The organism is Fibrella musci, assembly GCF_041321105.1.
Classification (GTDB): Bacteria; Bacteroidota; Bacteroidia; order Cytophagales; family Spirosomataceae; genus Fibrella; species Fibrella musci.
Genome location: NZ_JBGGWD010000004.1, coordinates 519044 through 634386, shown reverse-complemented (window position 1 = coordinate 634386; position 115343 = coordinate 519044). Strand labels below are relative to the sequence as shown.

The following is a 115343-nucleotide window of genomic DNA, read 5'->3' as shown; positions in this document are numbered from 1 at the left end:
CCAAATCGGCAGCAGCAGGTTGCTATGTCAACCAGACGTCAACCGGTGAACCCAACTAGCAAACGTGTCTATACGTACCGCAGCCAGCTTACTTCCGGATGAGTTGTTTTGTAGCGACTGTACCAGCGGCACAAGGGATACAGCACCAACACCAGCCCGATCCAGACCCCATACACCACCGGCAGCGATACACCCGCGCCGGGCGGGCGACCAAAGCTGAGCGTGCCGATGGGCAGTTGACTGAGCGAATACCCCTGGATGAGCACCATGACGACCATGCTGATGTGCACTAGATACCAGTGCAGGATATAATAGAACATCGGTACCGAGCCATACACCTGTAACCAGCGCGTAAAGGCATTATCGGCTCCTTCGGCCAGCGCCAGTATCAGCAGCATCAGCCCGATCATCAGCAGGCCATACAGCAACGAGGGTGGGTATTTGCTTACGTTCAAAAACGACAGCAGCGTAAACAGGCCGGTTGGCTGAACCGCCCAGGGCGCCGGGTCGCCGTAGCCATTGAACAGCCGGAGCAGCACAAAACCCGCCAACGTACCTAGCCCTACCTGCCACAATAGCCGCCGGCGCTGGGCGAGCGGGCGCTCAAACAGGGGGCCGGTGGCGTAGCCTACCAACATGAGCCCCAGCCAGGGCACCAGCGGATAGGCCACCAGCATTGAAAAAGCCGGACTGATGGTAAAGAGATTAGGCCGGAACAATACCGACCAAATTACTTGCCCCCCCTGCGGCGTACTGGGTGGCAAATTGGGTACGAGCAGATGACCGGCTACGATCACAGCGCCCAACACCCCAACCCAGCGAACCGGCAAACGCGCCAGCAGCGACAGCACCACCAGCCCGCCACCAATGGCGAAGATGACCTGCAACATGATGGTGCGAAACTGAATATCGAACCAGAAGGCGAAGTTGATCAGCGTTAGTTCGAGCAGGAGCAGCACCAGCCCCCGCTTCAGCAGAAACCGCCGCGCGGCTCCTCGCGCCGTAGCTCCACTGCGCCGCTGCAACGACAGATAAGCCGACGTACCTGACAGAAAGACGAACGTAGGCGCGCAGAGGTGCGTGATCCAGCGGGTGAAAAAAAGCTCTGGCGTGGTCGTCGCCAGGTCGGTTGGGTTTTGCGTCAGCGCGGGCAGATGCAACAGATCGCGAACGTGGTCGAGGGCCATAATGACCATTACTAACCCACGAGTAATGTCGATACTGGATATACGATGCATAACGAGGAATAGGAACGGTAGCAATATATCCCCAAAAACGGGCAGTTCCTCCCATTCTTTAGGCTGTTCATCCCAACTACTTTGTCCAATGTGAGGTCATGCTGTAGGTTTGGATCGTCAGTCAACGACAACACACTCAACTTTCCTTTTATGCAGCCTGCATCGATTATCAGAACCTTCGCCTGGATCGTGATCTTCCTGGGCTCTCTATCCGTTGTGGCGCTCATCCGACGCAATTTGACCCCGCATTCGCAGGTAGCGCACGTTGCCCGGACGGTCTCCACTCAGGCATTGTATGCCGTTTATCAGACCCGCAGTCTGGTATTGCCAGAATGAACCGGCCCAACCAACTTTGGGGTTGTTTAACCATCCCAACCCTAGTTGCTGTGCCCAAGAAACCCGCCCCGCCTCCCCTACCTTCGCGCCCTCAGTTGCTGCTGGCAACATTATGCCTGCTGGTGGGTGTTTTTTCGGCCTTGAAAGCCACAGTTGATTACGTAGCTACGGGTACGTTAAGCTGGTATCTGGTTGTACTCGCGCTACTGGGCCTGGCGCTGGGCGGACGTACCCTGCGCCGACTAAAAGACAATGCATAGATACCCATTACGCCTAGATCAATAACCTTAGTTGCTGATTATCGCCTTTTAGGAAACCTAGACAAGGAGAAATCTTGTATATTAGTAGACTTTCCTCTTTCAGGCTATGATCCGTACTGATCTAATCAAGCTGCTTGGCTTTGTGCTGGGCCTTCAACTTATTTTCGCCGCTTTACATTACTTTGGCGGCTACGAAGCGTCACCTGCCGTTACAGGCGGTGTAACAGCGGGCCTTCTTACCACCTATTTTGCCCGGAAACGGCGCAAGCAAGCGTAACCCCATGCCTCTTCCCGACGGACAACAACCCCATGAACTTGTTGTGACCAATACGCAGGACGAACCCACTGGTCTCGACCTCAACGCGGTGCTTTTTGTTGAATCGGAAGGGAAATCAGCGGTTTTTTATGAGGCCGACCGGCGCGTGGTGACCCGTATGCGTTTCGCCGACGTGCTGTCGCTGTTGCCGCCCGATCAGTTCATGCGTATTCATAAATCGTATGCCATCAACCTGGCTCATATTCATAAAATTGAGCATGAGCAGGTGCTGATGGGCGACAAACTGCCCGTGCCCCTCAGCCCCGGCTACCGCGACGCGCTCCGGGCACGGGTACGGTAGATCGGCCGTTTGCAGGGTAGTATCCCAAACATCAGGCTCCATACTCCCGTTGACATAAGGTATGTTTACCCGTCTGTATGATCCTGAGCGGGTCATTCAGGCGGGTACCATAACCACCACCTTATGAATTTCCAGAAAGCGGCCTCCCTCATCTACGCTGAGCTATACAGTTGGTTCTTGCAGGCTACCCGGCTGATTCCCAAGCTCGCCGTAGCCATTTTACTCCTGCTCTTTTTTGCCATGCTCTCACGCTGGGTCAGCCGGTGGAGCGTACGTGGTCTTACGCGCGTCAGCAACAACTTATCGCTGGTGAACCTGACGGGGGCCGTAGTGCGGGTGCTGATCGTGGCGGCTGGTTTATTTATCGCTTTAGGCGTGCTTGGGCTCGACAAAACCGTTACGTCGTTGCTGGCGGGGGCGGGCGTCATTGCACTGGCGGTGGGCTTTGCCTTTCAGGATCTTACGGCCAACTTTATTTCGGGCACTATGATTGCGCTGGCGCGCCCCATCCAAGTGGGCGACACCGTCGAGACCAACGGCTTTCTGGGCAAGGTCCTGACCATCAAACTCCGCTCGGTGGTGCTCGACAACGGGCAGGGGCAAACGGTGGAGTTACCCAGCAAAGACGTCTTTCAGAAACCGATCATCAACTATTCGCGGCTGGGGCAGCGCCGGGTCGAGCTTGTGGCGGGGGTGTCTTATCTCGACGATCTGGATAAAGCCCAGCAGATTGCACTGTTGGCTGTAGGTACGTTGCCGTTTGTGTTATCGACACCCAAACCCGAGTTCAACTACCGTAGCTTCGGGGATAGCGTTCAATTCTCGCTGCTATTCTGGATTCACCCCACCGCCACACCCTATTCGATTGCGCTGAGCGAAGCCATGAAGGCCCTGAAGCTGGCGTTCGACAAACACCACATTCTGATGCTCTTTGCCGGCCATACCTTCGACCTGAAACAAAAGCTGGGCTGGAATCCGGAGCCGCCATCGGCTTAAACCATGCCCATGTTTGGCAGGTCAGGCCGCGAAGGTTTTCAGGGCCTGATACACCCGGTGTGTGGGCAGCCCCATGACTGTGTAAAATGACCCTTCGAAGCGATCGATGCCTACCAGTCCAACGAAATCCTGCGCTCCGTAGGCTCCGGCTTTGTCGAAGGGCTGGCAAACGCGGATATAATAATCGATTTCGGCATCGGTCAATGGGGCAAAATGCACCGTGGTTTCGTCAGTAAACGACACAATCCCTTCAGGCGACAGCAGGCACACGCCTGTACGAACCCGGTGTGCCCGCCCACTCAGGCGGCGGAGCATACGCTGCGCTTCAGGTACGTCGGCTGGTTTGTTCAGAATCTGGTCATCGACGATCACCACCGTGTCGGCACAGAGGATAATGCGCTCGCCCAGATCGGCCTCAAATTCAGCCGCTTTTTGCCGGGCCAGGTATTCGGCGACGTCATCCACAGGCATATCGGCCGGGAAAGATTCGTCAGTTGGGCGCGTTTCGATCGAAAAGGCAAACCCGGCATCGGTCATAAGTTGCCGCCGCCGGGGCGATCCGGATGCCAGAACAAGTGGGTATTTGAGGGAAAACATAGCCGCAAAAAACGGCATTTATTGGCGTTTTTTGTCATTGACGGCGAAGCCTAATGACCTTTAAAAGCTTACTTCTATGCCAAATTTCAGTACGAAGCGATCGGTGCCGGGCTTGAGGTAGTTGAGGCGGTGAATCGCTTGCAGGCGCAAAATCTTGAAGATGTTGCTGATCCCGTAGCCCACTTCCACATACGGTACGTCCGGATCGAGATGCCCGAAATTGATATATTGCCCGTCGGTGCCAGGTTGCGGCGTAGGGCGTGGCATGTTTTCGAACCGGCGGCTTTGGTCGCCGCGCGCCCCCCAGAGTACATCGGCGTTCGTCCAGAGGCGCCAGTTCAATTTCTTGATCAACGGAATCCGGTTGAACAGCAGGCCATCGAAACCGTGTGCCCAGTGTACGGTCAGGAAACGGTCGCTGACAAACTCAAAGAAATCGAGTCGGTTGAAGGTGTTGGGCGCGTAGAAAGCCGTGGGGTTACCCAGGTGCGTAAACTGTAACACTGCCGGAAGGCGCGTGGGTGTGTAGCCTGCCTGAAGGACGTAGGATGACCGACCCAACTTACCGAATTTCAGCGTCTGAAACGCGCGGAATGAATAGCGTTCGTAGGCAAACGTTCCCCCAAACATGTGGCCGCCGCGGGTGTATTTCAGCCAGAGGACAGGCGTACGCTTGGTGGCAATCGGAATGCGTTCGTTACCATCCATGATGTAGGTTTCCTTACGCGCCAGCCGAATTTCTGCCGACCAGTAAGCATCGTTATACGTCCGGGCTCGGGGCGACTGATCGCCGCGATCCGGGTCAATCAGGTATTCGTAATCGAACGTAGGGGTAAAGGTTCGGTCGCCAATCGCGGCAGTCAGCATAATACCTTTCAGCGGTTCGTGCCGAATAAACGCCTCCTGCGCACTGGTATAGTAGCCTCCCCGATAGCGGCCAAATCGGCTGAACGCGTAGAATACTTTATTGCCGTTGATCAGTTCGGGGGTAAAACCTAGCCGCTCCAGGTCATAGCCTGCCTTCACGCCCATGATGGTCCACTTTTGCCGAGACAGGATGAAATCACTCTCGACACCCCATTTGAACTTACCGTCGTAGGTACCATAAGCTCCGTACGCCCGCAGGACTACACTTTTGCTGAAGTTCCCGTTGGTGCGGAAGCCCAGCCGCATCCTGAGCCCTTCGATATCGTTGAAAGCCAGCGCATATGGGTATGGCCCCCAGTCGACTCGCCCTTTCCGATACCAGCCCGTCGTGGCAATACGCGTCAGCAGTTCGACCGTTCGGATGGTAGGTACGTTCCGGATGGTATCAATCTGGCTCTGTACTTTTCGGTCATTGACACTAAGCGAATCTGCCCCGCCCAACTCGCGTCGTTTCTGTTCCCAATACGCGTTGTCTTTGCGGGCTTCTTCCTCTTCATCACCGGCCAGTTCCTCCAGCGGAGTCGTATTCGTTTGGGCCGTGTCGGAGACGGCCACCGTTCGGTCGTAGTAAGCGAGTGGCTTGGGTTTGTTGAGCAGGAAATTGCTGTTGTGGGTTACCTGTTGCGCCAGCGCCCCGATCGAATTTTTGCCCACCCCATAGAGTTCGGCGGTGGTGCGCAGGGCCACGGGCATCCAGCCAATATTATTGCCCAGCGAATCGCGGGCCGGTTCAAGTTCCTGCTCGATTTCCAGCCGCCGCACGTAGTTCAGGTTGGCTTCGGCCCCCACTTTAGCCTCGATCATGGTGAGGGCAAACGTGGTGGTGTCGATAAACATCTTACCCGTAAACAGCAGATCCTGCTTGTTTTTGGGGTCGAACTGAATCTCGTAACAAACGAAATTACCGATTTTGGTGGTATCGGCCAGATACATCGAATACCAGCCTTTCCAGTCGGCACCTACGGGCGAAGCAAAGTCTTTGCCCAGCACGCGGATGTAATTCTGGTAGAAGTTGTAGCTGAGTGAGTTCCCCCCCACAAATTGAGCGAGCACTTCCGGCTCGACAATCTCGATGCCCTTCATGCGCGTTTTCACGATGTCTTCGTGTTTCCGCTCGGGCGATTCCCGATAAAAAAACCGGCTGATCGACTCGGTCATCATCAGGGGCAGAATCCGCCGCCCCAGGTCGTCGGTAACGGAGTCTTTCTGGCTGAGTTCGCTGAGTACTTTCTTAATGAGCGGATTACTACGGAGCTTGTCTGAAATGTGCGTGAGCGACAGGCTGGTTTTTGAGTAACTGTCGTATTCGTAAGCCCGTATCCGGCTGCGGTCGTTCTTATCCAGATTTTTACGCACGTTGCGCAGGATGCCCCAAGCCGGGTTTTCGCCCGCCCGCACGATCACCTCCTGCAAGACTTTACCCGCGGCCGGCAGCCGCAACAGTACACTCTGTTGCAACTTGGTCTTGTTTATGCCAAACCGCTTTACCCCAAAGCCAATGGAGCTCACATACAGCGAATCGGTAAGGCGAGTGGTTTTCAGAGTAAAGAGGCCGTTCTCATCGGTTGTAACCCCTACGTTACGACCCACCAACGCCACACTCGCAAACGGGATCGCCTGCCCTGATTTTGCGTCGACCACCGTCCCGCTCACCACATAGCTCGGTGTCTGCGCTTTAGCCCAGATACTGGCGATTGTTAAGCAGACTAAGAGAATAAATCGAGTAAAGTAAACCTGGCGCATAGATCCGTTAATCACTCTCGCAAATGTACGGTAAGGATATTGGCCGGGATGTTTGCAATTAGGCTGAACCGACCGACCGGCTATCTGAATTGACTAAAAGGTTACCTGAATTGGTTGTGGTTGACGCCAGCGACTTATCCGGGTGAAATTGGGCCTACTAAATTAATACCATTTGGTATAAATCATTAGTTAAAAACCCCACATCAACAGAAATTTTACGATTAAATGCCTAATAATGCCACTACCAAGTAACCTCTTCCCTGCAAGTACGCTGCCAATAAGCTTGTGTTGGCTTAACAACAGCTTACGTATTTGTTTATACGCTAGCCGCTGCCAGCTAGATAAACACCTGATATTGTAGTGTAACCTGTCCTAATCGGCCAGCAGGTACCAGCCGGTTGTTGTCGAGTGCGTTTTGATAGTAGGGTCGATTCTGGTAATCGAGTGTCAGTTTCCCGTTATGGCCTTTGATCAGGTAATTCACTCCCAGGTTGTAGACGCCCAGAGGCTGCACAATACGTTGGTAGGTGGCGAATTGTAGTTGCAGGTAAGGCATCAGAGTACCGTTACCGGGGCCAAACAGGTCTTGCTTCATCAGATAACCCAACTGCCCATACACCACGCTCCCCGTTCCGAACATCGGAAATGCGTTGCCCTGCGTGCCTCCGATACTACCGCCGCCCGGTGCCGAGCCACTGCTGATACCCGTAGCCGGGTTCATGATCCCATTGAAGCGCAGGTAGTTGGGACCGTAGTCGGTTCGAAAATAACCCAGATAGGCATTGATTGCCGTTCCCGCGTTGGTGTTGAGCGGCATATCCAGAAACGAGGCTACAGACCATAACGTCATAGCATGGTAGACGGTGTCTGCAATCGCTGTTTCGCGGGTCCAGGTAGCGTTTTTCTGCGTGATAAATCCCGCTTCCAGGGTAAGCACCTTCTTCTTACCCAGGTACGTTCCCGTCATGTAACCGGGTGTCTGGTTCGACTCGTTGTCGAAAAACTGGTAGATCAGAAAGCCTTGATACTGTTTATGATGTCCTTTAAGCGCAAAGCTGGCATTGGGACCAAGCGCCGGCGGTACGGCCGCGTTGGTCTGAATCGGAAAAGGGTCGCTGACAACCAGTCGGTAATCGATCGGCCCAACCTGCCCGCGGGCATATACGCTCAACTTCCGCGAAAACTCGTCGGTCTGGTCAACGGTTGCCTGCGCAAACACAGGTACGTCCATACCCACAATGGTGCTGACACTCGGCTGGCTAAACCGCGATAGGCCGTTGACGATGGTGAGTCCGCCACCGATTTTGAGGTAGTCTTTGTTCTTAAAGACCAGGTACTCGCCTACCGCATCATGGAAAAACGCCGCCACCTTCCGGTTTGAGGGCGTCCCCGTTGTGTTGAAAGCCGGAAAGCCATTCTGATAATTGAAGTTATTCAGCCCATACTGGACATATAGGAAAAGGTGGTCACTGAGTTGCCCGAACAGTTGGATGCGGGTACGTCGCAGTCCAAAATCAACGGTCTCGTTAGCTGGGTCCTGCACCACCGTCGAGCCGGGATTGCTCTGGTTGTAACGTACCCAGGTCTGGTTCAGCAATGTGGCCTTGACAAAACGCGTACCTGACTCATTCAAATTGATTTTGAGCTCGTTCTTGTCGGGTACCGCCTTTTTGTCCGTCTGATCGGCTGCCTGTGGTGCCCGTTGCGCGGGTGTAGCCGGTTGCCCCACTTGCAGGGAGTCAGTCGTCGAAGGCAGCGGCTGGTTGACTTGTGCATAACCGACAGAAGCGATCAGGCACAGAAGCCCGATAAACAGTTTTTGCATAACAGGTTGCTCTATTTGACCGCAACGCTACCCGACGCTGGTTCGCCTTTTGGCTCAAACCGGTTGGCTGCGCCTCAGAAAGGCATTAAAGTCAACAGGCTCTGCCACCGGGCCGATCGTCGGAACGATTGGACCACAGCTACAGAGCCTGTTGGTTGTTGGTTATGCCAGTTCGGCAACGACCGTTACGCCACCTTTGGTTTTTTGCCCCATCGTGACGTTAATTTTTGCATCGAGTGGCAGATACAAATCAACACGGGAGCCGAATTTGATGAAACCCATTTCTTCGGTTTGCTTTACCGGTTCACCCTCGCGCACGTACCAGACAATCCGCCGGGCCAGGGCACCGGCAATCTGCCGCATTAGCACCTCGATCCCGTTTTCCTGCTTGATTACGACCGTCGTGCGTTCGTTTTCGGTACTCGATTTGGGGTGCCACGCGACCAGATATTTACCCGGATAATAGCGGAAGTAGCTTACCACCCCCGACAGCGGGTTCCGGTTAACGTGTACGTTGAGTGGCGACATGAAGATCGAGACCTGCTTGCGCTTGCTCTTGAAATACTCCGACTCTTCGGTTTCTTCAATCACCACCACTGTGCCGTCGGCGGGGGCTATAACCAGCTTTTCGTCGAGGGTATGTTCGCGTTTGGGGATGCGGAAGAACTGAACCACCAACCCAAAGGCAATCAGGCTCACGACCGCCAGCGCGATCACCGCCGTCTGATTCCCCCGGAATAAAAAGTAATAGGCAAGCAGATTCAGCCCCAGCAGAATCAGTGCCGTTACAAGCATGATGGTATTTCCTTCGCGATGAAAGCGCATAACAGGCAGTTAGTGTTTAACACAGCAAAGTTAGGGCATAAGCGGCAAAGAACCCGCCCGTTCACTCGCCAGACAATAATCCGCAACCTACGACTTTGACCCAGATTGATTTGCTCAACCTCGCCGTCCTCCCTGACAGTTTATCTTCGCACTTTAGCACAGGCGGGCGGTTCTTTATGATTAGGAGCTTCTGGTTCGTGCAGCCTATATTACTTATAATCCTTATTAAGGAATTACTTCGTGCGGGGTGGTAGCTAAAAAGGCAAGACCAGTCGGTGTCTGCCAAATGCCTGCTGAAACTTTTATTGAATAGCGCCCGCCTTTCCTGAATAGATGGATATAGTCATAGTTTAACGTGAGCAGCACATCGTCTTGCATTCGATTCAACAATGCCACAAAAAATCTGAGCATATTTTCTTCCTCCTGCGGCCATTCTAAGAGACGACTTTCGCGTAAGGTAATTGATCGATCACTCTGAAATGGTTGGCTTAACCAATTATCTTCATAGCCGAAGGGGTTATTTCGTTCAGAGAGAAATGCCAGTGAGAAACCAGTCACATCCATGAAATCATCAATCCTAAACCCTGTATCCAAATCCTTATGTTCTGCATAAGGGAAGCTTAGCTCTCTTAGTAGTTGATCGATTAATTCTCTATCAACAGAATCTCCTGCTATTAGGAGAGTGTATTCCACGGCCATAATTATGGAAATATATGTTGAACTTTTCCAACTTTGTTAATAATAATTACCTCTTCTAAGCCATCAATAGGCCAAGTGTCAAATTGCCTTTCGAGCGAGGTTACATCACCGCTCCAATTCTCTAAATTTAATACGACGCGCTGTGCCTGTTTTGTTTTGACTTTTTCCTGAACACGGCTCCAAACGTTTCTGATGGGAGAAGACGAGGCTGGGGTAACGCAGTCCATATCCTTCCCTTCTACTTCATAATCGGCCGTTTTTTGTTTTTTGCCGTCCTTAGTAACAGGCCGCTTCTGAGTTACGTCATATCCCTGCTGTGCCAACAAATCAGCGGCTCGATCTTCTCCATTTGCAGCGCGTTGATTATCATAATCTTTATCTTTCTTTGGTCGCTCTGCTCTTGTTCCTTTTGGCTTTGCTTCCGCATTGGGTAAACCAGACGGTTGAGTGCGAGATGGTCCACTTACCGTCTTCCCTGATGGCTTACCCTCGCTCTTCAGCACAGGCGGATGGTTCGTGTTGGCCGGTGGCATCGTTGCTGGGAAGCCCGGCCCCTCAGGCACAAACTGCTGGCCGCCCCCCAGCCGGTTACGCCAACGCGTAAGTACACCTTCGATAAAGCGCATCCACACACCGGGTTGCCAGCCCGCTTCGGCGATGATCGCTACTGAACGCAAGGACGAGCGCACGGAAAAGAATATATCGATCAGATCCAATAGGCCTTTGGCGGCGGCTTTAGAAAAGAACGTACCTGCCCGTATTAATTCCTGCCGGGTACGTGCCTCGGAGGCAGTTTCGTAATACTGTTTGAATAACTGCATAACCTCCGTCAACAGATCGAACAGCCCCATGGCAGCACCAAATACGGCCAATCCGAGCACGACTGGTTCTCCAAAAAGAAGCACCGCCGCTGTAGCCACTATCACGAAGGTCAGCCCTTCCGGCGTCAGGAAGACCTTTCGTACTAACTCCCATATCTCAACGGCAAGTTGACCCTGTAATCCTTTCATACCCAGATCAGCAGCAGCGATCAGCTTAGCTGTTGCCGACATGCCCACCACGCCAGCATCCGTCAGGTCTGACAGTAGTCCCCGCGCCCCATCCAGGCTACCCGGCCCCGATACCAGCAGCGGAAGTATGGCTGGCATGGTATTGACTAAAGGGCGAAACCAGTCGAAAGCCAGCGGTTGCCAGCGGTGATGTAAGCTGGGTACGTCGATTGTCAGTAATCGACGGCTGTCGGCTACGAAAAAATGACGACGATGCCCACCCAACTCACTGATCTGACGTAATTGCAAACCGGGTACGAGTGTAATTTGTCGTACCACTCGCATGTTATGGCTACTGTGAATATCGTGGGCAGGTGATACAACCCGATAACTTTTCGGTTTATGATGGGTGGTAACGTTTGGCCCCCTGGCAGTACCACTCGCAGGTAACTTGAAGAGTTGAGAATGGTGTACCGCATCGGGAGGCAAATTACGTAACCAACGTAAGGCTGCATTCAATAGTATTTCCTGATTGAGTCGAGCCTCCAGTATAAACTGGTATTCCATGATACGTCAATATTGATTCGGATAGAAGTCGCCGAATCTAGCAAATACATATCACTAATTCCAAATGAAAATGTACTTATAGCATTAACTTATACTTTGTGCGGCGTATACTTATGAGTGTGTCATCATCTGGCGGTAAACAAGAAGGTCGGCCTGTTGTGACAGGCCGACCTTCTTGTTTAGGCTGTTCATAGCTCAACTTAGGTACGTGTCAATAGCCGCCCCGGAACTTGTAAGTGCTCGCCACTTTTTCGATGGCTACCATGTAGGCCGCCAGGCGCATCGGCACCTTATATTTCTGCGAGGTTTCGAACACCCGATCGAAGGCATCTTTCATGGCCCGGTCGGCGCGGCGATTAATCCGGTCGAGCGTCCATTTGTAGCCAATACGGTTCTGTACCCATTCAAAATACGAGACCGTTACGCCACCAGCATTGGCCAGAATATCGGGCACCACCATGATTCCCTTGCTGTTGATGATCTCATCAGCCGATGCCGACGTTGGGCCATTGGCCCCTTCAACGATCATCCGCGCTTGAATGGTGTGCGCGTTTTCGTCAGTGATGACGTCTTCTTTTGCCGCAGGGACCAGCACGTCTACCGGCAGCGCCAGCAGTTCTTCATTGCTGATCTTCTCGGCACCCGTGAAGCCTTCGAGCGTACCTTTGTTACCATTACGGTAATTCATTGCCGCCACAATGTCGATACCTCGCTCATTGTAATAACCACCCGAAATATCACTCACGGCCTGCACGGTCACGCCTCGCTCGTGGAGTAGCTCGGCGGCGTATGAACCCACATTGCCAAAGCCCTGAATAGCGGCCGAAGCCCGATACGGATTCATCCGCAACTTATCCATCGCGCTCAGCGCAGCTACCGTAACGCCACGGCCGGTGGCCTCGGTGCGGCCCAGTGAACCACCCAGCACGAGCGGTTTACCCGTTACCACCCCATTGACAGTCATGCCTTTGGCTTTCGAGTATTCATCCACGATCCAGGCCATTTCGCGCGGGCCGGTGCCCATGTCGGGCGCCGGAATGTCGCGGTCGGGACCAAACACGTCCAGCATTTGGACCGTATAGGCCCGGATGAGGCGCTCGATCTCGCCCGCCGACATGTCGCGCGGGTTGCAGGCGATGCCGCCCTTGGCCCCACCGTAGGGAATATCTACGACAGCACATTTCCAGGTCATCCAAGCGGCCAGCGCACGTACCTCGTCGAGGTGAACGGCAGGATCGAGGCGAATGCCGCCTTTGGCTGGTCCTAAAATGTTGGAGTGAATAACGCGGTACCCTTCAAACACCCGGATGGAGCCATTGTCCATCGTCACGGGCAGGCCCACAATAACCTGACGGGCCGGTACTTTCAGAATATCGTACATCTCGTCGCTGATGCCCACCAGTTTGGCGGCCGCGTCGAAACGCGACATCATTGATTCGAGAGGATTCTCTTTGTCTTTTATTGGAGCGGGTTCGATGTATCCCATTACCATGTGAATTTATCTGAAGCAAAATCGGTTTGTTGACTTTGCCGTAAACATAACAATTCTGTAAGAGATAAAGATAAAAGCCTATTTTATCTACAAATCGTTAAATAAATGATAAGCGTATATTGTATTCCGGCGGGCCGATTTAACCGAACACTTCCCTAGCGACAGGCCAGATTGCAAAAGATTACTTTGCTGATAAGCGAAAGGTCAGTTTGCTAATTTTATAAAAAATTTGTGACGGAGGGCTTACTTATTGAAAAAGACCCCAACCTGATTGTATTTTTGTTGTACGATCACCCGGGATTCCCACTTAGACAACCTAATAATGGTGCAGGAAGAGAAAAAGCGGTATTCAGAAGACGAGTTAAAAGAATTTGAGGAGCTGATTTCGCAGAAACTCGAAGCAACCCGCTCTGAACTGAATTATATCAAGGAAGCGCTCAGCAAACGGAACGACAGCGGCACGGACAATACATCAGGTAACTCAAAGTTGCTGGAAGATGGCGCCGATACCAGCGAGCGCGAAAACCTGAGCCAGTTGGCCGCCCGCCTACAGAAATTTATGAATCAGCTTGAGCTAGCTATGGTTCGTATCAAAAATGGTACGTACGGCATCTGTATCGACTCGGGCAAGCTGATCCCGAAAGAGCGGCTCCGAGCAGTGCCGCACACCCAGCAGACCATCGAAGCCAAACTACGCAGACGGTAGTTGTCTGTTAAGCAAACGAGGACCAAGCATTCGTGCCGCTACACTGATGGTAGCCCGCACGAATGCTTGGTCCTTATTTGTTTGGGGGTAATGTTATTCTTCGGTACTGCGGTTCCAGTCGGCGTCCGCTACATGAGTGGGCGCAGCCGGATCAACCGGCGCCTGCCCCCATGAGGCGCGCTTATTCTCATCGATATCGGCTTGCGAGGGGCCATCCGTTTCGGCGATCGTTTCGCGGGCATCTTCCAGGGCGTCAACCGCCGATGGTTGCTCAGCTTCTGCTTCTAGCTTCGACGGCAGTTCGCTGGTCAGGTCGCGGTCGTATAACTGAGAAAGCTCCGGCGCAAGCCCCATCGGGCCATGAATTTGTTGATCAGCGTGCGAGTTGGAGTTTTCTTTCCGGGTTTTGCTGGTAAGGCTCATAACGTTAGTTGTTTTGTTGTTAGGGTATTAAGTAAATTCAGGTAGCCTAGTAAGTAGGCTCATGCGTGAGAGACGTACCTGTTTCAGCGATGTCTTCGTTTTCCTGCTCCGAGTTGGCGCCTGCTTCATCGGTTTCGTCGGCCGTCTCGTCGTCATCGTCCTGCTTTTTTGCTTCCTCTTGGGCGTTAGGAACACCTACTTCCGCATCAGAGGCGTAATCATCAGGCCCAGCGGTGGTCACACTGGCCGTTGATGTGTTGGTTTTACTGTCGCTGGCAGCCGCACTGGCAGCGCCTTCCTCCGTAACCTCCATGGTGCTGTTGTCTTGGTCACCAAGCCGCAACACGCCGTTCTTGCTGTCCATATCGGTACTCCCGATGCCTCGGTTGTTGCGGCCATCCTGTCCGCCCCGTACCTCTTCACTATCCAGACCATTCGCCGAGTCTTCCTGCACGGCCGTGTGCAGATTGTCGGCCGTACGGGCGTCGGGGTTTGTGTTGTCGCTACCTTTAGGGCCTTCCGTTTGACCGTTGATCTGCGTATCGTCGCGCGAAACGGTTTTCTCTTCAGATTCCATAACGTTGATTTTTGGTTATAAAACGTTACAGGCAGGCAAAAGGTTATCGGCTTTGCGTGAACGGTTTAGCCATTCCTTTCAATAAATTTTACTTGGACAGGTAACTACTGATTGACAAAAGAATGCATCTTTGTGGCGGATTCTTTGAGCGATTACCCTATGCACTAGTACATAGTGCGTTCTACTTAGCAACAACGCAGTGACATGCTGTAAACGGCACTGTTTTTGATATCGATATAAGACCTTAATAGTTGGATAAAGCGTAATTGAAAAGCGAGTCGATGTTATCGGCTCGCTTTTTTGTGTTATACGCCATTAAAATACGATTAATTACTTGCTTTTTATTTCATAATAGCTTGTTACAGAAATTAGAAGAAAGTCTCATACCGGTATAATATTCTGATATTAAGCCATTGGCCACTATTTTATTTTTGGATTCATTGTTTTGACAATTTTATGCAAAACATTGGCGAACTTTGTCCTCAACCGGTAGAGTTGCCGGAGTATTTTTTAACAAAAACCTCACAACAACATGATGAGATTATTACTAAAACTCTGTCTGTTCATGATGGTGTCTGCGTCGGCATTGGCGCAAAGCCGTACTATAACAGGCAAGGTGACTTCATCAGACGACGGATCACCAATTCCGGGTGTTAGCGTAGTGATTAAAGGCACTACCCGCGGCACCACCACCGATGCAAATGGCGGTTTTCAGATTTCTGCAAACGACAACGCTTCGGTTACTTTTTCTTACGTTGGTTACCAACCGCAAACGGTTGTAGTTGGCAACCGAAGTGTGCTGAACATCATATTGGGTGTTGATGCTTCTACGCTTAATGAAGTGGTAGTCACGGCATTGGGTGTAGCTCGGCAGCAAAAAGAGCTGGGTTCGGCAACCGACGTGGTCAAGTCTGACAAACTCGTGCAGGCGAAGGCCGTCAACATTTCGCAGGCGCTGTCGGGTAAAGTAGCAGGTTTGCAGATCAACACGATCAACAACGGGGTAAACCCCCAAAACCGGGTCGTCCTGCGGGGTAACCGGTCACTGCTGGGTAACAACCAGGCTTTGATCGTCATCGACGGTACGCAAGCACCTTCTGACGCCCTTAACTTTCTGAACCCCAACGACATCGAAAACGTATCGATTCTGAAAGGGGCTAACGCTGCGGCGCTGTACGGTTCAGAAGCGTCAAACGGTGCCTTAATCATTACGACGAAGAAAGGTTCTGCTGGTGCACCTAAAATCTCACTGCAAAACACCTCATGGGCAGAAAGCGTCAGCTTCATGCCTAAGCTTAACGAACGGTTCGGCGCAGGTACGGAAGCCTACAGCCGGGTCTATATTCCCTTCGAGAACCAGAGCTACGGACCAGAGTTTAACGGTCAGACCTACGATATCGGTCAGACGCTAGAAGATGGTACCATCCAGAAAGCCCTGTACAGCAACTCGCCTAATAGCAAACGCAACGCCTATGACGTAGGGGCTACTACTCAGACCGACCTGTCGTTGTCGTCGGGCGATGAGCGGGGTACGTTCTACATCTCGCTGCAAAACCTGAAAACGAAGGGTATTCTGCCCGGTGATTCATACAGCCGGACAGGTGGCCGCTTCAACGCCACTCGCCAGTATGGTAAGTTCCGGGGCGCGTTCAACATCGATTACCGCGTGGGTAATTTCGAAGGCACCACCAGCAACTTCTACAACAACGTGCTGAACACGCCTGCCAACATTACGTTGACAAATTACCGCAACTGGCAACCGCTGAAGCTGGCTGATGGGAGCCTCAACCCGGCTAACCCCAATAACTACTTCAACGACTACTTCCAGAACCCGTATTTCGAGAAGGACAACAACCGCCAGAATCGCCTTGATTACTACCTGACGGGCAACTTCCAACTCGATTATCAGGCTGCTCCCTGGATCAACTTTACGTACCGCGCTGGTATCAACAATCAGAGCTACGAAAGCAAGGCGTTTGGTGGTAAATACACGTTTAGCGCTTACGCCAAGCAGCACGTGTACCGGGCCAAAGACATCCCGGGTGGTGTGGGCGACTTTATGGGTTCATTCCGTCGGCTCAACCAGGATTTCTTCCTGAATGCGAAGAAAAACCTGGGACCGATCTCAGCCAACCTGATCGCCGGTGTCAACTTGCAGGAGCGTGAAGGTCGTTTGATTCAAACATCAGCCAGCGCCCTGGTTATTCCTGAGCTATACAACGTAAGTAACCGAGTTGGTGAACCGGGCGTATCTCAGCAAAACGCCAAGACGCGCCTGTTGGGTGCCTATGGTGACCTGACACTGGGCTTCAAAGACTACCTCTTCCTGCACGTGACGGGCCGTAACGACTGGAGTTCAGTATTAGCTCCACAGAGCCGCTCGTTCTTCTATCCGGGTGCTGATATCTCGTTTGTGGTTAGCGACGCTATCCCATCAATCAAGAATGGCAACTTCCTGAGCAGCGCCAAGATCCGGGCGTCGGCTACGAAAGTAGGGCAGATCAGCCTGGGCGGGCCGTTTGGTATTGGTGCCTATCAGTTGGAAACGATCTTCTCACCGGGCGGTGGCTTCCCATATGGTGGCCTGGCCGGTTACACGCTGGGCAACACGGCCAACAACCCCAATATTCAGCCTGAATTCGTAACCTCGTATGAGATTGGTGGTGAATTTTCGTTCCTGAACGACCGGGTTGGTCTTGACCTGTCGTACTACACACAGCGCAACACAAACCAAACGGTGCGGATCGACGTGTCGACGGCTACAGGCTATTCAGGGGCAACGATCAACACAGGCCGTCTGGACAACAGTGGTTTTGAAGTGGACTTGAAAACAACGCCTGTGCGGCTGTCGAATGGCTTCCGCTGGGATCTGAACGTCAACTACTCGCGCATCAACACGCAGGTAGTCGACATCGCCGAAGGTCTTGACGAAATCAACCTCAGCTCGTACTACGGTGTGGTAAACTCATCGCTCTACCAAATTTTCGCCGTGAAGGGTCAGCCTTTCCCGGTTATCAAAGTGGTTGGCTACGAGCGCGAGCGCGACAGCAAAGGTGCCCTGATTCCCGGTGGTCGCGTAGTGGTTGATCCGGCATCGGGCTACCCGCTCAAGGCTGGTGAGCTGATCAACATGGGTCAGACCAACCCGCCCGACCGTCTGGGTATCAACACCTCGTTTAAATTCAAAGGCTTCACGTTGGCAGGTACCGCCGAATATCGGGGTGGCAATGTGATTGGTCATGGTCTGGCCGAAACGATGTGGTTTACGGGCTCAGCCTACGCCACGACGGTGTATGGTCGCGAACGGTTTGTATTCCCCAACTCGGTAACGAAAAATGCCGATGGTACCTATACGCCCAACACGAGCATTGCTGTGCGGGATGGTGGTCTGGGTGCCTGGGATAGCAACCTGCGGAACTTCGGCGAGAACTTCGTAACGAGCGGTGCTTTCTGGAAACTGCGCGAGCTGTCGCTGACCTACGAGCTTCCGCAAACGCTTCTGCAACGGACCCGTTTCCTGAAAAACGCCTCAGTTGGCCTGGTTGGCCGTAACCTGGTTACGCTGCTGCCGAAAGACAACATCTACACAGACCCCGAATTCAACAACACGACGAGCAACGCCGTAGGGGTTAACGCGACTGGAATTACGCCGCCGACACGCACATATGGTTTCACGGTTCAGGTTGGCTTCTAACTCATTGACAATTATGCTACGAAAACTTAAATACATAGCCGCACTGACTGCCGTTCTGACGCTGAACAGCTGTGGCTCTGACTACCTAGACATCAACAAAAACCCCAATGACGCCGTAAGCTCTACTCCTGAGCTGGTGTTGTCGGCGGCGTTGAATGCAACAGCTGGTTTGTTGACGCATAACCAGGTTGGCCACTTCTGGGCCGGTCATTGGTCACCGTCGGGTTCAGTTTCGGGTTTTAACCCGGAGAAGACCTACGATTTGCCCTCGAACTTCAGCACGGGTATCTGGACGTCATCGTATGATAACCTGGCCGACTACGATTATATCGAGAAAGCAGCAACGACGAGTAAGCAGCCTGCCTTTATCGGTATTGCCAAGGTGATGAAAGCCTATGTCTTTCAACGTCTGGTTGATACATATGGTAACGTCCCCTACACGGAGGCCCTGAAAGGCACGTCGGTTCTGCGCCCGAAGTATGACGACGCGCAATCGATCTACGACGCGCTGGTGGCTGACCTCGACGTAGCCGTTACCAACCTGAAAACGCCGATCGCCTCAGATAACCCGTCGCCGGGTGGTGCTGACATCGTGTTTGCGGGAGATATGGCTAAGTGGCTTCGTTTTGCCAATACGCTGAAACTGCGTCTGCTGCTTCGCCAGACCAACATCGCGGCTAAAGAATCGGCTATCAAATCGGGCATTGCTAAGGCCGTTACCGATGGGGGCTTCCTTGGTGCCAATGAAAATGCGCTATCGACTCCCGGCTACCTGAAATCGACCGGTAAGCAAAACCCCTTCTGGGAGAACTACGGCTTCACGGTGTCGAACACGCTATCGGGTAACCACGATTTCTACACTAACGCCGATTTCTTCATCACGTACCTAGTGAACAACAACGACCCGCGTCTAACACGCTTCGCCGTATTGGCCAATGATGGCAAGTGGCGGGGTGTACCGTTTGGCGAAGGCAGCGACCCTTATCTGTACGCAAAAACGTCAGGCTTTGGGCCAGCTATCCTGAAGGGCTTTGATCAACCGCAGGTGCTGATGCAGTCGGCCGAAAGCTTCTTCCTGCAAGCCGAAGCGGCTTTCCGGGGCTACACGTCGGGCAACGCCCAGACCCTGTTTGAAAACGGTATTACCGAGTCGTTCAAATTCCTGGGTGTAACCGATGCAGCTAAAGCGGCGGCCACGTATTATGGTGACCCCGTCTCGGGCCACAACTATGCTGCGTCGACTAATAAACTGGAGGCGATCATCACTCAGAAATGGGTAGCCCTGGGTGCCTTTGGTGGCTTTGAAGCCTGGACAGAATACCGCCGCACCGGCTTCCCCAAAGTGCCGCTATCGACGCGCGCTGTGGGTACTAAACCCGTAGCACGGCTGCTCTATCCGCAGCAGGAACAAGGTACCAACTCAGCCAACGTATTGGCTCAGGGCACCATCAGCCAATTTGACACCAAGATTTTCTGGATGAAGTAATTCCTCATCAACCGTATCAATAATCATGAAAAAATACATTCTGACGGGCCTCTCCGCATTGAGTCTACTGGTAACGACCAGCAGTTGCTTGAAGGAAAAAGGATATACCGACATCATTAATGGCGTTGGCGGCCAGCCCATCGTGAGCATCTATGGCGGCGGTGGTGGCAGCAAAGTGTTGGGCGTCGATTTCTCATCGAGCGCAGTCCCCACGACGCTGTTCCAGGTGAATATGGCCTCACCCGAATTGCTGACGACCGATGTAACGGCCACTGTAAGCGTTGATCCCAGCTTACTTACGGGAACGGGCTACGAACTGCTGCCAGCTGATACGTACACGATTCCAAGTACGCAGCTGACCATTAAGGCCGGGCAGCGTGACGTGCCATTTGTTGTGAACCTGACTACGTCAAAGATCGACCTGAAAAAGTCGTATGCATTGCCGTTGAAGATTACCGCAGCAACGGGCGCTATAATCGCCTCGAACCTGAACACGGGTGTGTATGCCATCAAGGTAAACAATATCTACGCTGGTTCGTACCAGTCAACAGGGGTATTTGATCACCCTACGGCTGGCCCGCGTGATATTAAGCGGACCAAAACACTGTCGACGATTGATGCCAGCACGAGCGAAACGGAGTTTGCTGATTTGGGCTCCGCTGCTACCATGCAACTGCGCGTTAACGCTGACAACACGGTTACGCTGACGCCGGGTGGCACAGCCAGTGCGGCTACTGTTCAATTCGGGGTAAATAAGTATGATGCTGCGACCAAGACCTTCACGCTGAGCTACAAATATGCAGGTGCAGGTGGTGACCGGGTCATTACTGAAACGCTCAAGAAAAGCTAGTAGGGACGTACCTGAGTAAAGTAAACGCCCCCGGCCAACACTGGCCGGGGGCGTTTACTTTTGGTTCAATACCAATCTGAAATTTAAGGACTATGTACTGCGAGCAAACACGTTTTAGGTTTAGGTGTTGAAGCGTTCCAGCACATAACAGCGCTGCCACTTGGGCACGAGCAACGAGATTGAACCGCAAACCCATTTCAGATCTTAGGTACGTAGTCAAACTTAAATTCGGGTTGCTCGCTCAGTATGGCCCCGATCGTTTTGTCGATAAAGCAGCCGTAGCTGGCTGGGTACGTTACCAGTTGTTTACAACTATATAGTAAGTAAATCAGGCACGTTGATCTCGTCTGTACAGGTACGTCTAAACACTATCCACCGCCGTATTCTCAACAGGATAAATATGCAGGTTTAAACGCAGAACGCCCCGACCAGGAATAGTCGGGGCGTTTTTTGTACTAACTGTATTGCCATCAATACACTATGGCTTGATCTTTTGCCGGGAGGCTTATTGTTTATCCCACCAAACGCGCGTATACTGATCGTCTTTACCTTGACGAGCCGTTACGTCGGCGTAGTTTTTGGCATTGAGCGTCGTTTCCGTTACCGGGTAAGCCAAACGACGAGGGATACCCGTTCCACCATTCAACGTTGCCACGGTTGGTTTCAAAACAGGATAGCCCGTCCGGCGCCACGACGACCACGCCTCCATCCCCTGGAAGAAGAGCGAGATCCAGCGTTGCGTACCAATGCGCTCAATAGCAGCGGCGTCAGAATAGGCTACGTTGGGTTGAGCGATGTAAGCTGTGTAAGCGGCTTCAGTGTAAGCCGAGCCCATCCACTGTTGCATTGACGCTTTGACGGCGGCTTCGTACAACGCTTTAGCATTTCCAGTCGTCCAACCAAGTTTAGCCGCTTCAGCCTGTGCGAACAGTACCTCTGCATACGTCAGGATGTTCGTCGGTGCCGTGCGGGCACTGATGGTGCTTGCTGCCAATGAGAAGTCCTGTGCCTTGCCTTGTGCCGGGAAAACGCCGTAAGGAACTCCCCGATATTCGCCCAAATTGTTTGTTGCCGCCATATAAGGCAACCGCGGATCACTGACGCTCTTCAGGTAATCAACAAACGTGTTGCTTACCGCGTAATCTTTACGATTGGTCGTGATGTAGTTGTTGTAGAGCGGGTTTTCGTTGTTGGTTTCTGCCAGCCACTGATACTGAATGTTATCGGAGTTGGCCGTAAATACGCCAGCTGTCAATGCATCGTTAAATTCCTGCTTACCCTTAGTTGGGTCGGCTTTCGAAATGCGAAGCGCTGCGATCAACCGTAGCGAGTTGGCAAATTTCTTCCAGCGAGCCGTATTGCCATTCAGGATAACATCTCCCTGAACGGCTGCCCCCGTTGTAAACTGAGCCGAAGCCTCACGCCACTCTTTAAACAGGTCAGTGTAGATATCCTGTTGTTTGTCGAAGGCAGGCGAGAAATTAGCACTCCCCTGTAACGCCTGCGAGTACGGGATATCCCCGAAACGGTCGGTCAGTTGCTGGTAAATAAACGCTTTCAGAATCCGCGCAATGGCAATCTGATTGGTGTTCGATCCGTAGCTACCTGCAGCTCCTTTCGTAGCCTCCGTCGTGTTTTCAGTGATGATTTGTTGAAGGTTAACCAGCGGGCCGGCATAAATGCCATTATAGCTGAAGTTAATCGTCTTGTAGCGCGACTCTTCGATATATGTCACATCGCCGAAATGCTGTACATAAATAGCAGGCGTGATGTTAAAGCCACCGGGAGACGTTTGGGCTGTAAGCGCCCCTACAGTTCGCTCGACCCCCGTCAGCAAACTAGCCGTATTCGGTTGCAACGGGTTGTTAGGGTTGACGTTAAGGTCTCCGAAATCGTTGCAGGCGGCTGTGGCAAGCAGCAACCCTGTCAGGAGAATGGACGCTTGTGCGTTGATCCGTTTCATCGAAATTAATGGAAGATGTGTTTACTGTTTGTGAGACACTATGCCGTAAGTAGATAACGTACCCGTGGGCAATAACGTCTCACAAACGGCATTTTTAGAAGCCTAAACGAACATTGATACCGAACGAACGAACCGGTGGCAATTGACCGCCTTCGTACCAGAGCGTTTCCGACTCAGAGATGTCGATACCACCGCCAATCGCGCTGTAAATCAATAGCGGGTTGCGGGCGATCAGCGATACGTTCGCCGATTTCACGACATTACCCAGAAAGCGCTTGGGGATGCTATAGCCCAGGGCCACTTCCCGCAGTTTCACGTAGGTTTTGTCGTAAATCCAACGCTCGTTGAGCGCAAAGAGCCAGTTTTCGTAGAGGTTTTGCGAACTAACGCGATACGTGTTAGGCTGACCTTCCGGCGTAACACCATCAAGCAGAATCCCGCCCTTGGCATTGTAGTTTGGCGCATCCGTATCGTAAGGTTCGTCGCGGATGTTGCCACCGATCTCATTTGACCCTACGGTTTCAGCACCTAGCCCAGAATAAGCGTTAAACATCTTGGTCGTCGAGAAGAATTTACCGCCAACCACGAAGTCGGTGCTCACCCGCAACGATAAACCTTTGTACGTAAAGGTGTTGATAAATCCACCTTTAAATTTCGGCAGCACAGAGCCAAGGTTCACATTCTCCTCCTTGATATACAGGCCGGCACGACCAGCATCAATGTTCTCCTGCGTGGCCGGGTATACGAGATTGCGTCCCTGCGCGTCTTTCTGAATACCCTGACCATACAACGTACCCCACGCCTGACCGGCACGAGCATTGAGCGTCAGTGTACGCCATTGCGGGCCATCAAGTTGGTAGTTATCCAGGCCTTCGGCCAGACTTACCACCTGCGAGGTATTCCGGTCGGCGTTGATATCGAAGTCCCAGTTAAAGCCGTTGGGGCTACGGAACGGGCTAGCCGAAATGTGCAGTTCCAGACCGCGCGTCTGAATCAGACCAGCATTGGTAAATGCATTAAGATAGCCACTTGTGGGGGCCACTGGCAGTGCAATGATCTGATTGGTGTTGTTGTTCTGATAGGCTGTGAATTCCAGACCAATACGGTTTCCGAAGAAACGAAGATCAAACCCACCTTCATACGACGATGACAGACCCGCCTGTAGCGTACCGCTGGGCAGCGTCGTGGGCAGTGCGCTGGAAGGCGTATTGCCAAACGGTAGCCCTGTCTGATAGGCAAGCGATGTCTGGTAAGGCCCAACGTCGGTACCTACCTGTGCATAGCCAAACCGGAGTTTACCATACGAGACAATATTGCTGCGTGGCAGCAACTCCGTCACGATCAAACCCGCCGACACCGATGGATACAGGTACGAGTTGTTGGCTTGGGGCAACGTTGATGACCAGTCGTTACGCAACGACGCTTCGATGAAGGCAAACTCTTTGTAGCCAACGCTCACGTTACCGAACACGCTATTGACCTGCCGCTCGAACAGATAGTTGTTCAGCAGGGGTCGGTTAAGCGAAGCTGCCAGATTGTAAAAGTTTGGCGCAGACAAACCACCTACCGTTGAACCGAACATCCCCTGAGTCCGATTGAAACGGATGTTCCCCCCGGCGTTGGCGATGATTGAGAAATTAGTCAAGTTCTGGTTGTATGTCGCCAGTAACTCGTAGTTATTTTCAATCGTGTTGGCCGTAAGCTGCGAGTAACCGCCCAGACTGCCTTCGTTCAACGTACCAATGGCAATACGACCATCCTGCGTGTAGCTGCTCTGGTCACGGCGAATCGTACCGGCAAGCCGGAGAGCAGGCGTCAGCTGGTAAGCCAGACCTATGTCGCCAAATAAACGTGTGCCCCGGTTTTGGTTGGTATTGGCATACGCCTGAGTGTAGGGGCTATCCCAGTATTTCGGACGTGGATCTTCGGGGCCACCAATATTCCAGCTCCGGAACGTACCGTCGGGGTTTTGGTAATTGCGCAGGTCTTCAATGCGCAACTGACGCTGGAACCACTGGTTAAACGATCCGATCGTTTGGTTAAAGCCGTTCAGGATCGGGTTAGATACGCCAAATAGCGAGTTACTCACGCCCGTCCCCCCTGTCGAGCCGTAGCGGTCGGCTGGCTGGTTTTGCGTATTTGTAGCGGTATAGTTGATATTGAGCGTAGCCGTTAGCTTCTTAGCGAATGTCAGCGAGTTTTTAGCGCTGATATAATCGCGGGTCTGCGATGAGTTCGGCACGATACCATTGTTGATGATGTGCGTGTACGAAATACGGCTCTGGAAATTTTCAGAACCTTGCGAAAAGGCAATGTTCGTATTGTTGCTGATTGGCTTCTCAAAGAAGTCACGTACGTTGTTCGGCTGAGCTTCGTAAGGAGTCTCAACGCCAAACTGCGGACCGGGCTGCCATGAGAAGGCCGAGCGGTGCGGCTGTCCGTCGAGGCGGGGGCCCCAGCTTTCATCGGCCGAATAATCCAAAATGCGCTGACCGTTGAAACGAGCCCAATCGGCAGGGTGAATAGCTGGATTATACGTAAATGTGTCGAAAGCTTGTGAGTAACCACCACCATACTCGTTTTGGTACTTGGGCAGCAGAGCCACCATATCGAGCGTGGTGCTGTGGTTGACGTCCAGATGGGTTTCACCGGCTTTAGCCCGTTTCGTCGTAATAACGATAACACCTGCTGATGCCCGGTTACCATACAGGGCCGTTGCAGAAGGCCCTTTCAACACCGATAGCGTCTCTACGTCATCCATATTTACCTGGCTAATGTCGGTAGGCGTACCATCTACTACATAGAGCGGGTCATTACCCGTCAGGGAGTTGATACCCCGGATACGGATCGTTGGGTTACCAAACTTAGCCCCCGACTGACCTAGTACCTGCACACCGGCAATTTTACCCGCCAGCGCGTTACCTACGTTCTGATCACGAGCGATGTTCAGCTTAGCCTGTTGAATGTCCTGTACAGCGTAGTTCAACCCTTTACGATCACGGGCGATGTTAAGCGCCGTTACGACCACTTCGTTGAGTGTTGCCTGATCGGGTGCCAGCGCAATGTCGACAGTGGTACGGTTGCCTATTTGTACTTCCTGCGAGGCGAAACCGATATACGAAAAGACAACCACCGGATTGTTGGCAGGTACGTTCAGCGTGTAACGCCCTTCAGCATCAGTTGTCGTACCACGCGTAGTGCCACGCAGGGCTACGCTTACTCCCGGCAGGGCAGAGCCATCTTCACCGGAAGTAACCCGGCCCGTCAGGGCCCGATCCTGCGCCAGTAGCGGCATACTAATCAGGCACAGCAAGAGCGGCACCAGCATTAGAAGTTTTCTCATTGTGAATGAAGTAATTAGATTAAGTGAGCTATAAAAAATGGCAAAAACTTAACTCAAAGTTAAAAAATCGTTAGCAGGCTAACCAACTAAATTTTAACATTTTTTAGAATTTCATTCGGCATATAAGCTACTTTACCTACATTTTATTCTGTATATATAAGTAATTTAAGTAATTACTCAAAATAAAAAATGCCAACCCTATGTTAGGATTGGCATGACCATAAGCAGTACTACTTACGCTATAAGGTGACTTGTCTATTCGGCAGTAACCGGCTTTTCTACCAGTTCCTTACCTGTCAGTTCGGCTAGCAATTCATCGACATTAACGGTAGCAAAGCTGCTCGCGTAGTCCGACATGGCGTAGGGGATGATGAGTGTATTACCATGAATTTGCCCACCACAACTATAGACTACATTGGGTACATAGCCTTCCCGCTCGTTTTGATCGGGACTAAGCAGTGGTTCTTTGGTTCGGCCAATCACTTTCGAAGGGTCGTTAAGGTCGAGCAAAAACGCTCCAATAGCGTATTTCCGCATCGGTCCGACGCCGTGGCTAAGCACCAGCCAACCCGCTTCAGTCTCGATTGGCGAGCCACAGTTACCCAGCTGAACATACTCCCAGGGGAAGGTCGGTTTGGCCAGTATCTCTTTCGTTTGCCAGAAATACAGATCATCGGAATACATTAAGTAGATATTCTCGCCATCCTGTCGTGACAGGGTGGCATACCGCCCGTTGATCTTCCGCGGAAACAGCGCCATGCCCTTATTTTGAACCTCGGCCCCATTGAGGGTACTCACGGCAAAATGCGTGAAATCTTTTGTTTCAAGCAGTTGCGGGAACGTCACGCGGCCGTTATAAGCGGTGTAGGTTGCGTAATACGTCACTTCGCCGTCGTCGTCCCGAAACTCCACGAACCGAGCGTCTTCAATGCCATTGGTTTCGTTGGGCGAGTAAGGGAAAATACAGCGTTCATCGAGGCTCTGATCGTCGTCGAAGTGCATTTCGTAGTTCGACCGGGCCAGCGCCAGCAGCCCACTCGTAACGGCTTCATACTCGGCATTGTGCCGGAACTGACTCATCACCCGCTTGACCTGCGCCTCGATGTTGGGCAGCGTAAATTCGTCGGGTAAGCCAGCCAGGATGTTCTCCGAGATGCTGTTGATGAGCCGGAGTTCATACAGTTTGCGCACAAACTGCGCCTTATCAAACTGCTGACTCACGATCGCTTCGGGCGACGTCACGTAACGGGACGGCTTTTGCAGCACAATTTTCCCCTCGCCATCAACGTACCCAGTCCGGAACGAGATCGATGAAATGTGGCCTTCTCCCGTAGCACGCAGGCTCAGTATGAACCGCTTATAGCCGTCGGGGAGGTTGCTTTGGTCGGGATGCCAGATCATCGACGGGTTGAACAACGCCGCCGATTCAAGCGAATATTCCATTGTAAAATAAGCCCCCAGCAGCAGTTTTCGCTCGTCGGTGAGCGGCTCGTCGGTGAGCAACTGCTCCTTTACCTGATCGAAGCGCCTCAGGAAAAAGTTGTTCAGCCGGTAATGTCGGCTGCCGAATTCCCGAATTACTTCATCGAGTTTTTGCTGTACTTCGTCTTCGGTCAGCGAGTTGACACGGGCGATAATTTTCAGGACGCGGCTGCTATTACCCAGCTCAAATGGTCGGAACAACACGCGGGCCGGGTCGGGCCGAAGAACAATACCCGTACGGGTGGCTTTCACGCTCATAAAAAAAGTTCAAAGTCCAAAGTTCAACGATTAACGTTCAAATAGCCTGCTTGGTACATCCTTGAACGTTAACCGTTGAGCCTTGGACTTATTTTTCTATCAGTTACCTTGCTAAGATAGCGCAACCGGCGTTGTGCGGACAAAGCTTTTTTCGGGGGTTGGCTGTAACGTCAGCTGCAAATCGGTGAGCGCCAGCAGGTAAGACAGCGTCGATTCAGCACCCTGATTCTGATTGACCCGATCAATATGCAGGCCGTCGCGGCAGCCGCCCGTCGTGGAGTCGTACAAGGGCAGACCGAGGTCATTCTGGCCCATAAACCAGCGGAATACCCGCATCGCCCGTCGCTGCCACTCAAGGTTACCGGTGAGGCGCCAGGCCGTCAGCGAGGCACTAACCGAGCTTTGGGCTTCGAGCGGTTGTTGATCGAAATAGGCGCGCTGTTGCCCCTTCACGTAAAAACCGTTGGAACCAATAGGCTGGAAGTGCCCTCGTTGGGTACGTTGCGCACTGTCGCCCGATCCTGCGGCGGTTTGAATGTCCATCAGCCAATGCAGTGCCCGCAGCCCCGTATCGACGGCCTCGGGGTCGTCGGAGGTCAGCAGCGCATGGGGCAGTACGGCGTTGTCGTAGGCCAGGGTATTTTCAAACCAAACCCAGTCGGGCGTGGCGGTTTCGTTGAAGCAGAACAGCAGTTTCTCCACCAGCCGCTGCCGGATTGTCTTCGCCAGCCGGTCGTCGGAGAAGCGTTTAAGGTATTCGTGAATTCCCAACAGGGCAAACGCCCACGCCCGCGGCGAGCGCATCGTCACGGTGCTTGGCAGCACTTTTTCCATCAGGCTCATTGCCCACGTCAACGAATTGGAATCGTCGGCCCGACCGATACACGTACCCAGCGCCCAGATTGTACGCCCGGTGCTATCTTCCGAGCCCACATCTTCGAGCCAGCGACGGTCGTAGCTCATGAAGTTCCGAAACTGCTTATGCTCATCGGAATAAGCATAATTCAGGAACGCCATGTAGGTATCAGCCAGCTGTTCGACGCGCCGGTCATACTGCCCGGTCTCTTTCAGCAACATGCTCAGAATCAACGCCCGGGCATTATCGTCGGTGCAGTACCCCTCTTCGTAAAAAGGCAGGTGGTAACGCGCGTGCTGGATAATACCGGTGGAGTCGGTTAGGCGGAGCAGATGATCGAGTTTGATCGTCGGGAGTTGCAGGCCATTGCTACCCGTGTAGAGGCTACCCGGTGCAATGCCCACCATCCGCTCCTGACGAGCCTGCCCAAACGAATCGGCGTATTGGTTGATCACATTTTCCCAGATCATCTCGCGGCCCATCAGATACCCCCGTTTCCGCATGGCGTGACGGGTTGGCTCGTCGGTCAGCAAATCAATGATTTGATCAGCAATGGCGTCGGCGTCGCCAAACGGCACCAACCGGCCCCGGTTTTCGGCCAGTAGTTCCTCGGCATGCCAATATGGTGTCGAAACCACTGCTTTCCCCACGCCGAACGAATACGCCAACGTACCTGAGGTAATTTGGGCGGGGTTCAGGTAAGGCGTGATGTAAATATCAGCCGCGCCCAGAAATTCGAGCAAGTCGTCGAGTTCGACAAACTGATTGTAGAACTGCACATGATCGCGTACCCCATTGTCGTCGGCCAGTTTTTTCAGACTGTCGCGGTAAGCTTCGCCCTCATTCCGCACCAGATGCGGGTGGGTCGCTCCCAACACCATATAGACTACGTTCGGGAATTTCTCCACAATCCGCGGCAGCGCGTTGATCACGTTCTCGATGCCTTTGTTGGGCGATAACAGACCGAAGGTAAGCAGCACCTGTTTGCCTTCCAGCCCAAACCGGTCTTTGTAGAAGTGTGGATCGACAAACGGCATGTCGGGAATGCCGTGGGCGATTACGTCAATTTTCTCGTCGGGGATTTCGTAAATATCAGTCAGGAATTGCCGCCCTTTCTCCGACATGCAGACCACGCGGGCCGACAGATCGGCGATGGCCTTCAACGTCAGGAGCTGATCCTGATCGGGGGTTTTCAGAATGGTATGGAAGGTCGATACGATAGGCATTGACAAACCGCGCATCAGCGTCAGAATGTAATTACCCGCCGGCCCACCGTAAATGCCGTATTCGTGCTGCAAACAAACGACATCGACGTTCTTCGAATTTAAAAATTCAGCGGCTTTTTTGTATGATTCCAAGTCATGCTGGTAAAATTCATACCGCACTTCATCGGGATATTGATAGCCCTCGGGCGTATCGTTCACCGAAACCACCCAAGGCTTAGCTTCCGGCACAAACCGGGCGTAGGATTGATACAGATCAGCCGTGAAGGTAGCGATACCGCACTGACGAGGCAGGTAATCGCCAATAAAGGCGACGTTTTTGGGTTTGGCTTTCCAAAGGGAAGGAGTAGTCGGGTCGGTCATCATGGCAGCAGTTCAAGTAACATTGAGTGTATAGGCCGTTGTCTGTGAAGCAACGCTACGCGTATACAACTGCCGCTACGATCGTTCTGTTTGGATTATTTGTAGAAATGGACTCACCGCTTAAACAAGGTAGGGTTGATCATACGTACGGCCCCGAAACACACGGTCGAAGCCTATACGTTGATCAACCCTACGGGGGTGATGTTCATCACGGCAAAAAAGGAAATTCCCTGGCCCGCCAGCCTTCGATTACAAAGTGGCTTCCGGCTCGAACACCAAGGAACTGAACTGATCTTCGTTGAGCATAGCCACGGCTACGTCCTGTAACTGAGCAGCCGTAATGGCCTGAATGTCATGGAAAATGTCGGTCAGTGGCTCTACCCGGTCAATATCAAGCAGGCTTTTGGCCATCATCAGCATAAAGCTGTTGTTACCTTCTTCGGCCATGGCCAGCTGCCCCATCAGCTGCTCTTTCGTATTGTGCAACTGGCTGGTGGTCAACGGTTTTTCGCGCAAAGCTTTAAACTCACGGTGAATCAGCGTCATGCTGCGCTCAACCTGTTTGGGGTCAGTACCGAAGTAAATACCCAGATACCCCGTGTCCAGATACGGCGTGTAGCTGGCGTCGATGGAATACACCAGTCCATAGCGTTCGCGCAGGTTCATGTTGAGGCGTGAGTTCATGCCGGGACCGCCCAATAAATTCACGAGCATGAAAAACGGCAGCCGCTCGGGGTCGGTGAGGCTGTAGGCGGGGCGACCAATGGCCACCTGCGCCTGCGTAATTGGCCGCTTGACCCGGTCGTGCCGGGGTACGTAGATGGCCGGTGCAGTGCGCTGCCGAGCCGACGATTTGGCCGGAATTGGCGCCAAATACTTACTAACCATCTTGATTACCTTGGCAAACGGCATGTTGCTCACCGAACCAAACACAACGCGTTCGGTATCAAGGTTTTCATCGATAAAGGTCTGTAGCGCTTCTTTGGTAAACGACCGCACGGTATCAGCCGTTCCGAGGATATTATTACCTAAAGAGTGACCCGGAAAGACAAGCTCGTCAAAATCATCTTGAATAGCATCTTCGGGCGAGTCGTAATACATTGACATCTCTTCCAGAATCACCCCCCGTTCGCGTTCAATCTGCTTTTCGGGAAAGGTGGAGTAGAAAGCAATGTCGGCCAGCAGTTCGATGGCTTTTTCAGCGTGAATACCCAGTACCGAGGCATGAAAACAAACCTTCTCTTTAGTGGTGTAGGCGTTGAGTTCACCACCCACATTTTCGAGCCGGTTAATAATATGGTGCGCCTGCCGACGAGCCGTTCCCTTAAAAGCCATGTGCTCCCAAAAGTGGGCAAGGCCTTGTTGCAGAGGTTGTTCGTCGCGGCTTCCAATGTCGAGCATGAGGCCCACGTGGGCAATCTGCGTGTATGGAACCTGTTTATGGGCAATGCGGATGCCGTTGGGCAGCCGGTGCATCTGGTATTCTTCCAAACTAAATGAAGGTTTCAGTTTTCAGTTTGAAGTTTTCAGTTCTCAATTTGTTCACCAACCTTTGACTAAGTATGTACAACTGATGGGCGACCATCGAATAGCTGAAAGCTGAAAACGCTACACTAAAAACGTTAATCAAGTTAACCCCTTCCATGCCGGGTCGGTTCCTACTTATTCAAACCGCGTTTATTGGCGACGTCATCCTGGCGACGGCGTTGCTGGAGCGGTTACACGACCACTACCCAGACGCCCAACTCGACATGTTGGTGCGGCGGGGTAACGAGTCGTTGCTGGCCAATCACCCTTTTCTGAACAAGTTGCTCATCTGGGAGAAGAAAACCGGAAAATATAGCAGCCTCTGGCAACTGGGGCAGCAGATCCGGGATACCCAATACGACGTTGTCATCAACCTGCAACGCTTCGGCGCCACGGGCCTGCTCACGGCGCTGTCGGGGGCAAAAACAACCATTGGGTTCGACAAAAACCCCTTTTCGCGCTGGTTCACCCACCAGGTCCCCCATCAGTTTGGGACTGGGCTGCACGAGGTCGACCGCAACGCTCAATTGCTGACGCCGCTGGGTCATTTCGGGACGGAACGTACCCGCCCCAAGCTCTACCCTACCCCCGCCGACTACGCCGCCATCCGCTCGTATCAGACGCAACCCTACGTTTGCATTGCTCCTACGTCGGTGTGGTTTACCAAGCAGTTTCCGGCGCAGGGATGGATTGAGGCCATCCGGCTCATGCCCCCCGACCGGCGAGTCTATCTGCTCGGTGCACCGTCGGACGGGGCCGCCTGCGAAGCCATCCGAACCGCCGTAGCCGACGACCGGGTCGTCAACCTCTCAGGTACGTTGTCGTTGCTTCAGTCGGCAGCGCTCATGCAGGGGGCCCGCATGAACTACGTAAACGATTCGGCACCGCTGCATCTGTGCTCGGCCGTTAATGCCCCCACCACCGCCGTATTCTGCTCAACAGTGCCCGCCTTCGGGTTTGGCCCGCTGGCCGATCAGGCGCGGGTGGTCGAAACCCACGAGAAACTGGAGTGCCGCTCCTGCAACCTGCATGGCCGGAAAGCCTGCCCACTGGGCCACTTCCGGTGCGCCTACGGCATCAACATTCGCGAAGTCGTTTCCTGAACACAATTGTATGCTTATTGAAGTTTGTGCGTATTCGGTAGCCGATTGCCTCGCTGCTCAGCAGGCGGGCGCGAGCCGGATTGAACTCTGCGCCGGGCGCGCTGAAGGGGGCATCACACCCAGTATCGGGCTGATCCGGCAGGTACGGGCGGCGGTTACGTTACCCATCTACGTGATGATCCGTCCACGGGGCGGCGATTTTGTCTACACCGACGATGAACTGGCGGTCATGCTCGCCGACATCGACGCCGCCCGCGAGGCGGGTGCCGATGGCATTGTGCTGGGTACGTTGCTGCCCGATGGTCAGATCGATACCGAACGTTCCCGGCAGTTGATCGAGCGGGCGGCGGGGCTACCCATTACGTTTCACCGCGCTTTCGACCTGACTCGCGACCCACGCGAAGCCCTTGATACACTGATCGAATTGGGCGTGCAAACCATACTGACCTCAGGGCAGCAGGCCCGCGCTATCGCCGGCATCGATCTGTTACGGGCCCTGGCGGGTCGGGCGGCGGGGCGTATTGCCCTGATGGCGGGGTCGGGCGTAAATGCTACTAATGCCCGGCAACTGGCCGCTGCCGGTGTGGCAGCCCTGCACCTCAGCGGCAGCGTGTCGGCCGATAGTCCCATGCATTTCCGGCGCGATGGTGTACCAATGGCAACGGCGCTGTTAGGCGAATACGAGCGGGTTGCCAGCAGTGAAGCGGTCATACGGGCGGTTGTGGAGCAGGTTAGCCTCGGCTAACTACTCATTACCCGCTACTATGTATTACCAACTAACGATAAAAAAGCCCCTTTATCCGAATCCCTATCCGCTCTTACCAACTCCATTTGCCGTTCATCATAGCCAACGTAGGTTTGATCCAATCAAACGCCCCTGTAGGGCCGCTATGACATGGAAAAACGATTGGAACGCTACCTCGACGAAGCACAGATCGGGGGCGTTGCGGCTGGCTTAGCCCACTATTTTAACATCGACCGAACGCTGGTACGGGTGTTGTTCGTAGCCGGATTGTTTATTCCTCACTTTCCGGCCATCATTCCGTACGTTATCTTGTGGGTAGTTCTGCCCGAACGCCGCACGAGTTTCTCGCCCGAATCGCAATCAACTATCTTTTCTAATCCTGCTTTTTCTATGGCTTCTCCTGACCAACGCCGCAATGGCAGCCTTATTGGCGGTGCCGTTCTGATTGTGCTTGGCGTCATCGCCCTGCTCGAACGCTACACCGACATCAGTTTCCGCGACATCTGGCCACTGCTGTTGATCGGTTTGGGAGCCTGGCTCATTCTGCGTGATCGCCGGGGCGGTAACCCGTTCGACAATGATGATCGGCCGTCGTCACCCACGAACAGCGATCCCTACGACCCTAACCGGCCCATCAATCAGGTCTAAACAGTAGTCTGTTCGCTGTTTTCAGTTCACTGTCTTCCGTTCGCTTATGTCAGCCAGCGAAGAACAGTGAACTGAAAACGCAACCAACTCTCTTTCCTATGATTTCCCGACAAAAGCTTTTCTGGGGCCTCTTTTTCATCACGCTGGGCGTGTTGTTTCTGGCCCGCAACTGGGGGCTCTTCGCCATGCCCGACTGGCACTTTGTGCGGGGCTTATGGCCGGTGCTGCTCATCCTGGGCGGTATTGCCCTGATGCTGAACCATTACAGCGCGGGTCGGGGTAGTTCGGCGGCTTCGATGGTTGCGACCACCGCCCTGGCTGTCGCCATCCCGTTCTGGCTGTTCAGCTTCTCTACCCGCGACCGGCACTGGCGCGACCGTGACGATTACTCGTTCCGTATCGATCCGCCCGACCCACCGGATGCACCCGACGCCCCGGATGCGCCTGACGCACCCGATTTCGATGACGACGACGATGATGATGACAACGACCGGGATGACAATCGCCGCAAAACGATAGGTACGTTCGCTGAAGACATGCCAACCCCGGCCCCCACCGAAGCCCGGTTTGTGCTGGAAGGTGGTGCCGCTGCCTTCAAAATGACCGACGGCACCTCACGCCTCATCGATGCCCGCAGCGAAGCCATTACGCCTTACTCAATGAGCATCGACCGCAACGCCAATGGCAGCGCCCCCACCATCCGGTTACAGCCGGTAAAGAACGGCCGGGGCGATGGCGTCAACATTGACCTGTCGGGCGACCATGATGTTGATTTCGGCGAAGTAGCCGTTAAACTGAACGAAGCCCCCGTTTGGGACATGGAAATGGACTTTGGCGCCGGTGCGGCCGAGTTCGATCTACGCCGCTATGCCGTGCGGAAACTGAAAATTGAAGCTGGTGCGGCAGGCCTCGAACTCCGGCTGGGTGACAAGGCGGCGCAAAGCGACGTCACAATTTCGTCGGGGATGGCTGCGGTGAAGATTCGGGTGCCGAAGAACGTAGGCGTTAAAATCACCACCGATGGTGGGCTGAACGCCACCGACATTGATAATGATTTTGAGCGTGTGGGCAACAACACGTACCTGAGCCCGGGTTACAACGCCTCGACCAAGAAAATCAGCATCCGCTACGACGGCGGTATGAGCCACTTCGAAGTCGATCGCGAGTAATCACATAGCTTGCTAAACCAGGAGGGGCCACTGAAGATCATTCAGTGGCCCTTTCCGTTTTTTATTATCTCGGCCACAGTTTTGCTCCGGCTCCGTAGCGAAGCTGTCCATCCGCTCCGAAGATAACTCGTTGCACGGGCGCTGCTTGGCCGGGGGGCATCTGCACCACATGCCGAATCGTGACGGCATCGGTGGCCAGCGGCACGCGCCCACATGACCAGGTAGCCGGGTCATCCCAACTACCGGGCAACACCGTCACCATTTGTGAGCAGGGCCCCGCCACGCCGGTCGTTCGAAAGGTAACGGGCCGATCCGATAAACTAGAGGTTCCGCCGCTGCCACAATCGTACACAACTTGCCATTCGTAGGTCGTTTGCGGTGTGAGCCCAGTCAAGGTGTAACTATAAGCCGATTGGTTCTTCAAAATGCCTTGGCTGACCGTTATCCAGCTTGTCGATCCCGATGGCCGGTATCGTAGCGTGCGGACATAGCTGGTTGAGTAAACGTCATACCGCCAATTTAGCCGGGCGCTATTGTCGGTCAGTTCACTAGCATACAGATCACTAGGCGCCGGACAGTTCGTCGTGGCATAGCGCGATGGCGACCAATCGGACCATACACCGGGAGCACACAGTTTTCGTAACTGCATCTCATACTGTGTATTAGCCGCCAGCCCTACCAGATAGACTGGTGCTGAAGGGGCAGCTTTCACGGCCCAGGCTGTCGATCCGACTGGCCGATAACGTACCTCGTGGTCTGGTGAGGTACTTCCGAAATAAAAGCGAATTGAATCAGCCACCGCCTGAACACCATAAATCTCTGTAAACGGCTGACGACACCGCGCTCGGAAAAATGAAGTAGACCCAAACCCACTCGCCGACGAGCATGTACTCCGCACCTGCCACTCATACACGGCGTCGAGCGTTAATCCTTCCAGTTGGTAGAACGTATTATTGAGTGAAACAGTCGTCCAAGCCCCACCCGCCTGCCGCCAGCGCAGTTCCGACGGGCCACAGGTGGTCTGCCAGTTGAGATACCCCTTCGTACCATCAACCGATGCACTCAGGTTGCTTATGGTCGGCGGTGGGCAAAGGGACACCGTATTCGAATAGTAAACAGTATACGAATCACCGCCAGGACAAACGGTGCCGACTTCAGCTTCCACATACATACCACTGGTAAGCGTCCCCAGGTAAAATGAAGTCGATGAGGTAAACCAATATCCAGTCCAAGCACCACCATTATAGCGTAACCGAACCGCATAGCTAACGCTGCCTGCACAGCCATGCTGCCAGCTTAACGTATAGTTGCAATCGTTGCTCCGAATCAGCGTCAAGCCCGTTGGCGAACTACACTGTGGATAAAACGAAGGTCCCCCGCTATATACCGTGCTGGACTGCGGTGAACAGGCGGGCCGAACCTGCCACTCGTAGCTGCTATACGCGCTGGTCAGGCTTGTCAGCATGGCGGTGGTACCATTAACCAAGTTAGTATTCCAGGTCGGGGCGCCACTCTGCCGCCACTGTACCTCATATGTACTGCCTGCGGGGCCTGCCCAACCGACTTTTGCCTGATTGCCCATGTTGCAAAGCAACGTCAGGCTGGTTGGTTGGCCACAGGATGTGGTAAAACGCTGCACGGGGCCAAACTCGGTTGGTTGACCAGTTGGACAAAGCACCCGAACCTGCCATTCGTATCCAGTATTTTCAGCCAGCTCCGTCAGCGAGTAAGATGATGACATTAGCTGCGACGCTACGTTCCAGGCCGGTGCACCCGCGCGCCGCCAGCGCAGTTCCGTTACGAAACCGGCCGAATAGGTCAGCGTAGCCGAGGTATTCTCTACCTGGCTTCGATGCTGAGTAATCAAGCCGTTAGGGCATGAGGGGATCACAAACGGCGGTCCCCCTACAAAGGCCGATTTCGTCCCATCGACGCATTCACTCTGCACCTGCCACTCATACGTACCCGGCAAAAACTGCGTAACAAGCAGCGTCCCTATTAGCCCCGCCCGGACGTTCCAGTCGGGCGCGGGCTGCCCCGTCTCTGCCAGTCGCCGCCACCGAACTGTATACGTGATACCCGGCGTCAGGCTCCAAGAAAACGTCCGGCCCGGCTCAGTAAAATAATAGGTGCTGGTCGATGATAAGGCCGTGGGGGTTGAACACACCGCCCCAAACGATCGGGAATCGGAGTAGGCCGACTGCGTGGTACCGCACTGCGCCAGCACACGCGTTTCATAGACCGTGCCGCTCGTTAAGCCCGCAAATGTGTAACTGGATTGGGCAAGGTCCGTCACGGTTGTCCAGGCTGAGGTACCCGCTTGTCGCCATTGCAGCGTATAAGGCGAATTGATAACCTGATTGCCGCTGGTCCAAACCGCCGTTGCGCCATATGAATTGAGGTCATTAATGGTCAAATTGTTCGGCCTGTTGCAACTTGTCGAAAACGACTGAATCGGCGAATAGTCGGAGGTTAAGCCGTTGACGCAGTCGGCCTGAATTCGCCACTCGTAAACACCAGGCGCACCACTCCAATTGTATTGGCTGCTTGAAGCACCCACCCCAACGGTTGTCCAGTTGCTACTACCCTGTGGTCGGTATTGGAGGTTGTACCCGGCAACGTTTGGGTTATAGTCCCAAATCAGTTGAGCCAGTGTCTCGTTGACGTAGCTTCTGAGATTCGCCGGGACGTAGCAATTGGTGGTAAACGTCTGGATGGGTGAAAAATCACCTAAGTACGTGCCCTCGCAGATGGGAGCGACCTGCCATTCGTAGTTGGTGTAGGCTAAAAGGCCGGTTAACGTGTAGTAGCTGTTGGTAATGGTCAGCACATTCCAGTTGGCCGTCCCTACCGGCCTGTAGCGCAGTTGGTAGCTCGGTGCGTACGTCTGGAAGCCGAAACTCAGGGTTGCTTTGACAGCCGTAACATATTGTGTCTGGATCGAATATAGGCGGCTCTGACAACTAGTCGTAAACGACGTACCGGCAGTGTAGGCACTGGTCACGCCAGCTGCACAAACCCGCGCGACCTCCCAGTCATAGGCCGTATTCAGGGTTAAGCCCGTCAATGAAAGCCTGACCGAATAGTTGGTGGTGGTGACCGCCTCTGTAGCCCAGCTTCCTCCCGTCGGCCGGTAACGTACCTGATAGGTAGTTGGCACATTATATTGGTAATCAGACTGATACCAAGACAAATCTACCGAAGTGATTCGATTGGCAATCGAAAGGCCCTGTGCCTTTTGTGAACAATTGGTTGTAAACGTGTTGGGAGCCGAGTAAGAGAAAGATGTCGCACTGGCACTGCAAACCGGAGCGACCTGCCATTCATACGCCGTATTCCCAGCCAACCCCGTTAGACTTATTGAATAACTGGTTGTCAGCGGTAACACAGTATATGTGTTGCTGCCTGCGAGCCTGTACCGGACGCTGTATTGGCCCGCCTGGGGATAGTATTCATTCCAGCTTAGAGTAGCTGATGTATAATCGACGTTGTAGGCATTGGTAGATGTGATTAGGTTTGTCTGGCAGGCGAGCGTCGTAAACGTCTGGATAGAACTGGGGGTCGCGGCACTCAGCGAGGTCGTACAGTAGGTAACGACTCGCCATTCATAGGTGGTCCCCTCCTGTAGCCCACTCAGAGAGACCGAACTGTTTCCTGTATATGTACCTGGCCCTACCTGACTCCACGACGACGTACCTGCTACCCGATACTGCGTGGCGTAATACACGTCATTATCGCCCGACCAGCTTAGTGAAGCGCCTGTCCAGCCTACCGAACCAACGTATAAGTTCCGTACCGTATTCACGCAGGCACTGGTTGTGGCACTCACTGGCGGGTTGGTAAATGGCGAACTGGTACTGTTCGGGCAGGTTGTTTGCAGTTGCAGGTCGTAGCCCGTCTGAGGTGACAAGCTATACACCGTGCCGTAAGCCTGCGTGGAGGTAGCCGGATATTGCTGCGACGAATAAATGGGGGTAGGTTCACTCCAGGGACTATTGGCGGGCGACTGCAACCGATAACGTACCTGCGTGCTCGTCCCCGCGCCGCCATAGGGCGGATACGGGCTTTCCCAACCCAGCGTAATCTGTTTAGCCGCTGTTGCCTTGATTGAGACCGACGTGGGGGGGCTACAAACGGTTGTAAATGACTGGATCGCCGATTGTGCCACCGTATTACCACATTCCCACTGCAGTTGCCAGTCGTAGCCGGTGTTGGGCGTAAGGTTATACAGTGTGTAGGATCCATATAAATTCTGAACCGTAGTCCAGTTGCCTCCCTGTTGCCGCCACAACAGCGTAGCGACTTGGTAGGTACCCCTCTTCCAACTGAGTTGGCTTTGAGTGGGTGTGGCATAACTAGTCAGATCCGTTGGTTCACACTTGGGCGTCGTAAATGTCAGCACATTGGAATACGGCGAGCAACGTTGTCCTATCCGACACTCGTAGGTGGTCGCTGGCGATAATCCCGTAAACGTATAGGTGTTCGAGTAATACACTTCACTGGCGGGTAACGTAGCGGCCATCGTCCAGCTAGTGGTTCCGCTTAGCCTGATCTCGACAATCACGGAGTTAGCCGATGAAGTCGACGACCAGCTTATCCTCACTCCCGTAGATAACAGGTCGTATGTACCGAACAGATAAGGTTGATAACACGAATAGATTGTTGTGAACGAAGCTGGCCCACCCAGCCAGGCCGTAGCGCCCGCCGGAAGCAATTGCCATTCATACGATTGCCCGGCATCGAGGTCGGTAAGCAAAAAGCTATTGGCCTTGATCTCCGAAGTTGTCACCCACAGGTTGTCCCCCTGTTTGCGCCAGCGCACATCGAATGAGGTGGCGGCAGCACCCGTCCAGTTCAGCCTGACCGAATTTGCCGCGATGTTCGACGTCGATAGGGTGTACTGGTCAGCGCTGGTCAGTATCGGGTCGGCCAGAACATGATTTGGTAAGTGAAGGATAGCGAAAAAAGCTAAGCAAAGCAGCGCCGTAAATCGTGACATGAACGGTTGAAAGAAAGTTACAGGTAAGTATATAATTACAGCAATTTGTGATCCAACCTGATAGCCAACAAGTCGATACGGACATGGACTCGCGCTATATCGGTCTCTGCCCTAAAAGGTGATTCGTTTCTTCAGGCATCGTTCTGAGCAAAATCAGCCGCCCTGTCTGGCACGTTTCCCCGGAAAACTTTGCTTTTTTTGTGAGGCACCGAACAGCTACCCAACCGCGTTGTTGTCTGGGTAGCACGCCTGCTTACGCACATGAAAGAGATCAGAGCCATTCTTGACACGTACCTGCACAAAGCCCCCGGCGTGGGTGCTGCCCTCGCCACCGTCGTGCACGTCGAAGGGTCGTCGTACCGGCGAACGGGAGCCCGCATGCTCATCCTCGACAACGGTACCTGGGTGGGCGGTATCAGCGGCGGCTGTCTGGAAGGCGACGCGCTGAAACGGGCCCGGTTGGCCATCGCACAAGGAAAACCCGGCATCGTTACCTACGACACCACTAACGAAGACGACTACCAGATTGGTGTGGGCTTAGGCTGTAACGGCATCATCAGCGTGTTGCTCGCTCCGATCGACGCCAATGCCCCCACGCCCATCGATCTGCTGACCGCCTGCATCAACGGTCCTCGCCAGACCAACGTGCTGCTGACCATCCTGAAAGCACCCGCCGACAGCAACCTGCCCATCGGCACGATGCTTCGATATGATGGCGCCGACAGTCTGACTCTGTTTGGCGACGCGGCCGACGAGTTGGGGCAAACCATTCAGGCATTCGTCAAAAAAGGCAAATCGGCCCCGGTTGCAGTGAACGTATCTGGCGGGTCGCTTGAAGTGTTTGTGGAGGTAATGCTGCCCGTGCCGCACGTGGTCCTGATGGGTCAGCAATACGACGTGTACCCGATGGTGCGGCTCGTGAACGAACTGGGCTGGCAAACCACGGTCGTCGCGAATCCTCAGAAAGTCACGCGGGCGCTGTTCGGTTCAGCCAATGCGCTCGTTGCACCCGCCGACTTCGACAGCATCGCCATCGACGACCAGACAGCCTTCGTGCTGATGGCCCACGATTTCAATACCGACAAAGCCAATCTGCCCCGCGCCTTGGCGACCAGTGCCCCCTTTGTGGGTGTGTTGGGGCCGCGTGTACGCACCGAACGCATGATCAGCGAACTGGCCGAGGCCGGTACCGTTATTCCCGAAACCGACCGGCTGCATGCTCCCATTGGGCTCGATATTGGTGCCGTTTCACCCGAAGAAATTGCCTTATCGGTTATGGCCGAAATCCGGGCAACCCTATCAGGGCGTAGCGGCTCGTTTCTGCGGTTGCGGCAGGCCCCCATTCACGAACGGGATTAAATCGAACCGGATGCAATTCGGCGAAACCAAACACCCATGAATTACCCAACGTACCTCGACTATAATGCCACGACGCCCGTTGATCAACGGGTGCTCGATGCGATGCTGCCTTACCTGACCACGCACTTCGGTAACGCGGCCTCGCGGACGCATGTCTATGGCCTTAAAGCGGAGGAAGCGGTCGATCAGGCCCGGCGGCAATTGGCCGATTTACTGGGCGCACACCCCGTCGAAATGGTCTTTACCAGTGGCGCTACCGAGTCGATCAATCTGGCCCTGAAAGGCGTGTTTGAGGCCAACCAGCACCGGGGCAATCACATCATCACGGTACAGACCGAGCACAAGGCCGTTCTCGACACCTGCGAACACCTGGCCCAACTAGGAGCCGACGTAACGTACCTGCAACCCGACGCCACTGGCCTGATTTCGCCCGGACAACTTGCCGCCGTCCTCACACCGCAAACAGTACTGGTATCGGTGATGTGGGGCAACAACGAAACGGGCGTTATCCAGCCCATCACCGAACTCGCCCAACTGACGCACGAACACGGCGCCCTGTTTCATACCGACGCCACGCAGGCCGTGGGTAAACTGCCCATCAATCTGGCATCGGTGCCAATTGATCTGCTGAGCCTGTCGGGCCACAAATTGTACGCACCCAAAGGCATTGGCGCCCTGTTTGTCCGCCGCAAAACGCCCATCATTGCCCAGCAGGATGGCGGCCGCCACGAACGGGGCCGGCGGTCGGGCACATTGAACGTACCTGGCATTGTGGCGCTGGGTGCCGCCGCCGAGCTGGCCGGTTCCTTGCTGGATACCGATGCGCAACGGCTGACCGCATTGCGCGACCGCCTTGAAACTGGCATACGTACCTACCCGGCAACCGCCGACGTGCGGCTCAACGGCCACCCACAGCATCGCCTGCCCAACACACTCAACCTGGCTTTTCCCGATCTTGACGGCGAACTGTTGCTTATGAGCCTGAACCAAATCGCTGTCTCCAACGGCTCAGCCTGTAACGCCGCCTCGACCGATCCGTCGCACGTATTAACAGCAATGGGCCTGCCCTCCGACCTCGCCTATGCCTCCGTCCGCTTCAGCCTAGGGCGCTTCACCACCGAAGCCGACATCGACCTCTCCATTCGCCACGTAACCGACGTAGTCGAAAACCTGCGGGTAATGATGACCCGCGGATAAGGGCGGAGGGATAGTGACGGAACGCGGATAACACGGATTAGCCGAATGACCGCGGATTTCGGGCTGGGTTCTCTCAGCTTTAAATTAATCATGTGATATCTGCGGTCATCTGCTCCATCCCTTTTGTCCGCGTTCCATCTTCTGCGACCATCTGCTTCATCCGGCCAATCCGTGTCATCCGCGTTCCATCCTTCAGCCGCGCGTGATTGAAAATCACGTTACTTTTGTCTTTATGACTCCTTCTTCCCTTCGCGTACTGGTTGTCGGCTGCGGCAACATGGGTGCTTCACACGCCACCGCCTACCACAACCTCGACGGCTTCGAGATCGTCGGCATCGTTTCAACCGGCCAGAGCAAGCATGTGCTGAACGAGAAACTCGGTGGCGGCTACCCGCTGTTCGACGACTACGCCACTGCCCTGCAACGTACCCAGCCCGACGCGGTCTGTATCTCAACGTACCCGGATACCCACGAAGCCTACGCCATCATGGCGCTGGAAGCAGGCTGCCATGTTTTCATCGAGAAACCCCTGGCCGATACCATCGAGGGGGCCGAGCGCGTGGTAGCTGCCGCGCAGAAAGCCAACAAGAAAGTGGTCGTAGGCTACATCCTGCGCGTGCACCCGTCGTGGATGCGGTTCATCGACGAAGCCCAACAGTTGGGTAAACCGCTGGTGATGCGCATGAACCTCAACCAGCAGAGCCACGGCTACATGTGGACCGTCCACCGCAACCTGATGAAATCGCTCAGCCCGATTGTCGACTGCGGCGTACATTACATCGACGTCATGTGCCAGATGACCCGCTCAAAACCCGTTTGGGTGAGTGCCATCGGCGCCCGCCTGACCGACGACATTCCGGCCGATAATTACAACTACGGCCAGTTGCAGATTCGCTTCGACGATGGATCGGTGGGCTGGTACGAAGCGGGCTGGGGTCCCATGATGAGCGAAACGGCCTTCTTTGTGAAAGACGTGATTGGCCCTAAAGGCTGCGTGTCGATCACCGCCAAAAACGCCGGAGCCACCGGGCAGTCCGACAACGTCGATGCTCACACCAAGACCGAATCGCTGCGGGTGCACCACGCCCAACTCACCGATGGCGACGCCTTCGCCCAACCCGACACCTGGATCGACCTCACCGACGAGCCTGATCACCAGGAGCTTTGCAACCGCGAGCAGCGGTATTTCCTGAGCGCCGTCCGCGACAACCTCGACCTGACCGACCACCTCGCCGACGCCGTCAATAGCCTGCGCATCGCGTTTGCCTGCGACGAGTCCGTCAAAACGGGCGAAGTCGTTCGGTTGTAACGGGAGCTTGGCCAGTAATCAGGTACAGCAACTGCCAACGCCGATGCGATTGGAAAGGTCTTTGTCGTTATATAGCAAACTTGCTGTCGCTTGTCGAAGGCACAAGCGACAGCAAATCGTCATAAATGGCTCATGAAAGCCCGCCTGATAGAGTAAGTCGGCGGCTTATGGTGATTCTAGAAAAGAGTATCAACTGACTCACTGACTTACTCAATTTCGCTTTTCTCTTTCGCATGCAACGACGTTCGCTTCTCAAAGGACTGGCCCTCACGGTGGGTGGCCTGGTCGCTCTCCCTGCCTGGGCAACGGGCTGGAATCCCCAATCACTCGGCCCGGTTGCCTTTGGGTCGGCCGACGACGAAACGCTGCTGGGCGACATCGTCGACACCATTATCCCCCAAACCACCACGCCCGGCGCCAAGTCGCTGAACGTGCATCAGTTTGCGATGCGGATGATTCGCGATTGTTACGACGAAACGGCGCAGACCACGCTGCAACAGGGGCTGGCCCTCACCGAATCCACCGCGCAGCAGACCTACGGCAAAGCCTTTGCCGCCCTCGACGCGCCGCAGCGCAAAACTGTGCTCCTAAACCTGACCACCGCCACCGACCCCGCCGGGAAAGCCTTCGTCGACCTCATCAAGCGGCTCACCATTCAGGGCTATACGAACTCGGAGTTCTACATGGTCAACGTGCAGCACTTCAACATGGCGCCGGGTTATTACCACGGCTGTGTGCCCGTAGCCAGCCTCGCCGCGGCCGGTAGTCGCTAACGCTTTTTCTTCCTCCCGACTCAACTCAACAATGTCTTTCTTAACCATCGACTCCATCAAGGCGCGCACGTTCGACGCCATCGTGATCGGCTCCGGCATCAGCGGTGGCTGGGCCGCTAAAGAACTGACCGAAAAAGGCTTGCGCACACTGGTGCTGGAACGGGGCCGCGACGTAAAGCACGTAACTGACTACCCCACCACGATGATGCAGCCGTGGGAGTTTCAGCACGCAGGGCAGCTTTCCAAAGCCTACCGCGACGCCAACCCCGTAGCCAGCCGCTGCTACGCCAACCGGGAAGACGCCAGCCATTTTTTCGTAAAAGATGCCGACCATCCCTACATTCAGGAGAAACCCTTCGACTGGATTCGCGGCTATCAGGTCGGTGGCAAATCGCTGATGTGGGCGCGCGGCACCCAACGCTGGTCACAATACGATTTCGACGGGCCCGCCCGCGACGGCTTTGCCGTCGACTGGCCCATCGGCTACGCTGATCTGGCGCCCTGGTATAGCCACGTGGAGAAATTCGCGGGTATTTCGGGAAATAAAGACGGGCTTCCCCAACTGCCCGATGGGGAGTTTCTGCCGCCCCACGAGCAGTCGTGCGTGGAGAAGCACTTCAGCCAGCAGATGGCGCAGCATTACAACGGCACGCGCCCCGTCATCATCGGCCGGTGTGCGCACCTGACCCAACCCAAGGCCATTCACCTGGCACAGGGCCGGGGCCAATGCCAGAACCGGTCGCTCTGCCAGCGGGGTTGCCCTTACGGTGGCTATTTCAGCAGCAATTCATCAACGCTGCCCTGGGCTGCCAAGACCGGTCGCCTGACGCTGCAACCCGATTCGGTGGTACACTCGATTATCTTCGATGACACCAAGAACAAGGCGACGGGCGTGCAGGTAATCGACGCCGACACGAAGCAGATGACGGAGTATTACGCCAAAATCATCTTCGTGAATGCCGCTTGCCTCAATAGCAATCTGATCCTGCTGAACTCTAAATCGCGCCGTTTCCCCAACGGCTTTGGCAACGACAACGGCCTGCTCGGCAAGTACATGGCGTTCCACAACTTCCGCACGACGATCTCGGCCGAGCACGAAGGCTTTCAGGATACTACCACCGACGGCATCCGCCCCAACGGCAGCTACATTCCCCGCTTCCGCAACGTCATGAAACAGGAAACCGATTTTCTGCGCGGCTATGCAGCAGGTTTCGGTTCGTCGCGCGCCATGGACATCGACACGTCGGGTCTGGGCGACGACCTGAAAAACAGCCTGATGCAGCCCAAGTACGGTAACTGGCGGGTCAGCTCGCACATGATGGGCGAGACCATTCCGAAAGAAACCAATTACGTTGCCCTCGACTCGGCCCTTACCGACGCCTGGGGCATTCCGCAACTGCGCGTCTCGGTGGCCTACGACGACAACGACGAGAAGATGATTCGGGATTTCCATGAGCAGATGACCGAAATGCTGACCGTATCGGGCTTCAAGAACATTCAGACGCACGACAAACCCGACAAAGCACCGGGCCTCGACATTCACGAAATGGGCGGCGTGCGGATGGGCAAAGACCCCAAAACATCGCTGCTCAACAAGTGGAATCAGTTCCATAGCTGCAAAAACGTCTTCGTCACCGACGGCGCCTGCATGACCTCGACCAGCACGCAAAACCCCTCGCTTACGTTCATGGCCATCACCGCCCGCGCCGCCAACCACGCCGTGAGCGAGCTAAAACGGAAAGCGCTATAGTCGTTGCCCACATTTGTTTCGTCTATCGAGTACGGCTCTGCTTCTGGTGGAGCCGTACTCGTTCAGAGACCGGGTAAACCTCTTGGCGGGTAGGTTTGTCTCTTTAGTATGAACCACACGATATCATGCTGAAACAGCTTCTGGAATTTAAGCAGTCCGACCGAACCTGGCCGATCCCGGTGTTGGCCGGGCTGAGCGTGGGCATCCCCATTCTGGCAGGCTATTTCACCGATTCGCTGCCGGGCGGCAAGCTTGCCTCAATGGCCGGGCTGGTCATCCTGTACATTCCGTCGGTGGGCGTCGGCACCGTCAAGCGACTCATCACGCTGATGGCCTGCTCGTTCGGAATGATGGTCTGTTTTTCGCTAGGCAGCCTCTTTAGTTTCAATCCCTTTGTCGCGCCGTTGCTGCTGGGTCTGCTGGCGTTCAGCATCCACATCGCCGTTTATTACCTGAAGATGACCCGCCCACCCGGCAACTTCTTCTTCATCATGATTGCCTCCATTGCCATCTGCATGCCGTTTAAACCGGAGGCCATTCCCCAACACATCGGGTTTGTGGGTATCGGCACCATGATTTCGTTCGGGCTGACGCTGGTATACAGCCTGCTTATCCTCAAGAATCAGCCGCAATTGAGCGCGATTGTGGCGGTGCCCAAAAGCCGCTATGTCAATCTGGTTGAGTCGGTTACGTTTGGGAGCATGGTGGGGCTATCACTGCTCGCGGCGAATCTGCTGAAACTGCCCAACCCCTACTGGGTGCCCATGTCGTGCGCCGCCGTGATGCAGGGCGTCAGCACCCGGCACATCTGGCAACGCAGCGTGCAGCGCATCGTCGGGACGTTTATCGGGCTGGGGCTGACGTGGCTCATTTTGCTGCTGCATCCGTCGGCGCTAATCCTCTGCCTGAGCATCATCGGTCTGCAACTGATCGTCGAGTTTCTGATCGTGCGTAACTACGGCCTCGCGGTCATTTTCGTTACTGTCCTCACCATCTTTCTGGCCGAATCGGGCAGTTCGCTTACCGTCGACCCCACCACCCTGATTGCCGCCCGTTTCGTCGACATCGTGCTGGGTAGCCTGATCGGCGGCATCGGCGGCTGGATGCTCTACAACGAACGCCTGCGCCGCAAAGCCGCCCACCAACTGCGACGTACCCGGCTCCTTCTTGGCGTACGTAAGTAGGTTTGGGGGTTTGCGACTTACATAGAGTGTCTTACTGCCCCTTAATAAATACACAATTATATACCAGACAAAAGATTTAAATTTTGACAACATCAAAAATCCTTAAACTTTATACATGAAAAATTTCTTTGCTTTTATCGACGAATACGGTAACAACTCTTTTGACTTCTCATCACAGGGCACTCACTTCATTATATCTGCAATACTTGTTAACGAGAGCGAGAAAAGCAAAATAGAAGAAGAAATAGAATCAATTAGAAAAAATCACTTTCAAACTGGCGAAATAAAATCAAGTAAAGTAGCCAACAATGACAAGAGACGCATTGCTATACTTAAAGACATGGTTAAAAGTAATTTTAAGATATACGCAATATCAGTAGACAAAAGAAAATTGACTGGACAAGGATTTGGGCACAAAAAATCATTCTACAAATTTTTGAACGGGCTAATCTATAACGAACTCTATAAAACCTTTCCAGATCTAAAAATTACAGTCGACGAACATGGCAGCAATGAATTCATGAGAGGCTTTAAAAAATATGTTTTAGAGTATCATATGCCTGATCTGTTCTCTGGTTCTGGCTTCTTTTTTTCAGGCAGCCCAGACAACGTCTTGATACAATTAGCTGATTTTGTATCAGGTACTCTAGGTAGGTGCTTTGACGAAACCAAACTATCAGATAATTCTAACGCCTTCCTAGAAATTCTTAAGCATAATCTTATTTCAATAAGATCATTTCCTGATGAAGCTAACCCTTTAGCTTATTTACCTGACCAAAGTGATAAGTCATATGATCCAACCATAGCTAACTATTCTATAAATTTAGCCAACATTTTCATAGATAAAAAGAAGGGGAAATTAAGCACACAAGAAATAGATCAGGTAAACTGTGTCAAATTATTACTACTCTACTTCAGAGCCTTTGGATATAACAAATATATTTCTGCTAGAGAAATAATTAATCATCTTAACAATTTCCGTAACGAACCGATGCAAGATCAATACTTTAGAACAAGTGTTGTGGCCAAACTTCGTGATGCTGGCATTATTATAGCCAGTAATAGTTCGGGGCAAAGAAAAGGTTATAAGCTTCCAAGCTGTGCAGAAGATTTATACAATTTTATTAACCACGGGAACAGTATGATAATTCCCATGTTAAATCGTATCAAAAAATGTAGGGATGGAATAAAATTAGTTACCAACAATGAGCTCGATATATTAGATAAGCCTGAATATAAAGAACTTAGAGAGCTTATTTTTAAGTAAAACTAAAATTCCTTCTCCGTTTCTTATCTATACCCTATGAGCCAGCCCTCTGCTACCCGGCGTTCGTTTCTCAAAACGGTTTCGGCCGGCATTCCGCTGGTAACAACGGCGGGGAGTCATCTGGTACCCCCCGCCCCCAAACCCGACCCGGTGCGGCTCAGTTGCAATCTGTATTCGTTCAACGAACCGCTCGTCAACAAAACCATGACGCTGGAGCAGGTGCTGGCGTTTTGTGCCGAGACGGGATTCGCGGCGGTCGATCCAACGGCCTACTACTTCCCCGGCTACCCCACCCTACCCGACGACAGCTATACGTACCGGATCAAACGACAGGCATTCCGGCTGGGGCTCGACATCAGCGGTACAGGCGTGCGCAACGATTTCACCCTGCCCGACCCCACCCGCCGCAAGGCTGAAATCGACCTCGTGAGGCGCTGGATTGGCTTCGCGGCGAAACTGGGGGCGCCCGTACTCCGCATTTTTTCGGGGAAGAACGTACCTGACGGCCACACCCGCGCCGAGGTGACCCGCTGGGTCGTCGATGCCATTGGCGAATGCTGCCGGTATGCGGCGCAGGAAGGGGTAATGCTCGTGTTGCAAAACCACGCGGATTTTATCGAAACCGCCGACCAACTGCTCGACATTCTGAAGCAGGTGCAGTCAGACTGGCTCGCCGTTAACCTCGACATCGGTAGTTTCAAGATCGGCGACCCCTACGCGCAGGTTGCGCAGGTGGCTCCATTCGCCGTTACGTGGCAGCTGAAGGAAAATCTCTTTGTCGATGGCCGGGAAGTCGAAACCGACCTGACGCGTATCGTCCGCATTGTGCGCGAATCGGGTTACCGCGGCTACCTGCCCATCGAGACGCTCGGCAAAGGTGATCCTCGCCAGAAAGTGCCGGTTTTCTACGAAAAGGTACGGCGGGCCTTACAAGGCTAACCGGACCGACAGACAGCCTTACCGCCGAATCCGTTCCAGTTCAGTCAGTAGGTAATCGAGCCCGTTCAGCCGGATTTCGTAAAGCGTTTGCAGCAACGTACCCAGCTTGCCCGGCGGAAAGCCTTTCTGGGCAAACCATTCCAGATAGGCCATCGGCAACTCCCGCAGCCGCTGCCCTTTGTATTTGCCAAACGGCATCTGGTAGGTCAGTAAATCGACCAGTACCTGCGGATTGCCCAACGGCGCTTCTTCGGCCATGTGTACGTAAAGGGGTAATGATAAGGATAAACCAGATAAAGGCAGCAGCGCCCAAAAGAGTTGCGCAGGCAGCCCATACGCCGCGAATTACCTCCAACAGACGTTGTAAATTTGTATAGGAGCCATCCAGTAATCAGCCTCTTCAAAACTACTTGCATCCACTGTCTCCCCTTCCATCCAGCCTATGCCCGCGCTTAAGCTCTCCGTCTATATCGCTACCAGTCTCGACGGGTTTATTGCCCGGCCCAACGGCGACATCGACTGGCTGACGGACCCGGCCTTCACCATCCCCAACGAAGATTTCGGCTATCAGACCTTTATCGACAGCATCGACGCGCTGGTGATGGGGCGAGGCACCTACGAGAAAGTGGTGACCTTCCCCGAATGGCCGTACCCAAAACGCGTATTCGTGCTGAGCCGCACGCTCACCAACGTATCTGACGCCTTCAGGGACAAGGTCGAGTTGCTGTCGCTATCGCCGCGTGAACTGGTAACGTACCTGACCGGGCGCGGCTATCGGCACATCTACCTCGACGGCGGGCAGACCATTCAGCAGTTCCTGGGCGACGGCTTGGTCGATGAACTGACCATCACGCGCATCCCCGTTCTGCTGGGCGAAGGAATTCCGTTGTTCGGCGGCACCGGCTCCGATATTCCGCTTCAACACCTACGGACGACAACGTACCCAAACGGCTTTGTGCAGAGCGTCTACAGACGGGCGTAAGGGCGGGGCGGAATTTACGCTATTTTGCAGGTGGTCAACAACCGCCTAAACCAACCGCCCTGCATGCGCTGCATTCGCCCCCTTATTTGCCTGTTTTTTCTTGCTTGCCTTGCCCCCACCATCGGCTGGTCTCAGACGAGTCCCGATTCGTTTGTCGTCGGCGATCCCCTGCCCGACGCCCCTGAGTTGGCCGCGCGGGGGCCGCACAGCATCGGTGTTCGTTCCCTCACGCTCACCCACGCCGATCAGCTCGACGTGCTGCGCGCCAAAGACGGCCAAACGCCACGCTACAACCGCGTGCTACCCGTCGAAATCTGGTACCCGGCCCGGATTCCGGCGGGCAAAACCGAGCGCGTCACATACGATCAGGTGATGGGCAGCGCCAACGACCCCAAACGCCCACTCATTCCGTTTACCTTCGACGGCCGGGCCCTGCGCAACGCCGAACCAGATCGGGGCGATAAGGCGTACCCACTCGTGATCGTATCGCACGGCTACCTCGGCTCGCGACTGCTGCTAACGTACCTGACCGAAAACCTGGCCTCCAAAGGCTATGTAGTGGTTGCCATCGATCATGCCGAGTCGACGTTTCGGGATGCGGGCGGTTTTCCGAGCACGCTGCTCAACCGCTCGCTCGACGACCTGTTTGTGCTCAACGAAATGGCCCGCCTGAGCGCCAAAGGCAGTAACTCCTTCCTGTCGGGCCTGCTCGACGCCAACAACACCGGCCTGATCGGCTACTCGATGGGTGGCTACGGAGCGCTCAACGTGGCCGGGGCGGGCTACAGCGCGCAGGCCGCCAAACTCTTTGCCCAGCTATCGGGTGGCAGCACGGCCCTCGACAGCCGCACCATGGCCTCGCCCGACTACAAAGCGACGGTCGACCCGCGCATCCGGGCCGTCGTGGCGTTTGCGCCCTGGGGCATGGAACGCGGCGTCTGGGATGCCGACGGGCTGGCGGGTCTTAAAACCCCCACCTTTTTTGTCGCGGGCAGTAAAGACGATGTCTCAGGCTACGAAAAAGGCATCAAAGCCATTTACGACGGGGCCGTCAACGCCGACCGCTACCTGCTCACGTACCTGAACGCCCGCCACAACGTAGCCCCCAACCCGCCCCCGGCCGCGACGCTGAAACCCGGCCTGCATTTCGACGAATATTACCGCTACGCCGAACCCGCCTGGAACGAACGGCGCATCAACAACATCAATCAGCACTTCGTCACGGCCTTTCTGGGCCTGCACCTGAAACAACTCGATTATGCCTCGTTTCTCGACGTTCCGCAGGAAGCCAACGAAAAACCGTGGAAAGGTTTCAAACCCCGCTCATCTGTAGGATTAGAAATGAGACATAATAGGCCTTAAGAAGATATGCCATTCCATTAGCGGGCGGTTTAAACTGCCCGCTAATGGAAGCCAATGGAAGTTCCCAGCGAAAACCTCATGAAAAACGAAGACAACCCCCAACCAGACAACTCCCGCCGGACGTTTCTGAAAACCCTCGGCGCTGCGGCAGCAACCGCACCCGCCGCCCTGTCGGGCACGGCCAAGGCCGCCCCGACTACCCAATACCTCAACCTGGTGAAAAACCACGCCAGTACGGCCGCCAACAGCAAAGTGCGCATGGCGCTGATCGGCACCGGTGGCATGGGCATCGGCGACATGCAAACGGCCCTGATGGTCGATGGGGTCGAGATGGTCGCGGCCTGCGATCTGTACGACGGCCGCCTGCGCCGGGCCAAAGAACTGTGGGGCGATGGCCTCACCGTCACCCGCGACTACCGTACTCTACTCGACCGGACTGACATCGACGCCGTCATCAACGCCACCACCGACCACTGGCACGAGAAGATTTCGAGCGATGCCATGCGCAAAGGCAAGCACGTCTACTGCGAAAAACCGATGGTGCAGAAGGTGGAAGACGGACACACACTGATTAAAGTCTCGAACGAAACGGGCAAGGTGTTTCAGGTGGGTAGCCAGTTTGCGTCGTCGATCATCATCAGCAAAGCCAAAGAACTGCTGAAGGCGGGCGACATCGGCGAGCTTGTCTTTGTCGAAGCCATTTACGACCGCCACAGCGCCATGGGTGCCTGGCAATATTCGATTCCACCCGATGCATCGCCCCAAACCGTCGACTGGGATACGTACTTGGGCAGTGCGCCCAAACGCCCCTGGGACCCGCTCCGCTTCTTCCGCTGGCGCAACTACCAGGACTACGGCACGGGTATCGCGGGCGATCTGTATGTGCACCTGCTCACCACGCTGCACACCATCACTGGATCGCTCGGGCCTAGCCGGGTGTATTCGACTGGGGGCACGCGGTACTGGAAAGACGGTCGCGACGTACCTGATATTCAACTGAGTATCTACGACTACGCCAAAACTGATCAGCACCCCGAATTCAACCTCACCACGCGCTCCAACTTCGTGGATGGTGGCGGCGGCAACTACCTCGTCCGGCTCGTGGGTACCGAGGGCGACCTTTCCATCGGTTGGGATAGCCTGACGGTGCACCGGAACAAATTCCCGAAAGCACCGGGCATGTCAATCGACAATTTTCCGAAGGATCAGAAAGAACTGTTTGTGGCCGAGTACAACAAAATGTACCCCAGCAAACCCGAAATGGAAGGCCCGAAAGAGTTTAAATATCAGGTGCCGAAAGACTACAAGGGCGACCGCTACGAGCACTTCGTCAACTTCTTCAGTTCGGTGCGCGACAACAAGCCCAACATCGAAGACGCCACCTTTGGGCTGCGTGCCTGCGGCCCCACTCAGTGCGGCAACATGAGTTACTTCCAGAAGAAAGTGGTTAGCTGGGACCCCGTCAAGATGAAAATCGGCAACGCGGTGTAGCCTGATACGCCTTCACTTTTCCGTTATTCAGTCAGTCCAACTTAGAGCCGGACTGACTGAATAACCCCTTACCGTTTGGCGACGTACGCCATTTCATAACGAGCTTTCGTAGTCGGATCGGTTTCCGAGAAATTGAAGATAACGACGCTGCCCTCCACGTCGGCAACACGAAGGCCGTCGACAAACAAACCATACTCCGACCCAACCTGACGTACCTCAAGGTCGGCAATATCGAACGCAAAATCCTCGGTATCCGATGATTTCAGCTTAAAATTCATATCGACGGTCGTATCGGTTTTCTTCACCAGTGCCACCGTCCCGCTGATCGTCTGTCCATCTTTGGTTAATGGCAGCGTGGGCAGGTCAAGATTTATTTGCGACTGCGTGTCGATAAAACGAAACGAATTGAGTTTGTATGTACCGACGAATTTGTCGGCCAAAGCCGTTGGTTTCGGCGTAATCTCTTTGTCTTTTTTACAGGCTGTAAACGATATCAGCGCGAAGAAAACCAGGAGGAGCTTTTTCATTGTATTTGTGCTTGTTTTGTGAATACAGCCACAAACCTATCGTCCGCCACTAGCCCGCCTCAGCGCAACCTGCACAGGCTGTCGATCCAACCGCCTGAACTGGCCGAATTGCCACTTTACCTGTTCCCCGCACCAACGCCCGACTTACGCATTCCCTCATCCTTAAACCCGCGGAGAACCCCTCTCCCAACTAACGTATGATTGCGAACCGCCGCCTTTTCCTGAAGCAATTGGGCTTCGGAGCCATCGGCCTCAGCGTCGCGACGTCGGCCTCGGCAATGCCCTGGTTCGACGCCGCCCGCACCACCCGCCTACCCCGTAGTCTGCCCGGCGCCAACGGCGTCAACGCGGCCAAGCTGCTCGACTTCGTGAATGCCATCGAATCGGCCAACCTCAACCTGCACAGTGTGATGGTACTGCGGCATGGCAAGGTTGTAGCCGAAGGCTGGTGGGCACCCTACGCGCCCGAACTCAAGCATACGCTCTACTCGCTCAGCAAAAGCTTCACGTCGACGGCGGTAGGCATGGCCGTCGCCGAGGGCAAACTGACGGTCGACGACAAGGTGATTTCGTTTTTCAAAGACGATCTGCCCGCAACGGTCAGCGAGAATCTGGCGGCGATGCGCGTCAAAGACCTGCTCACCATGTCGACCGGCCACGCCACCGAACCGACGGGGCAGATGCGCAACGACGGTAACACCAACTGGCCCAAGGCGTTTCTGGCGCACCCCGTCGAACATAAGCCGGGCACGCATTTCGTCTACAACAGCGGGGCGACCTACATGCTGTCGGCCATCGTGCAGAAACTGACCGGCCAAACCGTGCTAACGTACCTGAAACCGCGGCTGTTTGCGCCGTTGGGCATCGAAGGGGCCGACTGGGAGGTCGATCCGAAAGGCGTCAACGTGGGCGGCTGGGGCCTGCGCGTCAAGACGGAAGACATCGCCAAATTCGGCCAGCTATACCTGCAAAAAGGCCTCTGGAACGGCAAGCGCCTGCTGCCCGAAGCCTGGATCAACGACGCTACCCGCTACGAAGTGATGTCGGCCGGGGGTAAGCGTAAAGCCGAAGAGAACGACTGGCTACAGGGCTACGGTTACCAGTTCTGGCGTTGCCGCCACGATGCCTACCGGGGTGACGGGGCCTATGGTCAGTATTGCATCGTGATGCCGAAGCAGGATGCCGTCATTGCCATCACCTCCGAAACCGGCGATATGCAGGCGGTGCTCGACGCTGTATGGGATCACATCCTGCCCGCTATGGATGGCGCCGGTTCGGCCGATGCCAAACCACTGACCCAGAAGCTAAGCCACCTTGCGTTGACGCTGCCCGTGCAGGAAGGCCGGTCGTCGCTGACACCAACCGTCAGCGGGCAAACCTACGCCTTCGCTGACAACAGCCTGAAAGCACAATCGGCATCGCTGACCTTCGGCAAGGATGGTGTCATTTTCAAACTCCACGACGACCGGGGCGATCATCAGGTGCTATGCGGCATCAACCGCTGGGCTACCAGCGACTCTACCTTTTCGGCTCTGCCCCTCAAACTAGTGGAAACGCCTGTTCCCGGTGAAACCAAAACCCGGGTGGCCGGTACTGGCGGCTGGCAGGACGCCAATACGTTTGTAATGACGTGGCGCTTCATCGAAACGGCTCATTACGAAACCGTTACCTGCCAGTTTGGCGCCGATAATACCCTGTCGGTTGCTTTTGAAAGCAGCCTGGCCAAACTGACTAAAACCAAAGACAAGCGCCCCGTATTGCAGGGTAAACTGCGCGAGTCGGTTGGTATGAAAAAGGTGTAGTAAACGCGCTTTTTTATCCTTTCGATCGGAACACGTAGTCGACAGGAGCTTCAAGATTCCTCTACCGACCACGCGTCCCGATCGAAAGAATAAAAAAGCGGCAAAAAAATCGTTTCAGCCCGCACTGATAATATATCTGAGCTTCCCTTAAACGTTTGCCGATCAATCGCATCTAATGGCTATAAGCCAAACAGAAGGCGATGAAACGATCAGCGATTTTTCAACTAGCGGTAGCCGGACTGGTACTGAGTGTATCGGGGGGGCTCACCTCATGTGCACAGGGTAGCTACGGCCAACAGCCGGGTTATGGCCAGCAACCGGGCTATGGGCAACAGCCCGGCTACGGTCAGCAGCCCTACGACCAGGGCTATGATCAATACGGCCAATACAACAATCAGCAGGGCAATCCCGACTTTTACGGTCAGTTGAGCCCCTACGGTCAGTGGGTCAACACACCCGAATATGGCCGTGTCTGGATCCCGGGGAACGTTGATCCGAATTTCCAGCCTTACGCCTCCAACGGGCATTGGGTCTGGACCGAATACGGCAACACCTGGGTGTCTGACTACGCCTGGGGCTGGGCGCCCTTCCATTACGGACGCTGGTATCAGGACCCCCGGATGGGCTGGGCCTGGGTGCCGGGCTACGATTGGGGTCCCGCCTGGGTATCGTGGCGGTCAGGATCCGGCTATTATGGCTGGGCACCGCTGAGCCCTGGCCTCAATATCAACGTAAATGTCAACATCCCGGCCAACTACTGGGTGTTTGTGCCAGAGGTGTATATCGGCAGCCCGCGTCTCTACAGCTACTGCGTGCCTCGCCCGCAGGTGGTAAACATCTACCGCAATACAACGATCATCAACAACGTGTACCGGGTCAACAACCGGGTATATGGCTACGGCCCACGGCGGGAAGATATCGAGCGGGTAACGCGCCGTCCTGTGCCAGTCTACCGCGTCGAGAACTCCGGCCGACCAGGCCGCGATGAAGTTCGGGGCGATGCCGTAGGGATCTACCGACCCAATGGTGGCCGCACCAACGGACCGTCGGATGCTAACCGCAGTGGCCGGGGCAGCAGCCGCACCTATAACGAGCCATTCAACAATGGCAACGGAAGTCCGCGCGATGGTGGTGGCTATAACCGGGGCCGGGGTAACGCCGGTACATATGGCACCCCAACCCCCAACCCAGCCGGCGGTGGCTACGAAACCCCACGCAGCACCCCAGCCGACGCTACCCCATCGTACCCGTCGGGTGGGTATGGCTCATCGAGGGGCAGTCGGGGTCGTTCGGGTTACGAAGGACAGCCCCAATCGCAACCGAGTCAGCCGTCGCCACAGCCTTCGCCGCAACCGCAGCAAACGTACCCACAGCAGCCTAATCCGCAACCGCAACGCGAGTGGGGCAATCGCCGGGCCGAGAGTGGCAGCTACCAGCAGCGGGAAGTGAATCCCGCCGATGCGGGTCGCCAGCAACAATTGCCCCGCGGCGGCACCGAAACGCGCGGGCAAGGCCAGCCGGGCGGCGAGTATCGCAGCGGTCGCGGTAGTTCACGCGGCAATCAGTAACAATCCCACCGTAACCAGCGGGCGATGGCTAACTCCATCGTCCGCTTTTTTGTGCCTCGCCAAGACATCAGACGAGCTAATTATTCACCGCATAGTATGCGGTGAATACGATTCCTATTCACCGCATCTGCTTGGTAACCATCCGATAGATGGGGTCACCGTTGAATAAGTCTATAAAACGATATAGCTGCCAGGCGGTCTAGACAAAGCAACCTGACACCAACCGTATGGCAGCTCAATCCCCCGTGCCCGAACAAACCGACGACGAACAAGCGCCTCTCGATCCCAACACGACGCTCGACGTATATGTGGGTCCCAACAACTCCATCACCGAACTGGCCGACACAGTAGATACGATGGACGGCGTCCGGGCAGAAACGATTGGTATCGTCAATGAACACGACGGTACTCACGTAGAACTGATCTCGCTGGAAGAGCCCTCTCCGACCGACCCCGACATGGACGTGGTCGACAATTTTGTGTCAGTCGAAGGCATCGGGCCGGAGGTTGCCTCTCTGCTGATCGCCGGAGGGATTCGTACGTTCAACCAACTAGCCAACACACCCGTTGAGCGCATCCGTGCTATTCTGGAAGCAGGAGGCACCCATTTCCGTATTCACGAAGCCGTCAACTGGGCCGAACAGGCCGGTCAACTCGCCAACGCAAGCCCATTTGGCCCCGACGCCGATCTGCAGCTACCTTTCGGCTTTGCGCAGTGGCCCAACGAAAAAACGGGTGGCGAAGCCACTGCCTGAGTGAATGGCGCAGGGGCCAACGCTGCTTTACCGTACCTTGGTAGAGCAAACCCGTTATGACCATGCGCCTCATTCTTCTCTTCCTGTGTATCTGGCTCGCCAACCCGGTTGTTGGGCAGGATCTGGTTAGTAATCGCCAGCGGGCCATTGTGTTCCGGTCGGCCAACGTGATTCCGATGGACCGCGAACGAGTCCTCAGTAAACAAACAGTAGTGGTGCAGAATGGCCGGATCACCGCCTTGGGCAACGACGGCAACGTACCTGTACCGGCTGGTGCGCTCGTCGTCGATGCAAGCGGCAAATACCTCGTACCCGGCTGGGCCGAAATGCACGCCCACATTCCGCCCATCGACGACATCGAACCGATGAAAGACGTGCTGATGCTGTATCTGGTCAACGGCATCACAACGATCCGGGGCATGCTGGGCCATCCGCGGCACCTCGAACTCCGCAGTCAGGTCAATGCGGGCACCGTATTGGGGCCGCACGTGTATACCACCGGTCCCTCCTTCAACGGACAAACCGTAAAAACGCCGGAGCGTGGGGCCGAGATGGTGCGCGAGCAAAAAGCGGCAGGCTACGATTTTCTCAAACTGCACCCCGGCCTCACCAACCAGACGTTCCCCGCCATTGCCCGCACGGCGAAGGAGGCAGGCATTCCATTCGTGGGGCACGTATCGTTCAACGTGGGCGTTTGGCGGGCTATCGAGGCGCGCTATTCGTCGATCGACCACCTCGACGGGTTCATTGAGGCCATTACGCCGGGCAGCGATACCCTGGCCGAGCCCGAAACGGGTTTGTTTGGGGCCTGGATCGCCGACCGCACCGACGAAGCCCGCATTCCGAAGCTGATAGCCGCCCTGCGTGGTACCAACATCCGGGTCGTACCCACGCAGGCACTGGCCGAGCGGTGGCTGTCGGCGCAACCAGCCGAGGCCTACACCAGTGCGCCGGAAATGCGCTACATGAAACCGCAGGAAATCACAAACTGGGTCAACGCAAAAAACGGGTATCTGAACAGCCCCAACTTCGCCAAAGCTAAAGCCGACCGGCTGATTCAGGTACGTCGGAAATTGATCTACGAATGTCAGAAAAATGGCATTCCGCTGCTGCTCGGCTCCGACGCGCCACAGGTGTTCAACGTACCTGGCTTTTCCATTCACCACGAAATGCAATACATGGTCGACGCGGGCCTCACGCCGTACCAGACCCTGCGTGCCGGAACGGTCAATGTAGCCGATTACCTCAACAAACCCGATTGGGGTACGATCAAGGTCGGCAATGTATCGGATCTGGTTTTGCTGACGGCCAATCCACTCACCAACATCGGCAACACCCGGCAAATCGAGGGCGTGATGATGGGCACCAACTGGCTCCCCAAACCCTACATCGACCAGACCCTCAGCCGGTTGTCGCGACGGTAATCAGATTGTCGTTCAGCGGGGCCACTCGGCATCGGGCCAGGCGAGGCGGGGGTTCATGTGATGCCAGACTACCGTACGCAACGACTCCCGCGACCCATTTTGGTGGAACAACCGCAAGGCCATCTGGCTGCAACGTAGCCGCTGAAAGCGCTGGCTCAATGGGTTTTTCGGGATAGAGCTTAGCAAGTCGAAATAGCGCTGCTCGGCCACGGTAGGTACCATCTGGCGCAGCCGTTGCTGCACGGCGGGTGGCAAGACCAGGTCAACGCGCGTCTGCAGGGCCATCAGGCCCCGGCGCACTGGAATCCGAAACGTAAAGCGCTCGGTCAGATCCAGCAGTTCGTCCCACACGATCTGCCCGGTCCGAATCAGTTGCATGCTGTCGGGCAGGGAAGGCAATGCCGTTCGGCGACCTCCCTGATAGCCAATAACCAAGGTCTGGAAGAGCAGATGCGTAGGCGATAGGGTCAGGGCAGGTAGTCCCGTTGGTAGTTCGAGCAGCTGCGCATCAGCCCAGAACGGTTCGTCGGCTCCGACGTAGGTGTGTTGGGGCAATGTATGCCAATGCAAGCGAATACTCAACCCATCGGGCCGCGTTAAGGGCAAAGAGTCCAGTTGACGCCGGTGCCGGAATCCGTAGGCCGACGGCAAAAACTGTTGCTGATGCAGAACGGCCAGCGCCGTGTCGGCCTTTTCGGTCGGGATTAGTAGCGCTAATTTGTCCATCGTTCGCATGCCCACATCGCCGTAATGCAGCAGCGACAAGGGCAGGCTACCCAGCAACAACGACGACACATTGGCCTGTCGGAGTGCGTTGAGGACTGTGCTCATCACGCTCAATCGGCGCTGGTTGTCGCGCAATGTCGTTTCGTAAGCCTGTTGCAGGTGTCCCATCAGCGCATCGTCCGACTGTTCCAGGTTACGGCAGATCATCGGCAACAACTGCTGGGCACTGGCGTCGAGCAGGGTGAAGGCGCGCTTAACCGACTCAGCGGCGGGCGAGGCGATATGCAGGTTTCGGATCTTTCGCCAGGCCTGCCAGTGGGCCAGCGCCTCATCGGGCGGACAAAGGGCGGCTCGGAGTAAATGGGCGTGTTCGGTCGTCAGGGAATAGGAAGCAGCGGTCATTCGGCGCGCCTTCGTGAGCAGCCATCGGTGGCAACTGGTGCAGGCTTATGCCAACCGTGGCAAGTATTGTACCAGTTGCTACTACTTAGAAAAAAGTTTAGTGGACGCGCAATCATCCCCCCACCGGGTACTTTCTCAGGTACGTTCTGCGGGCCGTTAACGGAGGTTTAATTAGTAAAACTGCCTATCCGGTTCGAACTTTAATGAGCGTAGTAGAAAGCCCAAGGTATTGGTTGCAGTAGCCAACGCTTTTCTGTTTTCTACTACCGCTTCCCAGCTCGTTTATGGCGCTCACTGACCCTCTTCGGAAACCGCTCACCCAAACTCAGGCAACGCACCTGCTCCGGCGGGCAACGCTGGGCCCGACACCCGCGCAGATTCGGCAGTTTACCGGACAAACGCCACAGGCTGCGGTCCAGACGCTACTGGCTACGGCTGCAACGCCTAACCCACCTATTGACCCTACGACGCTTAAACCGTTCAATACGCTGGCGTTCAGCCAGGCCTTGCAGGGCACGTGGCAGTCGGCAACCAAATACTGGTGGCTGGGTCTCATGCTGAACGAAGGGCCGTCGCTGCGCGAAAAAATGACGCTGTTCTGGCAAAACCACTTCGTATCGACGTTCGCCGTCGTCAACGATGCCCGGTATATCTACCGCCAGAACGCCATGCTGCGCCGCCATGCGCTGGGCAATTTCCGGTCGTTTGTGGTCGACGTGACCAAAGACCCGGCCATGCTGCGCTACCTCAACGGCAACCAGAACAGCGTGGGGAAGCCCAACGAAAACTACGCCCGCGAACTACAGGAACTGTTTACCATTGGCGCAACCAACCCCGTTACGGGTAACCGAAATTATTCGGAAGACGACGTAAAAGCGGCCGCGCGCGTGCTGACCGGCTGGGCCGATACTGGCTACCGCAGCGAAACTACCGCCGACATAACCGCCACCTTCCGGGCCGCTCAGCACGACACGACCGACAAACAGTTTTCGGCGGCGTATGGCAACACCCTCATCAAAGGCCGGAGCGGCACCACCGCGGGCGACGCCGAACTGGGCGATCTGGTCGACATGATCCTGAAACAGCCCGAAACGGCCCGTTTTATCGTTCGGAAGCTATACCGCTGGTTTATCAACGCCGATATTCCGGCCACTATCGAGCAGGGATTCATCGAACCCCTGGCAGCGCTGTTTCGGAAAGATTACGAACTGAAGCCCGTGCTGACTGCGCTGCTTACTAGTGAGCATTTCTTCGACGATGCGCTACGCGGGGCCATGATCAAAGCACCCGTTGAACTGACCATCGGCACCTTGCGCTACTTTGGCGTATCGGCCCCAGACCCGGTAGCCAATACCACCGGGTTCACCACGCTGATGGGCTATCTACAGGCCCGCACCAACGAGCAGCAGCAGAACGTGATGGATCAGCCCAGCGTGTTTGGCTGGCGGCCGTATTACGATGTCGGGTTCTACGAACTCTGGATCAACAGCACCACACTGGCCCTGCGCAACCGTTTTGCCAATGAGATGAGTACGAGCGCCGTGAAGTATGGCTCCGATCGGATCACGTTTGACCTGATTGCGCAGGCCAAACTCACCAGCGACCCCGCCGACCCGGCCAAACTCATCGACGAATGGACGGCCCTGCTGTTTGCCACGACCCTGACCCAAAAGCAGCGCGATTTCCTGATCGACAATGTGTTGATGGTGGGCGTACCGCGCTACGAGTGGACCGAAATCTGGAATGACTACGTGGCGGCCCCCACCAACACGGCCCGGCTAAACGCCGTCCGAACACGCCTGACCAATTTGCTCACCTACATGCTCAGCATGGCGGAATATCAACTCAACTAAACCTATTCACCGTTTACAGTCCTCCGTTGCGTGTCAGAGATGATGCCTAAGCCAACGCAACTGAAAACGGCAAACTACGCTTCCGATGAATCGCCGACATTTTCTACAGCATGCGACCGCCGCGTTGGCGCTACCTGTTTTCCTGGATGGATTCGGGGCTAAAGCGTTTGGGCAACCGACATCGGCCCTGATGCAGACGCTGGCCAGCCTGGCGACGGCCACCGACCGGGTGCTCGTATTGATTCAACTGGCGGGGGGCAACGACGGGCTCAACATGGTGGTGCCCATCGATCAGATGAGCCAGTATAACAGCCTGCGGGCCAACATTGCCTTACCCGAAAGCAAAGTACTCCGCCTGACCAACAACGCCGCCACGGGTCTGCACCCCGCCATGACGGGCCTGCAACGGCTTTACAACGATGGGCTGCTGTCGATTGTGCATAGCGTGGCCTATCCGGCTCCCAGCTTTTCGCACTTCCGGGCCAGCGACATCTGGTTTACGGGCGCCGATTCCAGCCAGACCCTGCTCACCGGCTGGGCTGGTCGGTATCTCGACGCCGAATGGCCGGGCTACCCGACAGGCTACCCCACCGCCGACATGCCCGACCCGCTGGCGATCCAGATCGGCTATATCACGAGCACCGCCTTTGCCGGACCGGGTGGCCCATTGGCTGTTGCCATTCCTAATCCCGACACCTTTGCGCAGTTGGTTGGTGATAAACCGGTGGTAGATACCGAACCCGTTGCCAACACGGTGGCGGGCAAGCATATCAGCTTTATCCGGCAACAGCAGGTCTCATCGGTGCAGTATGCGGCGCAGATCAAGACGGCGGCAGGCAAAGGCAAGAACCTGGCAACGTACCCAGCCAGCAACGGCCTGGCCGATCAGCTCAAAATTGTGGCGCGGCTCATTCACGGCGGGCTGCAGACCCGCGTTTACTACGTGACTATCGGCGGCTTCGACACCCATGCCGGGCAAGTGGTCGCCACCGACACCACAACGGGTACGCACGCCAACCTGATGAAGCAATTGTCGGATGCCATCAAGGCGTTTCAGGACGACCTGAAACTACAGGGTGTCGACGATCGGGTGGCGGGCATGACGTTCTCGGAGTTTGGCCGCCGGGCCATTTCCAACGGTAGTTTTGGTACCGATCACGGGCTGGCAGCCCCGCTGTTTGTGTTTGGCAAAGGCGTGAAAACGCCGGTCATCGGTAAAAATCCCAGCCTTACCGACCTCGACAATAACAACATCAAGATGCAGACCGATTTCCGGCAGGTCTATGCCACTCTACTGACCGACTGGCTGGGGGCGAATAAAGCTGAAATGACCACGGTCTTGCAACGAAGCTTCGATAACGTACCCATCTTCCAGCGAGTCATTACTGCCACCGAGCCCCTCGCGACCTCTCTCCGCCTTTACCCCAACCCCGCCACGACCACCGTCACCCTCGAAGCCGATGCCTTTGCCAGCACTCTTGGAGCCGTGCAGGTCTACGATGCCGCTGGCCGATCGACCGACGTACCCAGCACCCGCCTTTCCGACCGTATGCTCGGCCTGAACGTACAGCAACTCCCCGCCGGGGCCTACGTCGTTTCGGTCGAAACCAACGGGCAACGGCTCTCAGCCCGGCTGATCGTGGCGCGGTGATGAATTAATTGCGCTTTCTCGACTAAGCAACCGCAGTTCGTTAATAGGTCAACGAAATATTCTTATCGGTGCATTTTGGCACCGCGTCTGACCCGGCCCATCGGTTATTATCAGATCCCTTAGCCTCGTAAGTAAACGTGACATCGGGCGATATGGCGGTTGTGCATTTGCCACCCGGCGAAACAAAACCGCACCCGCTGGGAATGGAGCCGTTGACCTTTATTTGAAGGGATTCTGGCGTTTTGTTTGTAAAGCTGATGGTAGAGCCACAATCGGGTTCCTCCGTTTCGCAGGCCGTCAGCGCGAGCAAGGACGATAAATAGATCAATTTCTTCATGGTAAATGGAGTCGATAGATGCTTAAACCCAAGCAAAAATCGACTACACCCCAGTCATCGGAAATACTGTTCTGCCAGTATTTATGCGCCTTACTTAGTCGCCTGAATGTTGACATACAGTCACTTACACATAGAAACACACCCGATTAACTGTACCAGTTGATCTACCGATTTTATCAATGGCTAAACCAGCTATCGGGTACGGGAGCGGGGTCCGAGCCGTTGAGGCTGTAGGTCAGTTTGAGCGTGAATCCACCACCGCCTTCAATGAAATCGGCTTCGATGGGATGCTTACCCGCCGCAAGGGCCACCTGTCCGCTTTTTTCGATCGGGAAGTGATTGCCGTCGTTGTCGACCACGAGCCGGTTAGCCAGGCGCAACACGCCGCCGTCGTCGCAGGTATAGAAGAAGGTGTAAATGCCCGTCTCAGGTACGTTCAGATAGCCGCGAAACTGAACGCCAAAGCTCGGCGCGCCGACCGCCGCTGGTATCGCCACGTTGGGCGTCACAAACGTACTGTCGGGGGTCAGCCCCTTCATCAACTTCGTTTCCCGGAAGTATTTTTTGAAAAAGTGTGCGGTCAGACCGGGTTGGGTCGTAGCTGATCCGGTGGGTTGGGCGTAGGGCTGCTGCCGATAGCGCAAGGTATAAACGTCGCCGCGCAGTCCACCCGCCGTAAACGCCGCCAACTTAATCGTCTGTGGTTGATTGATTACAAACCCATCGGGCAAACCCGGTGAGGTGGATTGAGGTAGAGAGCCGTCGGTGGTGTAACGAAGCGTGTAACTGGGCAACGGGCGTTTGATGGTCAGCTTTGCCTGATCAACAAACACGTTCTCTTCGGCGAAACCCGTCAGGTCGGGCAGGCGATAGTGAATATTCAGCTGCTCCATACGGTCATAGTGCGCCAGTAGCCGCTGCTGAAATGACGTGTACAGGTCGCGGCCCGTCCAGACGGCCTCCGACAGCGCCACCATCCGGGGCATCACCATATAATCGGCGCGGTTTTCGGTGGCGATGTACTCCGTCCAGAGGTTGGCCTGCGCTCCCTTGACCAGGTGAGCCTGTTCAGGCTTGATCTCCGCTGGCACCACCGGCACCCGATATACCTGCTCCACCGACTGTTTGCCCGGCGGGCTATCGAAATAAAGCGCGCTCACGGGCGTCATCACGATGACATTCCCGTTTTCGGCCGCTTTGCGGGGGGCGTCTTTCACCCAGCTTCGCCAGTACATGACAGTCGCCGACGGCTGGAGGCCACCTTCCAGCGCATCGTCCCACACCAATAGTTTTTTACCTTTCGACTGAATGTACTCGCCCATGCGGTGTACAAAGTAGCTCTGCAACTCTTCGACGGTTTTGACTCCCTTTTCCTTCATCAACGCCTGGCAGGCAACCGATTGCGCCCAGGTCGTCTTTTCCACTTCATCGGCTCCGATGTGTACATACGGGCTGGGGAAGAGGGACATCACCTCGTCGAGCACGTTTTGCATGAACGTATAGGTGGGCTCGTTACAGGGGCATACCGGCACCGAAAACGTCTTGCCCATTCCCGGCTGTCCCGTGCAACTCAGGAACGGATAGGCCTGAATAGCGGCGCTCAGGTGGCCGGGCATATCAATCTCCGGCACAATCGTGATGTGGCGCGCGGCGGCATAGGCAATCAGCTCGCGCAACTGCGCCTGCGTGTAGTAGCCACCATACTCGGTTTTCCCGTCGCGCTGCCGGATAAACTGCCGGGGTAATTCAAAATCAGGTTCCGACTTGGCTCGTTTCATCACCACCGAATCCTGATTGTTGAAGGTGCGCCAGGCGCCTTCACTCGTCAGTTTCGGGTATTTCTTGATCTCGATGCGCCAGCCCTGATCATCGGTCAGATGGAGGTGGAAGGTGTTGAATTTGTACAGTGCCAGCCGGTCGATGTAGGTGCGCAGGTAATCGAGCGAGAAAAAGTGCCGCGATACGTCGAGGTGCATACCGCGCCAGTCATACGCGGGCTGATCCTGAATCTGCACGGCGGGCAGGGTTAGCGACGGGCTCGCTTTCCGCTCGGCTGTTGGCGGCAACAGTTGGCGAATCGTCTGCACGGCCCGGAACATCCCCGTGGGCGTACTGGCCCGCAACAACACCTGTTTCGGCGTAATGGTCAGCGCATAGGCTTCGGAGGCAGTAAGGGTCGCGTCGTATTGCAATTGGATCATCGGCGCATTACCAGTCGTGGGCAGGCGTTTACCCAATCCGTGCACCAGCAGTTGCTGCAACTGCTCGGCTTCATTCCGAAACCGGCCATCCGGCGATCGCACTACCGTTTTGGGCGTAATCACAAACGTACCGGAAGCCGACGTCAACGACGTAGGATAGGGAATGAGCGGATAGCGTACTGATTCCGTTTGTGCCTTTACCGCACCGGTCAGCAGCAGACAAGCGCCCAGCAGGGCAATCAATTTAGGCATGAGCAGAAACGTCCAGACCTATAAGGTTTTAAAAACCTTATAGGTCTTTTATTAGAAAGAGAACCAGACTACCTACCGGCTAGTGAGTTTGAACACCCAGGCGGCTTGCTTCGAGGCTGTTTGCCGGGCGACTTCAGGCAGGCTGACGACCAGGCCAGCTGCTGTTTTCTGAGCTTTCAGCGGTTTGGCGTACCCCAGCAGCCGCACCTCGGCCTTGGCCGGAATCGTGCCCGCCGAGAGCGTCACCGAGGCCGGGAGGGGTTCGTTGTCTTTGGGCAGGTACGTCTGGTAAAAAGCCTTGCCGTTACCCGTAAACGCCCACTGCCCCTGCCGGTAAGGCGCTACAGGTTTGGTGCCGTAGATCGACTCACCGTTGACCTGCAACCAGGCCCCGATTTCCTGAAGGCGCTGGTAGGCTTCTTCGTGCCACTCGCCGTCGGGGCCGGGCGCGATGTTGAGCAGCAGGTTTCCGTTTTTAGCTACGATATCGACCAGCGTCTGCACCAGTTTGCGGGCCGGTTTGAAGTTCTCTTTCGGAATGTACGACCACGAATCGCCCATCGTCAGGCACGACTCCCAGGGAATGGGCAGGTACGTCTCCGGAATCGACTGCTCGGGCGTTACGTAGTTTTCAAACTCACCCGTCACGGTGCGGTCGACCACCAGCAAACCGGGCTGATGCCGGCGACCCATCTGGGCAATGCGCGCCATGTCGATGTCCTGATCGTAGGGAATGGTGCGCTGCCAGCTAATCGAGGTGTCAATAGTACTGGCCGGACGTACCCAGCCGCCGTCGAGCCACAGAATATCAACCTTGCCGTAGTCCGTCATCAGTTCTTCGATCTGATTGTAGGTGAAGTCTTTGAACTTCTGCCAGCGCTCGGGGTACTTTTTCGGCGAATACGACACGTTCCGGTCTTTGGGTGGGAAATACGGGTCCCAATAGGTCGTGGTGTGCCAGTCGGGTTTCGAGAAGTAGGCACCCACCATGAAATTCTGGTCCCGGAACGACTTGAACACCTCCTTGGCAACGTTGCTGCGGGGGTTTTTCGAGAACGGCGTTTTGGCGTCGGTGATTTTGTAATCGGTCTGCTTGGTGTCGAACATGCAGAAGCCGTCGTGGTGTTTGGTCGTAAATACCACATACTTCATGCCCGCGTTTTTGGCCGCTGTGGCCCAGCGGTCGGGGTTGAACTTCACCGGGTTGAAGGTCGTCTGCAGGTTTTCGTAGGCCTTCTTGTATTCATACCAGTTGGCAGCGTAAGGGCCGCGCCGTTCGCACCAGCCCTCATCTTCCGGGCATAGCGACCACGACTCTACAATCCCCCATTCGCTATACGTACCCCAGTGCATCAGCAGACCAAACTTGATGTCTTGCCACTGAGCCAGTTTCTGGCGTACGAGGCTGTCTTTGGGTACGACGTAATGCGCGTGGTTCTGTTCGCTATGTTGCTGCGCCAGCAACGTGCATGGCGCCAGCAAGAGCGCCAGCAACCAGCTAAAAGGGAGTGAACGTAAGTTGTGCATGGTAGTAGGAAGTGGGGGAAGATATGAACTATGAAATAGGAGATATGAATGATGAATTGGCTTCGCTACGCCAAAAGCCCCTGATTCATCATCCATATCTCCTGTTTCATAGTTCATTTCATCTTTTTCACCAGGTGGTTAAGCAGGACGTTTTCTTTTAGATCGTAGATGTACTCCCAGAACATGACCCCGGCCAGGCCCTTCTGCTTCACGTAGTCGATTTTGGGGTCGAACGATTCGGTATCGGCGTAGGAGATAAACGTGCGGTTGTCGGGGTTCCAGAGGTAAGGGGCTTTGGCGTCGTCGTCCCAGTAGCGCACAAAGCCGTTTTTGTTGATGTACTTGGCCACCAGTTCGTCGTAGCTGATGAACGAGTGTTTGCCAGCAGCAGGTTGGTAAAGCCCGTTGTCGACGGGCTTGCAGTCGGCCCACCCCCGGCCATAGAACGGAAGGCCCAGCACAATTTTTTCGACCGGCACACCCGCCCGAATGTGTCCATCGACCGCCGACATCGAGCTGTTGCGCGACTGATCGCCCTTCTTCGATTGCGCCAGCGGGCTGTGGTGGCCCGTTACTTTGTCGTTGCCGTGGTAGAGATCATACGTCATGATATTGACGTAGTCCAGGTAGCGCTGGGCTTCACCCAGGTTGGTGTGGTTCACAAAGGCCGTGTCGCCGCCGGTAGCCGCCGTCAGCAGGTAATGGTTGGCCCCCGTGCGTTTGTCGAGCTTACCCTGCTCATCGAGACGGTCGCGGAGAGCTTTCAAAAACAGCGTAAAATTCTCCTTGTCTTCGGGCCGGTAGATGTTACCCGCCCCAATCTGGGCCGGGTATTCCCAGTCGATGTCAAGGCCATCGAGCCGGTGTTTTTTCAACAATGCAACGGCACTATTGGCAAACCGGCGGCGCGAGGACTCCGTTAATGCGGCGTCTGAAAAGTATTTGCAGCCGCCCCAGCCACCAATGGAAATTAGGATTTTCAGGTCTTTGTTCTGGCTACGTAACGACGTCAGTTCGGCCAGATTTGCCACGTCTTTAGCCGAGATCGGCGCGAGCTCGCCCGTTTCGGCCGGCACCGCAAACGCGTAGTTGATATGGGTTACTTTGTTGGGGTCGATCTGCGCTTTGGTCCACCCGCCGCCACTCACGTACCCAATGAGCACCCGCCCCTTAGCCGGTGGTGTCGCTGCTGTCGACGGATTACCAAAAACAGACAAACTAAATAGGCCAGTGAATAACGCCGATAAAAGGAGTCGCATAGAAGCTGATCAAAAGAATGTATGGCAAAAATATAGTTTTTTAATTTTTTTAAAAACTCATCTACTTTTAGACAGATTTTTAATTTACTGTCTTCGACCTTTCCTATCTTTCAAAGAAATTAGATGATTTTGCTCTTTTTTTACCTTAAAGCTGGATTTCATCGTGATTTTTCAATCAATTCCCCCTTTCACCTACACTACTACCAATCGACTTCCTCAGCGCGGCCGCTCCTATGTTACCCTCTACCACGCCCGATGACTCCCTTACCAAACAGTCTGTTGTTGCCTACAAGAAGAACCTGAAGTTTAGAAAAGCACTTGCTTACCTCTACCAGGAAGGCTCGTGTACACTGGCCGAACTAGCCAGTGAACTGCACACCAGTATCCCATCGGTAACCAATCTGGTCGATCAGCTCATTGAAGACGGCTGGGTAATCGCCATTGGTACCGCAGCCGGTAACAACGGGCGGCGCCCTGCGGTGTTCAAGTTTAACCCGACCGGGCATTATTCGGTCATTCTCGATAGCGGCACCCATGGCACCCGCCTACTGATTGTCAATTTGTTACGCCAGATTCTTTTCGAGAAAAGCGTCGACTACCCCCTGGAAGACCGGCCCGAATTTTCGGCTTTTCTGGTCGATTTTGTCAACGATTGTCTGGCCGACTCGGGGCTACCCCGACAGGATATGCTTGGCGTAGGACTATCCCTGCCGGGCCTGATCGACTCCCGGCACAGCCTCAACCTGAGCTATCCCCAACTGGGCATGCCGGGACAGTCGCTGACTTCATGGTTAGAGTTGCAATGGCAGATGCCCGTCTTTTTGCTGAACGACACCAAAGCCACGGCACTGGGCGAGCATCGGTTTGGGCGGGCTAAAGGTAAACAGCATGCCCTGGCCATCAACATCGATTGGGGCGTTGGGCTGGGGATCATCATCAACGGCGACGTGTTTCAGGGCGCCTCCGGGTTTGCCGGTGAGTTGGGCCATATTCAGGCCGACCCTAAGGGCTCTCTTTGTTACTGCGGCAAGATTGGCTGTGTCGACACGCTGGCTTCCGCTTCGGCGCTGGTGCGGCGGGTGCAACAGGCGGTCGTTTCCGGGCAGATAACCCAGTTGGCAACCCTTCGGCACGTACCTGAGCAGATTACTGTCAGCCAGATTGTGCAGGCTGCTTATCAGGGCGACGCCTTCGCGATCGAACAGCTGTACGAAACGGGGCTTCATCTGGGCAAGGCACTGGCCATCGCCGTTACACTGTTCAACCCCGAAATCATTATCGTCGACGGGGTACTGGCCGAAGCGTCGCTTTTCGTGACCAATGCGCTACAACAGGCGATCAACAGATACTGCCTCAGCGGCTTCCGCGATACGCTGACCGTAGAGATTACCCAACTGAACGGCGACGCGAAATGGCTCGGCACTCACGCGCACCTGATCGAGAACCTATTCGCGTCGGCTTAGGGCTCTTTTGCCCCCTTTCACTCCCGCTTTTTTCAACTTATTGACCACGAACGTACCCAGCGCCCGCCCCTGCGCCAATCCGTTGTCGACGGCGTCGCGGTAGTGAATACCACCGTATAGTCGAGAAATCGCCGCCTCTGCGGCCGCCTGCCGAAACGACGTAAACGAGCGCGAGGGGAGTTCAAAGAGTTCTTCGGTGGTATCGGTAAACGCAAACTGATCACCCAGCAGGTACGTCAGTACCTCCGACACGGCGCCCGAAATGACGCTGTGGCCGCTGGGGTATTCGGGGAAAGGCGGCGTTTGCAACATCGGCTGCCAATGCGGGTCGATATGGCGATTAATCACGGTTTCGGGACGTACCCGGCTGCTGCGGTACTTCTCATCCCAGCAACTGATGAAGGCGTCCATCAGCGTCAGGGCCGCCAGCGAATGTAACTGAACGGCCTCATCGAAGGGCAGTTTAGCCTGCTGCGTCACCTGGCTGGTGATGTTGATCCAATGCCCGCCGGGGCTGATTTTCTTAAACCCGATGGCCATGTGCCCCGCCGTATTGACGGCAAACGGATTACAGTCCCAGTAGGCTGCAATCAGGCGCTGTGCTGGCGTCAAGGTCTGGCTGGTGCGGTGCACCTCGCGCGTCAGTCGGTAGAACGTGCTGCTCGTGTCGGTGCTGAACGCGGCGGGCGGTGGCGGTATAAACTGCGTGCAGGAGTCGATCAGCATGGGCCGGATGGTGCGCCAATGCGGCTCGATCGCTTCCATGTAGGCTGGTGGCGTCGGGTACCAGTAGCCATCTTTTTTAGTGGGGCGGTAACGGCCTCGGGCGCTTAGTTTGCCGTAGTTGTCGGTGCGGGCATAGGCTACGACGGCCTGAGCGACGCGCTGCGCCTCCTGTACCGACCGCTGGATTTGCAGCTCGGCATACCCATCGCGCCGCAGCCGTTCCAGCAACTGTTGCTGCTCTTTTTCCAGCGAAGCCCCCGACGGCAGCAGGAGCCGCCCCGTTTCCAGAATACAATAGAGCGCGGCAAGTTGATAATCGTAGGTGTTGTCGGTAACGGCTGGGTACGTTGGCGCGGTTTGCAGCAGTTGCCGGGGCGACACCAGTTGCGGATTGTGGCGAGCCACCAGTTCGTGTGCGCCCAACAGACAATAGCTGTAAAACCGGCTCGCCGCGGGCGGATTCACCACGTCGTGCATCATCACCATCGTGAGCGCAAACACGGTGGGTTGCAGTTCTTTGGTGGCCTGCGGACGAGGTTTTGCGCCCGCCACGCCGTTCATCAACCACAGCAGGGCGATCAACAGGTACGTTTGGGCGGTGTGTGGCTGTGCTTTCATGGACGTTGGGTTTGGTAGACCTGAAGCGGTTGGTTGTACGCCCCGATAAGCCAGTTTGGTTTTCCACCGATGGTCAGTTCAACTACCGATTTGACATCACCAAGTACTGAGAGTCCCGATTCGGTTTGGGGTACGTAGGTGAAGCCCCCGCGTCCGTCGTTCAGCAGCAGGCAACCGTAATTGGCGTCCATGCTACCCAGTTTGAGCCGGTTATCTGATTTGTTACCCAACAACAGTAGATCGGCGCGGCCATCGGCGTTCACATCGTTAACCACCACCTGGCTTACCGGCGAGAACTGCGCCTGAATGGGCAGAAACTGTTTGGCAAACCCCCGGCCTGTATTCAGGAAATAACTCGTCTGCACGTCGGTAACGGCCAGTTTCTGTGCTTTGCCCAGCTCATCGGGTGTCAGAATTTTCTCAATCGAGGCGTCGGCGTAGTCTTTGTAATAGCCAAACCGCCGCCGCATGCCGTAGATCTGATCGTTCAGCTCGTCGCGGCTCACAAACGGGTACATTGTTCCCTGCACGTAGAAACAGAAGAACGGGTCGATTGACCCGTTACTGTCGAAATCGGCGTAGAGCAGTTCGGCGGGTTGTTCGGGGGTGATGTTGAGTTGCGTATTGGTGCCCAGATTCCCGGCAACCAGATCGGGCCGACCGTCGGCGTTCAGGTCGGCAAAGGTGAGCGTTTGCCAGAAGCCGGGTGCCTGATTGGGAAAGAACTGCTTGCTCTGATCGACAAAGCCGGAGGGCGTATTCAGGTAGGCTTTCAGCGGCATAAACTCGCCACAGAGTACCAGGTCGGCGCGGCCATCGGCGTTCAGGTCGATCCAGCGGGCATCCGTCACCATACCCACGTTGGCAAACGGCACCTCGGCCAATTGAAACTGCGGCTGGCCACCCGGCCCCTTACCGGTATTCACCAGCAAATACGACGGTGGCGGCTCGGGGTAGCGACCGGGAATGACGCGTCCACCCACAAACAGGTCCATATCGCCGTCATTGTCGTAGTCGTAGGGCCGCACGCAGGCCTTGCTGCTGCCCGTCACATTGGGCAAGGCGTTGGTCGCGAGCGACAGACCACCTTTGCCATTGTTCAGGTATAATTCATCCTGAAGCGAGGGCGAGTTCGGCTCAAACAGCGAATAGCCGCCTTTTGCCACATACAGATCGTCGTAACCATCGCCATTGGCATCGAAAAAATGGGCTGCCGACACGGCCGATACCGTTTCATCGCCAATGCTGAGGCTGGTCACCGGCGCGAGCGTGCCGTTGGGCTGTTGCACCCAAACGGTCCCGGCCTGTTTCTGGTCACCGCTGATAAACAGGTCGGCGCGCCCGTCTTTGTTCAGATCGCCCTTAGCCATTATTGGCCCAACGTGCGAGTACATCCAGAGCATTAGCGGCTGCCGCTTGAAATCGTTTTCCTGGTACCCTTCAAACGTTCGATCAATGGGCGACGGCTGCCGCCGAAACAGGGGCACCGGCGTTTTGCGGGCGGTAGTGGCTTGGTTGCCCGTCGATTGTTGTTTGATGGTTAGTTGCTGATTGGCCTTTACGCCATCAAGCCGTTGCATCGATCCGTCGGGCCAGACCACCCGTACCGAATCGGCCAGTGTGGACGTACCCAGCCCGAAATGCAGCGTGGTGGGTTGAGTAGAGAGGTATCCCCGCACCGGGTTTAGCTCCTGAAACTGCTGCTGCGTGCCGGTATACACCCATACTTTCGCCCCTACGGCCTGCGTATTCCCGGCGGTCGGCTCCAGACGGATTTGCAGGTACGTATTGCCCGATGCGCTGCTGGCCAAATTCTCGTAAAGCGAGGCAACGTCGTTGGTATTGTTGATGATCAGGTCCAGGTCGCCATCATTATCGAGGTCGGCACAGGCGGCTCCGGCCGAGATGGTGGGCTCCTGCAAACCCCACTCGCGCTGCCGATTGGTGAAGGTGAGGTCCTGATTGTTCCGGAAAATGTAGTTGGGCACTTTGGTTGACGGCATGGCCCGCACCAGGTCCATTAGCTGCACCGGCTCCCGGTCGATAGCCTTTTTGATTTTATAGTCGCCCCAATAGCGCAGAAAGTCTTTGTTGGTGTAATCGCGGAGGTATCCGTTGGTAATGAACAGATCTTTATAGCCGTCGTTGTCGAAATCGGCCAGTAGCGGCGACCAGCTCCAGTCGGTGTTGGAGACACCGGCCAGTTGGGCAATTTCGCTGAACGTACCGTCGCCGTTGTTCAACTGAAGCATGTTGCGCATGTATTGCCGTTGTAAACCCTGCTGCTGCATCAGTTCGAACGACTCGTAATTCTCCTGTAACTGAAGCAGTTTCTGCCGCCGGTTGTCTTCGGGCAGCATATCCAGCGACATCACGTCGGGCAGGCCGTCGTTGTTGTAGTCGGCCACATCGACGCCCATCGAAAACTGCGGCAGATGCCGGAAGCTTTGGGCCGTCTGATCACTGAACGTGCCGTTTTTCTGGTTGATGTAGAGGTAATCGGGTTCGTTGTAATCGTTGGTCACGTAGAGGTCGGGCCAGCCGTCGAGGTTGATGTCGGAGACGGCCACGCCGAGACCAAACGTCAGCGGATACTGGTGGATGCCTGCTTTTTTCGACACATCGACGAACCGCTCGCGCTGGTTTTCCAACAGCTTATTACCAGCCAGTTCGTCGGTTTCCTGGTGTAGCCGGGCTAGCTCCAGGTTGTCGTATTTCTTCACGTTGTGGTGTAACAGAAACAAGTCGAGGTCGCCATCGAGGTCGTAGTCGAAGAAAGTCGCCTGCGTGTTATAGCCGGCATCGTTCAGCCCATATTCCTTTGCTTTCTCGACAAACCGGACCGGGCCCCCTTTCTGGCCCGTCTGGTTGATAAACAGTTGATTGCCCCGTTTGGCTGCATCGCCTTTACCCGAGTAGCAGACGTAAATATCGAGCCAGCCGTCGTTGTTGATATCGACCAGACTGACACCCGTTTTCCAGCCGCCCGCGCGCCCGCCCAGTGCCGGGCTCGCCTCGCGGGTAATGTCTTTGAAGCTGAGGTTGCCCTGATTCAGGTACAGCCGACAGTCTTTCATATTGGCCGTGAAAAACAGATCAGGCAGACCGTCGTTGTTAAAGTCGCCCACGGCTACGCCGGCGCCGTTAAAAAAGTATTCGTAGGCCAGCACGTTGAGGCTTTCCGTCTCGTCGATATCATTCCGAAAGCTAACGTGTGTCTGGCTGGCGGGCAGCGGCCGAAACAGGGGTTGTGCCTGACCCAACGCCGTGCCGCCGCCGATCAAGGTTAGCGTCACCAGCCCCAGGTACGTTGCCCATCGGCGCTTCCCATCCGCTTTATTTCGACTCATCTGCCAATCCATTCCTCAACAACTAATCAATAAAACTACTAAAAAAGCCAAAGGCCTCCTATCACAGAGACCTTTGGCTTTAGACTACTCAGTGCACTATTTATCCCACCAAACGCGGGCGGTCCAGGTGTCGCCACCCGAGAGTTTGCCAGTCACCGACTGGTAGTTGGCCGTGTTCAGCGACCCTTCAGACGTTGGGTAGGGCTGACGGCGGGGGATTTGCCCACCCGAGAAGTTACCCACGTAGTTCACGGGCGTCAGCACGGGGAAGCCCGACCGTTTCCAGTTGTTCCAGGCTTCCGAGAAGTTCATCAGCAAGCCGGTGGTTGCCCAGTATTGCTCGTTGATCTGCTTCAGCGCGTTGGCGGCTACCAGCGGGTTAGCGTCGGCATAGGCCGTTGCCGTAGCGGCATCAACAGCGCCACCCGCTCCATACGTAGCCAGTGACTGGATACCGGCCACAACCCCATTTTTGTAGTGCTGTGCCGCTGTGCCACCCACGTTGAAACCACGCGTTGCGGCTTCGGCCAGCAGCAGTTCAACTTCGGCGTAGGTCAGCACGAACAGCGGCGCACTGCGGTTGCGGTAGATGTTCGTTGGGCGTGAGTATTTGCCAATCGGCGTCACGTCGGCACCCGAACCGGTAGCACCCGGATACCCCGGCGCCTTGCTGATGTCGGTAGCGCCACCATTCAGGTCATACCCGTTGGGCAGGCCAACCTGTGCAGCAGGCGTCGAGTTTGACGTACCGGCAGCCGTCTGGTTGGCCGCCAGACCAGCAGCGGGCACTTCAGCGACTTTGCTCAGACGCGGGTCGTTGGTTGCTTTGAGGTAGTCGATCAGCGTCTTGCTCCAACGTACCTGATAGATATCGGCCAGGGTAGTCAGGGCCTGCCCGTTGCTGTTGGTGAACCCTTTCGAGTCGTCGGTCAGCACATAGGCGTCGTCGGCAACGCTGCTGAACACGCCACCGGCAGCCGCCTTTTCCGCATACGTTTTGGCAGTAGCGGCATCGGATTTTGTCAGGCGCATCGCCAGCTTCAGCATGAGCGAGTAGCCAAACTTCTTCCACTGCGCTACATTGCCTTTGTACGGATAGGCGTCGTTGGTCGCAATGGGCGACGAAGCGTTCAGCGCGGCCGTAGCCGTTTCGAGGCGGGTCAGCAGCGACTTGTATACGCTTTCCTGAGTGTCATAGGCGGGCAGGGTAGTGCCTGCTTTCGCCTGCAAAGCCTGCGTGTACGGAATGTCGCCGTATGTATCGGCAATCGTCGACAGGGCCTGTGCCTGCATGATGACAGCGATACTGTTCAGGTTGGCCAGAGCGGGTTTGCCTTTGGTCAACTGCTCCATTTCGTAGGCGTAGCTGGCCGCCTTGTAGTTGATATTCCAGGTACGTTGCTGATAGTCGCTGGTGTTACCCGAGATCACGTACTTGTCGGCATTGGAGTAGTAGTTGGCAGCCCCCGACGACGTCGAGGCCATCAGCTGCACCCACATGCTCTGGAACAGAATGGGACCATTGTAGCCAGCCGTTGCGTTTACGTTCTCATATTGAGCACTTGCCAGCAACAGGTTGGGGTCGAAGGTAGCCGCCGACGCTTTCGTAGGGTCGGTATTCAGCTGATCGAGGTCGTTGGTGCAGGAGAACTGCATGGCCCCGATTAAGCACGATAAAGCAATTAGTTTCTTAGTCATAATGCGAGGGTGCCTCTTATTTGAACTTGATGTTTACGTTGACGCCGTAGTTCCGCACCGACGGTAGGTTGCCCCCTTCAATGCCTGAGTAGCGGAGGTTGGCACCAAACGAAGCCTCGGGATCGATGTTATCAGTCTTCTTCATGAAGTAGAAGAGGTTACGCGCTACCAGCGAGACGTTGATGCCCCGGATCAGCGGCAGTTTTTCGAGCAGGCGAGGCGGCAGGTTATAGCCGAACGTAATCTGACGCATTTTGATGAAATCACCGTTTTCAACGCTCACTTTCGTTACGTTGTTAGCCAGCGCCGTGTAGTAATCCTGCGCCGACGCTTTCACCGTGTTGGGGTTGCCATCGCTCGTTACCCCGGTCGTGATACCACCTTCGCGGCCAACCAGCGTTTCCTTATGCAGGCCGCGGCGGTAGGCGTAGTTCTCGGTAGCCGACAGGATTTTGTTGCCGTAGTTGTAATCGACCAGGAACGACAGGTTGAAGTTGCCGAGCAGGAAGTCGTTGTTCCAACCACCGTAGAGCGTGGGCAGTACCGTACCCAGGTTGATCAGCTCGCCACGTACCGGCAGGCCCGATGCGTCGACGACAATCTGGCCATTGGCGCCATACTTGTAGTCATACGCCCGAATCTGCGGACCCGATTCGCCCACGACAAATGCCGTGATCGCGTTGCCCAGCGTGGCCCGGTTTGACCCAAGGCTGATTGGGTTGTTACCAGCGTCTGTCTGCAGAATCTTGTTGCGTACCGACGTCAGGTTGAGGGAGCTGTTCCAGGTGAAGCCAGCCTTCTTGATTGGCGTGCCGTTGATCTGGATTTCTACACCTGTGTTCTGCGTCGAGCCCGTTCCTACTACACCACGCGTATAACCCGTAGCCCAGCTGTAGTTGGCAGGCATGATCTCGTTCTGCGTTTTCTGGGTATAATAGGCGATATCGAAGCCCAGGCGGTTGCCGAAAAAGCGCAGTTCCAGACCCAGTTCGACCTCGCTCTTCGTGAATGGCTTCAGGAACAGGTTGGGCAGTTCTTCGCTGAAGTTACCCGTAGCGGTACCGTTGATCGCATTGCCAACGCCGTAATACACACTTGTACCGTAGGCACTTGTAGGCTCACCGCTGGTTACGGCGTAGGCCGCCCGCAGTTTACCGAAACTCAGTTGCGGTACGCGCAGGAAGTCATGGAAGATGAACGCACCCGTTACTGATGGCGTGAAGATGCTCCGGTTGGCGCTCGGCAGCGTCGAGTACGTATCGTAGCGGCCCGTTGTGCTCAGGTTCAGGAAGCCTTTATAACCTAGGTCTACGTTGTAGTAGGCCGATTGCACTTCGGTGTTGGCTACCTCGTAGTTCCGGCCGAAGTTCACTACGTTGTTCCAGCTATACAGGTAAGGCAATACGAAGGGACTACCGCTTACACCGACTTTCTCATACTGATTCTTCCGAACGTTAGCACCAAGTAAGGCGTCGACCGTGAAGTCAGGGGTGATCGACTTGTTGATACCTACAAGGGCGTCTACGTTCAGTTCCGTACGTTGGGCATTCGACAGTTCGTCGAGGCCGCCTTTGGTACCATTCGAGAAAGCGGTTCCCCAAGGCGTTACCTTGAAAATTCGGTCGTTGGCGTTGTCGTAGCCGATCCGAGCCTGCGCGTAAATCCAGTTGGCAAACTGATACTTCGTCGAGGCCATCGAGATCAGACGCTTCCGATCCACGTTGTTCACAAACTGGCTCGTCACGAAATATGGGTTCGTTACGTATTCATCGTCGCTGAAGATAATCTCGCGGCCCGTTACCGGATCGTAGCCCGGTGCCAGAATCCGCTGATCGATGTTCGTAGCCAGCAGCAGACCGTTGTTAGCGTTCAGCGGGGCATCGCTCAGGCTGGGCTTGTTCTTCACGCGCTCATCGATGTAATTGGCCAGCACGCTGAAGCTCAGCTTCGACGTAATGTTCTGATCGATCGTCAGGTTGATCGTCTTGCGGGTCAGGCCGCTGTTTTCGATGATCGCTTTGTTGTCGAGGTTCGACAGCGACAGGCGGAATGAGCCATTGTCACCCCCTTTGGTTACCGATACGGTGTTGGTGAAGTTCGAACCCGTCTTGTAGAAATTCTTGATGTTGTCGCGCTGTGCCGTGTAGGGGTACATCTTGCCATCAAACTGGATGGTGCTGCTACCGTCCAGTTTACTACCCCAGCTCATACGACCCGTTTGCTGGGCCAATGCCTGCGTAGTCGGTTTGGCACCCTGGAGCCCCTGACCGTATTCGTACTGAAAATCGGTGAAGTTAACCGGGCTATCGGCCGTGAGGTTCATGTTATACTCTACGGCGAAATCACCTTTCCGGCCCCGCTTGGTCGTTACCAGAATAACCCCGTTCGATGCACGAGCACCATACAAAGCAGAGGCCGATTGGCCTTTCAGTACCGTCATCGTTTCGATGTCGTCCGGGTTGAGGTTACCCAGGCCATCGCCACCATCGGCACCACCCCACTCACCCGCGCTACCACGCTGGGTGTTGTCCATCGGTACCCCGTTGATGACGATCAGCGGTGAACCAGCCGAGTTCATGCTGGGCATGCCCCGCATCAGGATCTTGGCCGTACCGCCGGGACCGCTGCTCGTACCTTTTACGTTCAGACCAGCCACGCGGCCCGCCAGCGAGTTACCGATGTTGGTTTCGCGGGCTTTGGTAAACTGAGCGGCATCGACGGTTGTTACGGCGTAACCTACTTTACGAGCATCTTTCGACACGCCAAGCGCCGTCACGACCACTTCATTCAGTGTGGCGTCGCCGGGTTGTAGTTGTACGTTGATTACCGTTTGTGTACCCACGGTAATCTCCTGGCGGGTGTAGCCAATGTACGAAACCACCAGTACGGCATCGTTCTGGGGTACGTTGATCCGATAGCTACCGTCGGCGCCCGTATTCGTTCCCCGTACGGTTCCCTTGATGCTAACCGTGGCGCCTGCCAGGCCATTTCCTTTTTCGTCTGTCACGACGCCGGTGATTTCCCGGTCGGCAGCCAGAAGGGGTACTAGCCCTACGACTAACCACGCTCCTACCAGGAGCAAACCTTTCAGAAAGGCTTTTCGTAATCTTTGTTCCATACGCTATGCTTGAAGAGTAGCTGTAAGATGTACTTAGTCTGAACCGGCCTTTTGTTGGCCAACCCTTTTGGCAAATATATTTCGAGTTTTTAAAATTTTTTAATAAATTAACAATGCAATCGATTTATTTTAAAAATATTCTGCGCTCATAGGCTTGAAAGGCCTACTATATAGGTGGAAAGTAGCACCACCTGCATCTACTCTAAGTACTTATTCATAAAAATCAGATACCTACGTGTAGCGCATTATTTATACGGATCGGCACAAAAAACCACTAGCCATGATTCAGATGGCTAATGCATCCGAATCATGGCTAGTTTGAGCGTATTAGCTCTGTTTAGACTACGTTTCGCTGATACCGAGCGGTTACATATAATGCTCGGCCTGATAAACTTTGTGTTCGATTGTGGCGGTGGTCAGTGTGTAGGAGAAACCCTTCTGAACGGAAAAAGCCCCGATTTCGCCCTGTTTGTTAACGGCGATAAAGCCCACCTGAAAGTCTTTGGCCCGCGCCGGATCGCGCTTGACGATGCGTTCGATAGCCCGCTGGCAGGCTTCTTTAGGCGATAGCCCGTGCCGCATCGCCTCTACAATAGTATGGGCGCCACACATCCGGATCACTTCTTCGCCTTGCCCCGAGCCGGTTACAGCCCCCACTTCGTTATCGACATACAGGCCCGGCCCAATCAGCGGTGAGTCGCCAATGCGCCCACGCATCTTGAACGCCATACCACTGGTCGTGCACATGCCCGACAGGTTCCCCGCCGCATCGAGGGCTACGGTGCCCATAGTATCGTGGTTGAAACTACCATCATCGAAGTAGTTGGGGCTGAACTGCATAGGGTCGTAAGGACCGCGGCCCCGCTGCGGCGCTGATTTCGTATTCTCGATGTTGATTACCGGCTTGTATTCCGACTTCTTCAGCCACTCGCGGTACGCTTTTTCGGCGTCGGCCGAGAGTTTGGCGGGCTCCAGTGCAAAGCCATTGGCCACGGCAAACTGCTGTGCCCCGCTCCCGACCAGCATCACATGCGGTGTGTTTTCCATCACCTTGCGGGCTACCGAAATCGGGTGTTTGATTCGTTCCAGAAACGCTACCGAACCGCAGTTGAACCGGTCGTCCATAATGCAGGCGTCGAGCGTTACGAACCCATCGCGATCGGGGTTCCCATCGAGCCCTACGCAGCAGCTTGGCTCATTTTCAATAGCGATGCCGGCCTGCTCCACCGCATCGATAGCCCGTCCATTGGCTTTCAGCATTGCCCAGGCGGCTTTGTTGGCCGTTACGCCACTATCCCAGGTAGAGATCACAACGGGGCGTTGCGGAGCCGGGGCGTTGGCGGCCCAAAGGTTGGTCCAGGAAAGGCTGGGCAGCATAGCCCCTAAGCGGAGAAATCGGCGGCGCGAAGGCATTGGGAAGCGATTGGTTAGGTGACAGAATCAGGTTGAGTGGCTAAAAATAGAAAAAAGCAGGGGCCGCAACTTCGTTGCGGCCCCTGCTTTTTCACGAAATACCAGCGCAGTTTATTTGATCCGCGTCCAGGTTTGCGTTTTACCGATCGCCCGGATTCCAACGTACCCACGCACATAGAGTGAGTTGGGGTCGTTGAGTTTCATGTAGCAGCTATACGTTTTGCCGTCTTCGGGATTATAGATTTTTCCGTCTTCCCATTGGTCGTCGCCGTCGAACACAAAGTCCTGCATAATGTTCAGATTAAGCAGGGGGCGGCTTTTCAGTTTGGCGTCGGGGTTTTTCGAGTCAACTTTGGGCTTTCCGGTGGCAGGGTCGTTGGGCTCCGACAGCCAGATTAGCTTGCCATAGTACTTGTTGGCCTGTTTGTAAATCTGAATATGGCCTTTCTTGGTGCCGTTGAGCCACGTACCCAGCACGGCATCGGGGTTTTCAGCCGATTTAAACGCCGTTGTCAGAAAAGTAACCAGCAGTATGGGTAAGATGAAGCGCTTGCCGTTCATGCGTTGTGCAATGGTTGGTTTAAATATGATTTTAACAAGAAAGCAAAGATACAGTACTGAGACAAGATTCGCACCGCAAGGATTAATTAGAACGAGATTAGGATGACCATCACCATTCGCACTGCCGTCGAGCAGCCCGTCGACCAGGTTTGGGCCGGCTTTAACCGCGACCTCTTCGACCGGCTTAGCCCGCCCTTTCCGCCCGTCAGGGTATTGCGCTTCGACGGCTGCCTTACCGGCGACGTGGTATCGCTCGAGCTAAATTTTCTGCTCTTCAAACAAACCTGGACCAGCGACATCATCGATCAGCAAACTACGCCCGACGAAATCTATTTTATCGATCAGGGCGTGAAGCTGCCGTTTTTCCTGCGTGCCTGGCACCATAAACACCGCCTGATCAGGCAGGGCAGTGGCACCGTCATCGCCGACGAAATCACCTACCAAACACCCTATCGTCTGTTCGATTACCTGATGTATCCGCTAATGTGGGCGCAATTTGTCTATCGAAAACCTATTTATAGACAGACATTTAGCCGTTTAAAATAAAAAATCATACAGCTGTTGTGTTCAGTTGGGAAGGGTCCTAACTTGTTCACGCAAGTGATTCTTAAACCTAAACGTTCTCCGCTTCCATGGAACCTGTTTCTTTCTCTTCTCCGTCTGTTCTTTCCCGCGAAAAAGCCAGTCCTATTATTCGTTTTGTTGCTCTTTTTATTGATGGCATCGTTGGGTACGTTCCCATGCTTGTGCTTTCGTTTATCTCCTACAAGCTGGGTACGTTGGGGTACCTCGCCTCTATCGGTTACCTGCTGACCCGCGACAGCCTGCCGTTCCTGAACGGGCAAAGTGTTGGCAAAAAACTGATGGGCATCAAGGTGATTAAAGAAGACACCGGCGCCAGCATCATGGGCGATTATGGCACGGGCGTGGTACGGGCCATTCCGCAGATTATTCCGCTGCTCAACCTCGTCGATGCCCTTGTGATCTTCCGTGACAACTCAAAACGGTTTGGCGACGAGTGGGCCAAAACGATTGTCGTGAAAGCCTAGTAGGCTCGTTTGTCATAGCTTGAACGCCCAACATCCAACGGGCAAAGTGACCCATACGTGGCTTGCCTGCGTCGGTTAACTTCATCCGTTGGACGTTGGGCGTTCTTTTTGCCGATGGTGGATGAAAAAGCCCATTCTCCCCTTTGCCACAGCGGGGACTGCCCCAGCCGGTGTATCTTTGATTATTAACCGAACAATGGCTGTATGACGATTCTGGAAACCCGCCATATTACTAAACAGTACGCCGAACACCGGGCGCTCGATGATGTCAGCGTCAGTATTCCTAAAGGGCAGATTTTCGGGCTATTAGGCCCCAATGGCGCAGGCAAAACGTCGCTCATCCGCATCATCAACCAGATCACCGGCCCCGATGGAGGCGAGGTGCTGTTTGATGGTAAACCCCTTGGCCCGGAGCACATCCGGCGCATTGGCTACCTGCCCGAAGAGCGGGGCCTGTACAAGAAAATGAAGGTAGGCGAGCAGTTGCTCTACCTGGCCAAGCTGAAGGGCCTGAGTGAGCGCGACGCGATGGATAAGCTCAAGATCTGGTTCGAGAAGTTCGACATCAAAACCTGGTGGAGCAAGAGCGTCGAAGACCTCTCAAAGGGCATGCAACAGAAGGTTCAGTTTGTGGCAACGGTGTTGCACCAACCCGACCTGCTCATCCTGGACGAACCATTCTCGGGCTTTGACCCTATCAACGCCAACCTGATCCGCGACGAAATTCTGGAGCTCAAACAGCAGGGTACGACGATCATCTTCTCGACGCACCGCATGGACACGGTGGAAGAGCTCTGCGACCACATCGCGCTGATTCACCGCTCGAAGAAAGTGCTCGACGGCCCCAAACTGGCAATCAAGAACCAGTTCAAAACGCACACGTACCGGTTTGAATACCAAGGCGAACTGGGCGAACTACCGCCCGCTTTTGCGGCAGCCCCGGCCGGACAAACCGAAGACGGCTGTACCCGCGTCGACATTAAAATTCCGCCCGATGCGTCGGCCAATGAGCTGATCCGCCTACTGCTCGACCGGGTGCAGGTACGTAGCTTCGGCGAAAATATTCCCAGCATGAACGACATCTTTATCAAAGCCGTCGGCGAGGTGCCAACCACCTGACCAAACCTTCCATTTATGAACATCATCCTTACGATCATCAAGCGCGAGTATCTGGTTCGCGTGCGGAAGAAGTCGTTTATCGTCATGACCCTGCTGGCTCCGCTGCTGATGGCGGCCTTCTACGGGGCTATTGGCTGGGCAGCGGTCGGCTCGATTTCGCAGAAAAAAGTGGCTATCGTCGACCAGAACGGGCAGTTTAAAGGGCAGTTTAAGAACAACGACGAAACGGCCTATGTGTACCCGACCGAGTCGCTCGCCAACGCTAAAGCCAGCCTGGCCAACAAGGGCTACGACGCCCTGGTGGTCATTCCGGCCGACGTGATTGAGAAGCCCAAGACGGTGCAGATTTTCTCGAACAAGAGCGTCAGCCTGAGCATGCAATCGAATATCGAATCGGCCATTTCGAAACGGATCGAACGCATCAAGCTCAGCGCGGCGGGCATTACGCAGCAGGTCATCGAAGACGCCAAGGTAAACGTCGACGCCACCACAATTAACCTGAGCGATCAGGGCGAGAAAAACACCAACTCGATTATTACGACCGTGATTGGCGGTTTCTGCGCCTTTCTGATCTATCTCTCGGTGTTTATCTACGGCGCGCAGGTCATGCGGGGTGTACTGGAAGAAAAAACCAACCGCATTATCGAGGTCATCATCTCGTCGGTGAAGCCGTTTCAGCTCATGATGGGCAAAATTGTGGGCGTTGGGCTGGTGGGTCTTACGCAGTTTCTGCTCTGGATTTTGCTCACTATCGGCGTGATTTCGGCGGGCACGGCCATTCTGGGGGCTAAATACACCCGCGATGCCGCCAAAGCCCGCACGTCGATGGCGATGGGTCCGGGACAGGCCGATGTGCAGCGGAAGATGGAAAACAGCAAGAACCCCGTTGCCGAACTGACCGCTGCCCTCGACACGCTCAACGTACCACTGATTGTCTTCTGCTTTATCTTCTACTTCCTGGGTGGCTACCTGCTCTACAGTTCGCTGTTCGGGGCCATCGGGGCCGCCGTCGACAGCGAGACCGAGACGCAGCAGTTCATGTTCCCGATCACGATCCCGATCATCGCGTCGATTGCGCTGGCGCAGTTCATCGTTCGCGACCCCGACGGTCCGCTGGCGTTCTGGATGTCGATGGTGCCCTTTACGTCGCCCATTATCATGATGGTACGGATTCCGTTTGGCGTACCGGCCTGGCAGCTTATCCTGTCGATGGGGCTGCTCGTCGGGGGCTTTATCGGCACGACCTGGCTCGCCGCCCGCATCTACCGCGTCGGTATCCTGATGTACGGCAAGAAGCCGACCTACAAAGAGCTCTCGAAGTGGATTTTTTATAAAGCGTAAGCGTTCAGTCTGGAGACTCCGTACTCGTTTCTGCATTGATTCTCCAGACTATAAAAACCATGTGGCAGGAAACCGACAATAAGCTCGTTCGGCAGTTTACGTTTGCCGATTTTACGGAGGCCTTTGCCTTCATGACACGGGTAGCGCTGATTGCCGAGAAGATGGATCACCACCCCTTCTGGACCAACGTCTATAACAAAGTCACCATCGAACTCACGACCCACGACGCCGGCAACACCGTCACCGACAAAGACCGGGCGCTAGCGGAGGCGATAAACTCAATGTATAATGTATAATGAATGATGTACGATGTACAATAGGGAAGCGTCAGCGGTCCGCCGCCCGCCCCATTGTACATCATGCATTATTCATTATACATTCTTTGTTCATGAAACTGTACCTCGTTCCTACGCCCATTGGTAATCTGGACGACATTACGCTGCGGGCGATTAAGGTGCTGCAAAGCGTCGATGGAATTCTGGCGGAAGATACCCGCACGACGGGCTTCCTGCTGAAGCACCTGGGTATCAACAAGCCGCTGCACAGCTACCATATTTTCAACGAACACGGCAGCATCCAGAAGATTATTGCCCAGTTGAAGCAGGGCAAAACCTTGGCGCTGGTATCAGACGCCGGCACGCCCGCCATCTCTGATCCCGGCTTCTTGCTCGTGCGCGAATGCCTTGATTTCGACGTACCTGTGGAGTGTTTACCCGGCCCTACGGCTTTCGTGCCAGCGCTCGTCAACTCGGGGCTGCCCAATGACCGCTTCACGTTCGAGGGATTTCTGCCTCACAAAAAAGGGCGTCAAACGCGCCTTGAGGCGCTGGCCGACGAAACCCGAACGATGATTTTCTACGAATCGCCGCACCGGCTGCTGAAACTGCTCGATCAGTTGACCGAGTTGTTTGGCCCCGACCGACCCGCCAGTGTGTCGCGTGAGTTAACAAAGCTGTTTGAAGAGACCGTGCGGGGCAGTTTGTCGGAAATTGGGGCTTATTTTGCCGAAAAACCGGTCAAAGGCGAAATCGTGGTGTGCGTGGGAGGCAAACCCGAAGCCAGCCGGTCAGAGAAGCGCAACAAGAAAGGGGATGATTATTACAAGCAACGCCATACCGATGACGACGACGACGATGAGCAGGACGACTAACCCGGTCAGGTACGTTCTCTTCGCCCTGAGTCTGGTGTGGGTAACCCTCGGCATACAACCAACGGCGCAGGCCCAAACGCTCTCGCCCTCGGCTCGCGTCAGCCTGATCACCTACGGGCCGGGGCAGGATGATATTTCGTCGGTATTTGGCCACACCGAAATCCGGATCTACGACCCGATGCAAGGCATCGACCGCGATTACAGCTACGGTGGTTTCGACTACAATGCCGATAATTTCGTCATCAAATTTCTGCGGGGTACGTTGCCCTATCACCTATCGTCGCACACGCTGAGCCAGGTAGTCTGGTATTATCAGCAGAACAACCGCAGCATCCGCGAACAGGAGCTGAACCTGTCGGCGCCGCAACGGCAGCGGCTGTTTACGGCACTGGAAACCAACCTGTTGCCTCAGAACCGCGAGTACCGCTACAAGTTTTACTACGACAACTGCGCCACCCGGCCCCGCGATATGATCGCGGCGGCGATAGGCGACAGTCTGGTTTGGGCGCCCACCGTAAAACAGCCGACCAAATCGTACCGCGCCTGGATGAACGATTACCTCGCCCCCAAGCCCTGGGAACGGCTGGGTATGAACCTGGCCATTGGTCGGCCTTCCGACAAGGTGACGACGGGCTGGGAGGCAATGTATCTGCCCAACAACGTGTTCAACGAACTGGCTAAAGCGCAGGTGCGGCAGCCCAATGGGCAACTGGTACCGCTGGTTACACAGACGCAGACGCTGTTTGCCGGACAGCCGCTGTTCAAGCCGACACTGCCCATTGTGCTCTACCCCGACTTTGTCTTCCTGATCGTATTATTGGTAGTTGCCGGGCTGACGTGGCGGCACTGGAACACCGGAAACCGTGCGGGCGGTCGTACGGGGCTCTGGCTCGACCGGCTGCTGTTTGGCATTGCGGGCGGCTGGGGCTGGTTTCTGTTCCTGCTCTGGTTTGCTACCGACCACGGCGTGACCACTTGGAACCCCACGCTGCTCTGGCTGATGCCGCTACACCTGCCCGGCATTTTCTGGGCGACGTCAGCCAAACGGCATCCATTTCAGATGGGTACGTACTTCCGGATTACGGCCGCGTTGCTGGTGGTATCGTTCTTTTTCCTCAACGCACCCGGCTTTGCCGATAACCTGCTCGTAGGTACGTTGCTGGTGCGGGCGCTGTTCCGGTCGTGGGTAAAAACCAGCACCATCAGTGAACGCGTCGATATCGTTCGCGTCTAATTGCTTCGACTCTTTCAGACAGACCCCGGGCGACCGCCATGCGTCTGTCGCTCCTTTTGCTATGACCTTTTCTGATCAATTTCGCCCCCAACTCAACGCCATTGCGCGGGAGGCCGGCGCGTTTCTGCTGGCTGAACGCCAGAAATTCAGCCTCGACGCCATCGAATACAAAGGCCTGAACGACCTGGTGTCGTATGTCGATAAAGAGTGCGAGAAACTGCTGGTGCCGAAGTTGCACGCGCTGTTGCCCGAAGCGGGTTTCATCACCGAAGAAGGCACCACCGAGCAGGCCGATCGTAACGGACTGAACTGGATTATTGATCCACTCGACGGTACCACTAATTTTATTCATGGCCTGCCCATTTTTGCGGTAAGCATTGGGCTGGCGCAGGGTAACCGACCCATCGCTGGCGTCGTATATGACCCCAACCGCGACGAGTGTTTTTCGGCCGTCGACGGGCAGGGAGCGTGGTTGAGCGTAAACGGTGGTGCCGAGCAGCCTATGCGGGTATCGCCCGCCCAACGGCTGGCCGACAGCCTGATTGCCACCGGGTTTCCGTATTACCGTTTCGAGCAGATGCAGGCCTATTTGCAGATTCTGGAGCAGTTGATGCAACGTACCCACGGCCTGCGCCGCATGGGGTCGGCGGCGATTGATCTGGCCTACGTGGCGGCGGGTCGGTTCGAGGCGTTTTTCGAATACAATCTGAAACCCTGGGATATGGCGGCCGGCATCTGTCTGGTGCGCGAAGCGGGCGGCATTGTTACGGACTTTAATGGGGGCGACACCACCCTGTTTGGCGGCGATGTTGTATCCGGCTGCGCTATTCAACCCGAACTACTGAGCGTGATCGATACGATCTGGCGGCAGTAACGTACTCACTGACAACGGTTCTGGGGCGGTAGCCAGAAAATGTGCGATCTCGGCGTTGCTGCGCAGAAAATACACGCTTTTCTGGCCGCTCAGACTCAACAGCAGTTGCCGGGTACGTTCGACCTTGACGGGAAATTGCCAGACAAAGCGCAGAAAAGCCCAGTCGAAGCGTTCGGGGCAACCCGCTGCCTGATCAGGACGTACCTGGCCGTAATACATCACCATCCGCCGGATGACCCGCCACAGGCACAGCCACCGCGGCCGTTCCAGCAGAATCAGCGTATCGGCTCGGTCGATGCGCCCCGTGCGTTGCGACTCGTTGGTGTAGTTACCGTCGGTGATCCAGCCGTCAGCGGCAATGGCTGCGGTGATGGCCTGTCGGAAATCGGCGTCAGATTTGATGACCCAGCCGGGGTTGAAATAATACGTATCCAGATGAATGACCGGCAGGGCTGTGCGGGCCGACAACTGCCGCGCCAGCGTGCTTTTCCCCGACCCCGGCGACCCGAAAATGGCAATTCGTTTCATCGACGCAAGTTACGCCATCGCCCAAATCCAGCCCGACAGTGAGCCGCGAGCTCAATCGCTGTTGATCTAAGCATCCATGACGTTGATGATAAATGGCTCAAAACTTTCTGCCTGCGGATTGCTTCCATCAGTATGGATAAACAAACCGCTCAGGCCCTGCTGACCACCATCGTGGAGCAGGTGGGCCGCCATCTCAACGCTGATCGCTGTTTTCTGTACGTTCGTCAGCCCAGTCAGCAGCACGGGCGCATCGCGTTCCAGTGGCGGGGCAGTACGGCCATTCCCGATGTGATCCAGCCCGACTGGCAACCCGACACCACCGACCTACCCCAGGAAGACCCGCTTTTCCGTGCCGCGCTGACGCTCCAACCATCGGTATACGTACCTGACGTAGAAACCGCCGGACCCGATGTACTCAACCGCGATTTTGAGCATAAGACGTTTGGGCACCGCGCCCTCATTCACGCACACGTTCAAACCGACGGGCAGCTTTGGGGCATTTTGCAACCCTGCATTTTCGGTCAGGTACGTACCTGGACTGCCGACGAGCGAGCCTATATCGAAAAAACAATACCCGAACTGGTTGGACCAATCCGGGCGTTTGTGGGGGAGTGAGACCGCCTTGAGTAGCGTCTCAGCTATACCGATCGTTGCGCCATGGATAGGCGGTGTCTGAGTAGCCGCGCTCTTCCCAGAAGCCGAGCCGGTTACCCGCCATAAACTCAATCCGCTTGATCCATTTCGAGCCTTTCCAGGCGTAAAGCTGCGGCGTAATCATGCGCAGCGGGCCACCATGCTCCTTGGTCAGGGGTTGGCCATCGGCGGTGTGTACCAGCAATACGTCGGGCTTGAGCGCTTCTTCGAGCGAAATGTTCGTGGCGTAGCCGTCGTAGCCGTAGCACATCACATGCGTGGCCGAGCCTTTGGGATCGACGAGGGCAGCCAGATCCATAAACCGCACGCCAACCCAGGGCACGTCAAGCCGCGACCAGGTCGTAACGCAGTGAAAATCGCTGGTGTCCTCCACCTGCGGCAGGGCCATCAGATCGTCCCACTTCAGCCGAACGGGGTTGTTCACTTCGCCATCAATATTCAGTTGCCACTTGTCGAGCGGAATCACGGGTTGATAGCCCAGATCAAGCACCGGCCATTTCTGCGTAACTGTTTGCCCAATCGGCACCTGCGGCATCCCGTGCCGGTTGGTTGGCCCCTTACCCCGTGGCTTGAACGGTCCGTCGATACGGTCGGCAACCGATGGCGTCTGGGCCATTTTGTCTTCAAACCGCCGTTTCAGCTTCATCCGTGCCTCCACGATCCGGTCCAGTTTCTCGTTCTCTTCCATACTAGTCTAACGCAAAGGGCGTAAAGTAAGTCGCAAAGGGCACGAAGCGATTTGTGCTGCGAGCCGCTTGCGTAGATTTTCTTTTTGTTAAGAATAGCCGCAAATAAAGACTTTGCAGCCTTCGCGAATCACTTTGCTCCCTTTGCGTTAGAAACGTGTTTCAAGGTTCGCTTGTTCGGGTTGTACCTTTGTGCCACGAACAACACCCATATGAGCGAGCAAAAACCGTCGGGCCGGTCCGACGCATCGGGCGCACCGCTGATTTTAGTAACCAACGACGATGGTATCACGGCGCGAGGCATTGGCTTTCTGGTCGAATGCATGAGCGAACTAGGCACCGTGGTGGTCGTTGCGCCCAACAGCCCGCAGTCGGGGATGGGCCACGCCATTACCATTTCGAGTCCGTTGCGGCTTTACCCGTCGACTGTCTTCTCGGGCCTGCCCGCCTACGAATGTTCGGGCACCCCGGCCGACTGCGTGAAGCTGGGTAAACATTACGTACTGAAAGACCGCGCTCCCGATCTGGTGGTGAGTGGCGTCAATCACGGCAGCAATACGTCGGTCAGTGTGTTGTATTCGGGCACGATGTCGGCGGCCATCGAAGCGGCTATTGAAGGGATTCCGGCCATCGGCTTTTCGCTCAACGATTTCAGCCGCGAACCCGATTTCTCGCACATCCGCGACTATGTGCAGTCTATTACGCGGAATGTACTCGAACGGGGTATCCCGACGGGTGTCGCGCTGAACGTGAACTTCCCCGTGCGTGGGCCGGAGCCGCTGAAAGGCGTAAAAATCTGCCGACAGGCCAACGCCAAATGGCACGAGATTTTCGATGAACGCCGCGACCCGCACGGCCGTCGCTATTTCTGGCTCGATGGGGAGTTTGTCAATAACGACACCGGCACCGACACCGACGAATACGCCATCGCCAACAATTACGCATCCATTGTCCCCTGCCAGTTTGACCTCACCGCCTACAAGGTGGTGAAAGAAATGGAAGGGTGGAAAATCTAATGTACAATGTATAATGTACAATGGCCCCGAAATGGCTAGGTACGTTCCGTCGCATCCCCATTGTGCATTATACATCGTACATTGTACATTAATCTATGGCAATCCTCGGCACACTCTTAAAACGCGGTATTCGGCTGACCAACGCGGTACAGCGGCGCAAGAAGTTGAACCCGTTTAAGCTCCAGAAGAAAACGCTGCTCCGGCTGATCGAAAAAGCCCGGCACACGCAGTTCGGGGCCAAATATGGATTCGATGAGGTGTTGCGCGAAGGCCATTTCGGCGCTCAGCGGGCGTTTTACGACGCCTACAAACGCCTGGTGCCGATCTACGACTACAACAAGATCTACAGCGAGTGGTGGCACCGGTCGCTGACGGGCGAGAAGAACGTGACCTGGCCGGGGCGGGTGAAATACTTCGCGCTCAGCTCAGGTACGTCGGAGGCCGCTTCGAAATACATTCCCGTCACGAAGGCCATGAGCAAGGCCATCCAGAAGACAAGCATCCGCCAGATTCTGACGCTGGGCCAGTACACGCACCTGCCCGCTTCGCTCTACGAAAAAGGGTACCTGATGCTGGGTGGCAGCACGCAGCTCAACGCCCGGCAGGGCCACCTTGAAGGCGACCTCAGCGGTATCACGGCGAGCCAGATTCCGTTCTGGTTTCAGCGGTTTTACAAGCCCGGCCCCGACATTGCCAAAGAGCGCGACTGGGGCACTAAACTCGACGAGATCACGCATCAGGCCGCCGACTGGGACATTGGGTACGTGGTGGGCGTACCGGCCTGGATTCAGTTGCTGATGGAAAAGATCATCGCGCACTACAAGGTCAAAACCATCCACGACATCTGGCCAAATCTGGCCGTATTCTGCCACGGCGGCGTATCGTTTGAACCCTATAAACCGGGTTTCGAGAAGCTGCTGGCGCGGCCCATTACCTACATAGAGACGTACCTAGCGTCGGAAGGTTTCATTGCTTACCAGACGCATCCCGAAGCCGAAGGCATGCAGCTGGTGCTCAACAACGGCATTTTCCACGAGTTCATCCCCTTCACGGAAGCCAACTTTTCGGCCGACGGCGTGATGGTGGAGAAACCCGAAACGCTGATGATCGACGAGGTACAGGAAGGCAAAGAATACGCCCTGCTGCTGTCGACCTGCGCGGGTACGTGGCGCTACCTGATTGGCGACACCATCCGGTTCGTCTCAAAAAAGCGGGCTGAAATCGTCATTACGGGCCGCACCAAGCATTTTCTGAGCCTTTGCGGCGAGCACCTGTCTGTCGACAACATGAACAAGGCGGTGGAACTGTCGGCGCGGGAGATGCACCTCAACGTGCGTGAGTTTACCGTAGCGGGCATCAACCACGACCCGCTCTTCGCCCATCATTGGTACGTGGGTGTTGAGGGCGACGGGGTCGACGCCGACCAACTCCGTGACCGCATCGATGCGCACCTGAAAGAACTCAACGACGACTACGCCACCGAACGGCAGCACGCGCTGAAGAACGTATTTTTGACGGTATTACCCGCTCAGCGTTTCTACGACTGGATGGCCGCCAAAGGCAAGATGGGAGGTCAGCATAAATTTCCCCGCGTGTTGAAGAAAGATCAGATTAAGGAGTGGGAGGCGTTCGTTGCAGACGGAACGCCGTCTATTCACCCTGACAAATAGGTAGTTCGGTGTAGAAATCCGTGAAAAATCCCGGCAAAAAGTGAGCTGTAAGGTGAGTATGTTTGGCACGTAAGTCAGACCGTACATCACTATGTCTTCGCGCCACCCCCTTCGCCTGTCAACAGCCCAATGGTTCCTCTGGACGATTGGGCTGTTGTTGTTTTTAGCAATCAGTTATCTGTTACCTCACTGGCAGCTTTCCGTCGGTCGTTCAGCTACGACTTTGACGACCGGAGACATGACAACGCTCAGCTCGCTGCTTTACGAACCCAAACCGATCTCAACAACGACCACATCCCCTACTACCCAAACAGCCACGATTCCAGACAGCCAGCGACAGCTTACCGACAGCCAGCGTCTACGTGCTTACAGCTACATCGTAAACACGTACCCTATGTATCCGAACGATGCAGATACCCTTCAAAACTGGATAAACCTGTTCAATCAGCCGGGTGCCCTGATGAGTGCCCTGAAAGAACATACCTTTCCGGTTCGCTCCTATTTTTGGCTGATGGGCGGATGGCTTTACTGGGAAGTCATCTTCTGGACTTGGTTTGGTCTGATTGCCAGTCTATTATTTAGCGTATCTGAGGCATTACGCACCAACTCGAAGAGCTTTGACCAGTCTGAAATCTGGACCCACATTGCCAAGTTTTTCTACGCCCCCCTCTGTTCAATCGCCATTTTTCTGGGGTTAAGCCTGGCTATCACTGATCAGAAAGTGCTGGATATGGTCAAGTTTAGCCCTAATCAAATTCTGGTGGCCTTCATTCTGGGTTTCTTCTCAGGACGGGTGGTTGATCTGTTGCAACGCATCAAAAATGTGATTCTGCCCGATGGTAGCCTTACGCCCCCAGTCCCGCCAAATACGCCGGTAAACAGTCCGAGTACAACGGCAATGCTAGCGTTGCCGCAAATAGAAACGGCCATCCGACAGTACGGGCCGCTTTGGCAGCAAGCGTATCCAAACGTAACAGGCATAGCTGCTCAGCTTAAAACCACGGCAGGTCGACCCACCGGTCAGGCAGCCATTGTGTTTGAAGTGAGCCAGAAACCGGCTAACCTGACTGTGGGTGCCATCCCGCCCTCGTTCACAGTACCGCTAGCCAATGGACAATCGATCGACATACCTACTGATGTTGAAGAAGTGGGTATTACCCGATTTGGTTACCGTGAAGGCCAGGCCCGACGCAACAACCGGCTACCGACAGGCTTGGGAAGCAGCGTAGCAACCCGGTCAACCTTAGCCGAACCCGAAAATTGGGGAACCTTAGGCCTACGGGTGCATGACAGTACGGGTGAGTATGTTCTGACTTGCTGCCACGTTTTATGCGGGCACCTTATCAACGACATGCCCTGGTTTTACGATTCGTCCCAGCACGGCCCCATCGATGTGGTAGTGCCTACCAATCATGATACGCAGCAAATCGGCATCGTTGTGAAGGCATCGTTCAACAGTAAAGAAGACTTTGCCTTGGTGCGTTTGACGACACCCACAGATGTCGATAAAACACCGTTAGGGATGTCGATTCGCTTCACGGATACCGAGCCTCAGCCCAAGCTACATCAACTAGTGAATATGGTTGGGGCTTTCTCAAACGTTCAATCGGCCACAATTTCAGCGCTGTATCAGGAAGGGCAGTATGAGGACATTCCCGACCTGGTGCGGCCAGCCCGCATGGAGGGATTGATAAAAACGCAGCTTCTCTCTCATAAAGGGGATTCAGGTGCAGCGGTTTTCATACTTGATACGAACCAGAAAGCAACAGTCATCGGCCTGCTCATCGCCAATAATGAAGTGGCCTCCTACATCCTTCCTGTTCATAATTACCTCATCAACAACGGCCTTTTTCTGTCAGTTTAACAACCTACACCATGCGCTATATACTACTCCTCTTCCCTTTACTTGTGAGCTTACGGGTTTGCGGTCAGAACACCCACGTAATTAACCACACCTTGTCGTACACCCAACTTCAGGGAGCCACCCCCTTGGTCGTACCTCTTCCGATAACGGCTGCTGAGTTTGCGCAGGCGAAGGCTAATAAGAACCAGTTTCAATTGAGGCTGACGGTAGACGATGCACCCTCCAGCGCTAATCAGTCACTTGCCCTGGCGACTATCAGGCATCAGGAACCGGCCTCTGTCAATTTGGTAAATGGTACTATTCAGTTAGACTACGTATTGAATTTGCAACCAGACAATAAAACGGAATTCGTTCCGACTAAGAGCCAACTGATTCGGGCAGTAACCTGGTCAGACACCACTCTCCGGCCTTTACACTTGCTGTTGCCTGATATTCAGCCTGGCTTTACTTCTCAGGAGGACAACGCCATCCAGATTGATTTCTGCGCAGAAGACAACCAGGGAGTCCGCTTTCCATTTGCCAGAAAGTGGCCATTCATTAAAGCCGACGAGACCATACGAGCAGTGGTGCGCCACGTAAACCCGCTTCGCTATAATGCGGCATTAGGGGCAGACGGTATCGCTTTCAACACCGACCCCGGCGCAGCCTTTTCAGCGGTCAGTGGCATCTTCGATCAGAGCGGTATCTTCTTCAAGAAAAATGACCTCAGTTCCTCTATTTCTATTAGTGCGCCTGTTCGAAAACTGGAGAAGTTAACCGGTATTGCGCCAGTTATCAGTCAGCGGCTAAGCGTAACCAAACGGCTAGACTGTTTATCAGAGGCGGATCTTGCGCTACTGCGCTCACTCAAAGTTGAACAGCAACGCGTTTTAGATGATTATAAGATAGCCGATGAATTTGCGCTCAAAGCCACACTTACCCAAACTGCCAATGCAGCGCTGGCCAGTCTGACAGCCGTATCGATGACTAATTCCACGAGCATCAGTAGCACCACAAGTGCCGTGAACTCCAGTACAATAACACCGGCCACCGGGCTGACTACCACAGTCAGAAGTGTTACCACGAGCCAGAATAACAGTCTGGTTACCGATGCCGGTCAGGCTGATGAATACACGCTGTATGTACGGGCGCTTGCTGAATATGCCCTAACCGCTGATCTGGCCAGTCGTACGTTTAAATTGATACAAACCCTCGACGACGTCGTAGAAGGCAGCACATTGCGGCTGCGTCCGTTCAGTCCAAAACAATACACTGGTGCCGATGTCATTCGGGTTACGCTTAGCACGGCTCCCGCTGGCAATACTGCCGTTTCGCCCACTAAACAGAGTTACGATTTATGGGTAACAGGACGCCTCAAAATCGACTATAGCGCAGGCGTCTTCTTTTCTGGATTGGCCGACGAATCCTTCAGCACCCGCGACACGACCTTCAAACCGACGTCATCAACGGCCACTGTTACCCGGCAGATCAAAGATGTTGATGACGCCAACAAACTAACGGTCGCACTGGGTGTTTTGGCTCATGCCTACTGGCGGCTGCCCATTTTGGACGGCACCGTTACGCCTGGCCTGACAGCCGGCAGCGGAATTACGTTTAGAGGACGCCCAATCGTAGTCGCTGGGGCCAGCCTGCTGTTGGGGCGCGCTCAACGGGTCGTCTTCACATACGGGTGGTCGTTTGGCATTCAGCGTGAGTTGTCTGCTCGGTATGAGAAACTGAATAACTATGCTACCAGCGACTCAACTCCGTTTACCTACGTAGATACGTTCAGGGGCAGATGGTTCTTCGGTCTGACTTTCAATTGGGGCAAAAACGAAAAAATTGTAACGACGAACTGAAGCTATGGTTGGGTTACCATTACCCGCGTAGGAGCGTTCGGTACTTCATCTTGGTTTCAAGCCATTCTTTTTGCGGATTGGAAGCGCCAGCTAAGGGATCACCCCCAGGCGTTTTGCGGGGTACGTTGCCCGATTTTCTTAAGAGAAATAGGCTCACGCCAGTTCATCTCAAATGAACTGGCGTTTTTTGTGAGACGCATGTGGGCTAATTTGGTATAGTTTTAGCGGGTTAAACTATAGAATCAATAGGTTTCAATATGTTAACTTGCTGCCTACCGTAATCAGCCTTGTCACTTTAGCCTCTCTGATCCAATGTTAAGACATATACCCTCCCAATACTATGTTGTTCAGGCAGTAAAGGATAACTACAATTTGCCCACGTCTATAGACACGATCTGTCCGCACTGCCGCCGCCAGGTCAACCTGTCGCTTCCGTGGGATAATCCGAAAACGTATGTCGTTGAGCATTGCAGCGCGCACTGCCCCGCCTGCCAGAAAAAAGCGACGCTGCTATTGCTCACCGATACCACTACAACAACCGGTGTTCGGTCAGGCAGCTTATTCATCACCCCGGATAACGATGTTCGGCAACCCCTGGCGGGCCTTGCCGAAACAAACAAGATCGAGGACGGACTGAAGCGCGCTTATTTTTCAACGATCACTGTATTAAACGCGCAGGAGTGGACAGCCACGGCCATTTTGTGCAAACGAGTACTGGAAGGCATCACGAAGTCGATTGTGGCGGAGGAGCACAAAAGCAAAAATCTGTCGGTTCAGATCAGGGCCTTGCTGACGCAACTCGACTTGACTAAACCCATCTCAACGCTGGCCGACGCCATTCGGAAAGGCGGCAACATCGGCGCTCATTTCGAGTTGGAAAAAGAACCCAATCAGGAGATTGCCACGCTGATGGTCGATCTGCTCGACGACCTGATTGAATACATTTTTATTCTCCCCGGCCGCATTCAGCAACTGCACGACCGGATGGAGAAGCTATCAGAACCCAAGCCATCGGTTCTACCGCCTCACGCTGGTGTCAGCCTGAATGGTGCCGCTAAATCGGCCAAAACGCAGTGATGCAGTTACACCAGCATGCACCGATTTCCTACTCATGCCGCGTAGGAGCATCTGGCACTTCATCTCGGTTTCGAGCCATTTTTTTCGCGGGTCGGAGAATCTATGGCTAAAGGATCAAACCCAGGGATTATGCAAGTGCAAGTCGGGAATTCGCCGGAAGTCCTTTTCATTGCGAGACAGCAAGGTTAGATCATACACAATAGCTGTCGCAGCGATTATAGCATCTGGTAGTTTGATAGCATACTGTCGGCGTAAGTCAGCTGCTTTCCATTTTATTGCCTGCTCTAGTTCGATCACCAGGGAATTACTGATAAACTGACGTAACAACGTCAATTCCTGCTCGCTTGCTGTTTTCCAGCATAAAAGTTCGATCTCCGTTACTGCCGAAAAACAGGGAGACTCGTTCAATAGCAGTTGATCGATAAACGTCTCGGCTTGAAGCGGAAACTGTTGTTGCAGATAATAAATGACCGTGTTGGTATCCCAAAGATGCGTCACTCCCATTCGCTACGCAGTTGATCGAGTTGAGCATCAACGTCAGCGAGGGGTTGTTTTGCCATTCGTCCTTTGTACAATTCAGCCCAGTTCGGCCCTGCCGGGCTACTCGTCTCTTGCCGAACCCGGATCAATTGCAACGACTCAAGGTCGTGAAGGAGTTGCAACGCCTTTTCGTTGAGGATGTCCACAGTTAACGTTTGCATACGATTAATTTCTGAGTCCCGGTAAAAGTAAGCAAAGCAAGGCTAAGAACCCGGCAGGCTGGTTACCCGCGCATGCCGCGTAGGAGCGTCTGGCACTTCATCTCGGTTTCGAGCCATTCTTTTTGCGGGTCGGAGTCTTCGGTGAGGCCGGCCCCGGCGTAGAGCGTAGCCGTTTTGCCTTCCAGTTTCAGGCAGCGGATGTGCACAAACAGATGGCTCGCGGCGTCGATATTGATGGGACCGGCAAACCCGGCGTAGAAACGGCGGTCGTGGCGCTCGTGGGTCTGGATAAAGTCCAGCGCCTCGGGGCGGGGCATCCCACACACGGCCGACGTGGGGTGCAACAGCCGCAGCATCACCGTGCCCAGTTGCGGAAAATTAACGGCGTTGGTATCCACGCTGTACTGCGTACACAGGTGCATTAGATTACCCGCCTGTGCCGTTTTTGGGCCTTCCTCGATGTATTCCCGCAACCGGATTTTCTTAAAACAGCCGATGATGTAACGGCTAACCAGTGCCTGTTCCTCAATCTCTTTCTGCGACCAGAGGGCGTCGGCCGTGCGCTTCAACATGCCGTCGGGGTAATAGGCCGACTGCGTACCGGCCAGCGCGACGGTGCGGAAGATGCCATTGGCATCGACACTAACGAGGCGTTCGGGCGTGGCCGAGAGCCAGATTTGAGCCGGGGCGCCGCCCGTACCTTCGGGCAACCACACGGCCGACACAAACGCCGCCGGGTAGGCCGCGCACAACCGATCGAACAGAATCGTGACATCAGGTTGCTCAGCGAATTCGATCGTCTTCGTGCGGGAGATTACCACTTTCCAGAACTTCCCGGCCTGCATGGCCTGCACGGCTTCGGCAACAGCTGTTTCAAAGTCAATCTGGGCCTCGGGTTGGGTGGTCTCAGTAAACTCAATTGCCGACAAGGAACCTGCCCCGCTCGGGCGGGGTACCTGACCAGCCTGCATAGCGGCTCGCACACGTACCTGAAAGGCGTCAGCTAGCGCCGAGTTGGGTACGTTATTTGTCAGTTCAGCCTGCCTGTCACGGCCAATGGTGTATTGCAAATCGGCGTGCAGGTAAAAGGCTTTCGCCAGTTCGTCGCGATTGGGATCGGTGGGGGTATCGAACAGGCCGATGGCAAAACCGGGGCGAAGTTCGTCCAGATCAACAGGCTGCTCGGTCAGTTGGTCGCCGAGGTGAACAATCAGCCGCTTCTCGGTCTGGTTGGGTAACCGCCACAGCGCGGCAGGCTGATGGGTATCGAGCGCCGTTTGCCAAATGTGACTCAGCGTAGGAGCAAGTTGGATAGCGGTGGGGTTAGCTGACGAAGCGATCATTGGATAAGCACCTGTTCAATCCAATAACACGTTTTGCCCCGAAAAGAGTTTTTACACGTACCTACATATGGGCTCCTGTTTTCGCCGAACAAAGCGGAGGCGCGACACATCGCGCCCCCAACCGGCCTACGGCTTCTCGACAGCTTCGCCACTTACCACTTCGCCTTTGAATTGCAGCGTCGTGACGCCCTCGCCAGCATTTGATTCCACAAAGACCGACTTGTTGAACGTACCCAGCGCCGCCGCATTGAAGGTCGCGTTGATCTGCCCCGACGCGCCGGGCAGTATGGCTTCTTTGGGCCACTCAACGCCCGTGCAACCACACGACCCCTGCGCCTTCGTAACGACCAGCGGCGTGGTGCCGGTATTGGTGAAGGCATAAGTGACCGTTACGGGCTTGCCCTGCGGGATCCGGCCCAGTTCCTGAACAGTCTTGGTCCAGCCAAATGAGGCCAGCGTGTGGGCAAAAACGGTGCCTGCGAGCAACAGCAGCGCGACCAGAAACGGGAATGTGTTTTTCATAGAAAACAGCGATTTGGTTGATTGACCCGGTGGCCGTTCGTCGGCCGGTGGGTAACGGCACAAACGTAGTGTGTGCCAGCGGGCGGGGCTGTTAATGAGTCGTTATCAGTTGTTAATGACTTGTTAACGCCAACCAACCAGCCGCCAAAGCCCGTAAGTTTACCGCTGTATCTGACTAACCCGGCAGGCTATGTCCCGTGCGTTGATTCGAAGTTTGGTCGTCTTATCCGTGATTGCGATCGTCGGCATCCTGACGGTGCAGGCCGTGTGGCTGCGGCGGGCCTATGCACTGGGTGAGCGGCAGTTTCGCCAGACGGCTTTCGTGGCCTTGCAGGAAGTGGCCGATCAGGTGGCTCAGCTTAACCGCATCCGGCAAACGCAGGCAGCGGTCGTTCAGTTATCGGCCGATTATTTCGTGGTTCGTACCGATGCGCCCATCAACCCGACGCTGCTGGAACATTACCTGCAAACGGCGCTGCGGCGGCACCGGCTCCTGACCGATTTTGAATACGGCATCTACAACTGCGAAACCGAACGGATGGTCTACGGGGCCTATGTGTCGTCGGCCACCCGCACAACCGTCAGCAACGCGCCAACTGGCCGACAGCAGCCGCCGCGTTTCCCCGGCTACACGCACTATTTCGAAATCCGGTTTCCGGGGCAGGCGGGTTTCGTGACGGGGCAACTCAACGGCTGGCTGGCGTCGTCGGTGGCCGTGGCGCTGGTGGTTGTGTTGTTTGGTTATACGCTCTGGGTCGTATTACGCCAACGTCAGCTGGCCGACATTCAACGCGAGTTTATCAACAACGTCACGCATGAACTGCAAACGCCCCTTTCCACGCTTCGCATTGCGGCGGGGGTACTCCAACAACCCGGCATCAGTCAGCAGCCCGACCGCCTTCGGCAATATGCCCGCGTGGTGGCCGAAGAAAGCGAGCGCCTTCAGCGGCAGGTGCAGGCCGTACTCAATCTGGCGCGGCGGCAGCATACCGGCTTTGCCACAGATCGGGTAGTACTCGATCTGAACCGGGTACTCACCGAGGTAGCGCAGGCCCATAACGTACCCATCCGGCTCGATTTGCAAGCCACGCCCGCCTGGTTGCTGGCCGATACCTACGCGCTCGAAACCCTATTGAATAACCTTATCGACAACGCCCGGACCTACTGCGTCGGCCACCCCGACATTCTCCTGAGCAGCCATATCGTGGAAGGGCGGCTGGTCTGGTCGGTGACCGACAGAGGCGTTGGCATTGATAAGGCGCATCAGCGGGCGGTTTTCCGGCAGTTTTATCGGGTGCCAACCGGCAACGTACCCACGGGCAAAGGCTTCGGTCTGGGGCTGTATTATGTCTGGCGGGTGTCGCGGGCGCACGGCTGGAAACTCCATCTCGACAGCACGCCCGGCCTGGGCAGCACCTTCACGTTTACGGCTCCACTGGCAAACCCCATTCCTCAACCCGCTGTTGCTGAGCCCGTATGCTAACTGCTTTACCCCATTCGACGCCACCCAAAGCTCGCCTGCTGTACGTGGAAGACGACATCAACCTGAGCTTTGTCACGCGCGACAACCTCGAAGCGGCGGGGTTTTCGGTGCAGCATTGTGCCACGGGCCGCGAGGGCTGGCAAACGTTTCAGTCAGGTACGTTCGATCTCTGTCTGCTCGACGTGATGTTACCCGAAACCGATGGCTTCGCGCTGGCGCAGCAGATTCGGGCGGTCGATACCAACGTACCCATCCTGTTCCTGAGCGCCCGAACCGACCGCGCCGACCGCCTGACGGGCCTGCGCCTAGGTGCCGACGATTACTTGACCAAACCGTTCAGTATCGACGAGTTGTTGCTCAAAATCGAGGTGTTTCTCAAACGAAGTGGGCGACAGGCTCCCATTGACGCAACTGCCTCAGCCCGCGTACAGCCGGGTGGCATGCCACTGGGTACGTATCGGTTCGACCGGACGAATCTGACGTTGCACCATGCGGAACGTACCTACGAACTGACCCAGCGCGAAGCCGACGTACTGGCCTATCTGCTGGCCCGGCCCAATGCCGTAGTGCGGCGCGACGAGCTGTTGCGCGCCATCTGGGGCGACGACGATTATTTCATGGGGCGCAGCCTCGATGTGTTTGTGTCTCGGCTGCGGAAACGGCTGGCAGCCGACCCCTGCCTGCGCATCGATGCGGTCCACGGCGTCGGGTTTCGGCTGGTCTTGGGACCGGGTGTTTAGCCCCCTCCTTTTTTTAGGAGGGGTGGCCCGCATAGGGTTGGGGGTGGTCATTTCGAACGGATCGCGTCGACGGGGTTCATGCGGGCAGCCAGCGCAGCGGGCAAAATTCCGAAGATGACGCCAATCAGGCTGGACACCATCACCCCGAGCAGGATGTTGCCCGTACTCAACTGAATATCCAGACTGCCCAGATTGGCAAACGACATCAGGTACACCAGCCCGATACCCACCAGCCCGCCAACCAGGGCCAGCAGCACCGATTCGAACAGAAACTGAAGCAGGATCACGTAGTTTTTGGCCCCCAGCGACTTCTGAATCCCGATAATGTTGGTGCGTTCTTTCACCGACACAAACATGATGTTGGCGATTCCGAAGCCACCCACCAGCATCGAAAAGCCGCCGATAAACCAGCCCGCCACCGTCAGCACGGCAAAGATGCCACCGATAAACTTGGCCAGCGCCTCGGGGCGATTGATGGCAAAGCTGTCTTCCTGTTGCGGGCGCAGGCTGCGGCGGGCGCGCAACAGCCCCTTGATCTCACCTTCGAGGTTTTCCAACCCTTTGTCTGACTCATACCCTTTCACGGCGATGGTCAGGTTGGGGTTGATGGAATTGAACAGTTTGGCAAACGTGCCGTAGGGGATAATTACCCGTTTGTCGGGGTCGCCGCCAATTTCCAGAATGCCCGCGCCTTTTTTCTCACCCACGCCGATTACCACAAACCGCAGCCCGGCAATCTGCACCGACTGCCCCATGGCGCTCTGGTTTGGGAACAGCGTTTCGGCCACCGTTGAACCAATGATGGCTACGTTGCGCGAGGCTTCCACCTCCTGCGGCACAAAGTAGCGCCCTTCGGCAATGGGTACGTCGGAGATTTTGTTGTAGTCGAACGTAACACCCGATACCCGCGCCGACAGGCTGTTGCTACCGCGTTTGATGGTGATGCCGCCCCGGCCGCCCATCGCCACGACGGCCTGCGCGTTTTCGAGCCGGTCGGCCAGCATCCGGTATTCGGTGTATTTGGGTTCGGGGCGCTGAAAGTATTTCCACCAGGGATAGTCGCCGCTGAAGTCGAACGGCCATTTTTGCACGTACACCACGTTGGTACCCAACGAACCCAGCGTCTCCTTGATGTTGCGCTGCAACGAATCGACAATGGTAAATACGGCGATAATGGCAAAAATACCAACCGTTACGCCCAGCAGTGACAGGGTCGTGCGCAGCAGGTTGGAACGCAGCGCCTGCCAGGCAAAACGCAGGCTCTCATAGATTTGGCGAAAAACAGCGATCACAGCAAAGGGCGTTTGTCGTGGGTAGGCGTCGGTCAAAAACCGTTCGACAGCAACCTACCAATAAGCCCTAAACTTCCGGGTCATCCGCCAACAATCCAACCCGTTTAGGCTAAGGGGTTGGAATACGGGGCGAATGGTTGAGAGAGGATGGATAATGTATAATGTACGATGTATAATGTACGATGTATAAGATGTATAATGTACGATGTATAATGAGTTTGATCGCGTCTAGCCTTGCTTTCGCGTTAGCCCATTGTGCATTGTACATCATACATTGTACATTATTCATTATTCACTATACATTCAACACCTCCCCCTGCCCTACCGGCTGGCTGTCTTTGATTTGTTCGCGGATGATGAATAGTGGACGGCCTTTGACCTGGAAGAAAATCCGCAGGACGTATTCGCCAATGATGCCCAGCGCGATCAGTTGTACGCCGCTAAAGAGCGTGATCAGGAAGATCGTCGCTGTAAAGCCCTGAGGAACATCATCGTAGACAAATTTGCGGATCAGGTTATAGATCAGGTAGATACCCGCAAAGCCCAACGTCCAGAGGCCGAGGTTGGTGATGAACTTGATGGGGTATTCGCTGAAATTGAAGATGCCGTTGTAGGCCAGCCGCCACAGCATCTTGAAGGAGTATTTCGCCTCGCCGGCAATACGTTCGTCGCGTTCGTAGGGCATCCCGATCTGCTTGAAGCCAATCCAGCTCCGCATACCGCGCAGGTAACGGCTTTCTTCGGGCATGCTGTTCATCACGTTTACCACCCGGCGGCTCATCATCGCAAAATCGCCGCTATCGAGCGGAATTTTGATGGACGAAATTGACGCCAGAAAGCGGTAGAACAGAAAATAGGCCGACCGTTTTACGATACCTTCCTTGCGTTTCTGCCGCACCGCATACACCACGTCGTAACCCTCTTTGAGTTTGGCGTAAAAGCTGGTGACGAGTTCGGGCGGATCCTGCAAATCACCATCGATTACCATTACGGCCTCGGTACCCCGCGCCACGGCCAAACCCGCCGTCAGGGCCGTCTGATGCCCATAGTTGCGCGACAGAAACACGGCGTGGTAACGGGAATCGTTCAGGGCTAAGTCGCTCATCATCAGTGCTGTCTGATCGCGACTACCGTCGTCTACCAGCACCACGTCGATATCGAGATCGCTGGTGTCCATGAGCGCGTTGAGGCGTTTGACCAGATGCGGAAACGTGGCCTGTTCGTTATACAGCGGCGCGACAATAGAAACCTGCGACATAGGGATACGTTCAAAGTCTAATGGGCAACGTCCAGCGTTCAGGAAGGGGTTGAAGGCTTCCTGGTGAAGGACGGTTGACCGATATTACGCCCCAAATATACGGCAACAAGGCTGCCCGCGCCCCTCAGGTTATCCTACGCACGCCTAGATTGTGTAGTTTCGTGAGAAAGACTCACCTACCAGCCAGCCCCGTTAGCACCACCAACTGCTGGGAGCTTATCATCAACTTATCACCGTATGCGTTTTCGTTTATTCCCGATCGTCGCGGCAACGTACCTGCTGGGGCTTGCCTGCAAAACCACGCAACCCACGTCTCAACCAACAGCGTCCACTGCGCCCATTCAAACCGGGCAGGGCGTTTATCAGTATCGGGAAGAAGACCCACTCCGCAAACCATTTTTCTCGGATCGGCAGGGGGTCATCGGGCGAAACGGCATGGTGGCCTCGGCGCACCCCGAGGCGTCGCTGGTTGGGCTTACTATTCTGAAAGCGGGCGGTAATGCCGTCGACGCCGCCGTGGCCGTGCAGTTTGCGCTGGCAGTTTGCTATCCGGTGGCGGGCAACATCGGCGGGGGTGGTTTTATGGTGTACCGCGACAAAAACGGCAATACCAGCAGCCTCGATTACCGCGAAAAAGCACCGGGCCGCGCTACGCAGAATATGTATCTCGACTCGCTCGGCAATGTGCGGGCGGGGGCGCTGAGCATCAACGGCCACCTGGCTAGTGGTGTGCCGGGGGCCGTCGACGGCATGGTGCAGGCACATCAGAAATTCGGCAAACTCCCCTGGGCACAGGTGCTGCAACCGGCCATTGATCTGGCCGAAAAAGGATTTTTGCTCACCGAACGCGACGCCACAGGGCTTAACCGCATCAAAACGGACCTGCTGACGTACAACCCCGGCAAGACGTATTTTATGCGACCCGACGGACGTACCTGGGCTAAAGGCGACACACTAGTGCAGGCCGATCTGGGCAAAACGCTGCGCCGCATTCAGGCACAGGGCCGCGCGGGCTTCTACGCGGGCGAAACGGCCCAACTGCTGGCAGCCGAGATGGAACGCGGTAGCCCCACCGGCGGCAAAGGGCTGATCAGCGAAGCCGATCTGGCAGCGTACCAGGCCGTTTGGCGCGACCCCATCCGGGCCGGTTACAAAAATTACAGCATCATCACCATGCCCCCAACCTCAAGCGGTGGGGTAGCGCTGGTGCAACTCATGCGCTTTGTGGAGCCCTATCCGCTGCGCCGCTGGGGCTGGAACCGCGACAGCACTGTGCAGACGATGGTTGAAGCTGAACGGCGCGTGTATGCCGACCGGGCTAAATTTCTGGGCGACCCCGATTTCGTGAAGGTACCCGTTCAGCAACTGACCAGTCCCGACTACCTGCGCCAACGCTGGGAGACGTTCAGCTTCGCGCAGGCTACCCCAAGCAGCAGCGTGCGAGGCGGCAACGTACCTGGCTACGAAAGCATGGAAACGACCCACTTCTCCATCGTCGACCGCGAAGGCAACGCCGTCAGCATCACCACCACACTCAATGGTGGGTTCGGTAGCCGGGTGGTTGTAGGCGGCGCGGGCTTCTTCATGAATAACGAGATGGACGATTTCAGCGTGAAACCCGGTGCGCCGAACATGTACGGGCTGATTGGCAACCAGGCCAACGCCATTGCGCCCGGTAAACGGATGCTGTCGAGCATGACGCCGACCATTCTGGAACGCGACGGCAAGCTGTTCATGGTTGTGGGCACACCGGGCGGATCCACCATCATGACGTCGGTTTTTCAGACGATACTGAACGTCGTGGAGCATGGTATGACGATGCAACAGGCTGTCAATGCCCTGAAATTCCACCACCAGTGGTTGCCCGAAAAAGTCATTTTCGAGAACGGCGCCTTCACCGAAGCTACCCAGCAGAACCTCACAAGCAAAGGCTATCAGCTCGAACGCCTTACCAACACGCTCGGCCGGATGGACTGCGTACTCGTCCGCCCCGATGGCACTTACGAAGGTGCCTCCGACCCCCGCGCCGACAACACGGCGCTGGGCTGGTAGGCCTTCCAGGTCAAACCATTTGCTCAAAATGGACAACATCAACACCCGTCTTCACGTGAAGTAACGTTACTTTACAAAGTGTTGCTTTGATAAGTCAGGGTTAGCCTGACTTATCAAAGCAACATCGTAAGCGTGTGCCGATGATCTACCGAATGAACGAAGCCAGCATTGAGATACCCGATGGCTGGCATGAACAAACCCTGCATATTTTTTCCTCGGAAGGACCTGGAAAGGCCGGTCATAGCCTCGTCATGACGGCCGAACCATTACCGCCGGGTAAAACACTCGACGCGTACAAGGCGATGGCCTTAACGCGCCTGCCTCACGAACTGCCGGGCTTTCGATTACTTCAGGACTTACCCGCTAACATTCAGGGGCGCATACCGGCCGTCGTGCTCGAATCGCAATGGGAGCAGGAAGGGAGTATTATGCACGTGTTTCAGGCGCTGTTCGTCGTTACAACGGGTTCGGCAAAACAACCCATCAAAGGCTACAGCCTAACCATGACCGTACCAGAACTGCTTTACACGGAGCAGAGTCAGCTTTTGTTCGCCCAAATTCTACGCAGCTATCAGTTTGACCGCTAGTTACTATGCCTGAAGCCGCTCACCAAACTCATCAGGTCGCTCACAGTCTGGGCATGGCCGGGCTGATTGCCGGTGCCGTTGTCGGTGGCATCCTGGCCGTGGGTATCACCGTGGCAACTGGTGGTGCCGGCGCGGTGGTCATCGCGTCGGCCGTAGCGACGGGCGTATCAGCCGGTGGCGGACTGGGCAAAATGATTGGCTCGCATTTCAGTGGGATGCCCAGCGGACCAATCATGCTCAACTGCGCGACTAACGTACTGATCGAAGGACTACCTGCTGCCACAGTGGGCAGCCTCACGATGTGTACGGGTGGCATGATTGGTCCGCCGCACCCGTCATCGCCTATCGTGCAGGGCAGCCGTACCGTATTCATCAACGGCAAACCCGCGGCCCGCAAAGGCGATAAACTGGCCTGCTCAGCTTCAGTTAACGAAGGTTGTGCTACGGTCATCATCGGCGGCGAAACGATAACCGTCGGGCCACTCAATCCCGAAATTCCCGAATGGGTCGACTGGGGCCTGATGGGCCTGGGCATGCTGGGCGGCTATGGGCTGTTGCGAGCGGGTGGGATGGGTGTCATGGCCGCTGCTGCCCGCATTGGCGGCGCCACTGCGGGTGGTATGGGCGGCAGCCTGCTCGGCGGCTGGGGTGCCCAACAACTGGGTTATCAACCCGGCAGTTGGGGCCACGACCTGGCTAGTCTGGGTGGCGGGCTGCTGGGCGGTTGGGCTGGCTATAAGGTGGGAGGCAGAGCTGTCCCAGTTAGAAACACAAGACTAGCAACTGATGTAGAAACCCAACAAATAGCCAAAATTCGAGAAGATAATATTATATCAAAAAAGAAAAACATTGCTTATGCTGAAGGGACAATAGGTGATGAACCCTATTACAGAGAAGGACACAGTGGACAAAACTCAAAACCAGGTACTGCAAATGCAAAAGATTTTCCTGATCAAACATTAGATACGAAACCAACTAAGCAAGACATTGAACGTGGTTCAACAACTCCAGACCAGCGGGCATACGATTCTGAGGTAAAAATTTTAGAAGAGGTTTTGGATCAGACGAACAATAACCCTGATGTAAATGGCACAATAAAAATCGTTTCTGAGCGGCCTATCTGCGACTCTTGCATGGATGCGATTAGGCAGTTTGAAAAGCTTAGGCCTAACATTAAGATTGAACGGGTGGAAACAACGCCACCCAAAAAATAATGTCAAACTCAAATCATTAATGCGTAAATCATATGACAGCGCCAGAAAATAAGCACCAGTTTATTAGGAATATCTTCGCCGAAGATTTTGGGGCAGTAAGACGTTATATAGCGTCTGGGGGTTCGGTTAATTTTGAGGATGAAAAAGGCAACACACCTTTGCTAGTAGCTATTGAAACATTCAATACAGAATTGGTTGAGTTGCTTCTTAGCAGCGGTGCGGATCCCAATAAATTTACTGATTATGCCACACCGTTAAACGCAGCCATTGATGTTTCTGTAGAAGCATATAAGAATGAAGAGACTGAAGTGTGCTCAACAGATATCATCGAACGTTTACTTGCACACGGTGCCAATGTCATGCTTGCAGACAAAAAAGGACGCACAGCTTACGACTTTGCAAAAAATTACCATCTACCTGCTGAAAAGCTATTCAATAGCTTGAACATTTGACCTCATGTATTGGCAAATTGGCCGGTCATTTTATTTACTCTGTCCGCTAGTGTAAAAGCGATAATCTGTTCATCAATGGCAAACCCGCGGCCCGCAAAGGCGATAAACTGGCCTGCTCAGCTTCAGTTAACGAAGGTTGTGCTACGGTCATCATCGGCGGCGAGACAATAACCGTCAGGCCACTCAATCCCGAAATTCCCGAATGGGTCGACTGGGGCCTGATGGGCCTGGGCATGCTGGGCGGCTATGGGCTGTTGCGAGCGGGTGGGATGGGTGTCATGGCCGCTGCTGCCCGCATTGGCGGCGCCACTGCGGGTGGTATGGGCGGCAGCCTGCTCGGCGGCTGGGGTGCCCAACAACTGGGTTATCAACCCGGCAGTTGGGGCCACGACCTGGCTAGTCTGGGTGGCGGGCTGCTGGGCGGTTGGGCTGGCTATAAAGGCAGTGAACGCATAGTACCGGGTACCAAGCCGCCTAGTGGTTTAACACCCCCAAGATTTAACCAACGAACAGTTTGGTACTGCTTCACAAAAAGCTAGAACAAGGGCAAGCGAACTTGACTACGGCGATGATATTGCCTTCTAGGGTTCACGTGCCAAGGGTACTACGCGTACTGACTCAGATATTGATATTGGGATTCGCGTATCCGAAGAACGTTTTAATCAAATTTTAGATGAACGTTTTGGCACATCAAATCCGGGAAGTGCCAAAGAGCGAACGCTCAACCAAGCCAGAGAAACAGGAAAAATACAACGAGGAGAAGCAGGGATGCGCGGGGTTGGGAGAGAGCTAGAAAATGACCTTGGCATGGCCGTTGACATTTCTGTTGTTCGCATTGATGGCCCATTTGACACTCCTCCTTTTGTCCCTCTCAACTAATCGACACCCATGGACCTTTACGCAAAAATTTATTTATATTCGTCCGCTGCGAAGCCACAAGTTGATGAGCTATTGTTTAAACTAACCATCAACTTAAAAAGCATAGATTGGTCAGTCGCGAAGAATGACGATTTTAATAGCGAGAAAGCGATACAATTTCCGAATGGTTTTCTGTTCTTTCCCTATATGATTGAGGTAGATCCTTCCCCCTCTGCCGATCCAGTAATTTATTTGAATGAAATAGCAACCTTATTAAACCTTCTTTGGAAAGAAGGTATTTCGGCTGTTACTGCCGCTAATTTTGAAAATCAACTACCAGAACAAGGCGGATATAAAAATATAAGTATTCTATTTAATAGCATATAAAATTTAAATTTTCTTACAAATTATTGAATAGTTCGACTTACAAATTTACCAACAAATCAAATTTTATATTGTCAGTTTTAACCATCTAGCCTTACGAAAATAGACATCAATTCTGAGTTTCAGCTACAAATATATTTACAGACAGCACAAACTAAAACAGGTAGGCCTAGTAATGGTACCAACCCAGCTCCAACATGTGGGAATTGCACGGAAATTTTGAATGGTACTCACTCACAGGCAGAAAAGAAAAGAGAAAAAAAAAAAAAAAATAGTCAGTATATGAACGTTGTAAGCTCAAAGCAGACAGATAGGGATGATAATGGATATATCTATCACCGGGGCGAACTTTTTACAGGAATTGAAGAATGGCATTATGATACGGGCGAGCTTGGTACGACAACGGAATATGTGAGTGGTATTCCCAATGGTTTTGAGCGTGGTTGGTATAAAAACGGCGCAAAACGAAGTGAAAAACAGTACGTTGCCGGTAGCGTCCAAGGTATAGTTAGAAAGTGGCACGAAAACGGGCAGTTACAACTTGAAAAAGAGGTAAAAAACGGAAAGCAAATGTGGATTAAGCAATGGGACGAAACTGGCAGGCTGATCGTCGATTCAAAAAGTACTAGTATATGATTCTGGCCGTTGATGCCTATTATCTTGACAATACAGCCAAAGTGGTGGGTATTTTGGTAAAGGATTGGACAGATCCTACTCCTTATCTAACCGAGTCGACTATCATTCACGGTATAAATGACTATGAACCCGGTGCTTTTTATAAGCGAGAACTGCCTTGCCTCATCAAGTTCCTAGAAAAAATAGATCTATCACTCGTTACCATAATAGTTATTGATGGCTTTATTTTTCTTGATGATACTAATAAAAAAGGATTAGGTGCTTATCTGTATGATTATCTAACTTGTAGCATACCCGTCATTGGCGTCGCTAAATCGTCCTTTCTTTCTGCTGAAACTTCAGCAATAAAGGTCTGGCGACGCGACAGCAAAAATCCGTTATTCGTAACGGCTGTTGGTATTGAGTTATCACAAGCAGCTGCTCACGTTAGATCCATGGCAGGTAATTACAGAATTCCAACTTTATTAAAAACGCTGGATCAAGAAACAAAGAATTTTTCACTCACGTAGATAAGCCGTATTACCTATATCTTGGCTAATTGGACAATTCACCGAACCGTGTAGCCTCCGAATGACAAACAGACACTTATAGCTTATATTTAGGGGGTAATTGCTTATTAGTTACGGATTATCTCGTAAAGTACTCCTCTAGTAAAAGGCGTTCCACTCAGCAACATCTGATAATCTTTCTATAATTTTTATGACTTTTCAAAAATCAATAACACGTAACAAGGCTGTTTTCTAGCAAAAAAAGTACGCCAATGTCATTATTTAATGAAGAATTAAATCAACTCCTTTACGCTGATCAAACGGGCGAAATTATTGGTCTGGATGAGGTTCAGTTGCTGGACCCGATACCCGAGGAGCGGATTCCCGCCATCATTGCCTTGCTGTCTGCCGATGATTTGTACGCAGCCTATCAGGCCGGATTGATCTTGGCAGCCTGGGGGGTTGAGGCAGGTGTTGATTTCCTCCACTCTCTCGTTATCCAGCGGATCGACCAGACGATTACGTTAGAACCTCATCGGCTTTGGGATGAAGACAATGTCTATGATGTCATAGCCGACGCGCTTAGTGTAGCTATTCTGTCTGGTTATGAGGTCGAAAAAATACTTACCGTGATACGCCCGATCCTCGCGCTATATGGCACCTGCTATTTTGAGAGTAAGCTGAAGCACGTTTTAGTAAAACTTAATACACCCGCACTACTGCCTAACATCGAGGAAGCGCTCCAATTGGCGCTGGACAACAAGCGTTACTATCAGGCCAGTCAGTTGCTTCCCGTGATTGCGCATTACAACACGGCTAGTGCCTTAAGCAAGCTCCCCACGTTCCGGAACCTGGTCAGCAAAGACAAGCGCATCAAGTACAATATCGACGAAATGCGAGCCTACCTGCCGTAAGCCGCTTAACTGCCGGAGCAGTATGTGGCCGATTGCCTCATGAATCTACTGGTTGACAGACGGCTTCCGGAAACGTACCTGATTCTCCAGCAGCAGCAAACCGCTGGGGCTGTCGTGCCAGTGTTGCCGCCAGGCGGCGGGGGTGTTGGACAGCGACCGGAAATTGGAACCCAGCACGATATCTTCGTCGCCGTCGCCGTCGAGGTCAGCCGCGTCCATCACCAGCCAACGGCCAACGTCGGCACCGGGCCAGGTACGTGCCGAAAAGCGTAGGTTGCCCTGGTCCTCGAAATAAACGAACACCTGGGCAGGACGTTGGCGGTTCGGGTCGAGCACCGGGAAGAACGAAATCGCGGCCATGTCGAGGTCGCCATCGCCGTCGAAGTCGCGGGCCAGCACCTGCCCGGCGCCCGGCATGGCGTAGGTCCAGGCTTTTTTGAAATGGAACGTACCGTCGTTCAGGAAAATGTGGACGCCGTGGTAGGGCTTGTACACCTGTGAATAATCGGCATTATCGCCATTGGTATAAATGATATCAACCTTTCCATCGCGGTTCATATCGGCCAGTTCCAGATACGATGAGCCGTTGGCGGGCGGAAACCGCAATACGGTCTTCTTCAGAAATTTCCCATCGGGTTGCCCATAATAAACCGCGACCTGCTCATCGCCCTGCGCGAGCAACGCCACCACGTCGGGCCAGCCATCGGCGTTGACATCCTGAATGATGGCCCGGCGGGCACCCGGCGTCGGGTCGAGGATCGTTTCCAGGTACGTAGTCCCCGTTTTGATGAACGCGCTCAGTTGCCCCACATTATGCCCAAACTGACACACCACCCAATCGGGTTTGCCATCGCGGTTGAGGTCGCCCATGGCGAGCTGCACGGGGCGTCGAAGTGTATCGACGCCTTTTTCACCCGGTAATCGCAGTTCACCCGTTTTTCGGTCGTTA

General features: G+C 54.8%; 94 protein-coding genes and 2 pseudogenes (1 of these 96 cut by a window edge). 57 read left to right on the top strand and 39 right to left on the bottom strand.

Annotation, left to right across the window (positions count from 1 at the left end; genetic code table 11):
• Positions 1 to 68 precede the first annotated feature (68 nt).
• Positions 69 to 1238 (bottom strand): acetyltransferase domain-containing protein, encoded by a 1170-nt coding sequence (locus tag ACAW74_RS15840; RefSeq protein ID WP_370699180.1) that lies wholly within the window; start codon positions 1236 to 1238, stop codon positions 69 to 71.
• A 150-nt stretch (positions 1239 to 1388) separates the two neighbouring features.
• Between ACAW74_RS15840 and ACAW74_RS15835 the strand changes: the two genes are divergently transcribed.
• The 5 genes from ACAW74_RS15835 to ACAW74_RS15815 all read left to right on the top strand — a co-directional run bounded on the left by ACAW74_RS15835 (position 1389) and on the right by ACAW74_RS15815 (position 3447).
• Positions 1389 to 1574 (top strand): hypothetical protein, encoded by a 186-nt coding sequence (locus ACAW74_RS15835; RefSeq protein ID WP_370699179.1) that lies wholly within the window; start codon positions 1389 to 1391, stop codon positions 1572 to 1574.
• 50 nt (positions 1575 to 1624) lie between these two features.
• Complete coding sequence (locus ACAW74_RS15830) at positions 1625 to 1834, top strand: hypothetical protein (protein ID WP_370699178.1); 210 nt, start codon at positions 1625 to 1627, stop codon at positions 1832 to 1834.
• A 106-nt stretch (positions 1835 to 1940) separates the two neighbouring features.
• Positions 1941 to 2111: a hypothetical protein gene (locus ACAW74_RS15825; protein ID WP_370699177.1), complete on the top strand. Its 171-nt coding sequence runs from the start codon at positions 1941 to 1943 to the stop codon at positions 2109 to 2111.
• A 4-nt stretch (positions 2112 to 2115) separates the two neighbouring features.
• Positions 2116 to 2451, top strand: coding sequence for a LytTR family DNA-binding domain-containing protein (locus ACAW74_RS15820; protein ID WP_370699176.1), 336 nt, complete (start codon positions 2116 to 2118; stop codon positions 2449 to 2451).
• A 123-nt stretch (positions 2452 to 2574) separates the two neighbouring features.
• Positions 2575 to 3447: a mechanosensitive ion channel family protein gene (locus ACAW74_RS15815; protein WP_370699175.1), complete on the top strand. Its 873-nt coding sequence runs from the start codon at positions 2575 to 2577 to the stop codon at positions 3445 to 3447.
• A 21-nt stretch (positions 3448 to 3468) separates the two neighbouring features.
• On the opposite strand, the gene ACAW74_RS15810 is transcribed toward ACAW74_RS15815, so the two are convergent.
• From ACAW74_RS15810 to ACAW74_RS15780, 7 genes are all read right to left on the bottom strand, one after another.
• Positions 3469 to 4044, bottom strand: a complete 576-nt coding sequence (locus ACAW74_RS15810; protein WP_370699174.1) for a Maf family protein — start codon at positions 4042 to 4044, stop codon at positions 3469 to 3471.
• Positions 4045 to 4104: 60 nt separating this feature from the next.
• Positions 4105 to 6714, bottom strand: coding sequence for a DUF5686 and carboxypeptidase-like regulatory domain-containing protein (locus ACAW74_RS15805; protein ID WP_370699173.1), 2610 nt, complete (start codon positions 6712 to 6714; stop codon positions 4105 to 4107).
• Positions 6715 to 7051: 337 nt separating this feature from the next.
• Positions 7052 to 8539, bottom strand: a complete 1488-nt coding sequence (locus ACAW74_RS15800) for a hypothetical protein (protein ID WP_370699172.1) — start codon at positions 8537 to 8539, stop codon at positions 7052 to 7054.
• A gap of 162 nt (positions 8540 to 8701) precedes the next feature.
• A complete protein-coding gene (locus ACAW74_RS15795) occupies positions 8702 to 9364 on the bottom strand; it encodes a phosphatidylserine decarboxylase family protein (RefSeq protein WP_370699171.1) in 663 nt (220 codons plus the stop codon).
• 225 nt (positions 9365 to 9589) lie between these two features.
• On the bottom strand, positions 9590 to 10063 hold the full coding sequence (locus tag ACAW74_RS15790) for a SitI3 family protein (protein ID WP_370699170.1): 474 nt from the start codon (positions 10061 to 10063) through the stop codon (positions 9590 to 9592).
• Positions 10064 to 10065: 2 nt separating this feature from the next.
• The gene (locus ACAW74_RS15785) at positions 10066 to 11619 is read right to left on the bottom strand and encodes a CdiA C-terminal domain-containing protein (protein WP_370699169.1); all 1554 of its coding nucleotides are present in this window, start codon (positions 11617 to 11619) and stop codon (positions 10066 to 10068) included.
• Between the two features lie 211 nt (positions 11620 to 11830).
• Complete coding sequence (locus ACAW74_RS15780) at positions 11831 to 13105, bottom strand: Glu/Leu/Phe/Val family dehydrogenase (RefSeq protein WP_370699168.1); 1275 nt, start codon at positions 13103 to 13105, stop codon at positions 11831 to 11833.
• A gap of 328 nt (positions 13106 to 13433) precedes the next feature.
• Between ACAW74_RS15780 and ACAW74_RS15775 the strand changes: the two genes are divergently transcribed.
• Complete coding sequence (locus ACAW74_RS15775; protein WP_370699167.1) at positions 13434 to 13817, top strand: TraR/DksA family transcriptional regulator; 384 nt, start codon at positions 13434 to 13436, stop codon at positions 13815 to 13817.
• A 93-nt stretch (positions 13818 to 13910) separates the two neighbouring features.
• Here the strand turns inward: ACAW74_RS15775 and ACAW74_RS15770 are convergent, their stop codons facing one another.
• Positions 13911 to 14240, bottom strand: coding sequence for a hypothetical protein (locus ACAW74_RS15770; protein ID WP_370699166.1), 330 nt, complete (start codon positions 14238 to 14240; stop codon positions 13911 to 13913).
• A gap of 46 nt (positions 14241 to 14286) precedes the next feature.
• The gene (locus tag ACAW74_RS15765) at positions 14287 to 14817 is read right to left on the bottom strand and encodes a hypothetical protein (RefSeq protein WP_370699165.1); all 531 of its coding nucleotides are present in this window, start codon (positions 14815 to 14817) and stop codon (positions 14287 to 14289) included.
• Between the two features lie 532 nt (positions 14818 to 15349).
• On the opposite strand from ACAW74_RS15765, the gene ACAW74_RS15760 reads away from it, so the two are divergent.
• From ACAW74_RS15760 to ACAW74_RS15750, 3 genes are read left to right on the top strand one after another with little or no spacing between them, the layout of a single operon-like run.
• Positions 15350 to 18511, top strand: a complete 3162-nt coding sequence (locus tag ACAW74_RS15760; protein ID WP_370699164.1) for a SusC/RagA family TonB-linked outer membrane protein — start codon at positions 15350 to 15352, stop codon at positions 18509 to 18511.
• Positions 18512 to 18524: 13 nt separating this feature from the next.
• Positions 18525 to 19997, top strand: a complete 1473-nt coding sequence (locus tag ACAW74_RS15755) for a SusD/RagB family nutrient-binding outer membrane lipoprotein (RefSeq protein ID WP_370699163.1) — start codon at positions 18525 to 18527, stop codon at positions 19995 to 19997.
• A 25-nt stretch (positions 19998 to 20022) separates the two neighbouring features.
• The gene (locus ACAW74_RS15750) at positions 20023 to 20847 is read left to right on the top strand and encodes a BT_3044 domain-containing protein (RefSeq protein ID WP_370699162.1); all 825 of its coding nucleotides are present in this window, start codon (positions 20023 to 20025) and stop codon (positions 20845 to 20847) included.
• 505 nt (positions 20848 to 21352) lie between these two features.
• Here ACAW74_RS15750 and ACAW74_RS15745 read toward each other — a convergent pair.
• From ACAW74_RS15745 to ACAW74_RS15725, 5 genes are all read right to left on the bottom strand, one after another.
• Positions 21353 to 22810: a SusD/RagB family nutrient-binding outer membrane lipoprotein gene (locus tag ACAW74_RS15745; protein ID WP_370699161.1), complete on the bottom strand. Its 1458-nt coding sequence runs from the start codon at positions 22808 to 22810 to the stop codon at positions 21353 to 21355.
• Positions 22811 to 22904: 94 nt separating this feature from the next.
• Positions 22905 to 26153 (bottom strand): SusC/RagA family TonB-linked outer membrane protein, encoded by a 3249-nt coding sequence (locus tag ACAW74_RS15740; RefSeq protein WP_370699160.1) that lies wholly within the window; start codon positions 26151 to 26153, stop codon positions 22905 to 22907.
• Positions 26154 to 26408: 255 nt separating this feature from the next.
• On the bottom strand, positions 26409 to 27893 hold the full coding sequence (locus ACAW74_RS15735; RefSeq protein WP_370699159.1) for a glycoside hydrolase family 130 protein: 1485 nt from the start codon (positions 27891 to 27893) through the stop codon (positions 26409 to 26411).
• Between the two features lie 111 nt (positions 27894 to 28004).
• Positions 28005 to 30338, bottom strand: coding sequence for a glycosyltransferase family 4 protein (locus tag ACAW74_RS15730; protein WP_370699158.1), 2334 nt, complete (start codon positions 30336 to 30338; stop codon positions 28005 to 28007).
• A gap of 246 nt (positions 30339 to 30584) precedes the next feature.
• Positions 30585 to 31811: a M16 family metallopeptidase gene (locus ACAW74_RS15725; protein WP_370699288.1), complete on the bottom strand. Its 1227-nt coding sequence runs from the start codon at positions 31809 to 31811 to the stop codon at positions 30585 to 30587.
• Between the two features lie 167 nt (positions 31812 to 31978).
• On the opposite strand from ACAW74_RS15725, the gene ACAW74_RS15720 reads away from it, so the two are divergent.
• From ACAW74_RS15720 to ACAW74_RS15705, 4 genes are all read left to right on the top strand, one after another.
• Positions 31979 to 32965 (top strand): glycosyltransferase family 9 protein, encoded by a 987-nt coding sequence (locus ACAW74_RS15720; RefSeq protein ID WP_370699157.1) that lies wholly within the window; start codon positions 31979 to 31981, stop codon positions 32963 to 32965.
• Between the two features lie 10 nt (positions 32966 to 32975).
• Positions 32976 to 33710, top strand: a complete 735-nt coding sequence (locus ACAW74_RS15715; protein ID WP_370699156.1) for a copper homeostasis protein CutC — start codon at positions 32976 to 32978, stop codon at positions 33708 to 33710.
• 150 nt (positions 33711 to 33860) lie between these two features.
• Complete coding sequence (locus tag ACAW74_RS15710) at positions 33861 to 34358, top strand: PspC domain-containing protein (RefSeq protein WP_370699155.1); 498 nt, start codon at positions 33861 to 33863, stop codon at positions 34356 to 34358.
• A 98-nt stretch (positions 34359 to 34456) separates the two neighbouring features.
• Entirely contained in the window at positions 34457 to 35527 is a 1071-nt protein-coding gene (locus ACAW74_RS15705) for a toast rack family protein (RefSeq protein ID WP_370699154.1), read from the top strand.
• Between the two features lie 64 nt (positions 35528 to 35591).
• Here the strand turns inward: ACAW74_RS15705 and ACAW74_RS15700 are convergent, their stop codons facing one another.
• Complete coding sequence (locus tag ACAW74_RS15700; RefSeq protein WP_370699153.1) at positions 35592 to 40526, bottom strand: fibronectin type III domain-containing protein; 4935 nt, start codon at positions 40524 to 40526, stop codon at positions 35592 to 35594.
• Between the two features lie 261 nt (positions 40527 to 40787).
• Between ACAW74_RS15700 and ACAW74_RS15695 the strand changes: the two genes are divergently transcribed.
• The 8 genes from ACAW74_RS15695 (at position 40788) to ACAW74_RS15660 (ending at position 50304) form a co-directional block, all read left to right on the top strand.
• On the top strand, positions 40788 to 41885 hold the full coding sequence (locus tag ACAW74_RS15695) for an XdhC family protein (RefSeq protein WP_370699152.1): 1098 nt from the start codon (positions 40788 to 40790) through the stop codon (positions 41883 to 41885).
• 36 nt (positions 41886 to 41921) lie between these two features.
• Entirely contained in the window at positions 41922 to 43082 is a 1161-nt protein-coding gene (locus tag ACAW74_RS15690; protein ID WP_370699151.1) for a cysteine desulfurase family protein, read from the top strand.
• Between the two features lie 232 nt (positions 43083 to 43314).
• The gene (locus tag ACAW74_RS15685) at positions 43315 to 44391 is read left to right on the top strand and encodes a Gfo/Idh/MocA family protein (protein ID WP_370699150.1); all 1077 of its coding nucleotides are present in this window, start codon (positions 43315 to 43317) and stop codon (positions 44389 to 44391) included.
• Between the two features lie 233 nt (positions 44392 to 44624).
• Positions 44625 to 45164 (top strand): gluconate 2-dehydrogenase subunit 3 family protein, encoded by a 540-nt coding sequence (locus ACAW74_RS15680; RefSeq protein WP_370699149.1) that lies wholly within the window; start codon positions 44625 to 44627, stop codon positions 45162 to 45164.
• Positions 45165 to 45195: 31 nt separating this feature from the next.
• Positions 45196 to 46914, top strand: coding sequence for an FAD-dependent oxidoreductase (locus ACAW74_RS15675; RefSeq protein WP_370699148.1), 1719 nt, complete (start codon positions 45196 to 45198; stop codon positions 46912 to 46914).
• A 125-nt stretch (positions 46915 to 47039) separates the two neighbouring features.
• Positions 47040 to 48098: an FUSC family protein gene (locus tag ACAW74_RS15670; RefSeq protein ID WP_370699147.1), complete on the top strand. Its 1059-nt coding sequence runs from the start codon at positions 47040 to 47042 to the stop codon at positions 48096 to 48098.
• A gap of 115 nt (positions 48099 to 48213) precedes the next feature.
• The gene (locus tag ACAW74_RS15665) at positions 48214 to 49365 is read left to right on the top strand and encodes a DUF3800 domain-containing protein (RefSeq protein ID WP_370699146.1); all 1152 of its coding nucleotides are present in this window, start codon (positions 48214 to 48216) and stop codon (positions 49363 to 49365) included.
• A gap of 36 nt (positions 49366 to 49401) precedes the next feature.
• Positions 49402 to 50304, top strand: a complete 903-nt coding sequence (locus tag ACAW74_RS15660) for a sugar phosphate isomerase/epimerase family protein (RefSeq protein ID WP_370699145.1) — start codon at positions 49402 to 49404, stop codon at positions 50302 to 50304.
• 18 nt (positions 50305 to 50322) lie between these two features.
• Here ACAW74_RS15660 and ACAW74_RS15655 read toward each other — a convergent pair whose 3' ends face one another.
• Positions 50323 to 50562, bottom strand: a complete 240-nt coding sequence (locus tag ACAW74_RS15655; RefSeq protein ID WP_015330609.1) for a DUF3820 family protein — start codon at positions 50560 to 50562, stop codon at positions 50323 to 50325.
• Between the two features lie 184 nt (positions 50563 to 50746).
• Here ACAW74_RS15655 and ACAW74_RS15650 point away from each other — a divergent pair, with 184 nt between their 5' ends.
• The 3 genes from ACAW74_RS15650 to ACAW74_RS15640 all read left to right on the top strand — a co-directional run bounded on the left by ACAW74_RS15650 (position 50747) and on the right by ACAW74_RS15640 (position 54139).
• Positions 50747 to 51286 carry a dihydrofolate reductase family protein gene (locus ACAW74_RS15650; RefSeq protein ID WP_370699144.1) on the top strand — a complete coding sequence of 180 codons (540 nt, stop codon included), beginning with the start codon at positions 50747 to 50749 and terminating at the stop codon, positions 51284 to 51286.
• A gap of 63 nt (positions 51287 to 51349) precedes the next feature.
• Entirely contained in the window at positions 51350 to 52648 is a 1299-nt protein-coding gene (locus ACAW74_RS15645; protein WP_370699143.1) for an alpha/beta hydrolase family protein, read from the top strand.
• A gap of 78 nt (positions 52649 to 52726) precedes the next feature.
• A complete protein-coding gene (locus tag ACAW74_RS15640; protein WP_370699142.1) occupies positions 52727 to 54139 on the top strand; it encodes a Gfo/Idh/MocA family protein in 1413 nt (470 codons plus the stop codon).
• 68 nt (positions 54140 to 54207) lie between these two features.
• Here ACAW74_RS15640 and ACAW74_RS15635 read toward each other — a convergent pair whose 3' ends face one another.
• Complete coding sequence (locus ACAW74_RS15635) at positions 54208 to 54666, bottom strand: hypothetical protein (RefSeq protein ID WP_370699141.1); 459 nt, start codon at positions 54664 to 54666, stop codon at positions 54208 to 54210.
• A 197-nt stretch (positions 54667 to 54863) separates the two neighbouring features.
• Between ACAW74_RS15635 and ACAW74_RS15630 the strand changes: the two genes are divergently transcribed.
• The 4 genes from ACAW74_RS15630 (at position 54864) to ACAW74_RS15615 (ending at position 60215) form a co-directional block, all read left to right on the top strand.
• On the top strand, positions 54864 to 56468 hold the full coding sequence (locus ACAW74_RS15630) for a serine hydrolase domain-containing protein (RefSeq protein ID WP_370699140.1): 1605 nt from the start codon (positions 54864 to 54866) through the stop codon (positions 56466 to 56468).
• Between the two features lie 200 nt (positions 56469 to 56668).
• Positions 56669 to 58036: a DUF6600 domain-containing protein gene (locus ACAW74_RS15625; protein ID WP_370699139.1), complete on the top strand. Its 1368-nt coding sequence runs from the start codon at positions 56669 to 56671 to the stop codon at positions 58034 to 58036.
• Between the two features lie 227 nt (positions 58037 to 58263).
• Positions 58264 to 58791, top strand: a complete 528-nt coding sequence (locus tag ACAW74_RS15620; RefSeq protein ID WP_370699138.1) for a helix-hairpin-helix domain-containing protein — start codon at positions 58264 to 58266, stop codon at positions 58789 to 58791.
• Between the two features lie 62 nt (positions 58792 to 58853).
• Complete coding sequence (locus ACAW74_RS15615; RefSeq protein WP_370699137.1) at positions 58854 to 60215, top strand: amidohydrolase family protein; 1362 nt, start codon at positions 58854 to 58856, stop codon at positions 60213 to 60215.
• A 12-nt stretch (positions 60216 to 60227) separates the two neighbouring features.
• On the opposite strand, the gene ACAW74_RS15610 is transcribed toward ACAW74_RS15615, so the two are convergent.
• Complete coding sequence (locus ACAW74_RS15610; protein ID WP_370699136.1) at positions 60228 to 61343, bottom strand: nucleotidyltransferase family protein; 1116 nt, start codon at positions 61341 to 61343, stop codon at positions 60228 to 60230.
• Between the two features lie 284 nt (positions 61344 to 61627).
• On the opposite strand from ACAW74_RS15610, the gene ACAW74_RS15605 reads away from it, so the two are divergent.
• Together ACAW74_RS15605 and ACAW74_RS15600 are read left to right on the top strand one after the other, a co-directional pair.
• The gene (locus ACAW74_RS15605; protein WP_370699135.1) at positions 61628 to 63196 is read left to right on the top strand and encodes a DUF1800 domain-containing protein; all 1569 of its coding nucleotides are present in this window, start codon (positions 61628 to 61630) and stop codon (positions 63194 to 63196) included.
• A gap of 85 nt (positions 63197 to 63281) precedes the next feature.
• Positions 63282 to 64847, top strand: coding sequence for a DUF1501 domain-containing protein (locus tag ACAW74_RS15600; protein ID WP_370699134.1), 1566 nt, complete (start codon positions 63282 to 63284; stop codon positions 64845 to 64847).
• A 40-nt stretch (positions 64848 to 64887) separates the two neighbouring features.
• On the opposite strand, the gene ACAW74_RS15595 is transcribed toward ACAW74_RS15600, so the two are convergent.
• The 4 genes from ACAW74_RS15595 to ACAW74_RS15580 form a co-directional block, all read right to left on the bottom strand.
• Positions 64888 to 65184 carry a hypothetical protein gene (locus ACAW74_RS15595; protein WP_370699133.1) on the bottom strand — a complete coding sequence of 99 codons (297 nt, stop codon included), beginning with the start codon at positions 65182 to 65184 and terminating at the stop codon, positions 64888 to 64890.
• Between the two features lie 176 nt (positions 65185 to 65360).
• Positions 65361 to 67637 (bottom strand): family 20 glycosylhydrolase, encoded by a 2277-nt coding sequence (locus ACAW74_RS15590; protein WP_370699132.1) that lies wholly within the window; start codon positions 67635 to 67637, stop codon positions 65361 to 65363.
• A gap of 72 nt (positions 67638 to 67709) precedes the next feature.
• Positions 67710 to 69164, bottom strand: a complete 1455-nt coding sequence (locus ACAW74_RS15585) for an alpha-L-fucosidase (protein WP_370699131.1) — start codon at positions 69162 to 69164, stop codon at positions 67710 to 67712.
• Between the two features lie 113 nt (positions 69165 to 69277).
• Positions 69278 to 70423 (bottom strand): glycoside hydrolase family 18 protein, encoded by a 1146-nt coding sequence (locus tag ACAW74_RS15580; protein ID WP_370699130.1) that lies wholly within the window; start codon positions 70421 to 70423, stop codon positions 69278 to 69280.
• 233 nt (positions 70424 to 70656) lie between these two features.
• Here ACAW74_RS15580 and ACAW74_RS15575 point away from each other — a divergent pair, with 233 nt between their 5' ends.
• Entirely contained in the window at positions 70657 to 71886 is a 1230-nt protein-coding gene (locus ACAW74_RS15575; protein ID WP_370699129.1) for an ROK family transcriptional regulator, read from the top strand.
• On the opposite strand, the gene ACAW74_RS15570 is transcribed toward ACAW74_RS15575, so the two are convergent.
• The 6 genes from ACAW74_RS15570 to ACAW74_RS15545 form a co-directional block, all read right to left on the bottom strand.
• Entirely contained in the window at positions 71869 to 73230 is a 1362-nt protein-coding gene (locus tag ACAW74_RS15570) for a vanadium-dependent haloperoxidase (RefSeq protein ID WP_370699128.1), read from the bottom strand. The genes ACAW74_RS15575 and ACAW74_RS15570 overlap by 18 nt on opposite strands.
• Positions 73227 to 76580, bottom strand: coding sequence for a VCBS repeat-containing protein (locus ACAW74_RS15565; RefSeq protein ID WP_370699127.1), 3354 nt, complete (start codon positions 76578 to 76580; stop codon positions 73227 to 73229). The genes ACAW74_RS15570 and ACAW74_RS15565 overlap by 4 nt, the downstream gene beginning before the upstream one ends.
• 96 nt (positions 76581 to 76676) lie before the next feature.
• The gene (locus ACAW74_RS15560; RefSeq protein WP_370699126.1) at positions 76677 to 78278 is read right to left on the bottom strand and encodes a SusD/RagB family nutrient-binding outer membrane lipoprotein; all 1602 of its coding nucleotides are present in this window, start codon (positions 78276 to 78278) and stop codon (positions 76677 to 76679) included.
• A gap of 16 nt (positions 78279 to 78294) precedes the next feature.
• Positions 78295 to 81396 carry a SusC/RagA family TonB-linked outer membrane protein gene (locus ACAW74_RS15555; RefSeq protein WP_370699125.1) on the bottom strand — a complete coding sequence of 1034 codons (3102 nt, stop codon included), beginning with the start codon at positions 81394 to 81396 and terminating at the stop codon, positions 78295 to 78297.
• Positions 81397 to 81762: 366 nt separating this feature from the next.
• Positions 81763 to 82809: an isoaspartyl peptidase/L-asparaginase family protein gene (locus tag ACAW74_RS15550; RefSeq protein WP_370699124.1), complete on the bottom strand. Its 1047-nt coding sequence runs from the start codon at positions 82807 to 82809 to the stop codon at positions 81763 to 81765.
• A 111-nt stretch (positions 82810 to 82920) separates the two neighbouring features.
• Complete coding sequence (locus ACAW74_RS15545; protein WP_370699123.1) at positions 82921 to 83370, bottom strand: DUF2147 domain-containing protein; 450 nt, start codon at positions 83368 to 83370, stop codon at positions 82921 to 82923.
• A 102-nt stretch (positions 83371 to 83472) separates the two neighbouring features.
• On the opposite strand from ACAW74_RS15545, the gene ACAW74_RS15540 reads away from it, so the two are divergent.
• The 8 genes from ACAW74_RS15540 (at position 83473) to ACAW74_RS15505 (ending at position 90137) form a co-directional block, all read left to right on the top strand.
• The gene (locus ACAW74_RS15540) at positions 83473 to 83916 is read left to right on the top strand and encodes an SRPBCC family protein (RefSeq protein WP_370699122.1); all 444 of its coding nucleotides are present in this window, start codon (positions 83473 to 83475) and stop codon (positions 83914 to 83916) included.
• Between the two features lie 86 nt (positions 83917 to 84002).
• Positions 84003 to 84419, top strand: a complete 417-nt coding sequence (locus tag ACAW74_RS15535; RefSeq protein ID WP_370699121.1) for an RDD family protein — start codon at positions 84003 to 84005, stop codon at positions 84417 to 84419.
• A gap of 204 nt (positions 84420 to 84623) precedes the next feature.
• Positions 84624 to 85538 carry an ABC transporter ATP-binding protein gene (locus tag ACAW74_RS15530; protein WP_370699120.1) on the top strand — a complete coding sequence of 305 codons (915 nt, stop codon included), beginning with the start codon at positions 84624 to 84626 and terminating at the stop codon, positions 85536 to 85538.
• Between the two features lie 15 nt (positions 85539 to 85553).
• On the top strand, positions 85554 to 86879 hold the full coding sequence (locus ACAW74_RS15525; protein WP_370699119.1) for an ABC transporter permease: 1326 nt from the start codon (positions 85554 to 85556) through the stop codon (positions 86877 to 86879).
• Between the two features lie 59 nt (positions 86880 to 86938).
• Positions 86939 to 87175, top strand: a complete 237-nt coding sequence (locus tag ACAW74_RS15520; protein ID WP_370699118.1) for a 4a-hydroxytetrahydrobiopterin dehydratase — start codon at positions 86939 to 86941, stop codon at positions 87173 to 87175.
• Positions 87176 to 87267: 92 nt separating this feature from the next.
• A complete protein-coding gene (gene rsmI / locus ACAW74_RS15515; protein WP_370699117.1) occupies positions 87268 to 88029 on the top strand; it encodes a 16S rRNA (cytidine(1402)-2'-O)-methyltransferase in 762 nt (253 codons plus the stop codon).
• On the top strand, positions 87998 to 89263 hold the full coding sequence (locus ACAW74_RS15510; RefSeq protein WP_370699116.1) for an Lnb N-terminal periplasmic domain-containing protein: 1266 nt from the start codon (positions 87998 to 88000) through the stop codon (positions 89261 to 89263). Before rsmI ends, ACAW74_RS15510 begins: the two co-directional genes overlap by 32 nt.
• A 61-nt stretch (positions 89264 to 89324) precedes the next feature.
• Complete coding sequence (locus tag ACAW74_RS15505) at positions 89325 to 90137, top strand: inositol monophosphatase family protein (RefSeq protein WP_370699115.1); 813 nt, start codon at positions 89325 to 89327, stop codon at positions 90135 to 90137.
• On the opposite strand, the gene ACAW74_RS15500 is transcribed toward ACAW74_RS15505, so the two are convergent.
• A complete protein-coding gene (locus ACAW74_RS15500) occupies positions 90102 to 90665 on the bottom strand; it encodes an AAA family ATPase (RefSeq protein ID WP_370699114.1) in 564 nt (187 codons plus the stop codon). The genes ACAW74_RS15505 and ACAW74_RS15500 overlap by 36 nt on opposite strands.
• Before the next feature lie 132 nt (positions 90666 to 90797).
• Between ACAW74_RS15500 and ACAW74_RS15495 the strand changes: the two genes are divergently transcribed.
• Positions 90798 to 91280 (top strand): GAF domain-containing protein, encoded by a 483-nt coding sequence (locus tag ACAW74_RS15495; protein ID WP_370699113.1) that lies wholly within the window; start codon positions 90798 to 90800, stop codon positions 91278 to 91280.
• 19 nt (positions 91281 to 91299) lie between these two features.
• Here ACAW74_RS15495 and ACAW74_RS15490 read toward each other — a convergent pair whose 3' ends face one another.
• Positions 91300 to 92007 (bottom strand): sulfite oxidase-like oxidoreductase, encoded by a 708-nt coding sequence (locus ACAW74_RS15490; protein ID WP_370699112.1) that lies wholly within the window; start codon positions 92005 to 92007, stop codon positions 91300 to 91302.
• A gap of 210 nt (positions 92008 to 92217) precedes the next feature.
• On the opposite strand from ACAW74_RS15490, the gene surE reads away from it, so the two are divergent.
• The 5 genes from surE to ACAW74_RS15465 all read left to right on the top strand — a co-directional run bounded on the left by surE (position 92218) and on the right by ACAW74_RS15465 (position 99470).
• Positions 92218 to 93021: a 5'/3'-nucleotidase SurE gene (surE, locus tag ACAW74_RS15485; protein ID WP_370699111.1), complete on the top strand. Its 804-nt coding sequence runs from the start codon at positions 92218 to 92220 to the stop codon at positions 93019 to 93021.
• Positions 93022 to 93116: 95 nt separating this feature from the next.
• Positions 93117 to 94691, top strand: coding sequence for a GH3 family acyl-acid amido synthetase (locus tag ACAW74_RS15480; RefSeq protein WP_370699110.1), 1575 nt, complete (start codon positions 93117 to 93119; stop codon positions 94689 to 94691).
• Between the two features lie 394 nt (positions 94692 to 95085).
• Positions 95086 to 96555 carry a S1 family serine peptidase gene (locus ACAW74_RS15475; RefSeq protein ID WP_370699109.1) on the top strand — a complete coding sequence of 490 codons (1470 nt, stop codon included), beginning with the start codon at positions 95086 to 95088 and terminating at the stop codon, positions 96553 to 96555.
• 11 nt (positions 96556 to 96566) lie between these two features.
• The gene (locus tag ACAW74_RS15470) at positions 96567 to 98393 is read left to right on the top strand and encodes a hypothetical protein (protein ID WP_370699108.1); all 1827 of its coding nucleotides are present in this window, start codon (positions 96567 to 96569) and stop codon (positions 98391 to 98393) included.
• A 372-nt stretch (positions 98394 to 98765) separates the two neighbouring features.
• Positions 98766 to 99470, top strand: a complete 705-nt coding sequence (locus tag ACAW74_RS15465) for a DUF4145 domain-containing protein (RefSeq protein WP_370699107.1) — start codon at positions 98766 to 98768, stop codon at positions 99468 to 99470.
• 114 nt (positions 99471 to 99584) lie between these two features.
• Here ACAW74_RS15465 and ACAW74_RS15460 read toward each other — a convergent pair whose 3' ends face one another.
• From ACAW74_RS15460 to ACAW74_RS15445, 4 genes are all read right to left on the bottom strand, one after another.
• Positions 99585 to 99974 carry a type II toxin-antitoxin system VapC family toxin gene (locus ACAW74_RS15460; protein ID WP_370699106.1) on the bottom strand — a complete coding sequence of 130 codons (390 nt, stop codon included), beginning with the start codon at positions 99972 to 99974 and terminating at the stop codon, positions 99585 to 99587.
• The gene (locus ACAW74_RS15455) at positions 99965 to 100171 is read right to left on the bottom strand and encodes a hypothetical protein (protein WP_370699105.1); all 207 of its coding nucleotides are present in this window, start codon (positions 100169 to 100171) and stop codon (positions 99965 to 99967) included. Before ACAW74_RS15455 ends, ACAW74_RS15460 begins: the two co-directional genes overlap by 10 nt.
• A 62-nt stretch (positions 100172 to 100233) precedes the next feature.
• Positions 100234 to 101514 (bottom strand): chorismate-binding protein, encoded by a 1281-nt coding sequence (locus ACAW74_RS15450; protein ID WP_370699104.1) that lies wholly within the window; start codon positions 101512 to 101514, stop codon positions 100234 to 100236.
• Between the two features lie 126 nt (positions 101515 to 101640).
• Positions 101641 to 102036: a DUF1573 domain-containing protein gene (locus tag ACAW74_RS15445; protein ID WP_370699103.1), complete on the bottom strand. Its 396-nt coding sequence runs from the start codon at positions 102034 to 102036 to the stop codon at positions 101641 to 101643.
• 229 nt (positions 102037 to 102265) lie between these two features.
• Between ACAW74_RS15445 and ACAW74_RS15440 the strand changes: the two genes are divergently transcribed.
• Together ACAW74_RS15440 and ACAW74_RS15435 are read left to right on the top strand one after the other, a co-directional pair.
• Positions 102266 to 103519, top strand: a complete 1254-nt coding sequence (locus tag ACAW74_RS15440; RefSeq protein ID WP_370699101.1) for a sensor histidine kinase — start codon at positions 102266 to 102268, stop codon at positions 103517 to 103519.
• Positions 103513 to 104259, top strand: a complete 747-nt coding sequence (locus tag ACAW74_RS15435) for a response regulator transcription factor (RefSeq protein WP_370699100.1) — start codon at positions 103513 to 103515, stop codon at positions 104257 to 104259. Before ACAW74_RS15440 ends, ACAW74_RS15435 begins: the two co-directional genes overlap by 7 nt.
• A 47-nt stretch (positions 104260 to 104306) precedes the next feature.
• Here ACAW74_RS15435 and ACAW74_RS15430 read toward each other — a convergent pair whose 3' ends face one another.
• Together ACAW74_RS15430 and ACAW74_RS15425 are read right to left on the bottom strand one after the other, a co-directional pair.
• Positions 104307 to 105548 (bottom strand): ABC transporter permease, encoded by a 1242-nt coding sequence (locus ACAW74_RS15430; protein ID WP_370699287.1) that lies wholly within the window; start codon positions 105546 to 105548, stop codon positions 104307 to 104309.
• 298 nt (positions 105549 to 105846) lie between these two features.
• Positions 105847 to 106809: a glycosyltransferase family 2 protein gene (locus tag ACAW74_RS15425; protein ID WP_370699099.1), complete on the bottom strand. Its 963-nt coding sequence runs from the start codon at positions 106807 to 106809 to the stop codon at positions 105847 to 105849.
• 237 nt (positions 106810 to 107046) lie between these two features.
• Here ACAW74_RS15425 and ggt point away from each other — a divergent pair, with 237 nt between their 5' ends.
• From ggt to ACAW74_RS15400, 5 genes and pseudogenes are all read left to right on the top strand, one after another.
• Positions 107047 to 108861: a gamma-glutamyltransferase gene (gene ggt / locus ACAW74_RS15420; RefSeq protein ID WP_370699098.1), complete on the top strand. Its 1815-nt coding sequence runs from the start codon at positions 107047 to 107049 to the stop codon at positions 108859 to 108861.
• Between the two features lie 140 nt (positions 108862 to 109001).
• Positions 109002 to 109448, top strand: coding sequence for a DcrB-related protein (locus ACAW74_RS15415; protein WP_370699097.1), 447 nt, complete (start codon positions 109002 to 109004; stop codon positions 109446 to 109448).
• A gap of 5 nt (positions 109449 to 109453) precedes the next feature.
• Entirely contained in the window at positions 109454 to 110662 is a 1209-nt protein-coding gene (locus ACAW74_RS15410; RefSeq protein WP_370699096.1) for a PAAR domain-containing protein, read from the top strand.
• Between the two features lie 32 nt (positions 110663 to 110694).
• On the top strand, positions 110695 to 111114 hold the full coding sequence (locus ACAW74_RS15405; RefSeq protein WP_370699095.1) for an ankyrin repeat domain-containing protein: 420 nt from the start codon (positions 110695 to 110697) through the stop codon (positions 111112 to 111114).
• 65 nt (positions 111115 to 111179) lie between these two features.
• A pseudogene (locus ACAW74_RS15400) lies at positions 111180 to 111230 on the top strand (hypothetical protein); the annotation flags it as partial.
• A 6-nt stretch (positions 111231 to 111236) separates the two neighbouring features.
• On the opposite strand, the gene ACAW74_RS15395 reads toward ACAW74_RS15400, so the two are convergent.
• On the bottom strand, positions 111237 to 111503 hold the full coding sequence (locus ACAW74_RS15395; RefSeq protein ID WP_370699094.1) for a hypothetical protein: 267 nt from the start codon (positions 111501 to 111503) through the stop codon (positions 111237 to 111239).
• 208 nt (positions 111504 to 111711) lie between these two features.
• On the opposite strand from ACAW74_RS15395, the pseudogene ACAW74_RS15390 reads away from it, so the two are divergent.
• The 5 genes and pseudogenes from ACAW74_RS15390 to ACAW74_RS15370 all read left to right on the top strand — a co-directional run.
• Positions 111712 to 111993 (top strand): annotated as a pseudogene (locus ACAW74_RS15390) (hypothetical protein); the annotation flags it as partial.
• Between the two features lie 9 nt (positions 111994 to 112002).
• Entirely contained in the window at positions 112003 to 112359 is a 357-nt protein-coding gene (locus ACAW74_RS15385; RefSeq protein ID WP_370699093.1) for a hypothetical protein, read from the top strand.
• Between the two features lie 216 nt (positions 112360 to 112575).
• A complete protein-coding gene (locus ACAW74_RS15380; protein ID WP_370699092.1) occupies positions 112576 to 112992 on the top strand; it encodes a toxin-antitoxin system YwqK family antitoxin in 417 nt (138 codons plus the stop codon).
• The gene (locus tag ACAW74_RS15375; RefSeq protein ID WP_370699091.1) at positions 112989 to 113501 is read left to right on the top strand and encodes an endonuclease V; all 513 of its coding nucleotides are present in this window, start codon (positions 112989 to 112991) and stop codon (positions 113499 to 113501) included. Before ACAW74_RS15380 ends, ACAW74_RS15375 begins: the two co-directional genes overlap by 4 nt.
• A 251-nt stretch (positions 113502 to 113752) precedes the next feature.
• Positions 113753 to 114394, top strand: a complete 642-nt coding sequence (locus tag ACAW74_RS15370; RefSeq protein ID WP_370699090.1) for a hypothetical protein — start codon at positions 113753 to 113755, stop codon at positions 114392 to 114394.
• 45 nt (positions 114395 to 114439) lie between these two features.
• Here ACAW74_RS15370 and ACAW74_RS15365 read toward each other — a convergent pair whose 3' ends face one another.
• A protein-coding gene (locus ACAW74_RS15365; RefSeq protein ID WP_370699089.1) for an FG-GAP repeat domain-containing protein crosses the window boundary here: on the bottom strand, positions 114440 to 115343 show its 3' portion. The gene runs 638 nt beyond the window's last position; the window shows 904 of its 1542 coding nt (coding positions 639-1542); its start codon lies beyond the right edge, outside the window — the gene reads right to left on this strand; the stop codon is at positions 114440 to 114442.

Coding starts and splice junctions, on each gene's coding strand:
- ACAW74_RS15705 (WP_370699154.1), top strand. CDS start 34,457: ATGATTTCCCGACAAAAGCTTTTCTGGGGCCTCTTTTTCATCACGCTG.
- ACAW74_RS15655 (WP_015330609.1), bottom strand. CDS start 50,562: ATGGCCGAAGAAGCGCCGTTGGGCAATCCGCAGGTACTGGTCGATTTA.
- ACAW74_RS15370 (WP_370699090.1), top strand. CDS start 113,753: ATGTCATTATTTAATGAAGAATTAAATCAACTCCTTTACGCTGATCAA.
- ACAW74_RS15740 (WP_370699160.1), bottom strand. CDS start 26,153: ATGAGAAAACTTCTAATGCTGGTGCCGCTCTTGCTGTGCCTGATTAGT.
- ACAW74_RS15530 (WP_370699120.1), top strand. CDS start 84,624: ATGACGATTCTGGAAACCCGCCATATTACTAAACAGTACGCCGAACAC.
- ACAW74_RS15425 (WP_370699099.1), bottom strand. CDS start 106,809: ATGTCGCAGGTTTCTATTGTCGCGCCGCTGTATAACGAACAGGCCACG.
- ACAW74_RS15745 (WP_370699161.1), bottom strand. CDS start 22,810: ATGAAACGGATCAACGCACAAGCGTCCATTCTCCTGACAGGGTTGCTG.
- ACAW74_RS15415 (WP_370699097.1), top strand. CDS start 109,002: ATGATCTACCGAATGAACGAAGCCAGCATTGAGATACCCGATGGCTGG.
- ACAW74_RS15795 (WP_370699171.1), bottom strand. CDS start 9,364: ATGCGCTTTCATCGCGAAGGAAATACCATCATGCTTGTAACGGCACTG.
- ACAW74_RS15720 (WP_370699157.1), top strand. CDS start 31,979: ATGCCGGGTCGGTTCCTACTTATTCAAACCGCGTTTATTGGCGACGTC.
- ACAW74_RS15645 (WP_370699143.1), top strand. CDS start 51,350: ATGCGCTGCATTCGCCCCCTTATTTGCCTGTTTTTTCTTGCTTGCCTT.
- ACAW74_RS15665 (WP_370699146.1), top strand. CDS start 48,214: ATGAAAAATTTCTTTGCTTTTATCGACGAATACGGTAACAACTCTTTT.
- ACAW74_RS15570 (WP_370699128.1), bottom strand. CDS start 73,230: ATGAAAGCACAGCCACACACCGCCCAAACGTACCTGTTGATCGCCCTG.
- ACAW74_RS15710 (WP_370699155.1), top strand. CDS start 33,861: ATGGAAAAACGATTGGAACGCTACCTCGACGAAGCACAGATCGGGGGC.
- ACAW74_RS15450 (WP_370699104.1), bottom strand. CDS start 101,514: ATGATCGCTTCGTCAGCTAACCCCACCGCTATCCAACTTGCTCCTACG.
- ACAW74_RS15620 (WP_370699138.1), top strand. CDS start 58,264: ATGGCAGCTCAATCCCCCGTGCCCGAACAAACCGACGACGAACAAGCG.
- ACAW74_RS15810 (WP_370699174.1), bottom strand. CDS start 4,044: ATGTTTTCCCTCAAATACCCACTTGTTCTGGCATCCGGATCGCCCCGG.
- ACAW74_RS15480 (WP_370699110.1), top strand. CDS start 93,117: ATGGCAATCCTCGGCACACTCTTAAAACGCGGTATTCGGCTGACCAAC.
- ACAW74_RS15590 (WP_370699132.1), bottom strand. CDS start 67,637: ATGCCTAAATTGATTGCCCTGCTGGGCGCTTGTCTGCTGCTGACCGGT.
- ACAW74_RS15635 (WP_370699141.1), bottom strand. CDS start 54,666: ATGAAAAAGCTCCTCCTGGTTTTCTTCGCGCTGATATCGTTTACAGCC.
- surE (WP_370699111.1), top strand. CDS start 92,218: ATGAGCGAGCAAAAACCGTCGGGCCGGTCCGACGCATCGGGCGCACCG.
- ACAW74_RS15780 (WP_370699168.1), bottom strand. CDS start 13,105: ATGGGATACATCGAACCCGCTCCAATAAAAGACAAAGAGAATCCTCTC.
- ACAW74_RS15820 (WP_370699176.1), top strand. CDS start 2,116: ATGCCTCTTCCCGACGGACAACAACCCCATGAACTTGTTGTGACCAAT.
- ACAW74_RS15410 (WP_370699096.1), top strand. CDS start 109,454: ATGCCTGAAGCCGCTCACCAAACTCATCAGGTCGCTCACAGTCTGGGC.
- ACAW74_RS15595 (WP_370699133.1), bottom strand. CDS start 65,184: ATGAAGAAATTGATCTATTTATCGTCCTTGCTCGCGCTGACGGCCTGC.
- ACAW74_RS15455 (WP_370699105.1), bottom strand. CDS start 100,171: ATGCAAACGTTAACTGTGGACATCCTCAACGAAAAGGCGTTGCAACTC.
- ACAW74_RS15640 (WP_370699142.1), top strand. CDS start 52,727: ATGAAAAACGAAGACAACCCCCAACCAGACAACTCCCGCCGGACGTTT.
- ACAW74_RS15435 (WP_370699100.1), top strand. CDS start 103,513: ATGCTAACTGCTTTACCCCATTCGACGCCACCCAAAGCTCGCCTGCTG.
- ACAW74_RS15695 (WP_370699152.1), top strand. CDS start 40,788: ATGAAAGAGATCAGAGCCATTCTTGACACGTACCTGCACAAAGCCCCC.
- ACAW74_RS15585 (WP_370699131.1), bottom strand. CDS start 69,164: ATGCACAACTTACGTTCACTCCCTTTTAGCTGGTTGCTGGCGCTCTTG.
- ACAW74_RS15790 (WP_370699170.1), bottom strand. CDS start 10,063: ATGGCCGTGGAATACACTCTCCTAATAGCAGGAGATTCTGTTGATAGA.
- ACAW74_RS15405 (WP_370699095.1), top strand. CDS start 110,695: ATGACAGCGCCAGAAAATAAGCACCAGTTTATTAGGAATATCTTCGCC.
- ACAW74_RS15610 (WP_370699136.1), bottom strand. CDS start 61,343: ATGACCGCTGCTTCCTATTCCCTGACGACCGAACACGCCCATTTACTC.
- ACAW74_RS15650 (WP_370699144.1), top strand. CDS start 50,747: ATGCCCGCGCTTAAGCTCTCCGTCTATATCGCTACCAGTCTCGACGGG.
- ACAW74_RS15715 (WP_370699156.1), top strand. CDS start 32,976: ATGCTTATTGAAGTTTGTGCGTATTCGGTAGCCGATTGCCTCGCTGCT.
- ACAW74_RS15540 (WP_370699122.1), top strand. CDS start 83,473: ATGACCATCACCATTCGCACTGCCGTCGAGCAGCCCGTCGACCAGGTT.
- ACAW74_RS15580 (WP_370699130.1), bottom strand. CDS start 70,423: ATGCGACTCCTTTTATCGGCGTTATTCACTGGCCTATTTAGTTTGTCT.
- ACAW74_RS15785 (WP_370699169.1), bottom strand. CDS start 11,619: ATGGAATACCAGTTTATACTGGAGGCTCGACTCAATCAGGAAATACTA.
- ACAW74_RS15445 (WP_370699103.1), bottom strand. CDS start 102,036: ATGAAAAACACATTCCCGTTTCTGGTCGCGCTGCTGTTGCTCGCAGGC.
- ACAW74_RS15385 (WP_370699093.1), top strand. CDS start 112,003: ATGGACCTTTACGCAAAAATTTATTTATATTCGTCCGCTGCGAAGCCA.
- rsmI (WP_370699117.1), top strand. CDS start 87,268: ATGAAACTGTACCTCGTTCCTACGCCCATTGGTAATCTGGACGACATT.
- ACAW74_RS15680 (WP_370699149.1), top strand. CDS start 44,625: ATGCAACGACGTTCGCTTCTCAAAGGACTGGCCCTCACGGTGGGTGGC.
- ACAW74_RS15730 (WP_370699158.1), bottom strand. CDS start 30,338: ATGATGACCGACCCGACTACTCCTTCCCTTTGGAAAGCCAAACCCAAA.
- ACAW74_RS15700 (WP_370699153.1), bottom strand. CDS start 40,526: ATGTCACGATTTACGGCGCTGCTTTGCTTAGCTTTTTTCGCTATCCTT.
- ACAW74_RS15675 (WP_370699148.1), top strand. CDS start 45,196: ATGTCTTTCTTAACCATCGACTCCATCAAGGCGCGCACGTTCGACGCC.
- ACAW74_RS15815 (WP_370699175.1), top strand. CDS start 2,575: ATGAATTTCCAGAAAGCGGCCTCCCTCATCTACGCTGAGCTATACAGT.
- ACAW74_RS15490 (WP_370699112.1), bottom strand. CDS start 92,007: ATGGAAGAGAACGAGAAACTGGACCGGATCGTGGAGGCACGGATGAAG.
- ACAW74_RS15375 (WP_370699091.1), top strand. CDS start 112,989: ATGATTCTGGCCGTTGATGCCTATTATCTTGACAATACAGCCAAAGTG.
- ACAW74_RS15555 (WP_370699125.1), bottom strand. CDS start 81,396: ATGGAACAAAGATTACGAAAAGCCTTTCTGAAAGGTTTGCTCCTGGTA.
- ACAW74_RS15545 (WP_370699123.1), bottom strand. CDS start 83,370: ATGAACGGCAAGCGCTTCATCTTACCCATACTGCTGGTTACTTTTCTG.
- ACAW74_RS15550 (WP_370699124.1), bottom strand. CDS start 82,809: ATGCCTTCGCGCCGCCGATTTCTCCGCTTAGGGGCTATGCTGCCCAGC.
- ACAW74_RS15760 (WP_370699164.1), top strand. CDS start 15,350: ATGATGAGATTATTACTAAAACTCTGTCTGTTCATGATGGTGTCTGCG.
- ACAW74_RS15825 (WP_370699177.1), top strand. CDS start 1,941: ATGATCCGTACTGATCTAATCAAGCTGCTTGGCTTTGTGCTGGGCCTT.
- ACAW74_RS15625 (WP_370699139.1), top strand. CDS start 56,669: ATGAAACGATCAGCGATTTTTCAACTAGCGGTAGCCGGACTGGTACTG.
- ACAW74_RS15520 (WP_370699118.1), top strand. CDS start 86,939: ATGTGGCAGGAAACCGACAATAAGCTCGTTCGGCAGTTTACGTTTGCC.
- ACAW74_RS15835 (WP_370699179.1), top strand. CDS start 1,389: ATGCAGCCTGCATCGATTATCAGAACCTTCGCCTGGATCGTGATCTTC.
- ACAW74_RS15575 (WP_370699129.1), top strand. CDS start 70,657: ATGTTACCCTCTACCACGCCCGATGACTCCCTTACCAAACAGTCTGTT.
- ACAW74_RS15750 (WP_370699162.1), top strand. CDS start 20,023: ATGAAAAAATACATTCTGACGGGCCTCTCCGCATTGAGTCTACTGGTA.
- ACAW74_RS15755 (WP_370699163.1), top strand. CDS start 18,525: ATGCTACGAAAACTTAAATACATAGCCGCACTGACTGCCGTTCTGACG.
- ACAW74_RS15535 (WP_370699121.1), top strand. CDS start 84,003: ATGGAACCTGTTTCTTTCTCTTCTCCGTCTGTTCTTTCCCGCGAAAAA.
- ACAW74_RS15840 (WP_370699180.1), bottom strand. CDS start 1,238: ATGCATCGTATATCCAGTATCGACATTACTCGTGGGTTAGTAATGGTC.
- ggt (WP_370699098.1), top strand. CDS start 107,047: ATGCGTTTTCGTTTATTCCCGATCGTCGCGGCAACGTACCTGCTGGGG.
- ACAW74_RS15805 (WP_370699173.1), bottom strand. CDS start 6,714: ATGCGCCAGGTTTACTTTACTCGATTTATTCTCTTAGTCTGCTTAACA.
- ACAW74_RS15775 (WP_370699167.1), top strand. CDS start 13,434: ATGGTGCAGGAAGAGAAAAAGCGGTATTCAGAAGACGAGTTAAAAGAA.
- ACAW74_RS15460 (WP_370699106.1), bottom strand. CDS start 99,974: ATGGGAGTGACGCATCTTTGGGATACCAACACGGTCATTTATTATCTG.
- ACAW74_RS15725 (WP_370699288.1), bottom strand. CDS start 31,811: ATGCACCGGCTGCCCAACGGCATCCGCATTGCCCATAAACAGGTTCCA.
- ACAW74_RS15690 (WP_370699151.1), top strand. CDS start 41,922: ATGAATTACCCAACGTACCTCGACTATAATGCCACGACGCCCGTTGAT.
- ACAW74_RS15470 (WP_370699108.1), top strand. CDS start 96,567: ATGCGCTATATACTACTCCTCTTCCCTTTACTTGTGAGCTTACGGGTT.
- ACAW74_RS15500 (WP_370699114.1), bottom strand. CDS start 90,665: ATGAAACGAATTGCCATTTTCGGGTCGCCGGGGTCGGGGAAAAGCACG.
- ACAW74_RS15475 (WP_370699109.1), top strand. CDS start 95,086: ATGTATCCGAACGATGCAGATACCCTTCAAAACTGGATAAACCTGTTC.
- ACAW74_RS15605 (WP_370699135.1), top strand. CDS start 61,628: ATGGCGCTCACTGACCCTCTTCGGAAACCGCTCACCCAAACTCAGGCA.
- ACAW74_RS15560 (WP_370699126.1), bottom strand. CDS start 78,278: ATGACTAAGAAACTAATTGCTTTATCGTGCTTAATCGGGGCCATGCAG.
- ACAW74_RS15525 (WP_370699119.1), top strand. CDS start 85,554: ATGAACATCATCCTTACGATCATCAAGCGCGAGTATCTGGTTCGCGTG.
- ACAW74_RS15505 (WP_370699115.1), top strand. CDS start 89,325: ATGACCTTTTCTGATCAATTTCGCCCCCAACTCAACGCCATTGCGCGG.
- ACAW74_RS15685 (WP_370699150.1), top strand. CDS start 43,315: ATGACTCCTTCTTCCCTTCGCGTACTGGTTGTCGGCTGCGGCAACATG.
- ACAW74_RS15600 (WP_370699134.1), top strand. CDS start 63,282: ATGAATCGCCGACATTTTCTACAGCATGCGACCGCCGCGTTGGCGCTA.
- ACAW74_RS15670 (WP_370699147.1), top strand. CDS start 47,040: ATGCTGAAACAGCTTCTGGAATTTAAGCAGTCCGACCGAACCTGGCCG.
- ACAW74_RS15770 (WP_370699166.1), bottom strand. CDS start 14,240: ATGAGCCTTACCAGCAAAACCCGGAAAGAAAACTCCAACTCGCACGCT.
- ACAW74_RS15615 (WP_370699137.1), top strand. CDS start 58,854: ATGCGCCTCATTCTTCTCTTCCTGTGTATCTGGCTCGCCAACCCGGTT.
- ACAW74_RS15735 (WP_370699159.1), bottom strand. CDS start 27,893: ATGAGCGTGAAAGCCACCCGTACGGGTATTGTTCTTCGGCCCGACCCG.
- ACAW74_RS15800 (WP_370699172.1), bottom strand. CDS start 8,539: ATGCAAAAACTGTTTATCGGGCTTCTGTGCCTGATCGCTTCTGTCGGT.
- ACAW74_RS15630 (WP_370699140.1), top strand. CDS start 54,864: ATGATTGCGAACCGCCGCCTTTTCCTGAAGCAATTGGGCTTCGGAGCC.
- ACAW74_RS15510 (WP_370699116.1), top strand. CDS start 87,998: ATGACGACGACGACGATGAGCAGGACGACTAACCCGGTCAGGTACGTT.
- ACAW74_RS15765 (WP_370699165.1), bottom strand. CDS start 14,817: ATGGAATCTGAAGAGAAAACCGTTTCGCGCGACGATACGCAGATCAAC.
- ACAW74_RS15495 (WP_370699113.1), top strand. CDS start 90,798: ATGGATAAACAAACCGCTCAGGCCCTGCTGACCACCATCGTGGAGCAG.
- ACAW74_RS15565 (WP_370699127.1), bottom strand. CDS start 76,580: ATGAGTCGAAATAAAGCGGATGGGAAGCGCCGATGGGCAACGTACCTG.
- ACAW74_RS15660 (WP_370699145.1), top strand. CDS start 49,402: ATGAGCCAGCCCTCTGCTACCCGGCGTTCGTTTCTCAAAACGGTTTCG.